Origin of the sequence: Pseudomonas multiresinivorans (assembly GCF_012971725.1) — a bacterium.
In the GTDB taxonomy this organism is placed as follows: Bacteria; Pseudomonadota; Gammaproteobacteria; order Pseudomonadales; family Pseudomonadaceae; genus Pseudomonas; species Pseudomonas multiresinivorans.
In genome coordinates, this window is the sequence record NZ_CP048833.1 from 904,143 (window position 1) to 1,016,076 (window position 111,934).

The window sequence follows — 111,934 nt, forward strand, 5'->3', positions numbered from 1 at the left end:
CGAGCTGTGCAGCATTCACCGCGAGCCAGTCGCGCAGGGTGGCTTCGGCGCTGTTCATCACCGGGGCGACGTCCCACAGCGTGTCATCGAGATCGAAGGTGACCAGACGGATACTCATTCTTCTGCTCCGGGTTTACGGCGTGCCCGTGGGTGCGCCTGGTCGTAGACCGTGGCGAGGTGTTGGAAATCCAGGTGGGTGTAGATCTGCGTGGTGGCGATGTCGGCGTGGCCGAGCAGCTCCTGTACCGCGCGCAGGTCCTGGGAGGATTCGAGCATATGGCTGGCGAAGGAGTGCCGCAGCATGTGCGGATGCAGGTGCTGGCCCAGCTCGCGCACGCCGGCCTCGCGCACGCGCAGCTGGATGGCGCGCGGCGTCAGGCGCTTGCCGCTGCGGCCGATGAAGACGGCGTTGTCCTGCGGCGACACGCTGGCCCGTAGTGGCAGCCAGGCTTCGATGGCTTGCCGCGCGGCGCGGCCGACCGGCAGTTCGCGGACCTTGTTGCCCTTGCCGTGGACGCGTACCAGGCCGTCTTTCAGGTCCAGCCATTCCAGGTCCAGGCCGACCAGCTCGGAGAGGCGCAGGCCGGAGGAATAGAACAGCTCCAGCAACGCCTGGTCGCGGCGGGCGATGAACTCGTCCTCGACGCCGCCGTCCAGCAGTTGTGCGGTACGGTCGGTATCCAGCGTGCGCGGCAGCTTGCGGGCGCCCTTGGGCGCGGCGAGGCCGTCGGCGGGATCGTGCCGGCAGCGGCCCTCGCGAATCAGGTACTGGTACAACCCGCGGGTGGCCGACAGCAGGCGGGCCAAGCTGCGGCTGGCCAGCCCCTGCTGGTGCAGGCGGGCAACGAACAGGCGCAGGTCGCGCACTTGCAGCGCAGACCATTCGTTGATCGAGGATTTCTCGCACAGCGCGGCGAGGCGCGCCAGGTCGCGGCGGTAGCCGTCGAGCGTGTGCACGGACACCTGGCGCTCGCTGCGCAGGTGTTCCAGATAGGCTTGCAGATCGGCTTCGAGCGACACGCGGAAAGCTCCCAGTGATACAGCCAGGCTGGCAGCTTACCGCGTTGCGAAGGTCAGCGTACCGAGCGCAGAGGCGTGGAGAAGCGCGGCAGGGTGCGCGCGAGGACTTCGGCGACGTAGCCGAGGAACAGGGTGCCCAGCGAGCTCTTGTAATGCTGTGGGTCGGGGCTGCCGATCGCCAGTACGCCGTGCAGCCCCTGGAAGGTCAGCGGCACTACGGCGGCGGAGCCGACCTGCTCGCGTTCGCTTTCGCAGAACAGGAAGGCCAGCTCATGGGGGCGCAGCACGCCGCAGACGGTCTTGCCTCCGGACAGCAGGCCACCGATGGCCTGGTGCGCTTCGGCGCTGCTCACAGAGCGGCCCACCGGCAGGTTGTTGTCGCTGAACAGGATCAGGCTGACGTAGGGCACGAGGAACTCGTGGCGCAGGCTGTCTTCCACCGTGCTAACGATTTCTTCCAGGCTGGTGGCGTCGAGCAGATCGAGCACCAGGCGGCGGGTCTTGTCGAACAGACGATCGTTGTCGCGGGCCACGTCCATCAGCTGCGACAGCCGATGGCGCATCTCGATGTTGCGCTCGCGCAGCAGGCGGACCTGGCGCTCCACCAGCGACACGGCATCGCCCGGCTGGTGCGGAATGCGCATCTCCGGGATCAGCTCGTCATGATCGACGAAGAATTCAGGGTGCCGGCGAAGATAGTCGGCGACCTGTTCGGCTTCGAGCGTAACGCTGGGGTCCTGCGGAGTATCGGTCATAAGCGTCCCGGTTATAGACGTACCTGGCCTTCGAACACCCGCACGGCGGGCCCGGTCATCATAACGGGCTGACCCGGCCCTGCCCACTCGATGGACAACCGTCCGCCGGGAAGGTCGATCTGTACCGGCGATTGCAGCCAGCCCTGGCGAATGCCTGCGACGGCGGCGGCGCAGGCGCCGGTGCCGCAGGCCAGGGTCTCGCCGGCGCCGCGTTCCCAGACGCGCAAGCGTGCCTGGTGCGGATTGACGATCTGCAGGAAGCCGATGTTGGCCTTCTGCGGGAAGCTTTCGTGGATTTCGAGTTTCGGGCCCAGGGTGCGTACCGGTGCGCTGTCGACGTCATCCACGCGCAGCACGCCGTGCGGGTTGCCCATGGAGATGGCGGCCAGCTCGTAGCGCTGCCCGTCCACTTCCAGGGGATAACTCAACGCCTCGCTCTCGGCCTTGAACGGCACCTGTTCGGGCACCAGGCGCGGCGGGCCCATGTCGACGGTGACCTGGCCATCGTTGGCGATGGTCAGCTCGATCATGCCGCCCTTGGTTTCCACGCGGATGGTCTTCTTCGCGGTCAGGCGCTTGTCCACCACGAAGCGGGCGAAGCAGCGCGCGCCGTTGCCGCACTGTTCGACCTCGGTACCGTCGCAGTTGAAGATGCGGTAGCGAAAGTCCGCGTCCGGGTTGCCCGGCGGCTCGACGATCAGCAGTTGATCGAATCCGACCCCGAAGTTGCGGTCGCCCCACTGTTTGACGTGGCGTGGCTGCACGTGGGCGTGCTGGCTGACCAGGTCCAGGACCATGAAGTCATTGCCCAGCCCGTGCATCTTGGTAAAGCGCAGAAGCATCGTCGTCTCGGCCTCAGTCCGGCAGCAGGCTTTCGCCGGCGAACAGCTCTTGTCTCTTGCGGCTGCGCACCCTGTGCGCGGCCGAGCTATCCACCAGCACCTCGGCGGCGCGGCCCCGGGTGTTGTCGTTGGAATTCATGACGAAACCATAGGCGCCGGCCGGATGAACGGCCAGCAGGTCACCTTCTTTCCGGGCGGGAGCGCGATGCCGGCGGGGAAGTCGCCGGTTTCGCCGGGCGGCGTGCCAAGGCGCTCGGCAATCGCCGACGCTGGCACGTCTGCCACGAGCAATAGCCCGCCGCGGACGTCGAAGGCGTCCATGGGAACGCCCTCAGAGACCGTAGCGGTCCTTGCTGTGTTCGTTCTTGGCCTTTTCGTCGTCCGGCAGGTACAGCGGGCCTTTCTGCCCGCAGCCAGCGATGGCGGCGGTCAGCAGGGCGATCGCGACGAAGGGAAGCAGCAGTCGCTTCATGGCGGAATCCTTGTAATAAAGCGTCAATGGGGCCGGAGTATACCGGCCCCCCGCCGGCTTGCCTATGCGAGCCGGCTCCCGCCCGGCGGGGCTTTCGGCTCGCGCCCGGCGGGCCACTGGCCCTATGATGGCGGGCAAAAAATGGAAAGCTCGATGGACTATCGCGATCCCCTGCCCAGTTCGGTGTCGGTGGCCTACCTGCAGGGCCTTGTGGAGCATCTGCAGCGCCACGGCGTAGAGCCGGCGAAGCTGCTGGCGACGGTGCATCTGGAGCCCTCGATCCTCGCTCAGCGCGACCAGCGTATCGCCGCCAGTGCCTACCTCGAACTGGTCGGCGCCGGTGTACGCCTGAGTGGCGACGCCAACCTCGGCCTGCACCTGGGGGAAGCGGTGCGCCCCGGCTACTACGGCGTACTCGGCTACCTGATCATGAGCTGCGCGACCCTTTCCGACGCCCTGCATCGCCAGGCGCGTTATGCCGCGCTGGTGGGCAACCTGGGCCGCGTCGAGCTGGCCGACGAGCCGCCGCGCGCCGGTTGCGAGCCGTTGGTCAAGCACTGCTGGGAGGCGCTGCTGCCGCAACAGCAGCGGCAGATGAGCGAGGAGACGCTGGCCGGCTGGGTCAGCTTCGGCCATTGGGTCAGTGGCGTGGACGAGGCGCCGTTCGAAGTCCGCTTCAGCCACAGCGCCCCGGCGGACGTCAGCGAACACGCACGCATCTTCCGATGCCCGGTACTGTTCGATCAGCCGGACAATGCTCTGGTCTTCCCCAAGCGCCTGCTGGCGCTGCCGCTCGGCCAGGCTGACGCCCAGGTACAGCGCACCCTGGATGCCTACGCCGAACGCCTGCTGGTGGAGATCAACAAGGGCGACAGCGTGCTTGACCGCGCGCGCCTGGAGCTGGCGCGCCAGTTGCCGGAGCAGGGCGCCGACCTGGAGCGCCTGTCGCTGACGCTCGCCCTGAGCCCTCGTACCCTGCAGCGCCGCCTGCGCGATACCGGCCTGTCGTTCAGCCAACTGGTGGACGAAACCCGCCAGCAGCTGGTGCTCCACTATTTGCGCGACCCGGCTTTGGATACCGCCGATATCGCCTATCTGCTGGGCTTCAGTGAGGCCGGTTCGCTCGCCCGCGCATTCCGGCGCTGGACGGGGCAGAGTCTGGGCGAATACCGGCGTAAACTGGTGCCTTTGACTGATCCCGAGGACGATGCATGAGCACTTTGAGCGAGGCCCGCTTCCATGACCTGGTGGACGCCGTACAGGTAACGGTGGAGGACGCCTTCGACGACAGCGATCTGGACCTGGACCTGGAGAACTCCAGCGGCGTGCTGACCGTGCGCTTCGAGAACGGCACCCAGCTGATCCTCAGCCGCCAGCCGGCGCTGCGCCAGCTGTGGGTGGCGGCGCGCTCCGGCGGTTTCCACTTCGACTACGACGAATCCGGCTCGCTGTGGATCTGCGACAGCACCCGCGAACCGCTGGGCGCGCTGCTCAATCGCGCCACGCTGGAACAGGCTGGCGAGGATGTCGAGTTCCCCGGCATCTGACGCGCAGGCGAGCGTCGCCTCGCCCTGCTGCCGGCGCTGCTGCCTGGACGACGCGGATGTCTGCGTCGGCTGCGGCCGCACCCTGGGCGAGATCCTGGAGTGGAACGAGGCGGACAGCGAGCGTCGCCGGGCGATCCTGGCAGACTGCGAAAAGCGCCGAAACAACCACTCGCCGAAGTGGTGACTGGTCGGTGTTGCTTATTTTCTGTGCTGTGTTAGTGTCCGGGAAAACCCCGCCTTGGGCGGGGTTTTTCTTTTTTCGGAATTCATTGCGCGTTCGTTTCCCGAACGTCTTTACTGCCAGAACACCCAGGGCCCCGAGCGCGCGAGCGTCCGGGGCTCTCCTGTAAGGAGACTGCCAACCATCATGACCACGACTCCCATCACCGTCACCCGACTCGACCTGCAACGTCTGGAGCGCATGCTCGACAGCCTGGATGAGTACGGCCCCGCTGCCGAGGCGTTGGAGGCCGAGCTGGCCCGTGCCACGGTCGTCGGCCACGACGAGATACCGCCGGGCGTGGTCACGATGAATTCCACCGTGCGCTGCCGCGAGGAAAGCAGTGGCAAGGAATACCACCTGACGCTGGTCTACCCGGCCGATCTCGGCGGAGAAGGCAAGGTATCGGTCCTCGCCCCGGTGGGCACCGCGCTGCTGGGCCTGACCACAGGCCAGAGCATCGACTGGCCGGCGCCCAGCGGCAAGACGCTGAAGCTGACCCTGCTGGAAGTCGAATACCAGCCCGAAGCGGCCGGCGACTTCGATCGCTGAGTTCCCCTTCCGGGACTTTCCCTCCCCGGGCGTCCGGTCCGGCCTTCAGGCCTCGGCCAGCGCCCGGTTCAGCGCCTGTTCCAGGCTCTGCTTGTAGCGCAGGAAATGCACCGTCTGTAGCTCGCCGCCCTCGCGCATGGCCGACAGGTCCAGGTCGGTGATGTAGCAGGGGTAGCGCTCCTGTCCCCGACGCCGGTCCAGGATGTGCCTGGCCACGGCCTGGAACAGCTCGTTGCCGAACTCCAGTTCCGAGAACTCGCGGTGGTTGCAGAACAGCGTGGTGCGCGCGCGCTGGCCTTCTCCGGGTTCGACGATCGCCTGCACGTTGTAGAACGGCAGCGCTTCCAGCGGCTGCGGCGTGTTGCGCCGCTCGATGCGTTGCGCGCGCTGGTGACCGTTGGTCACCACTTCGTAGAAGAGGATGTCCGCACCCACCGGTCCCTGGCTTTCCAGTAGCGAAATCACGGCGTTGCGGCGGTACTGCACCGACTGCAGGAAGCGCTGCAGCGGCAGCAGCAGGCCTTCCTCGGTGTCGTACTCCTGGCGACGCCGCCAGAGGGCGTTGCGCTCGTCGAGGATGGTGATTTCCGCGCTGCCTTCGTCCAGGCGATAGAACACCTGCACGGTATTGGCCCGACCCAGTGGCAGGATCATGGCAAGGTCGTCGCCTTCCAGCGCGTGCCGGTCCAGCTGCAGGAAGCCACTGTCGTCCTGGGTGTCGCCCAGGTGCTCGACCAGCGCCGGCAGCCCTTCGATCACCCGATGGCTGACGCTGCCGGGCACCAGGTGCAGCAGGTGGAAATGCTGGCGCACCTGCAGCAAATAGCGCCCGCCCTTGCCACTGGCGAGCTGCGCATGGGCATCGCGGAACAGGTCTTCCACGCGCTGGGCGATGGCCGCGGCGCGGTTGCGGCAGAAGCAGCGCACCAGCAGGCGCGGCGGCGGGGCGTCGGTGGGCAGCGTGTTGAGGAATTCGCGCAGGCAGTCGAGCAGCGCGTGGGGCCCGGAATAGCGGCTGACCAGCAGTTCGTTCCAGCTGTTGAGGGTGATCTGGTCGAGGGTCAGCACCAGGTTGTCGCGCACGCCGGAATAGCCGAGCGAGTCGGTGCGCTCGGTGGTCATGTGCACGTTCATCTGGCTGTGCTGGCGCAGCGGGTCGATGCCGACGTTCACCAACAGCAACACCTGCGACGGCACCGCGCTGCGCAGCAGGGCGCTTTCCGGCACCTCGTTCAGCGGTAGCGGGACGGCCTGCTGCAGGCTGCCCAGCAGGTTCTGCAGCTCGAACTCACTCAGGTCGCTGGTGCCCGGCTGCAGGGACAACCGCGTGGTCGCATCGACCACGCCGTTGCGATGGCTCCAGGCGAGCAGGTCCATGAGGTCACGGGCGCGGCGCAACGGGGCGAAGTCGGCCATCTCCTGCAACGATAGGTTGCCACCATACAGCGCCCAGAATGGGGGTTTGCCGGCGTCGCCGCCCGGCAGCTGGGCGAGGGTGAGGATGTCTTCGGCCATGTCCGGGGCGATACCCGGGTTGATGAATTCGACCTTGCCGGCCTTGCGCTCGAAGGCGGCGTACAGGCGCCGCCCGAGGATACCCATGTCCCGCGGGTTGATGCCGCTGGCGGCATGCTGCAGGCGGGCGAACTGGGAGAGGAAGCGGTAGCTGTGGGTCAGTTCGTTGACCAGCGCGCGGCGCTCCAGCAGCACCTGGCGTACTTTCCACTGGCTGCGGCTGTCCAGTTGGGCGAAGGCGCGGTTGTCCCACTTCCATTGGGCCGAGACGCGCTCCATCACCTTGCGCTGCCAGCTCTTGTGGCCCTGGCGTGGCGGCCGGCTGAGCTTCTTGCCGACCTTGAGGTAGAGGCAGCGGCGGATCAGTTCCAGGCGCTCGGTTTCCCCGCGCGCCTTGAGGTATTCCTCCAGTCGGCGGTAGAGCATCACGTAGGGGTCGAGGTCTTCCATGTCCAGGCGCCCGGCGTAGATCGCCTGCTTGTAACGCAGGCTCAGGCAGGAAACCTGCGGGTGTTCGCTGGCGTAGACCTCGGTGAGCAGCAGCTTGAGCACCGATTTGTAGGGAGACTCGATGCCCTTGAACAACTGCCACATGCCGGCGCCGATGAACTCGCCCGGCGGGATGCGCGCCAGGTGGCCGAGGTCGAGGACATCCTCGGCGCGGATGAAGCGCTTGCTCAGCAGCGTCTGGCAGTACTCGGTGTAGCGGTTTTCTTCATAGACCGGCACCAGCCACCACAGCGGCGTGCGGCCGCCGAGCCAGATGGCGGTGCGGTAGAACTCGTCCAGCAGCAGGTAGTGCTGGCTCGTGCCGCAGTCGTCGGAGGTCAGCCGCGCCTCGCGGGCGCCCTGGGTGTAGTGCTGCGGGTCGACGAGGAAGCAGTGCACCTCGGCGCCCTGGGTTGCGGCCCATTGTTCGAGCAGCTCGCATTTGCGGCGCAGCTCCGCCAGCTCCCGCTGGGAGAGGTCGGAGGCGTGGCAGACCCACAGGTCCAGGTCGCTCTGCTCGGCCTGGGCGACGGTGCCCAGGCTACCCATCAGGAACAGCCCGTGGATCGGCAGCGGCGGGTTGCCGCGACGGGTCTTGTAGCTGAAGGATCGGGTCAGGCGCTGGGCTTCGGCGAGGATGTCCTCGTCCGGGACGAAGTTCGACAGCCCTGCGGGGGTGCTGGCCGACACATAGCCGGGCAGCAGCGGGTGGTTCACGTCCAGCAGCAGCGGCAGCAACTTGAGAACAAGCTGCTGGCGCGTGGACAGCGCTTCACTGGCCCGCTGCAGACGAGCGGCGTTGACCTTCAGGAAGCGCTGACGCAGCTGCGTAAGCACCTTTCGGTCGATGCCGTCGTCGATGTCCGGGCGGATTTCGGGAGTGAGCGTCATGGCGTACTGCTGCCTGGCCAGCGGCGCCGCATCAGGGAATGCGGCGCTCGGAAATGTGCCAGTTTATCGCCCGCTCGCGGGGGAACTTGAGGTCAGCCGCGCAGGATGCCGAGCAGGACCTGAGCGTGCTCGGCGGCGTCGAGGCCCAGGCTGGTCAGATAGCCGCCGTCCTGCTGGTCGATCAGGCCCTTGGCGTGGAGCCGTTCGGCAGCGGCCACTGTTTCGGAGGAAGCGTCGTGGTGCACTTTCAACCCGGCCTGGCTGTTCTCCAGGTCGTAGAGCGCCAGCAGATCAAGTTCTTCAACCATTTCTTTGGTGAAAGCCATTCTTATAACTCCCGATGGTCAATGAGGCTCCAGTGTAGTCTCAAGTCCCGCCGGTTCGGCAAGCGGTGTTATGCCGCTGTCTCATTCGGCAACAGTGCCGTCCGGAAGTGTCGGCAATGCGCGCAGCGCCTGTTCGTACCATTCACCGTTGAAGGGGCGGTCATCGGCCAGCATCGCTTCGATCTCGTGGGCGAGCACCAGGGCCATCAGGTGCAGGGCATCTTCGCGCTCGTAGCCGACCAGGGTCAGCTTGTTGAACACGGCGCGGGCCGCCGGTGGGTTCTCGCTCTCGATCTGGTTCTCGATGGCCTGGATCAGGGTGTCTTCGGCGAAGGACTCTTCGCTGTCGTCGTGTTCGCTCATCACAGTGTTCTCCGATGGGCTTGTGAAGCGCCGGGAAGTTGGCCAACCTGCGGATCAACTTCTGGCTGTAAAGGATTGTCGGGCGACATGATCACCTATTACACCCTGGTCGGCGACCGCCTGGTGCGCCACAACGGCAGCGAGTGCCATGGCATGCCCAAGGACACGCTGTGGATCGACCTGTTCCGGCCCACGGCGGAAGAGGAAAAGCTGCTGGAGTCGATCATCGAGGTCGACGTGCCAACGCAGGAGGAAATGGCGGAGATCGAGGACTCCTCGCGCTTCTACGAGAGCAAGGGCGCGCTGTACATGACTACCACCGTGGTCGGCGGCATCCGCGAGCACAAGCCGAGCACCTCGGAGGTCACCTGCGTACTGACGCCGCACTGGCTGGTGACGGTGCGCTACACCGACCTGCTGGCCTTCCGCACCTTCGAGACGCGCACCCAGCGCGGCGGCTGCGAGGGGCGCAGCGACCAGTTGTTCGTGACACTGATGGACAGCGTGGTGGACCGCATCGCCGATGTGCTGGAGAACGTTCAGAAGCAGCTCGACAGCCTGGGCACCAGCATCTTCCGCGAGGGCCCGGCCAACGAGAAGGCCGATCTGCAGGAAGTGGTCAAGCAGCTCGGGCGCAAGAACTCGCTGCTGTCCAAGCTCAACGAGAGCCTGCTGAGCATCAGCCGGCCGCTGAGCTATTTCCGCCAGGGCAGCAACGGCTGGATCAGCGACGAGGTGAAGCTGGGCATGAAGTCGGTGGAGCGCGACGTGCGCTCGCTCAGCGAGTACCAGACCAAGATGGCCGGGGAGATCACCTTCCTGCTGGACGCCACCCTGGGCCTGATCAACATCGAGCAGAACAGCATCATCAAGGTGTTTTCCATCGCCGCGGTGCTGTTCCTGCCGCCGACCCTGGTGGGCACGGTGTACGGCATGAACTTCGCGCACATGCCCGAGCTTGCGTGGCTGGCCGGCTACCCGATGGCGCTGGTGGCCATGGTGATCTCGGCGATCATTCCCTACTACTGGTTCAAGTACAAAGGCTGGCTGTAGCCGATTGCTGGCTGGATTGAGACGGGTTCGCTCGATGAAATTGATGTCGGTCAAGAAGGGTCGCCCCGCTGGCGCAGAGAGTGGGAAGTCCCCTGACCACTCAATGTCTCACCGGAGGAGACCATGTCCGAGACCGTCACCAGCAGAACCGCCCCGGCACGCCGTGCCAACAAGACTGCCAGCCGGGCGCCAGCCGCCAAGCCGCCGATGACCGATGGCGCGGAGGAAATCCGCGCCCAGAGCGATGGCCCGGTCGCGCTGAAAGTGGCCATGGCGCCGCGCGGCAGCAACGAGGACTCCACGTCCGCCGAGCTGCCGGCCTTCTACCCTTACCGCAAGCGGCTGCAGCGCAGGGAGTACGAACATCTCAAGGAGCAGCTGCAGGTCGAGCTGCTGAAGGTGCAGAGCTGGGTGAAGGAGACCGGCCAGCGCGTCGTCGTGCTGTTCGAGGGCCGTGATGCCGCGGGCAAGGGCGGCACGATCAAACGCTTCATGGAGCACCTGAATCCGCGCGGCGCGCGGGTCATCGCCCTGGAGAAACCCAGCGACGCCGAGCGCGGCCAGTGGTACTTCCAGCGCTACATCCAGCACCTGCCCACGGCCGGGGAGATCGTCTTCTTCGACCGCTCCTGGTACAACCGCGCCGGCGTCGAGCGGGTGATGGGCTTCTGCTCGCCGCGCCAGTACCTGGAGTTCATGCAGCAGACGCCGGAGCTGGAGCGCATGCTGGTGCGCAACGGCATCCTGGTCTTCAAGTACTGGTTCTCGGTGAGCCGCGAGGAGCAACTGCGCCGCTTCGTCTCGCGCCGCGACGACCCGCTCAAGCACTGGAAGCTGTCACCCATCGACATCCAGTCGCTGGACAAGTGGGATGACTACACCCAGGCCAAGGAAGCGATGTTCTTCCACACCGACACCGCCGATGCACCCTGGGTGGTGATCAAGTCCGACGACAAGAAGCGCGCGCGCCTCAACTGCCTGCGGCACTTCCTGCACACGCTGGATTACCCCGGCAAGGACGAGAAGATCGCCCATGCCCCGGACCCGCTGCTGGTCGGTCGGGCCGCCGACCTGGACCGTGATGAAATGCAGGCGACCCCTGTCGTGGAGAGCGCCCCCGCGGCACCCGTGGCGGCGCCGGAGCCAGAGCCTGAGGCGATTCCGGCCTGAGGCGCTACTGCTGGCTGATCAGCATGAGCTGGCCGGAAACGGCGCGGGAGTTGCGGTCGACGATGATCGGCGCCCAGGGCCGGCCGGAAGCGCTGACGCCGCTGTTGCTCTTGCTGTTCATGTCCAGCAGCGCCTTGCTCAGGTATTCCCAGCGGGTGCGCAGTTTCTTGGTCGCCTCGTTGTCGGGCAACTGGTCGATGCGCTGGGTCAGCAGCGGCACCAGCACGCTCTCGTCCTGGCCGAGGTATTCCTGGGGCTGTTCTCGGGCCAGTTCCAGGCCGCTGATGTAAGCGCGACCCAGGTACTGGGTGGCCAGGTACTCGACGCGTACCGGCAGCTCCCACAGCGGAATCTGATTGGCGTCGGCGGTAGGCGGCACGAAGCGCTCGACCTGGTTGAGCAGCTCGCGCAGGGCGCGGCTCAGGTCCTGGTTGTAGCGCCAGGGCAGGTCTTCTTCCTTGGGACCGTAGGAAACGCCATTGCGAATCTGCGTTACGAATTCGGCATGGGCCTTCTTGAGGGCGTCGTCGGCCTTGGGGTAGCCCTTGACCGCCTTGTCCAGGGTGGCCAGGTCCTTCTCCAGCTGGGCGGCGTGGGTTTCCTGGAAGCCTTCGCCGCGCAGCAGCAACAGGCTGTTGATCGAGCGGCAGGTGTAGACCTGCAGGGTCTGCAATTGCAGTTCCTCGCTGGGCAGGTTGGCCTGGGCGGCGAGGGAGAGGAGTCCGAAACAGCACAGCAGGAAACCGCGATAGACATCGAGCTTTCGGAACATGGCGGAGGCGTCCTTCTTGTTATTGTGAGCTGCCTGATTCGCCCGGGCGCGTGTTCTCTGGCGCCAGAAATGCAGCTATTCCTAGGCTAGCTGCGAACCTTGCCGCTGCAACCGTCCGAAAGAGTGATTTGTGCAGCTGAACCGATGCCGGCGGAGGGTTCGGGAGGGGGAGGACTGCTCTGGGGAGAGCCGAACCTCCGCCGGGCTTTGCGGGGCAGACGGGCGTCAGAAGCGCCAGTAGGCCGAAAGGGTGGTCTGGTCGAGATCGATGTCGCCAACCTCCAGGTACTCCTGCTCCAGGCGCACGCCCAGACCGCCGATCACGTCCATTTCACCGCCGAAACCGTAGAGCGCGTCCACGTCGTCGGATTTGCCGGCGGCATCGTCGTCGGCGTGCCAGGCATGCACGCCGGCGATGCCATACAGGCGGATGCGCTGGCCGATGGGGAAGCCCAGGTGGACGTTGGCTTGCAGCGACTCGCCGTCGAAGTGCTTCTTGCCGTCGTTCATGTCACCGAAGTCGACCACCGCGCCTTCCAGGGACAGGTAGTTGTTGAAGCGGTAGCCGGCGTACAGCTTGTAGCTGTTGTCGTGGTCATCGAAGGACCGGTCGTCGATCTCGAGGCGGGTCACGCCGCCACCGACGTAGAGGCCGCTGTCGTCGGCCATCGCCAGGGCCGGAGCGGTCAGGGCGAGGGCGCAGAGGAGTTTCGAAAGGCGCATAGGATTCCCTTGCGGCCGGCGTGGAGCATCGGCCGCCTTGCTGTCTTGCGGAGGGTTTGGGTGCTGCACTGGCACGGGTTTTTCGGCGCCAGCGCAGCAGCGGGGGAATTAGAGCGGGGCAGTGGCGGGCGCGACCATCGAAGCTTGTCGAGAGTCGCCTGGCTTTTGTTCTAGAGGCTGCTGTTCTGGAGAGTGCCGGCGCGGATCAGGCGTGGGCGGCCTGGCGCAGGCGTTCGCGGTCCAGTATCTCGATGCCGCCGTAGCTCAGGCGCACGATGCCCTGGGCCTCCAGGTCCTTGAGAATCTGGTTGGTGGTCTGCCGCGACAGCGAGAGCATGGCCGCCAGCTGGTCCTGGGGCAGGTGCAGCTCGCGCTTGGCGGTGGCCGACTCGCCGTAGCCCTCGGCGATCATCAGCAGGCGCCGGGCCAGGCGCGGCGCGGCGGGCAGCAGCGACAGCTCCTCCAGCACGGCGAAGGTGATGCGCAGCTTGTGGCTCATCAGCAGGGCGAAGTCGCGCCAGTATTCCGGGTGCTGCGCCAGCAGCGCCTGCAGCGGCGCCAGGGGCACCTGCAACAGCACGGTGGCGCCTTCGGCGTAGGCGTCGTGGGTGCGCGGCTGGCCGTCGAACAGGCAGATCTCGCCGAACCAGTTGGACGCTTCCACCAGGGCCAGCAGCGCTTCCTTGCCGCTTTCGCCGACCACGCTGACGCGCATCGCGCCTTCCACCACGCAGTACAGGCCGCACGGCGCATCGCCGCGGGCGAACAGCCGTTGCCCGGCGGGAAGGCGGCGCACCACCGCGGCGTCGCACAGCGCCTGGCGCAGGCCTTCCGGGAGGGTCTGGAACCAGCGGCCTTCCGGCAGGCGGGAGAGGTAGGGCTTGGCGTCGGTCATGGGTAATGTCGGCTAGCTGACAGAGTGGCGAGGCGCACATCGCCATGATGCCAGTACCTTGCGGGAGAACAACAATGAAAACGCTCGTCGACCACCTTGCCCAATATGCCGCCTACCACCGTGACCGGCGGAACATCGTCAGCCATTTCATCGGCATCCCGATGATCGTGCTGGCCATCGCCACCCTGTTGTCGCGTCCCGGCTTCGAGCTGGCAGGCCTGCTGGTCTCGCCCGCCACGTTGCTGGCGCTGGCCTCGGTGGTGTTCTACCTGCGCCTGGACCTGCGCTTCGGCCTGCTGATGACTGCGCTGCTGGCGCTGTCGCTGTGGATCGGCGCCGCATTCGCAGCCGGTACCACGGCGTCCTGGCTCGCCTGGGGGATCGGCCTGTTCGTGGTGGGCTGGATCATCCAGTTCGTCGGTCACTGGTACGAAGGCCGCAAGCCGGCGTTCGTCGATGACCTCACCGGGCTGATCGTCGGCCCGCTGTTCGTCGCTGCCGAAGCGGCCTTCCTGCTCGGCCTGCGCGACGAAGTGCGCCACGCCGTGGAAGAGCGCGCTGGCCCCACCTGCATCCGCGAGAAGAAGGCGACCGCCTGATTCAGCTCACTCCGTACCGCTGAGCTGGCGCAGGATCCGGGCGCTGTCGGGGTCGGCGGGGAAGAAGGTTTCCAGCGCCAGCTCCGACAGCGTCACGTCCACCGGCGTGCCGAACACCGTGATGGTGCCGATCAGGCTGCACACGCCCAGTTCGGTCTGCAATTGCACCGGGATCAGCACCATGTCGCCGCTGGCCGCTTCGTCATAGGCGGGCGCCGGATAGGCCGCCACCTCGTCGCGCAACGCCGCCAATGCCGGGTCGCCGCTGGCCTCGTAGTCGCGCTGCAAGCGCTCCACCACATGCGCCTTCCACGGCCCGAGGTTGAGGATGCGCGGTGCCAGTCCCTTCGGGTGCAGGCTCATGCGCAGCACGTTGATCGGCGGTTGCAGCAGCGCCGGGTCGACGCCGAGCAGGAAGATATCCACCGTGCGGTTGGACGCCAGCAGATTCCAGTGGCGATCCACCACCATCGCCGGGTTCGGCTCGTGGGCCTTGAGCAACTGGTCGATGGCCTGTTTCGCCACGGTCAGCGCCGGATCGTCCAGGCCTTTCTCCGAATACACCGGGGCGTAGCCCGCCGCACTGAGCAGGCGGTTGCGCTCGCGCAGCGGAATGTCCAGTTGTTCCGCCAGGTGCAGGAGCATCTCGCGGCTGGGCAGGGCGCGGCCGGTTTCGACGAAGCTCAGGTGGCGCGTGGAAATCTCCGCGTCGCAGGCGAGGTCGAGCTGGCTGAGCCGGCGGCGCTGGCGCCATTGGCGGAGCAGGGCGCCGACCGGTTGGGCTGGACTATTCATGGCTGGACTGTTCATGGTTTCGAACGATAGACCTCCCGCCCCGTAACGGCCATTACCTGGCAGGTAATCGACGCACCTACGTCCCGGGCGGATTCTTCAGCCACACGCCGCCAACCGGTGGCGATCCCTGAAGGAGCTTCGCCATGACTCTGCTGCAACCGTCCCCGCTGCTTCGTCTCACCCTCAAGGCCGACGCCCTGGCCGGCGGCGCCATGGGCCTGCTGATGGCACTGGCCGCACAACCGCTAGGCCAGCTGCTGGGCCTGCCGTTCGTCCTGCTGCTGGTGGCCGGCATCGTCCTGTTGCCGCTGGCGCTGGTGCTCTACTGGATGTCCAATCAGCCGGCGCTGTCGCGCACCGGAGTCTGGGCCGTGATCGCGCTGAACGCGCTGTGGGTGGTGGAGAGCGCCGCCCTGCTGGTGACCGGCTATGTGCAGCCGACCGCCCTGGGCTATGCCTTCGTCATCGGCCAGGCGCTGGTGGTCCTGCTGTTCGCCGAACTGGAGTTCTTCGGCCTGCGTCGCTCGGCTGTCCTGGCGCTGTGACGTTCGCGAGCACGCTTTACGCCAGTTTGTAGGATGGGTGGAGCGCAGCGATACCCATGCGGTCGGTGCGCGGAATCGATGGGTATCGCTGCGCTCCACGCCATCCTACGTAGGTGGTCACCGGCGCCGCTGTAGATGTTGATCGCGAACCGCTTTACGCCAGCGCTTCGCGAACGAAGTCGAGGCGATCCTGGCCGAAGAACATCTCGTTGCCGACGAAGAAGGTCGGCGCTCCGAACATGCCGCGCTTGATGGCCGCCTCGGTGTTGGCCTTCAGCGCATCCTTCACTTCCTGCTCGGCGGTCAGCGCCAGCAACTCCTGCGGGTCGAAGCCCGCCTCGGCCAGCAACGGGCCGAGCACCGCCGGGTCGCCCAGGTTCAGCGCATCCACCCACATGCCCTTGAACACGCAGGCCAGCAGCGCCTCGAAACGCTCCGGCTGGCGTAGCTGGATGCCAGTGGCGGCACGCATCAGGGTGAGGGTATTGATCGGGAAGTGCGGGTTCATCTTCATCGGCACGCCATAGCGGCGGGCGAAGCGGGTCATGTCGATCAGGGTGTAGCGACCCTTGGCCGGCACGGCGATGGGCGAGGCGTTGCCGGTGGCCTGGAACACGCCGCCCAGCAGCACCGGACGGTAGACCAGCTCGGCGCCGGTTTCGGCGCAGATGCCCGGCAGTTGGGTATACGCCAGATAGGAAGTCGGGCTGCCGAAGTCGAAGTAGAACTCGACGGATTTGCTCATGAGTGGCTCTCTCTTTTTATGTGGGTTCGCAAAATCGGCATACGACCTTGCGAGCTAGAGCCAGGCTAGGCGGAATTCAGCAGGGGCGCGGAGTTTACGTTTGTAAATGAGCAGCCCCTGCTGGATTCCAACGACGCCTGGCCGACGCGCAGCTAGTCGTCTGCCGATTTTTACCAGCGCTCGATCCAGGGGCGCAGATCCAGTTCGAAGGTCCAGGCATCGCGCGGTTGCGAATGCAAATACCAGTAGCTGTCGGCGATGTGCTCGGGGTCGAGGATGCCGTCCTGGTCCTTTTGTGCGTACTTCTGCGGGAAGTTCTCGCGGATGAATTCGGTGTCGATGGCGCCGTCCACCACCACGTGGCCGACGTGCAGGCCCATCGGCCCCAGTTCGCGGGCCATGCTCTGCGCCAGGGCGCGGATGCCGTGCTTGGCCCCGGCGAAGGCGGCAAAGCCGGAGGCGCCGCGCAGGCCGGCCGTGGCGCCGGTGAACAGGATGGTGCCGCGCTGGCGTTTGACCATGCGCTTGGCCACTTCGCGGCCGGTGAGGAAGCCGGAGAAGCAGGCCATTTCCCAGATCTTGAAGTACTTGCGCGCGGTCTCCTCGAGGATGCTGCACGGTACGTTGGCGCCGATGTTGAAGACGAAGGCTTCGATGGGGCCGATGTCGCGCTCGATGGTCTCCACCAGCTCGATCACCGCTTCTTCCTTGCGGGCGTCGGAGGCGAAGCCGTGGGCCTCGCCGCCTTCGGCGCGGATGGCATCCACCAGCGGCTGCAGCTTGTCCGCCGAGCGCCGGGTGACGCAGGCGACGTAGCCCTCGCGGGCGAAACGGCGGGCGATGGCGCCGCCGGTAGCATCGCCGGCGCCGATGACCAGGACGACTTTCTTGTTCGACATTCTCGTTTCCTCAGGGGTGCGCGAAATTTGGTAAACGGTCGTTAGGTAAACGAACGTTATGTTAATATTCGACGCATCGTCAACCGCTTCGACGGAGGCGCTCCATGCGCTACTCAGCAACCCACAAGGAAGAAACCCGCCAGCGCCTGCTCGACAGCAGCGGCTCGCTCGCCAAGCAGGGCGGTTTCGCCACCACTGGCGTGGACGGGCTGATGAAGGCCGTAGGGCTGTCCGGCGGGGCGTTCTACAACCACTTCGGTTCGAAGGACGAACTGTTCGCCGCCATCGTCGAGCGCGAGCTGAGCCAGAGCGTCGAACGCCTCGCGGCGAAGGGCAAGGTGCTGGACCGTGCGCGCCTGGAGCGCGGACTGAAGCGCTACCTGAACGTCACCCATGTGCAGGATTCGGCTGCCGGTTGCGCGATTCCGGCCCTGGGCGCGGAGATTGCCCGCGCCGACGAGTCCGTACGACAAAGCGCCGAGGATGCGCTGGTGGAGTTGCAGCAGGCCTGGGCTGAGGTTCTGGGTTCGGCGGAAGACGCCTGGGCATTGCTGGCGCAGTGCGTCGGCGCGCTGATGCTGGCGCGGATGGTGGCGAGCGAGCAGGCGCAGAAGGTGATCGTCGAGTCGAGCCGGGATTTCCTGATCCGTCACCTGGACGAGAAGTGAGCTACATCCCTTCGGGGCGCAACCTCAGCGTTGTTCACCGGCTCTCGTAGGGCGAATAACCCGGCACGGGTTATCCGCCGGGATGGCGGATAACGCTCTAGGCGTTATGCGCCCTACGCGGCTGGGTTCGCGAGGCCGAATCCGTTCCCTTCGGATAACGGCATTCCCCACATCCCTGTGGGTCACAAGCTCGCTCCTACAGAAAAGCAATCCGGCGCGAGATTAAATACCGCGAATGGCGAGGTCCGCGCCCAGCAGCAACAGCCCGCCGAAGAAGCAGCGGCGGAACGCCATCGGGCTGATCCGCGAACGCAGCCAGGTGCCCAGGTACATGCCTGCCAGCGCCGGCAGCAGGGCCAGCAGGGACAAGCCGAGCACGTCTGCCTGCAATAGCGAGCCGTGCTGGCTGAGGGTGATCGCCAGGGCCAGCGTCGATACGGTGAAGGACAAACCCAGCGCCTGTACCAGATCGTCCTTCTCCAGGCCGAGGGCCTGCAGGAAAGGCACGGCGGGAATCACGAAGACGCCCGTCACGGCGGTGACGCCGCCGGTGATCACGCCGATCAGCGGTGACAGCCAGCGCTCATGTTTCGGCGCCACGCTGAAGCGTTTGTTCGACAGCCCCAGCAGCGCATAGAGGATCAGCGCCACGCCCAGCAACGGCGTGGCCGCCGGCCAGTTTTCCCCCGCCAGCAGCCAGCCCACCGCCAGCGTGCCGACGACTATGCCCACCAGCATCCCCCACAAGCGTTTGAGCAGCCCGAGGAAACGCGGGCCAGCGGCGAGTTGCCAGACGTTGGTAACGGTGGAGGGGACGACAAGGATCGCGGCCGCCTGCATCGGCGGCATCACCAACCCGAGCAGCCCAACGGCCACAGTGGGCAGGCCGAGGCCCACCACGCCCTTCACCAGGCCAGCGAGGAGGAAGGTGAGGACGATCAATTCGAGGTGCTGGGGGAGGGCGTCGAACATGGCCGGGCCTTATTGAAAGCAAGGCCGGCAGGATACGAGGGTTTGAAAGCCGGGGGAAAGCGCGGGTGGCTCTCTGTAGGAGCGAGCTTGCTCGCGAACCTGCCCCGCAGCGGGGTTGTTCGCGAGCAAGCTCGCTCCTACAGAAAAGCGGTTTGCTGGATCAGATATTCGCCACCGGCTGATAGGCCTTCGGCTTGAAGTACAGCGTCTCGCCACGCGCCAGGCCGGTCAGGCTGTCGTGGTCCTTCACCACCTCGGCCTCGATCAGCTCGTCCTGGCCGTCGACCTTGAGGGTCACGCGGGTGATCGCACCCAGTGGGCGGATGTCGCGGACCTCGGCGGCGCGGTGCTCGGCCACTTCGGAGCGCGACAGCGAGATCTCGTGCGGACGGAACAGCACGTGCTCGTCACCACCCAGGTGCAGGCGGTTGGAGTCGCCGAGGAAGTGGTAGACGAAGTCGCTGGCCGGGTTCTCATAGACTTCGCCCGGCGAGCCGATCTGCTCGATCACGCCCTTGTTCATCACCACGATGCGGTCGGCGACTTCCATCGCTTCTTCCTGGTCGTGGGTGACGAACACGGAGGTCAGGTTGATCTCCTCGTGCAGGCGCGCCAGCCAGCGGCGCAGTTCTTTACGCACCTTGGCGTCGAGGGCGCCGAAGGGCTCGTCGAGCAACAGGATCTTGGGTTCCACCGCCAGCGCGCGGGCCAGGGCGATACGCTGGCGCTGGCCGCCGGAGAGCTGCTCCGGGTAACGGTCGGACAGCCAGTCCAGCTGCACCATGTTGAGCAGTTCGTGAACCTTCTCGGCGATGCGCGCTTCGCTCGGGCGTTCCTTCTTCGGCTTCATGCGCAGGCCGAAGGCGACGTTGTCGAATACCGTCATATGGCGGAACAGCGCGTAGTGCTGGAACACGAAGCCGACGTTGCGGTCGCGCACGTCGTGCTGCGAGACGTCCTCGCCGTGAAACACGATGTTGCCGGCGTCCGGGGTTTCCAGGCCGGCGATGATGCGCAGCAGGGTGGTCTTGCCGCAGCCGGACGGGCCGAGCAGGGCGACCAGTTCGCCGCTGTGGATGTCCAGGTTGATGTCGTTCAGCGCCTTGAAGGCGTTGAAGTTCTTGCTGACGTTACGGATCTCGATGCTCATGGCTGGGCTCTCACTTATTCATCGTCAGCTTTGACTTTGGTGCGGGACAGGCGCGACTCGCTCCACTGCTTGAGCAGCAGGATGACGAGGGCCATCAACAGCAACAGGGTGGCAACGCTGAAAGCGGCGACGTGGTTGTACTCGTTGTAGAGGATTTCGACGTGCAGCGGCAGGGTGTTGGTGACGCCGCGGATGTGCCCGGACACCACCGACACGGCGCCGAACTCGCCCATGGCCCGCGCGGTGCAGAGCACCACGCCGTAGATCAGGCCCCATTTGATGTTCGGCAGGGTCACGTGCCAGAACATCTGCCAGCCGTTGGCACCGAGCAGGCGTGCGGCTTCTTCTTCCTGCGTGCCCTGTTCCTGCATCAGCGGGATCAGTTCGCGGGCGACGAAGGGGAAGGTGACGAAGAGGGTGGCCAGGACGATGCCGGGCACGGCGAAGACGATCTGGATGTCGTGGTCCGACAGCCACTCGCCGAAGTAGCCCTGGGCGCCGAACAGCAGCACGTAGATCAGGCCGGCGATCACCGGGGAGACCGAGAACGGCAGGTCGATCAGGGTGACCAGGATGCTCTTGCCGGGGAACTCGAACTTGGTCACGCACCAGGCAGCGGCCACGCCGAACACCAGGTTGAGCGGCACCGAGATGCCCACGGCGATCAGCGTCAGCTTCAGTGCGGCCAGCGCATCGGGCTCCAGGATGGCTTCGAAGAAGGTGCCGAAGCCCTGCTTCAGTGCCTCGCTCAGGACCACGAACAGCGGCAGCAGCAGGAACAGCGCGAAGGCCAGCCAGGCCAGCGCGATCAGGGCGCGGCGGCCCCAGACATTACCCCGGCGAGCAGCGTTGGCAGCGGCCGCGGCGGAAAGGCTTGCGGTACTCATGGCGCGCTCCTCAAGGCGTTTCGATGCGGCGCTGCAGCAGGTTGATCAGCAGCAGCAGGACGAAGGCGACGACCAGCATCAGCACGCCGATGGCGGTGGCCCCGGTGTAGTCGTACTGGTCCAGCTTGACCATGATCAGCAGCGGCAGGATCTCGGTCTTCATCGGCATGTTGCCGGCAATGAAGATCACCGAGCCGTACTCGCCGACGCCGCGGGCGAAGGCCAGGGCGAAGCCCGTCAGCCAGGCGGGCAGCAGCGCCGGCAGCAGCACATGGCGGAATACCTGCAGGGGCTTGGCACCCAGGCAGGCGGCGGCTTCTTCGATTTCACGCGGGATATCCGCCAGCACCGGCTGCACCGTGCGCACCACGAAGGGCAGGACCACGAAGGTCAGCGCCAGGGTGATACCCAGCGGGGTGTAGGCGATCTTCAGGCCGATCTCGGTGGCGAAGCGCCCGACCAGGCCGTTGGGCGCATACAGCGCGGTGAGCGCGATGCCGGCCACGGCGGTGGGGAGGGCGAAGGGCAGGTCGATCATCGCGTCGATGATCTTGCGGCCGGGGAAGCGGTAGCGCACCAGCACCCAGGCCAGCAGCGTGCCGATCACACCGTTGATCAGGGCGGCGATCAGCGCGGTGCCGAAGCTCAGCTTGAGCGCGGCGATGACTCGCGGCGCGGTGATGATGGTCCAGAACTGATCCCAGGAAAGCTGGGTCGTCTTGAGGAACATGGCCCCCAGCGGAATCAGCACCAACAGGCTGAGGTACACCAGGGTGTAGCCCAGAGTCAGCCCGAAGCCGGGTATGACCGGGGAGATGCGTCGCGACATTGTCTGTCCTTTCTCGTGAACGCGTTAAGCCCCCGCCATGGGGCGGGGGTTTTCGTTCCGGCGGGCTGTGCACCGCCCGCCGGATCGGACCGCCCGGCGCAGTGCCGGGCGGGTGGCGCATCACTGCGCCTGGTAGATCTTGTCGAAGATGCCGCCGTCGTTGAAGAACTTCGGCTGTGCGGATTTCCAGCCACCGAAGTCCTTGTCGATGGTCACCAGGTTCAGTTTCGGGAACTGGTTGGAGAACTCGGCAGCGACCTTGGCATCACGCGGGCGGTAGAAGTTCTGCGCGGCGATGCGCTGGCCTTCTTCGCTGTACAGGTACTTCAGGTATTCCTCGGCGACCTTGCGGGTGCCTTTCTTGTCGACGGTCTTGTCGACGACGGCCACCGGCGGTTCGGCCAGGATCGAGATGGACGGAACGACGATCTCGAAGTTCTCGCCACCCTGTTCCTTCTTGGCCAGGAAGGCTTCGTTTTCCCAGGCCAGCAGTACGTCGCCAATGTTGTTGTTGACGAAGGTGATGGTCGAACCGCGGGCGCCAGTGTCCAGAACCGGGACGTGCTTGTACAGGTTCTGCACGTATTCCTGGGCTTTCTCGTCGCTACCGTATTGCTTCTTGGCCCAGGCCCAGGCGGCCAGGAAGTTCCAGCGGGCGCCGCCGGAGGTCTTCGGGTTCGGGGTGATGACTTCCACGCCTTGCTTGGTCAGGTCGCCCCAGTCCTTGATGCCCTTGGGGTTGCCCTTGCGCACCAGGAACACGATGGTCGAGGTGTAGGGGGTGCTGTTGTCGGGCAGGCGGGCCTGCCAATCGGCCGGCAGCAGCTTGCCGAGCTTGTTCAGTTCGTCGATGTCGCCGGCCAGGGCCAGGGTCACCACGTCGGCCTTCAGTCCGTCGATCACGGCGCGGGCCTGCTTGCCCGAGCCACCGTGGGATTGCTGCACGGTCAGGTCGTCGCCGCCCTGGGCCTTCCAGTGCTTGATGAAGGCGGCGTTGTAGGCCTGGTACAGCTCGCGGGTCGGGTCGTAGGAAACGTTCAGCAGTTGGGTGGCGGCGGAAACCGGGCCGGCAATCAAGGCGCTGGCGAGGGCGGCCAGGGCGAAACGGCGGATGGACATGTGCAGCTCCTGAAAAAAATGCAGTTCTTTATGTTTGTTTGGCAGGGTCTTTCGGGGGGGCGTTGTCAGCCACGCATTCGTGGCTGACAGCTGCAGTACCGGTGGGGCAGGACGGTCATGGCGACACTCCGGCAGTCCAGTCGTGGTTGCGCAGGCTCAGGCAGGTTTGCCAGGGGTCTGCTGCAGGCGGAATTTTTCCTTGCGCTCGATCTGCACGACCTGGCCGTTGTGAACGGTGATCTCGACGGCGCCGAAACGCAGGCCACGCAGGGCGCTCTGCACTTCACGCAGGATGTTGGCTTCGTCCTGGCCGTCCAGGCTACGGAGGGTTGCGCTCATGGGTATCTGCTCCTAGTGGGTTTACCACCGGCCGTTTCACCTACGGCGCGTGCGGTGTGAGCGCATCTTAGGCAGGAGCTGGATATTCTTAAAAATACTGTTTAAGAATTTTTATATATCCGAAAGTTTTTAGCGAGGTTTCATGCGCCGCCGCGCGGTAACTGTGCCAGCAGAATGCTGGCCGGCTGCGGTGCGCCGTACCAGTAACCCTGACCGAAGTTGCAGGCGTGAGTGAGGAGGAAGGCGGCCTGGTCGGGACGTTCGATGCCCTCCGCGACCACCTGCAGGCCCATGCTCTGGCCCAGGGCGATCACCGCGCAGGCGATGGCGGCGTCCTCGGACTCGTCCGGCAGGCCGGCGACGAAGCCCTGGTCGATCTTCAGCTTGTGCACCGGCATGCGCTTGAGGCGCATCAGCGAGGAGTAGCCGGTACCGAAGTCGTCGATGGCCAGGTGCACCCCCAGCAGGCGCAGCTGGCACAGCAGTTCCAGCGCCTGGTCGAAGTTCTCCATGACCGCGCTTTCGGTGATCTCCAGCTCCAGGTGGTGGGGCGCCAGACCGCTCTGTTCCAGGGCCAGGGCCACGCGCTCCTCCAGACCGCCGCGGCCGAACAGCCGGCTGGAGACGTTCACCGCGATGAAGTCCAGGTGGATTCCGTCGTCCAGCCACTGGCGCATCTGCCGGCAGGCGCGCTCCAGCACCCAGGCGTCGATGGCGGTGATCAGGCCACTTTCCTCGGCGACCGGGATGAATTCGCCGGGGGCAATGAGGCCGTGCTGGGGGTGCTGCCAGCGCACCAGCGACTCGACGCCGACCATGCGGCCGCTGGCGAGGTCGTGTACCGGCTGGAAGTACAGGCGCAGTTCGTCGTGGTCCAGCGCGTGACGCAGCGCGGACTCGACCTGCACGTGGGAGCGCGCGCGGGCGGTCAGCTCGGGGGTATAGAAGGCATAGAGGTTGCGTCCGCTGGCCTTGGCCTGGAACAGCGCGGCGTCGGCGTGCTGCATCAGGTGGTCGACGTTGCGTGCATCCTCGGGGAACAGGCTGACGCCCAGGCTTACCGACATGTAGATGAGCTGGCCATTGACCTCGAAGGGCGCGCTCATCGCTTCCAGCAGGCGCTGGGCGAGGCTGCTGGCGTGATGCGGCTGCTGGCTTTCGAGGACCACGGCGAACTCGTCGCCGCCCAGACGCGCCAGGGAGCAGCGCTCGTCCAGGCAGACTTCCAGGCGCTCCGCCACGGCGCGGATCAGCAGGTCGCCGATGTTGTGGCCGAGGCTGTCGTTGATGTGCTTGAAGTGGTCCAGATCGATGCTCAGCAGCGCGCCGCCGCTGCCTTCACGTTCGGCACGGGCCAGCGCCTGCTCGATGCGCTCGCGCAGCAGCAGGCGGTTGGGCAGGCCGGTGAGCGGGTCATGGTGGGCGAGGAAGTCCAGTTCGTGCTGGGAGCGCTTGAGGCTGCTGAGGTCGGAGAACACCGCGACGTAATGGGTCAGCTCGCCTTCGTCATTGCGCACGGCGCGGATGTGCTGCCACTGCGGGTACACCTCGCCGCTCTTGCGGCGGTTCCAGATTTCGCCGCTCCAGACACCCTGTTCATGCAGGGCGGTCCACATGCGCTGGTAGAAGGCGGCATCCTGGCGGCCGGACTTGAGCAGCGAGGGCTGGCCGCCGAGCACGTCTTCGGCGCTGTAGCCGGTGATGCGCGAGAAGGAGGGGTTGATGTGCACGATCACGCCGCGAGCATCGGTCACCAGCAGGCCTTCCTGGGTTGCCTCGAACACGGCGGCGGCCTGGCGCAGGTGGTCTTCGTTGCTGCGCTGGTGGGTGATGTCGCGGTTGATGCCGGTCAGGCGCAGGGGGCGGCCGTCTTCGGCGCGGGTCAGGCGGCCGCTGCTGCGTACCCAGCGATAGCTGCCGTCGCCGTGGCGGATGCGGTAGACGCACTCCAGGCGCGTGCGCAGGCCCTGGATGCAGTCCTGGTGGAGGGCCAGGATGCGCGCGCGGTCGTCCGGGTGCAGGCGGTTCTCCCAGAGCAGCAGGTCATCGCTCAGGTGCTCCAGGGGCAGGCCGATCAGGTTGGCATAGCCGGGCGAGTAGTAGACGCGCTGGGTTTCCAGGTCCCAGTCCCAGATGCCGTCCTCGACCACCGCGAAGGCGCGGCTCAGGCGCTGCTCGCTGTCGGTCAGCGCGGCGAGGGCGGCGTGCTGCCGGCGAAAGTGCCGCCAGAGCAGAAAGAACAGCACCAGGAAGGTAATCGCGAGGAAGACGTACTTCTTCAGCTCCAGTGCCCGCGCCAGCGAGGCCGGGTCGCGCAGGACATTTTGTAACCATTGGTCACCCAGCCAGACCCAGAGGGTGGCGGCGACCAGGTACAGGAAGCTGATGCGCAGGGCGCTGAGGCGTGGATTCATGCGGTAGTGGGTTGGAATTATTGGCTGAGCAGTATAAATGATGGCCACTTGGCCTTGTTCGTATCTAAAAGACCGGATGGTAATCCGGACCTGCTTAGTGATAATGCGGGCTGGCTCTTCCCGGCAACGCATGCCCAGCAAGGCGTTGCCCACACCCCTTCCGAGGTACAGTATCGCCTATGTGGTACAACGGTTTCCTTGATCTGTCGCCGTGGCAACTGGTGGCGGTCACCCTGATCCTGACCCATATCACCATCGTCGGTGTCACGGTCTACCTGCATCGTTATTCCGCGCACCGGGCGCTCGACCTGCACCCGGCGCTGCAGCATTTCTTCCGCTTCTGGCTGTGGCTGACCACGGCCATGAACACCCGCGAATGGACCGCCATCCATCGCAAGCACCACGCCAAGTGCGAGACCGCCGAGGACCCGCACAGCCCGGTGTTCAAGGGTCTGGGCACCGTGCTGCGTACCGGCGCCGAGCTCTATCGCAAGGAGGCGGAGAACGCCGACACCCTGCGTATCTACGGCAAGAACTGCCCGGAAGACTGGATCGAACGCAACCTCTACTCGCGCTTCCCCATCGGCGGCGTGGTGCTGATGGCGATCATCGACCTCGCCCTGTTCGGAGTGCTTGGCATGACCGTCTGGGCCGTGCAGATGATGTGGATCCCCGTGTGGGCCGCCGGCGTGATCAACGGCCTGGGCCACGCCATCGGCTACCGCAACTTCGAGTGCCGCGATGCCGCCACCAATCTCGTGCCCTGGGGCATCCTGATCGGCGGTGAAGAGCTGCACAACAATCACCACACCTACCCGAACTCGGCGAAGCTGTCGGTGAAGAAGTGGGAGTTCGATCTGGGCTGGGCCTGGATCAAGGTGTTCAGCTTCCTGCGCCTGGCCAAGGTGGCCCGCGTGGCGCCCATCGCCCACCGCGTGGAAGGCAAGGGCAGCCTGGACATGGACACCGCCATGGCGATCCTCAACAACCGCTTCCAGATCATGGCCCAGTACCGCAAATTGGTGATCGGCCCGCTGGTGAAGCAGGAACTGGCCAAGGCCGACGAGTCGGTGCGCCACCTGTTCCGCCGCGCCAAGCGCCTGCTCTCTCGGGAGACCAGCCTGCTGGAAGAGCGCCATCACGCGCGCATCCAGGACCTGCTCGCGCAGAGCCAGTCCCTGCAGGTGATCTACGAGAAGCGCCTGGCCCTGCAACAGATCTGGGTGAAAACCAGCGCCAACGGCCACGACATGCTCGCCGCGATCAAGCAGTGGGTGCACGAGGCGGAAGCCAGCGGCATCCAGTCCCTGCGCGAATTCGCCGAGCAGCTGAAGACCTACTCCTTGCGCCCGGCCGTCTGAATGACGGAAGCGTCCTAGGACGTTGAGAGATGCGTCTCAAGAAAAGCCCGCCGTTCGGCGGGCTTTTCGTTTAATTTGCAGCAGCCTGGCGTAGTTTGCGGTCATAGCCCCGGTCAATGAGCGGGAGGACGCTGATACATGGATGAGAATAAATTGCCGGCCGATCAGGAAGAGGCCTTGCTGGCATTGCTGCACAGTCGCGCCGAGGTGACGCGCCTGAAGGAGCGCGAACAGCTTTTCAGCGCACTGCTGGCCAGTGTGAACTCGGTGCTCTGGGCCTTCGACTGGCAGGCCCAGCGCATGGTCTATGTCAGCCCGGCGTACGAGCGCATCTTCGGTCGCTCCGCGGCGCTGCTGCTGGCGGATTACAACGAGTGGCGCAACTGCATCTATCCCGATGATCTGGACTACGCCCAGAGCACCTTGCAGGAAGTACTCGAGCGCGGCGCCATCGAGCAGCGCGAGTACCGCATCCTGCGGGCCGACGGCGAGGTGCGCTGGCTCAGCGACAAATGCTTTGTCAGCCAGCACAGCGATGCCGGCCTGCCGCTGATGATCGTCGGCATTGCCGAGGACATCACCGACAAGAAGCACCTGGAAACCGAGCTGCACCGCCTGGCCACCACCGACGTGCTGACCCAGAGCAGCAACCGCCGCTACTTCTTCGACAGCGCCGAGCAGGCCTTCCGCGACTGCAAGGCGACCTCCACGCCGCTGGCCTTCCTGCTGCTGGACGTGGACGACTTCAAGAAGATCAACGACGTCTACGGCCACCAGGTCGGCGACGTGGTGCTGCAACGCATCGCCCAAAGCGGCGCTGGCGCATTGCGCCGCGGCGACCTGTTCGGCCGTATCGGTGGCGAGGAGTTCGCCGTGCTGCTGCCCGGCTGCGACGAGAACATGGCGCGGCAGATCGGCGAGCGCCTGCAGCGGGAAGTGCAGCGTCTGCGCTTCAATGAGGCCGAGCATTTCTTCAGCGTGACCATCAGCCAGGGGCTCACCCTGCTGCAGCCCGATGACCAGAATCTTTCCGCACTCTACAGCCGTTCCGACGCGGCGCTGTATCAGGCAAAACGCACCGGCAAGGACCGCATTGTTCAGGGATGAAACACATCCGCCATGTCCACGGCGGATACATTAATACTTTCCGACTAATACTTTTAACGCAGATACGAAGGTGTACGTTTATGCTGTCAAAACGCCTGTGTCGGGTTTATGGCGCCTTATAAATCAATAAGTTACAAAGACTGATTTGCCTTCTGTCGGATTCCCGGCGTGGGAGTGCTTCCTACGTTGACATGCCTTTGTCCCCCCCTCTATTACTATCCACATAGCAATATCGTGTGGTGTCCGGATGAGACACCTCAGGGAGTAGTCGCAAGAGCAGTAAGGTCAAGGAAGATTCTGCCCCCCTCTTCTTCCTGTCATTTTCCTATCGCTGCCTGAACACTTTCGTCAGCCTTCTTCGCTGCGGAAGCGCGATAGTTTTTTGCTGTTGTTTTTCCAGATTTTCGGAACAGGCCGAAGGGCGGTAGCTTTGCCCAGCGAAAACTAGCGGCCACTCCAGGGACGAACAGTTGATTGTCGTTGTTTGAATCGGGTCATTCGAACTCGGGCGGTAGCCTTGTCTTCGAATTTTGTGAAAGGCCCGGTACAGAGCTTCTCCTGGATTGGAGTCAGTGACGATGGCCGCTCGAAGAATGGATAACGACGGAACTTTGCGTTCCCTCGAAGCAGGCAGAAAGAACAGCCCGTTGCACTCGGAAAGTTTTTCTTTCACGGGGCTGCGAAAGTCTGGCGTCAAACTTTGCGGTGCTCATGAGCAATATGCTTTCGCCCGCTTAGTTAATTTAGCGATGAGTTATGCCATGTATCCAAGGTGTAACGATGCTGAACTTTCGTCGAAACTTTTCCTGCATCCTTCAGTGCCTGTTTCATTGCCGAAACACTCACCTCCATTTATCCCCGAAGTTACCTCGCCGGCATCCGCCATCAATTCCGAAGACTCTCCCGCCGCCTTCTCGAAGAGGGTGCGCGTGCCTGCGGCTGCGCCGCGAGTGACGGAATTCCGGCGCGAGCGCTGCCACCCTGCCGGCCGACAGTGCCGGTATCACGAAAGCCGCGCGCCTCGTCGCGCTGGGAGTCAAGGCTGATGGCCGAGCAATCGCTTCTTTCCAACTATGCCTGTGTGGTCGGCGGCGCCGGCCCGGCAGGCATGGGTTTCCTCTTCAACGCCTACAAGACCGGCGCGCTGGCGAGTCTCGCCCGTGATGGCCTGCTGGTCGTGGATGCTGCACTGGCGGTCGGCCGTGGCCGGCTGGGGGACTATCACATCACCGCGAACTCGGTGGGCGATGTGTTCCTCGACTGCCTGCGCGATCCGGCGTTGCTGCCGATCTTCGCGCCGCTGGCGCATTCGCCGGCGTTCCGCGCGCTGCAGAACGACCCCCATGGTGCGCCGATGCTCACACAGGTGGGCGAGCTGCTGGCCCATGCCTCGACCCTATTCATGCGCTACGTCACCGAGCACCTGGGCGTCGAAGTGGCACTGGGTACCCGCATCGAGAAGATCACCGCGCAGGACGACGGCAGCTTCCAGCTGGCGCTGCGCAGTGGCTCCCATGGCGTGCAGATCGGCGCCGGCACACTGGTGATGAACCTCGGCGGGCGGCAGAACCGCGAGTACCTGAACTGGAGCCTGGCGGAGCAGGACCTGCATCTGTCCCACGACGGCCCGACGGTTTACTCCTCCGACGCGCTGCTCAGCCTGAACCCCGCCGAGCTGGTGGAACTGTTCGGCGACCGGGTCACCCCGGGCACCCGCTTTACCGTGGTCGGCGGTTCCCACAGTGCCTTCTCGATCCTCGACAACCTCGCCTGCGCGCTGGACTGCCTGGGACTCGAGCAGATCACCCTGCTGCACCGCGCGCCGATCCGGCTGTTCTTCGAGAGCGTCGAGGAAGCCCGCGCCGCTGGCTACGTGGTCGACGAAGGCATGGATGTCTGCCCAGTCTCCGGCCGGGTCAACCGTTCCGGCGGCCTGCGCTACCGCGCCCACCAGGTCGGCACCGACGTGCTGGCCAACGGGATCGTCAGCGGTACGCGGGTGAAGGTCGAACTTCTCTGTCTGGAAGACCGTTCGCCCGCCGTGCGCGAGCGTCTGGCTCAGGTCTGCAGCGAGGACGGCGTGATCGTCCAGGCCATCGGCTACCAGCCCTGCCTGCCGGCGCTGCGCCGCGCCAACGGCGAGCCGCTGCAGGTGCGCGAGAGCAAGGGTGGGCTGGACTCGGACGCTGCCGGCTGCCTGCGTGACCTCAATGGCCGGCCGATCCCCGGCCTCTACAGCTTCGGCCTCGGCTCGGGCCTCGCGGCCAATCCGATGCTGGGCAGCGAGCGTTCCTTCGACAGTCGCATCTATGGCGTCTGGCAGTTCCACCACGACGCCAGCGGTCGGGTCATCGAGGCCCTGCAGGAGCACCTGGCCAACCGCGCGACGCCAGCCGCGCAACCCATGGAAAGCGGCATCGACGACGCGCCTTTCGCGTTGTCGGCGCTGGGCTGAGCGGCGCGTACGCCAGCGACGAGCTAACGGATTTTCCATCCAACAGAGGGATGCGACCGTGATCAATGTGACCAAGACCTACCTGGGCAACCTAGACAAGTTCAAGGCCTATGTGGAACAGATCTACGCCTCCGGCTGGATCACCAACCACGGCCCCTTCGTCACGGAGTTGGAAGAGCGCCTGCAGGACTACTTCGGCGTTCGCCATGTGATTCTCACCAATAACGGCACCATCGCCCTGCAGGTGGCCTACCGCGCCCTGGGCGTGACCGGCAGTGCCGTCACCACCCCCTTCAGCTTCGTTGCCACCAGCAGCACGCTGCAGTGGGAGAGCATCCGCCCGCGCTTCGCCGACATCGACGCGCGGACCTGGAACCTCGACCCTGCCCGCATCGAAGCCAGCCTTGCGCCGGATACCACCGCGATCGTCGCCACCCACGTGTTCGGTAATCCCTGTGCGGTGGAGGAGATTCAGGCGGTGGCCCAGCGCAACCGGTTGAAGGTGATCTACGACGGTGCCCATGCCTTCGGTTCGCGCTACCGCGACCGCTCGGTCCTGGCCTGGGGCGATGCGACCACCCTGAGCTTCCACGCCACCAAGCTGTTCCACACCATCGAGGGCGGCGCCATCGTCACCTCCGATGACGAGTTGGCGAAGCAGATCCGCCTGATGTGCAACTTCGGCATTGCCGGCGTCGACCAGATCGTCGGCCTGGGGATCAACGCCAAGCTCAACGAGTTCTCCGCGGCCATGGGCCTGTGCGTGCTCGACGAGATCGACGACATCCTCGCCCAGCGCGAGGAAATTGCCGCCCGCTACACTGCGTCGCTCAGCGGCTACTACGACCTGCAGGCCAGCGAGAGCTACGCGCGGCTGAACAACAGCTACTACCCCATCGGGCTGCGCGACGAAGCCCAGGTGCTGCGCGTGCGTACTGCGCTGAACGAGATCGGAGTCAACCCGCGGCGCTACTTCTACCCGTCGCTGGACACCCTCGATTACCTCGCCCCGCAGGTGCCGCAGGTGCAGTCCCGCGAACTGAGCCAGCGCATCCTCTGCCTGCCCCTGTACCCGGGCCTGCCGCAGGAAATCCAGCGCGCCGTGATCGAAGTGCTGCTGCTGGAAAGCGGCCGCGTCGCGGTCGCGGTGTAAGGGGACGATCATGCGCACCGCACGCTCGCTGTCGATGGTCCGCAACACCCTGCTCAACTATGCAGGGCAGGCGTACGCCATCGTCATCGGCATCCTGATCCAGCCGTTCTACCTCGGCCACCTGGGCGCCGAGGCCTACGGCCTGATCGGCTTCTTCGCGGTGTTGCAGACCTGGTTGCTGCTGCTCGATGTCGGCCTGTCGCCGGCGCTGGTACGTCAGGTGGCCCACGGCCGTGGTGTGAACGGCGAAGGCCAGGACCAGGCACGCCTGCTGCGTTCGTTCGAGCTGATCCTGCTGCCGCTGACGGCCGCCAGCACCCTGGCGGTGTTCGGCGGCAGCGGCTGGATCGCCGGGCAGTGGCTGAACGTGCAGCAGTTGTCGCCGGGACTGGTGGCGCAGTGCATCAGCCTGATGGGGCTGCTGGTCGCCCTGCGTCTGTACGCCACGCTTTACCGCAGTGCACTGCAGGGCCAGGAACTGCACGCGTATATCAATGGCGTGAACGTGTTCATCACCACCCTGCGTTACTTCGGCGGCCTGCTGTTGGTGGCGCACATCAGCCAGGACCCGCTGGTGTTCTTCCAGTTCCAGGTCGCGGTATCGCTGATCGAGGCGCTGCTGCTGGGTGGCAAGGCCTACCTATGGATGGACGTGCGCCTGCTGACCCGCTTCTGCTGGGACACGGTGCGCCCGGTGCTGCCCTTCGCCCTGGGCATGTCGCTCACCTCCTGCCTGTGGATCGTCCTCACCCAGCTGGACAAGGTCCTGCTGTCGAACCTGCTGCCCCTGCAGCAGTACGGTTATTTCTCCCTGGTGGCGCTGATTTCCGGCGGCATTCTCAGCCTGGTCAACCCGCTGGCGCAGTCGCTGCTGCCGCGAATGACCATGCTGGTCGCCGAAGGACGCCACGACGACATGCAGCAGCTCTATCTCAAGGCGAACCGCTTTGTCTGTGTGCTGCTGTTCCCGATGGTCGCGGTGATCGCCGCTCATGGTCATGACCTGGTTCTGGCCTGGAGCGGCGATGCCGTGGCCGCCAGTTGGTGCCGGCCGATCCTCGTCTGGTACGTGCTGGGCTCCGGCCTGCTGGCAGTTGCCAGCTTCCAGTTCTACCTGCAGTACGCCCATGGCCAGCTGCGCATGCACGTCTGGTACAGCGTCGTTTCCACCCTGGTGAGCGTGCCGCTGGTGATCGCCAGCGCCTACCTGTACGGCGTCGTTGGCGTGGCGCTGTGCTGGTTCGGCCTGCGCCTGGTGTCCTTCCTGATCTGGCCGCTGATCGTGCACCGCACCTTCGCTCCGGAGCTGCACGGCACCTGGCTGCGCGACACCCTGCAGATCGCCGCGCTCAGCGCCGCCGGCCTGCTGCTCAGCGAGCCCTTCTACACACTGCTGGCCCGCTCGGGCGAGCGCCTGTGGCTGCTGGCGGCGCTCGCCGCGTGCGGCCTGATCACCCTGTTCCTCGTCGGCGCGGGCTCTGCCCCGGCTCTGCTGCGCCTGTTCAAACCGTCCCACAAGCCGAGTGTCTAGACATGGATATCCGCTCCGAGCTGCAGATCCTCTCCAACTGGCCGGAAGACCCGAAGCCTCTCTTGAGCGTCGTTTGCCTGGCCTACAACCAGGTCAACTACATCGGCCGCACGCTGGACAGCTTCCTGGAGCAGGTCACCGACTTCCGCATCGAAGTGCTGATCAACGATGACGCCTCCACCGACGGCACCAGCGAAGTGATCGCCGACTACGCGGCGCGCTATCCGCACATCATCAAGCCGATCTTCCACAAGGAAAACCAGTACTCCAAGGGCTTGTCCCACGGCCTGCCGGTCTTCCGCAAGGCGCGCGGCCGCTACATCGCCTACTGCGAGGGCGACGACTTCTGGACCGACCCGCGCAAGCTGCAGATCCAGGTCGATTTCCTCGAGAAGAATCCCGACTACGTCATCACCTACCACGACGCCTACACCTTCAACGAGGACGGCGTGATCAAGCCGATGCAGCTCACCGGCAAGTTCCGCCGCGACGCCAGCCGCGTGGAGCTGCAGCAGGCGCGGGCGATCTCCACGCTGACCACGGTGTTCCGCAACGTGCTCACCGAAATGCCCGAGGAGCTGCTCACCACGCGCATGGTCGACCTCTGCTGGTGGTCGCTGCTGGGTGCCTACGGCAAGGGCCGCTTCATCGAGGAAATCCGTCCCGCCGCCTACCGCGTGCACAAGGGCGGGATCTTCTCCATGCAGGCCGACCGCGTGCAGCAGCACATGACCCTGCACACCTACTACTGCCTGTCGCGCTACTACCAGCGCCTGGGGAACCAGGAGCTCAACGAGTATTTCCTGATGCAGGTCTGCCGGATGTCCATGGCTGCCATTTCGCCCATGCGCAAGGTACAGGCGTTCCTGATGTTGATCGGCAACCACGGCGTCAACCTGCTCAAGCGGCTGAACCCGATTCAGGCGCGCTGAGCCGCGCTACCTCAATGGAGGATGGAAGTCCATGAGTGTCATGCCCCGCTCGTCCCTGGAAACGCTCCAGGACACCCGCATCGATGTCGCCGGCCTGCTGCGCCTGCTGTTCGATCACAAGAAGATGATCCTCGCCGTCACTGGCCTGTTCGCCGTACTCGGGCTCTTCTATGCAGTGGTCGCCACGCCCATCTATGTCTCCGGCGCGATGATCCAGATCGAGCAGAAGAAGAACGGCCTCAACGGCACGCCCGAGGTGATCAATCGCCCCGACTCGGTGTCGATCGCATCCACCGAGATCGAGCTGCTGAAATCCCGTGCGGTGCTCGGCAAGGCGGTCGAACTGCTGAAGCTGGACATCGTCGCCAAGCCCAAGCGCATGCCGCTGATCGGTGACTACCTGGCGCGGCGCTACCAGCCCGAGGCCGGCCAACCCCTTGCTGCGCCCTGGCTGGGCATGGGCGCCTACGGTTGGGGTGGCGAGCAGATCAAGGTGTTCTCCCTCGACGTGCCGGAGGAATACCTGGGTGAGCCGCTGACCCTGGTGGCCGACGGCGGCGACGCCTATCACCTGCTCAACGCCGATGGCCAGCTGCTGCTGCGCGGCGAGCTGAAGAAACCGGTGCTGGAGAAAGGCTTCAGCATTGAGGTGGACGAGCTGGTGGCGCGCCCCGGTACCGAGTTCATCGTGGCGAAGAACCGCCTGCTGACCACCACCCTGAACTACCAGAAGCTGCTCAAGGTGGCCGAGGCCGGCAAGGATTCGGGGATCATCTACATGACCCTGGAAGACCCCAACCCGCTGCAGGCCGACCGCATCCTCGACAAGATCAGCCAGCTCTACGTGCTGCAGAACGTCGAACGCAGCTCCGCCGAAGCCTCCCAGCGCCTGCAGTTCCTGCGCTCGCAACTGCCGGTGGTGCGCCTGGACCTGGAGAAGGCCGAGGCTGCCTATAACGCCTACCAGACCACCGCCAAGTCGGCCGACATCAGCGTCGAGACCCGCGGTGTGCTGGACCAGGTGGTGGGCATCGACAACCAGCTTTCCGAGCTCAAGCTCAAGCGCGCCGAGTACGACCGCCTGTACACCCCGACCCACCCGCTGTACCAGGCGCTGAACAAGCAGATGGGCAGCCTGGAGGACCGCAAGGCCCAGCTGCAGAAACGCATCCAGAGCCTGCCGGCTACCCAGCAGGAACTGCTGCGCCTGTCCCGTGACATGCAGGTCACCCGGCAGACCTACACCAACCTGCTGAACAAGGCCCAGGAGCAGGACATCATCCGCGCCGGCACCATCGGCAACGTGCGGGTGATCGACACCGCCCAGGCCAACGTCGAGCAGCCGGCCAAGCCGATGCGCAAGGTCATCGTGCTGCTCGCCACCCTGCTCGGCTTCTGCGTCGCCCTGGGCATCCTGTTCCTGCGCCAGGCCTTCTACCGTGGCGTGGAGAACCCCGAGGCGATCGAACAGCTCGGCCTCTCGGTGCTCGCCGCGATTCCCTACTCGCGGCAGCAGGAGCGCCTGGAGAAGGAACGCAAGGGCGACATCCTCGGCCACACGCCCAAGCTGCTCGCCGCCTCCACCCCCGGCGACCTGGCCAACGAGGCCATCCGCAGCCTGCGCACCAACCTGCATTTCGCCCTGCTCGAAGCGCGCAACAACGTCGTGATGCTCACCAGCCCCGCGCCGGGCGCCGGCAAGTCGTTCGTCTCCAGCAACCTGGCGGCCATCGTCGCGCAATCGGGCCTGCGCACCCTGCTGATCGATGCCGACATGCGCAAGGGCTACCTGCACCGGGTGTTCGGCCTGACCCCGCGCCACGGCCTGTCCGACGCGCTGAGCGCGCACCGCCCGCTGAGCGAAGTGATCCTGCCCACCGAGGTGCCGGAGCTGGACTTCATTTCCTGCGGCTTTGCCGCACCGAACCCGTCCGAGCTGCTGATGCACGACAACTTCGCCCAGCTGCTGCGCGATGCCTCGTCGATGTACGACCTGGTGATAGTCGACACCCCGCCGGTGCTGGCGGTGACCGACGCCGCGCTGGTCGGCCGGCTGTGCGGCATCTGCCTGCTGGTGACCCGCTTCGGCCAGAGCCCGGCCAGCGAGATAGACACCGCGCGTCGCCGCCTGGGGCAGAGCGGCATCCACCTGCAGGGCGCGATCCTCAATGGCGTGAAGCGCAAGGCCTCCACCGCAGCCTACGACTACGGTGCCTACGCCTATCGCTACGACGCCAAGGACTGAAGCCGCAGGCAGGGAAGGAGTACCGACATGGTCCATATCGTCAGCCTGATGCAGCCGTACCTGTTCCCCTACCTGGGATACTTCCAGCTGATCGCCGCGAGCAGTCTGTTCATTCTCGGCGACAGCCTGCAGTACACCCGGCGCGGCTGGATCAACCGCAATCGGGTGCTGGTCGGCGGCAAGATCTGGCAGTTCAGTTTTCCCCTGGAACAGGGCTCGCAGACCCAGGCGATCAACGAACGACGCCTGAGTGACGAGATGCGGCTGACCAACCAGCGGTTGCTGCACACGATCCGCCATGCCTACCACCGTGCGCCGTGCTACGAGCAGGTGATGCCGCTGCTGGAGGAAATCCTCGAACACCCCGAGCGCAACCTGTCGCACTTCGCCGAGCACTCGATCCGCCGCATCTGCCAGTACATGCAGATCGACACGCCGATGACGCGTGTCTCCGAGCTGGACCTGGCCGACGACATCGGCCGCGACCAGCGCCTGATCGAAGCGGTGAAGCAGACCGGTGGCGACGTCTACCTCAATCCCGAAGGCGGCCGTCACCTGTACTCGCCGGACGTGTTCAACGCCCACGGCCTGGAGTTGCAGTTCCTGCGCATGGAGCCGGTGAGCTACCCGCAGTTCAGCCCGGATTTCGTCCCCAGCCTGTCGATCATCGACGTGCTGATGTTCAACCCGCCAGACGAACTGCAGCGCCTGCTGGGCCGCTACACCGTGGAGCGACCTGCTCCGTCGTCCGACATCCTCGGGGAGTACGAGTCATGAATGCTGTGATTGGCGTGGACCTGGAAGCCGCGCAATACCGCTGGTACCTGATCCAGACCAAGCCGCACCAGGAGCTGCGTGCCGAAGAGAACCTCGGTCGCCAGGGCTTCTCCTGCTACCGACCGGTGGTGGGGCAGGGCGGCCGGGCGCAACCGCTGTTCCCCGGCTACCTGTTCATCCGCCTCGATCAGCAGCACGACAACTGGTTCCCGATCCGCTCGACTCGGGGAGTGGCGCGCCTCGTCAGCTTTGGCGCGCAGCCGCTGGCAGTGGCCGACGACCTGGTGGAAGGCATCCGCCAGCGCCTGGCCGCCATGCCGGAGCGCCGCTCCAGCGGCTTCCACGAAGGGCAGATGGTGCGCGTGAAGTGCGCGGGCGATTGCGAAGTGGACGCGATCTTCCTCTGCGACGACGGCACCGAGCGCGGGCTGATCCTGCTCAACCTGCTGCAACGCGAACAACGCATCCGGGTCCCGCTCAGCCAGCTTTCGGCAGCGAGCGGAAACGACGGTTGGCGCGCCTGATGGGCACACCTGCAAGGAGGAGTGGCGAAATGAATGGATCGACCGTGCTGGTGACGCTGACCTATGGCGATCGCCTGGAGTATCTGGAAGAGCTGCTGGCCCGCGCCTTCCGCGAGAAGGACATCACCCGCGCCATCGTCGTCAGCAATGCCTCGGTGGCTGAGCTGGACCAGTTGTTCATGCTCTGGCCCAACCGCGTGCAGGTGATCGAGCTGGACAGCAACACCGGCTCGGCCAATGGCTATGCCGTCGGCATCGAGGCCGCGCTGAAGAGCGGCTGCGATTTCATCTGGCTGATGGATGATGACAACGCGCCGACGCCGGGCTCGTTCCCGCTGCTCAAGCAGCGCCTGATCGATTGCGCGCTGCGCCATGGCACCGACAACACGGCCGTGCTGGGCTTCCGCCCGACCCACCAGGCCGACGTCGCTTCCGGCGTGCCGACCCGTTTCATCACGCCGCCGCGCTCCAGCTACTTCGGTTTCCACGTTCGCCAGCTGCCCTACAAGCTCTGGCGCCGCACGCCCTGGGGCAAGCCGAAGCCGCGCCCGGCGCAGCCGCTGCTGGAGCTGCCGTTCGCCTACTACGGCGGCCTGCTCGGGCATGCCGACCTGTTCCGCCGCATCGGCCTGCCGCGCCGCGACCTGGTGCTCTACGCCGACGACACCGAATACACCTTCCGTATCGGCAACCTGGGTGGCCACCTCTACCTGGTGCCCGAGGCGGGCCTGGACGACCTGGAGAACTCCTGGAACATCAAGGCGCGCACCTCGAACATCTACGAGACCTACCTGCTGGGCAGCTCCGACCTGCGCGCCTACTACGCCGCGCGCAACCAGGCGTGGTTCGACAAGAACCTGTGGGTGACCTCGCCGCTGATGTACCGTTTCAACCGCTGGGTGTTCATCCGCCTGCTGCACTTCTTCGCCCGTCGCCACCAGCGCGAAAGCCGCCTGGCCCTGCTGCTGCAGGCGATCCGCGATGGCGAAGCCGGCGCGCTCGGCATGAACCGGGCCTACCCGCTATGAGACTGCTGCTGCTCAACACCCTCTACGCCCCGCATATCGGCGGCGGGGCGGAGGTCATGCTGCAGCACATGGCCGAGGGCCTGCGCGCGCGCGGCCATGAGGTACAGGTACTCTGCACCGGGCCGGACGCCGGCCTGCAGCGCGAGACGCTGAACGGCGTGCCGGTGCTGCGCGCCGGCCTGCGCAACCTTTACTGGCCCTTCGACGACAAGAGCCACGGCGCCCTGAAACGCCTCGCCTGGCACGGGCTGGACCGCTACAACCGCGGCATGCGCCGTCTGCTGGCGAAGGTGCTCGAAGAGGTCGAGCCGGACGTGGTGATCTGCCACAACCTGTCGGGCTGGTCGATCTCCGCCTGGGATGCGATCCATGCCGCCGGCCTGCCCATCGTGCAGGTCCTGCACGACCAGTACCTGACCTGCCCGCGCGGTGTGCGCTTCAACAAGGGCCGCCATTGCGAGCAGCAATGCGCACCCTGCGCGTTGTTGCGACGCTCCCATGCTGCGGCTTCGAGCGATGTCGACGCGGTGGTCGGTGTCAGTCGCTACCAGCTCAATACGCTGCTCGACGCCGGTTACTTCTCCGGCAGCCAGACCCACGTGGTCTACAACGGCTCGCCGATGGCAGAGGTGCCGGTCGCACCGCCGGCTTCCGGGCGCCGCCCGTTGCGCTTCGGCTTCATCGGCGCACTGACGCCGAACAAGGGCGTGGAGTGGTTGATCGAGCAGTTCCAGGCGCGCGGCGACGATGCCTCGCTGCTGATCGCCGGACGCGGCGACGCGGCCTACGTGAACCAGCTGAAGTCCGCCGCCGACCCGCAGCGCGTGCACTTCGTCGGCTACCGCAAGGCGTCCGAGTTCTTTGCCGAGATCGATGTCGCCGTGGTCCCCAGCCTGTCGCCGGAGTCCTTCGGTCTGGTGGCGCTGGAGGCCTGTGCGCACCACCTGCCGGTGATCGCCTCGCGCATGGGCGGGCTGGTGGAAGTCGTCCAGGACGAGATCAACGGCCTGCTCTGCTCGCCCGAGCAACCCGACTCGCTCGGTGACGCCATCCTGCGCCTGGCCCGGGACCCGGCGCTCCGCCAGCGCCTCGCCTCGCGAGCCCATGAATATGTGGCGCCGATGCTCAGCCTGGAGCGGATGCTCGACGAGTACGAAACCATCCTGCGCCACACCCTGCTTACCCGCGGAGTCCAGCATGGAACTGCAATCCCCGTATCCACGCTTTGAGCTCGACCGTCGCGTGACCTTCGACCGCTCGTTGCTGGCGCTCGGGGTGCTGGTGGCGTTGCTGCTGGTGGAGACCTTCAACGGCGCGCTGCGCTTCTACACCGACCAGGCCGGGCTGTCGGCGATCGTCTATCTGCCCAAGGTGGCCTGCATCATCGCCGTGGCCTGGGAGCTGATCACCCGCCCGCAGCAGCGCGGGCTGTGGCTGTTGCTGATCCTCGCCGCGGCTTCGCTGCTGCTCGGGAGGCTGCATGGCGCCGAGTTCAAGAGCGGCTTCTTCGCCGTGTTCATCTACGCGCCGCTGCTGTTCGGCCTGCTCTGCGGCCCCTACCTGGAAATGCACCGCAAGGCGGTGGGCTGGATCATCGTCTTCTGCCTGGTCGCCTCCCTCATCGGTATCGCGCTGGACCTGCTGATCAATGTGCCGTGGAAGGGCTACACCTACTCCATGGGCGGCGTCGAGGTCAGCGCCAACCGCTCCTGGAGCGCCTACGGCCTGGATCGCATCGCCGGCTTCTCGCGGATGTCCTCCAGCCTGGCGATGATGCTGGCGGTGTTCAGCCTCTACCTGGGTTCGTTCCGCCTGCCCTTGCTGACGCGCGGCCTGCTCTACGCGGTGGCGCTGGTGGGCATCGTGCTCACCACCAACAAGTCCTCCGCCGGCGCCTTCTTCCTCGCCCTGATGGTGATGAGCATTGCCCGCCAGCGCCTGCTGTTCCTGTTCGCCGCGCTGCTGGTGGTGCTCGGCGCGCTGCTGCTGCCGCTGTACGGCCTGTATGCGCAGGTCGACCCCTACCTGGCCAGCGCCACTGGCGACAACCTGATGGGGTCGATGGTGGATCGCCTGGTCAACACCTGGCCGAACCTGATCAAGGTGATGGACTACAACGGCTGGATCTACACCGGTGCCGGGCTGGGCATGACCGGCAGCGCCTATGCCGCCTTCCCGATCTTCGGTGTCGAGCAGTTGGCGGTGGCCGACAACTCGCTGCTCTACCTCTGGTGCCTGTTCGGCGTGGCCGGCGTCGCCCTCTACCTGCTCGGGGTGCCGATGCTGATGCGCCTGCAGCGCCAGCCCGGCCAGGAAGCCCGGGCGCTGCTGGGGATCGCCTATTGCATCCTGCTGATCGGCTGGACCAGCGATGTACTCGAATCGCCCATACCCAGCCTGTTCCTCGGCCTGGCCATCGGTCGCGCCCTGCGCCTGCCGGGCGAGGCCGCGCCGCAACCGGCGCCGCGCACCCTGCGTCTGCAGGGCGGCATGCTCAGCCTGCTGGCCTGCGCGCTGCTGATTGGTGGCCTGCTGCAATCGCCGCGCACCCTGGCCAACCAGGCGCCGGTAGAAAACCCCGGTGCAGCGGAATTCATCGTCGGCGCCAGCACCCATCAGAACATCCGCGCCGGCAACCGCGACGGCATCAATCGTCTGGGGCGCGAGGCCGGTATCACCTCGTTCCGCGACGACGCCTACTGGTCCAGCGTCGAGCGCGAGCGCGGCAAGCTGGCCATCGATGCCGCGTGGCGCGCGCAGCTGCGCAGCACACGCAACCTGGGCATCAGCACGCTGCTGATCCTGGGCAACGAGAACCAGTTCTACGGCAATGCCAAGCCGCGCGACGACGCCTCCCGCGAGGGCTACCTGCGCTACGTGCGCTACGTGGTCCGCAGCTTCAAGGGGCAGGTCGCCTTCTACGAAGTGTGGAACGAGTGGGACTCGGAAAACGCCACTGACAAGGACTTCAGCGACGACTACCTGACCCTGGTGCGCGCCGCCGCCAAGGTGATCCGCGAGGAAGACCCGCAGGCCAAGGTGCTCGCCGGCGCCGTCACCCTCAAGGGCATCCGCCAGGGCTTCGCCGAACGCATCGCCGGTGGTGGCGTGCTCGATGTGGCCGACGGCATCTCGCTGCACCCGTCGGTGTATTGCGAGGGCGAGATGTCCACGCCCGAGGCCTGGCTCAACTGGTTCCAGGGCGTGAACCAGAAGCTGGAAAACGCCGCCGGCAAGCCGGTGCCGCTGTACTTCACCGAATTCAGCTGGCCAGCCCACGAAGGCGATTGTGGCATCAGCCGCGAGCGCCAGGCCGCGTACCTGGCCCGCGCCTATGTGCTGGTGCGCAGCCTGCCCAATGTGAAGGGCGCCTGGTGGTACGACCTGGTGGACGACGGCATCGACCGCACGGACATGGAACACAACTTCGGCCTGCTCACCGCCAGCGGCCAACCCAAGCCGGCCTACCACGCCATGGCCAGCGTTGCCGACATCATCGGCCGTTACCGCTTCGTCGGCCGCGTGCCGAACCAGGACCCGAACGTCTACCTGCTGCGCTTCGCCAAGGCCAGCGAGGAAATCCTGGTGGCCTGGACCCTGGGCCACGAACAGACCCTGAACATCACCAGCAAGCCCGGCAGCAGCGACACCCTCTGGCGCCTGGACGCCGTGGAGGGCATCGCCCGCCGCGAGGGCCGGCCGGTGCCCTGGCAATGCCCCGCAGGCGGCGGCGATTGCCAGGCCAGCATCCGCATCGACGAGTCGCCCACCCTGGTGCGCAGCGCGTCGGCCCCGCAACTTTCGCTGCGCTGACCCCTCGCGGAGAACCCTTCATGATCGTGATCAACGCGCGTTTCCTCACCCAGCAGTTGAGCGGTGTGCAGCGCTTCGCCGAGCAGATATCGCTGTCGTTGGCACGCCTGCGCAGCGACCTGCACTTCGTGGCGCCGCCGGGGGAAATCCTCCGCCCGGAGATCGCCCGCCAACTGAACGTCGAGCAGATCGGGCGCAACGGCGGCCACCTCTGGGAACAGGTCGACCTGCCGTTATGGCTTGCGCGCCACGGTCGGCCGCTGCTGGTCTCGCTGTGCAGCACGGCGCCGCTGGCGTATTCGCGGCAGGTGATGACGCACCACGACATCACCTACGTTCGTCACCCGCAAAGCTTCTCCTGGAAGTTCCGCGCGCTGTACCGCGTGATGATTCCCCTGCTGCTGCGCCGCTCGCTGGCGCAGGTCACGGTCAGCGAATTCTCCCGCCAGGAGATCGCCACGCATTACGGCGTGGATCCCAAGAGCATCCATGTGATCGCCAACGCGGTGTCCGCCGAGTTCTGTACCGGCCTGGAACCGGCGATGCCCGAGCGCCCTTATGTACTGGCGGTGTCCTCGCCGGCCACGCACAAGAACTTCCAGCGGCTGATCGAAGCCTTCCGCCTGCTGGGTGAGCTGGACGTGGAGTTGCGCATCGTCGGCGCCGCCAACCGCAGCTTCGTCGATGCGCAGTTGCAGCAGAGCGGGCAGGGCGATCGCGTGCGCTGGCTGGGCCGGCTGGACGACGACCAGCTGATCGAGCAGTACCGCCACGCGGCCGTCTTCGCCTTTCCGTCGCTGTATGAAGGTTTCGGCATTCCACCGCTGGAGGCGCAGGCCTGCGGCTGCCCGGTGGTGGCCGCCAGCAGCGCCTCGATTCCCGAAGTGCTGGGCAACTCGGTGCTGTATTTCGACCCCCTCGACCCGCCCGGCATCGCTGCCGCCCTGCGCCGCGTGCTGCTCGACCACCAGCTGCGCGCCGAACTGCGCCGGCTGGGGCAGGAGAATGTCCTGCGCTACTCCTGGGACATCTCCGCCCTGCGCCTGTCGAGCCTGATCGACACCTTTCTGATGGAGCGCTCGGGCTACCCGGCGCGCTTCGACGCCAAACAGATCGCCAAGCAAGGAGGCAGATCATGAAGGGCATCATCCTCGCCGGCGGCTCCGGCACTCGCCTGCATCCGATCACCCTGGGCGTGTCCAAGCAGCTGCTGCCGATCTACGACAAGCCGATGGTGTACTACCCGCTCTCGGTACTGATGCTCGCCGGCATCGACGACATCCTGCTGATCTGCACGCCCACCGACCTGCCGAACTTCCGCGCCCTGCTGGGTGACGGTGAGCAGTTCGGCGTGCATCTGCAGTACGCCGTGCAGCCTTCGCCGGATGGCCTGGCCCAGGCCTTCCTGATCGGCGCCGAGTTCATCGGCGATGACTCGGTGTGCCTGGTGCTGGGCGACAACATCTTCTACGGCCAGGGCTTCACCGAAACCCTGCGTGAAGCGGCGGCGCGCACCCAGGGCGCCACCGTGTTCGGCTACCAGGTGGCGGACCCGGCGCGCTTCGGCGTGGTCGAGTTCGACGACCAGGGGCGCGTGCTCTCCATCGAGGAGAAACCGCGCGTGCCGCGTTCGAACTACGCCGTCACCGGCCTGTACTTCTACGACAACCGCGTGGTGGAGATGGCCCGCCAGATCCGCCCTTCGGCCCGTGGCGAGCTGGAAATCACCGACATCAACAACCTCTACCTGGAGCGGGGTGAACTGCACGTGAGCCTGCTCGGTCGTGGGTTCGCCTGGCTGGACACCGGCACCCACGAATCGCTGATGGAAGCCGGCCATTTCGTGCAGACCATCGAGCAGCGCCAGGGGTTGAAGGTGGCCTGCCTGGAGGAAATCGCCTTCCAGCAGGGCTGGCTCAGCGAAACGCACCTGGCCCTGCAGGCCGAGCGGCTGAGCAAGACCGGCTATGGCCGCTACCTGCAGCAGTTGCTGCTGGACAAGCGACAGTGAATTCGCACCCGACGAACCCGAGGCGGGTTCGCCGGCCCTGCGCCCGTTAACGGACTGCGATAACGAAGCAGCGGCACAAGGAGCGATGCCGGACATCGCGAGGTCATCATGCCCAACAAGACAAAAGGAATTCTGCGTGCGCACCAGTCACTGATCGCGCTGGCGCATCGCCTGAGCGACATCCTGGTGATCGTGCTCACCGGGGTGATACTGCTCAGCGCCGGCAATGGCGTGCTGGACGCACAGATCTGGGTCTCGGTGCTGCTCTGCGTCATGCTGTTCCACTGGCTCGGCGAGCTGAACCAGCTCTACGGCTCCTGGCGCGGCGAGTCGCTGCTGCGCGAATCGCTGAGCGTCACCCTGTACTGGTCGCTGGCGTTCTTCGCCGTGCTGCTGCTGGACATCTCGCTGCGCCACGTGGTGCTGGAGGAACCGCGCCGACTGGGGTGGTTCGCCGCCGCGCTGCTGATCATGTGCGGCTACCGGCTGGCGATCCGCATGTTGCTGCGCGTCGCCCGGCGCCATGGCTTCAACAGCCGCAACGTGGCCATCTACGGCACCGGCGAGGTCGGTGCGCGGCTCGCCGAAACCATCCTCAATGCCCCGTGGATGGGGCTGCGCCTGATCGGCTTCTACGACGACCGCCCGCAGCAGATGGAGCTGGGCGAGCGGGTGCCGGTCAAGGGTGACCGCCTGGCGCTGATCGAAGCCGCGCGCTCGGGGCAGATCGACAAGGTCTACCTGACCCTGCCCCTGTCCCGCGAGCCGCTGCTCAACGAGCTGATCCGCGAGCTGTCCGATACCACGGTATCGGTCTACCTGATCCCCGACCTGTTCATGTTCGACCTGCTGCACGCGCGCAGCGAGAGCATCAACGGCCTGGCCACCATCAGCATCTTCGACACGCCCATGGACGGCCCCAACGCCGTGCTCAAGCGCATCGAGGACGTGGTACTGGCCTCGCTGATCCTGCTGCTGATCGCCGTGCCCATGCTCTTCATCGCGCTGGCCGTGAAGCTCAGCTCGCGCGGCCCGGTGCTGTTCCGCCAGACCCGCTACGGCATGGATGGCCGGCCGATCCGCGTCTGGAAATTCCGCAGCATGACGGTGATGGAAGACGGCGCCGCCGTCACCCAGGCCTCGCGCAACGATTGCCGCATCACCCCGCTGGGCGCCTTCCTGCGGCGCACCTCGCTGGATGAGCTGCCACAATTCTTCAACGTCTTGCTCGGCGACATGTCCGTGGTCGGCCCACGCCCCCACGCCGTGGCGCACAACGAGCAATACCGGCGTCAGGTCAGCCGCTACATGCTGCGTCACAAGGTCAAGCCGGGCATCACCGGCTGGGCCCAGGTGAACGGCTGGCGCGGCGAAACCGACACCCTGGAGAAGATGCAGAAACGCATCGAGTTCGATCTGGACTACATCGAGAACTGGTCCGTCTGGTGGGACCTGAAGATCGTCCTGCTGACCCTGTTCAAGGGTTTCGTACACCGCAACGCCTACTGAGTTTTCACACTCGTTTCAAGGAAGGATTGCCATGAAAAACCTGCTCGCTTTCAGCTTTGTAGTCGGCAGTCTGGCGCTACAAGGCTGCGTGTTCTCTCCCGGTCAGTACATGACGGATTCCGATGTCCAGCGCGAGGCGCAGAAGCAGGGGATGAACATTACCCTCGTGCCCATCACGCCGCAGGTGCTGCAGCGCCAGGAGGCCGCGTACGCCGGCCGACCCGGTGTGCCCGCGGAACTGCTGAACTATCGCCCGCCGCAACAGGACTACGTGATCGGCGGCGGCGACGTGCTGCTGGTGACCGTCTGGGACCACCCGGAACTGACCAGCCCCGGCTCGACCCAGCAGATGGAAGCCAACGGCCGCGTGGTCGGTGCCGACGGCAACATCTTCTTCCCCTACGCCGGCGTGGTGCGGGCCGAAGGACAGACCCCGGCGCAATTGCGTTCGAGCCTGGCTCGCCGGCTGGCGAACAAGGGCATCGTCGACCCGCAGGTGGATGTCACCGTGCTGCGCTATGCCAGCCAGCACGTGGTGTTCTCCGGCGCCTTCCAGAACGGCGGCCAGGTCGAGCTGAACAACACGCCCACGACCCTGGTGCAGGCGGTCAGCAAGGCGGGAGTGATTGCCGGCGAGGCGGACCTGTCCGGACTGACGCTCAAGCGTGACGGCCGCGAATACGTAATCGACGTCGACGCGCTGAACCGCTCCGGCTCGACGCTCAGCGGCATCTACCTGAAGAACGGCGACCAGGTTCACCTGCCCTACAACGACCGCAAGAAAGTCTATGTGGTCGGCGAAGTAGAGCGCCCGCAGGTCGTGACCTACCGCACCACCGGCCTGTCGCTGCTGGAAGTGCTGGGCAACGCCGGCGGTCTGGCCCCGGAAACCTCCGATGGCGATTCGGTGTACGTGATCCGCGGCAACCCGCAGCAGGCCGACGGCAAAGGGCAGGGCACCTTCCAGGCGCAGGTCTTCCACCTGGAAGCCAAGCGTCCGACCGCCTACGCCCTGGCCAAGGACTTCGCCATGCAGCCGCAGGACGTGGTGTTCATCGGCCCGGCCAACATCACCCGCTGGAACCGCTTCATCAGCCAGCTGCTGCCGTCGGCCTCGATCGTCGCCACCAGCGCGGCAGTGGGCAACTGACGCCCAGGCCTGATACCGGCAGGAAAGCCCGTCTTCCGCCCACAGCAGTCGCGAATATTCCTACGGCTGTGGGCGGTTCCTTGGAATCGACTCTTCATCACCGACTGGCCATCATCGCCGCCATCCGGTGCCGAGCAGCACCACTCCTACTGGCGGAAGCGATTCCGCCGCTCTCCTTTGGGGTCTTCCCCTAGCACAAGGCCCCGAACCCGCCCGCGTTGCAGCGCCGGCGGGTTTTTTTTGCCTGGCGTTCCACCGTGTATGGATTCCTACGCATGAGTTGCCTTTGGAGGTACCTCCAGCGATGAGCAGTCGAACGCCGTTGAGAGGCGTATCATATATTCCATAAAGAAATTACATATTAAGAATTAATTCTTTTTGGATTTATGACGGTTCTTTTATCGTTGCTCTGCGCTGCCGCGAGCTGTTTCGGACAGAGCGGAAGAGGGTGGCGGCTTACCGCCAGCCAGAGATAGTGGGATGGCGGTTTTCCGCTGATCCGGCCCTGGGGAGTGGCTCGACGAACGAGCTGGAGGCCGGAAAGACGGGGGTGTCGGACAGGGCAGGCCGGTTGGCCTGGGGATTGCCTTGTCAGTTGGCGAATGCCCAGCGCATCGCCACAACAACAAGACACGAGAATCGATCCATGCCCTTCCCATCTTCTGCCGTATCCCTGTCCGCCTGCCTGCGCTTCGCTCCCGCCTAGCGGGGCGTCGAAACAACCAACGAATCCTGCATGCCCGCCGTGCTTGCCGCGTCGTGGCCGCTGCCTGCCATTCGGTCGGACTCCCGGGGGAGCCAGTCGTTGTTGCGAATGGCGTGTTTCCAAGATCAATAAAATGGGGAAATTCCAATGAAAAGCCGCACTCTCACGCAATCGAGCCTCGCGCTCGCCATCGCTGCCGCGGGCCTGGCCCAGTCGGCCTTCGCCGGTGGTTTCGTCGAAGACAGCAAGGCCAGCCTGACCCTGCGCAACTTCTACATCAACACGGACAACCGCAACGGCACCGCCGAGCCGAGCAAGCAGGAAGAGTGGGGCCAGGGCTTCCTGCTCAACTACACCTCCGGCTTCACCGAAGGCACCGTGGGCTTTGGTGTTGACGCTCTTGGTCTGCTGGGCGTACGCCTGGACAGCGGTGGCGGCACGCACTATGAGTCGGCCTCGCAGCAGGGCGGTACCGTGTTCCCGTCCAAGAGCAACGGCGATGCGGTGAATGACTTCAGTAGCCTGGGCCTGACTGCTAAGGCCAAGGTTTCCAATACCGAGTTCCGCTACGGCACTTTGCAGCCCAAGCTGCCAGTCGTGACCTATAACGATGGCCGTCTGTTGCCCGTGACCTTTGAGGGTGGCCAGGTTACCTCCACCGACCTCAAGGACTTCACCTTGGTCGCCGGTCAACTGGAGCATTCCAAAGGCCGCAACTCCACCGACAACCGCAGTCTGAGCATCGCTGGCGCCAACGGTTCGAGCATCAGCTCCCGCGACAGCAACAAGTTCTACTACGCCGGTGGTGACTACAAACTGAACAAAGACCTGACCCTGCAGTACTACTACGGTCAGCTCACCGACTTCTACCAGCAGCATTTCCTCGGCCTGCAGCACAACTGGGCGATCGGTCCGGGCGTGCTGAAAACCGACCTGCGTGCCTTCGACAGCAGCTCCGACGGCAAGAACGGCAGCGCCTCCGGCCGTGCCGATGGCTTTGTCAGCAGTGGCTACTACGGTGGCAATACCCTCAAGGGGGAAGTGGATAACCGCGCCTTCAGCGGCCTGTTCACCTACTCCGTCAGTGGCCACAGCTTCGGTGCCGGCTACCAAGTGCTCAACGGCGACAGTGACTTCCCGTTCCTCAACCGTGGCGACGGCGAAGGCTCCACCGCCTACCTGATCACCGATGTGCAGATCGGCAAGTTCCAACGCGCTGGCGAACGTACCTGGCAGGTCCGTTATGGCTACGACTTCGCCAAGGCTGGTGTTCCGGGTCTGACCTTCCAGACCATCTACCTGCACGGCGATAGTATCGACACCAAGCAGGGTAACCAAAGCGAGTGGGAGCGTGACATCTCCCTGGCCTACGTTATTCCGGATGGCACCTTCAAGGGCCTGGGCTTCACCTGGAAGAATGCCGCCCTGCGCAGTGGCCTGCCGGCCGCCAGCCAGCCAGGCACTCCGACCCAGCGCGACCAGGACGAAAACCGCCTGATCGTCAGCTACACCATCCCGCTGCTGTAATTCTCGCGGGATAACGAAAAAGCCGCCGACCTCGCAAGAGGCGGCGGCTTTTTCATGGGTGCGCACGAGGGCTCTTCGTAGGAGCGAGCTTGCTCGCGAACAAGTCCCGTGGCGAAGTCGTTCGCGAGCAAGCTCGCTCCTGCAGAGGCATTCCTCTGCCAATGAAAAAGGCCGTCGTTCCGGTGGGAGCGACGGCGCTTTTCTTCAGCAAATCAGCTTCAGCGGATCAGCGCTTCTGCGGCGCCGGCTGCTGCTGGGTGATGCAGTGGATGTTGCCGCCGCCCAGGAGGATCTCGCGGCCCGGCACCATCACGATTTCGTGCTCGGGGAAGATGCGCTTGAGGGTGGCCTCGGCTTCGGCATCCGCCGGATCGTCGAAGCGTGGCGCAATGATGCCGCCGTTGACGATCAGGAAGTTGACGTAGGAGCCGGCCAGGCGGATCGACGGATCGCGCGGCTGGGTGCCGATCACCAGGTCGATGCCTTCGCACTCGGCTTCGGTCGCGTGGATCGGGCCGGGGATGACGATCTTGTGCACGGTGAGCTGGCGGCCCTTGGCGTCGCGGGCGCTTTCCAGCACGCGCATGGCGGCCTGGCAGCGCTCGTAGTTCGGGTCGTTCTGATCGTCGGTCCAGGCCAGCAGCACTTCGCCCGGGCGCACGTAGCAGCAGAAGTTGTCGACGTGGCCGTCGGTCTCGTCGTTGAACAGACCGTCCGGCAGCCAGATCACGGTGTCGATGGCCAGGTGCTCACGCAGCACGGCCTCGATCTCCTCGCGGCTCATGTGCGGGTTGCGGTTGTGGTTGAGCAGGCACTCTTCGGTGGTGATCACCGTGCCTTCGCCGTCCACATGGATCGAGCCGCCTTCCAGCACGAAGCCTTCGGTGCGGTAGCCGTCGTTGCGCTCGATGCCGAGGATCTTGCTCGCCACCTGGTCGTCGCGGTGCCACGGGAAGTACAGACCGCCTTCCAGGCCGCCCCAGGCATTGAAGGTCCAGTCCACGCCGCGTACTTCGCCGTCGTTATTGGTGACGAAGGTCGGGCCGGTGTCGCGCACCCAGGCGTCGTCGTTGCTGATTTCCACCACGCGGATGTTGGCCGCGCCGGCCAACTGGGCGCGGGCGTTCTCGTACTGGCCGGCGGAAACGCCGATGGTCACCGGCTCGAAGCGGGCGATGGCGCGGGCCACGGCGCTGAAGGCGGCCTGCGCCGGCTTGCCGCCCAGGCGCCAGTTGTCCGGACGCTCGGGCCAGACCATCCAGGTCTGGGTGTGGGGTTCCCATTCCGCCGGCATGCGGAAGCCATCGGCGCGGGGAGTGCTGGTCAACGTAGTCATGGGGCGATCCTGGGGGCTGCTCAGTTGGGGACGTACGGCGCTATGCGTGTCGCCCCATCCTGCGCTTTGGGTTGTGTCATTCGAGAGTGCATCACGAGCGGCCAGTATAGGTCGCCGCGCGCAGTGTCTGATTTTATATCCGATAAAAATCGATTTATGAAGCGAATTGTTCTCGAATATCGCCCGGTGATCCGGATTTATATCGGATATAAATCGATTTATTTCAGGGGTGACGGGCGCTTTGGCAGGCAGGGCGGCAGGTACAGCGAGAGGTAGGCATCGATCACCCGCATGCCTTCTTCGGCGAGGCGCTCGGTAATCAGCCCGTGCCGCTGCACGGAGAGGGCGTAAACGCGATCCCCCAGTTCGATGGCGAGGCTGAACACCTCGATATCCTGCGGCAGTGGTGGCAGCTCGAAATGCCGCTCGAACAGGGAGCGCATGGCCTGGCCGAGTTGCACGTCATGCTGGCTGTCGGCTTGGGTGACTTCGGCAAGGCCGTGGCTGGCGAGGATCAGTTGGCGCGCGGCGGCGTCTTCGGCGTACACGGCGAGGGTACGTTGTTCGACCAGTCGTGCGAGGTCGCGCCAGTCGCGCAAGGCGGCGTGATCGACGGGCTGTTCCAGGCAGGCACGGAAGGCGGCGTGGACGTCATTGGTCAGGCCCTGCAGCAACGCCGGGACGCTGGGGAAGAAGTGATAGACGGAAGAAGGGGGAATGTCCGCGCGCTCGGCCACCGCGTAGATCGACAGCCCCCCTGCGCCGCTTTCGGCCAGCAGGGCGCGGGCCGCATCGAGGATCACGGCGATTCTTGCCTGGCTGCTGGCGCGAGGTTTGCGGATGGGAGCGGGCATGGCTGTCTCCGGAGCTGGGCGGCTATTGGACGCCAGCTCCGGTGCGCTCGGCAAGTCAGCTGCCGCCGTCGCGCAGCTTGGCCCAGACTTCGGTGATCACCGGGGCGGTCTTCTCCGGCGCGGTTTCCAGGGCAAACAGGCGGCGCTTGGTTTCCTGGTCCGGGTACAGGCCCGGCTGGTCGCGCAGGGCGGCATCTAGGAACTGCGCGGAGTCCTTGTTGCCGTTGGGGTAGAGGGTGGCGGCGGTGATCTGCGCGGCGACCTTGGGCTGCATCAGGTAGTCGATGAACTTCAGGGCCTGGTCCGGGTGTTCGGCGGCGGTGGGGATCACCAGGTTGTCGATGAACAGCACCGAGCCTTCCTGCGGCACCACGAAGCGAACCGGCTGGCCGGCGTTGGCGGCGCCCAGGGCGTCGCCGACCCAGGCCATGGCGACGCACAGCTTGCCGGCGTTGAGGTCCTGGATGTAGCGCTCGCTGTCGATGTAGCGCAGGTTCGGGCGCAGCTGCGCGAGTACCTCGCCGGCACGGCGGATCTGCGACGGCGCGCTGCGGGCGAAGTTGCGGCCCTGGTAATTCATCAGCACCGAGAAGGCTTCGTCCGGCGCGTCCAGGATGCTCATGCCGCAAGCTTTCAGGCGCTGGCTCTGCTGTGGGTCGAACATCACGCTCCAGCTGTCGGGCAGCTTGCCGCCGTAGGCCTTCTCCGCTTCGGGTTCGTTGATTGCCAGGCCCACGGCGCCCCACAGATAAGGTATGGCGTGCTGGTTGTTGGGGTCGACGGCGGCCAGCTTGCTCAGCAACTGGGTGTCGAGGTGGCTGCGGTTGGGCAGCTTGCTGAAGTCCAGGGCCTGGATGCGCTTGTCGCGGATCAGCGCCGGCAGGTCGTTGTGCGAAGGCACGGCTACGTCGATCTTCTCACCGCTCTCCAGGGCCTTCTTGACCTCTTCGGCGGTGCTGTAGGTCTTGTAGTCGACGCGGATGCCGGTGTCCTTCTCGAAGTCCTTGAGCACTTCGGGAGCGATGTAGTCGTTCCAGTTGTAGACATGGATGACTTGCTCCGCCCAGGCGGAAAGCGGGCACAACAGCATCAGAATCAAGGCGTACAGGCGTGGCATTGGCGATCTCCCTGAATGAACCACGTAATCAGCGGATGCGGCATTCGCCGCTCGATAGCGCGACAGCAAAGACACGACAGACGCGATGGCGCCCGGGCGGGCGGATGGAGACATCGCGAGCAGGAAGGAACGACGGATGTGACTCGCCCTGGCGCCCCTCCTCGCCGTTGCGATGTCGCAGTTCCCCGGGTGTGCCAGAGGCACAAGGAAACGCCGGCACGAGGGCCGGCGTTTCGTTTACCACTTATACGGTGTGCAAGTACCAGTTGTACTCGAGATCGGAGATCGAATACTCGAACTCCTGCATCTCATGCTCCTTGCACGCGACGAAGATGTCGATGTACTCGGGGCTGATGTACTTGTTCATCACGTCGCTGTCGTCCAGCTCGCGCAGGGCATCGCGCAAGTTGTTCGGCAGGCTCTGTTCCAGCTGCTCGTAGGCGTTGCCTTCGATCGGCGCGCCCGGCTCGACCTTGTTGGTCAGGCCGTGGTGGACGCCCGCCAGTACAGCCGAGAGCAGCAGGTACGGGTTGGCGTCGGCACCGGCGACGCGGTGTTCCAGGCGCACCGCTTCCGGCGCTCCGGTCGGCACGCGCAGGGCGACGGTACGGTTGTCCAGGCCCCAGCTCGGCGCGTTCGGCACGAAGAAGGCCGAACCGAAACGGCGGTACGAGTTGACGTTCGGGCAGAGGAACGCCATCGACGCCGGCAGGGTCTCGAGCACACCGCCGATCGCGTGGCGCAACGCGGCGTTCTGCTCGGGATCCTCGCTGGTGAAGATGTTCCTGCCGTCCTTGTCGAGCAGCGAGACGTGGACGTGCAGACCGTTGCCAGCCTGACCCGGGTAGGGCTTGGCCATGAAGGTCGAGTCCATCTCGTGGTCGTAGGCGACGTTCTTGATCAGGCGCTTGAGCAGGACTGCGTAGTCGCAGGCCTTCAGGGCGTCGTCAACGTGGTGCATGTTGACTTCGAACTGGGCCGGGGCGCTTTCCTTGACGATCGCGTCGGCGGGGATGCCCTGGGCGCGGGCGCCGTCGATGATGTCCTGCAGGCAGTCGGCGTACTCATCGAGGTCATCGATGGAGTAGACCTGAACGGACTGCGGACGTTTGCCGGAGATCGGCGAGCGCGGCGGCTGCGGACGGCCGTTCACGTTCTCCTGGTCGATCAGATAGAACTCGAGCTCGAAGGCGGCGACGATGGTCAGGCCGATATCGGTGAATTTCTGCACCACCTGACGCAGTACTTCACGAGGGTCGGCGAAGAACGGCTGGCGCTCTTCCATTTCGTGCATGGTCATCAGCAGCTGCGCGGTCGGGCGCTTCTGCCAGGGTTCCATGGAGAGAGTGTTGGGGATCGGGAAACAGACGCGGTCCGCGTCGCCAATGTCCAGGCCGAGGCCGGTGCTTTCCACGGTGGAGCCGGTGATGTCGAGAGCGAAGAGAGAGGCGGGGAGGTTGATGCCCTTCTCATAGACTTTGGGCAGGTTGGTGCGTTCGATGCGCTTGCCGCGGACCACACCATTCATGTCTGCAATAAGGAGGTCGACGAACTGGACCTCGGGGTGTTCCTTCAGGAACTCACTCGCTTCTTCGAGCGACACGGCACTCTGGGGTACCGACATGATGTCACACCTTTATTGTTAAAAATTTCAATCATTCGAAAGCTGAGGTGTGAGTCAATCCGAATTGGCAAGGGTTGTCAATGTCGCACCAAAGTGGGGCGCATCGGTCGTGATGGGCCGTTTTTGGGGCGTTTCAAGCCGCTTTTGATGAGCGGAGAGCCTTTGCTGGCGGGCTGTTCAGTGGGGCGTGTTTGATTTTTTACATGGCTATTGTGTAAAAAAATGAACAAGGCTAAGCTCGGCCTCAAGCCCATAACACTTACAAACACGGGTGTCCCATGTCTCGCCTGCCGTTAATCGGCGTGTCCGCCTGCATCAAGCAGATCGGTTCCAAACCCTACCATGTTGCTGGCGACAAATACCTCAGAGCGCTGATCTCCGGGGCCTCGGGCATTCCTTTGATCATTCCCTCCCTGGGCGATGCCATCGACCAGGAAGACATGTTGGCCGCGTTCGACGGCCTGCTCTTCACAGGCTCGGCGTCGAACGTCGAGCCCCATCATTATAGTGGCTCCGCCAGCATTGCAGGCACCCCTCATGATCCCGAGCGCGACAGCACGACGCTGCCGCTGATCCGCCGCGCCGTCGCGGCCGGGATTCCGGTGCTGGGCATCTGCCGCGGCTTCCAGGAAATGAACGTCGCCTTCGGCGGTTCGCTGCACCAGAAGGTGCACGAGGCCCCGGGCTTCATGGATCACCGCGAACCCGCCGGTGAGCCGATCGAAATCCAGTATGGGCTGCGGCACGTCGTCGACGTGCAGCCGGGCGGCGTTTTCGCCGGTATCGGGCTACCCTCGCAGTTCCAGGTCAACTCTATTCACGGCCAGGGCGTTGATCGTCTGGCGCCCGGCCTTCGTGTAGAAGCTCTGGCGCCTGACGGGTTGGTTGAAGCCTTCTCCGTCGAAGGTGCGGCCTTTGCCGTCGGGGTGCAGTGGCACCCGGAATGGCAGGTCGAAACGAACCCCAACTATCTCGCTATCTTCCAGGCATTCGGCAAAGCCTGCAGCAAGAGGGCGGGGAACCGCTGAGTCCGGCGTTGGGGCCGGGCTCTCAAACCCTGAGGTCTTTATGACTAGCAAGTTAGACCAGCTCAGTGGCTGGTTGAAGGAACGCAAGATCACTGAAGTGGAATGCATGATCGCCGACCTGACCGGGATCGCCCGGGGCAAGATCGCGCCGACTGCGAAATTCCTCAACGAGAAGGGCATGCGCCTGCCGGAGAGCGTTCTCCTGCAGACCGTGACCGGTGACTACGTCGAGGATGACATCTATTACGACCTGCTGGACCCGGCCGACATCGATATGGTCTGCCGCCCGGACGAGAATGCCGTGTTCCTCGTCCCCTGGGCCATCGAGCCGACCGCGATGGTCATCCACGATACCTACGACAAGCTGGGCAACCCCATCGAGCTGTCGCCGCGCAACGTCCTCAAGCGCGTCCTCCAGCTTTACGCCGAAAAGGGCTGGAGGCCGATCGTGGCTCCGGAGATGGAGTTCTACCTGACCAAGCGCAGCGACGACCCCGACTACCCGCTGCAGGCTCCGGTGGGCCGTTCCGGCCGCCAGGAGACCGGTCGCCAGTCCTTCTCCATCGACGCGGCGAACGAATTCGACCCGCTGTTCGAAGACATGTACGACTGGTGCGAACTGCAGGGCCTGGATCTGGACACCCTGATCCATGAAGAAGGCACCGCGCAGATGGAGATCAACTTCCGTCACGGCGATGCCCTGGACCTGGCCGACCAGATCGTGGTGTTCAAGCGCACCATGCGCGAGGCCGCCCTCAAGCACAACGTGGCCGCGACCTTCATGGCCAAGCCGATGACCGGCGAGCCGGGCAGTGCCATGCACCTGCACCAGAGCATCGTTGACATCAAGACCGGCAAGAACATCTTCTCCAACGCCGACGGCAGCATGAGCGAGCTGTTCCTGCACCACATCGGTGGCCTGCAGAAGCTGATCCCCGAGGCGCTGCCGCTGTTCGCGCCGAACGTCAACTCGTTCCGCCGCTTCCTGCCCGACACCTCGGCGCCGGTGAACGTGGAATGGGGCGAAGAGAACCGCACCGTGGGCCTGCGCGTACCGGATTCCACCCCGGACAACCGCCGCGTGGAGAACCGCCTGGCCGGCGCTGATGCCAACCCCTACCTGGCCCTCGCCGCCAGCCTGCTGTGCGGCTACATCGGCATGGTCGAAGGCCTCAAACCCAGTGCACAGGTCAAGGGCCGCGGCTATGAACGGCGTAACCTGCGCCTGCCGCTGACCATCGAGGCCGCACTGGAGTGCATGGAAGGCAGCAAGACCCTGGAGAAATACCTGGGTGACAAGTTCATTCGGGGCTACGTCGCGGTGAAGCGCGCCGAGCACGAGAACTTCAAGCGAGTAATCAGTTCCTGGGAGCGCGAGTTCCTCCTGCTTTCTGTCTGATCGGCGTGGGGTCCGGCGCGAGGCCGGGCCCCGTGTTTCTTAGAGAAGAGGTTTTATCAAGATGACTAACCAGACCAGCGCCAACACCCAACACTGGCAGGCGCTCAGCCGCGATCACCACCTGGCTCCGTTCACCGATTACAAGCAGCTGAACGAGAAGGGTGCGCGCATCATCACCAAGGCCGAAGGCGTGTACCTGTGGGACAGCGAGGGCAACAAGATCCTCGACGGCATGGCTGGCCTGTGGTGCGTGAACGTCGGTTACGGTCGCAAGGAACTTGCTGAAGCCGCCTACAAGCAGATGCAGGAACTGCCCTACTACAACCTGTTCTTCCAGACCGCCCACCCGCCGGTACTGGAGCTGTCCAAGGCCATCGCCGACATCGCTCCCGAAGGCATGAACCACGTGTTCTTCACCGGCTCGGGTTCGGAGTCCAACGACACCGTGCTGCGCATGGTCCGCCACTACTGGTCGATCAAGGGTCAGCCGCAGAAGAAAGTGGTCATCGGCCGCTGGAACGGCTACCACGGCTCCACCGTCGCCGGCGTCAGCCTGGGCGGCATGAAGGCGCTGCACGAGCAGGGTGACCTGCCGATCCCGGGTATCGAGCACATCGCTCAGCCCTACTGGTTCGGTGAAGGCGGCGACATGGACCCGGAAGAGTTCGGCGTCTGGGCTGCCGAGCAGCTGGAGAAGAAGATTCTCGAAGTCGGCGAAGACAAGGTCGCCGCCTTCATCGCCGAGCCCCTGCAGGGCGCGGGCGGTGTGATCATTCCGCCGAAAACCTACTGGCCGAAGATCCGCGAAATCCTCGCCAAGTACGACATCCTGTTCATCGCCGACGAAGTCATCTGCGGCTTCGGCCGTACCGGCGAATGGTTCGGCAGCCAGTACTTCGGCAACGCCCCGGACCTGATGCCGATCGCCAAGGGCCTGACCAGCGGCTACATCCCCATGGGCGGTGTGATCGTTCGCGACGAGATCGTCCATACCCTGAATGAGGGTGGCGAGTTCTATCACGGCTTCACTTACTCTGGTCACCCGGTAGCTGCTGCGGTGGCGCTGGAGAACATCCGCATCCTGCGCGAAGAGAAGATCGTCGAGCGAGTGAAGAACGAAACGGCACCGTATTTGCAACAGCGCTGGCAAGAGCTGGCCGACCATCCCCTGGTAGGCGAAGCCCGCGGGGTAGGCCTGGTGGCAGCACTGGAGCTGGTGAAGAACAAGAAGACCCGCGAGCGCTTCGAAGGCAAGGGTGTCGGGATGCTGTGCCGCGAGCACTGCTTCCGCAACGGTCTGATCATGCGCGCGGTGGGAGACACTATGATTATCTCGCCGCCGCTGGTGATCGAGAAATCGCAGATCGATGACCTGATCACCCTGGCGCGCAAGTGCCTCGATCAAACCGCCGCAGCCGTTCTGTCTTGAGTCTTTCACCAGACCTTTGACAGACTGCGCCTGTGCGTTGGCCAGGCTCACCGGGTGGTGACGGAAGGAGATGTCCACGCCACCCGGAACATCAAAAAAACAAACGGAGCTACCCGCATGTTCAAGACCTTCGGCAAATCCCTGCTCGCTGTAACGCTGGCAGGCGCTGTGGCTGGTATGGCGCAGGCTGATGACAAGGTGCTGCACGTCTACAACTGGTCGGACTACATCGCGCCGGACACGGTCGACAAGTTCACCAAGGAAACCGGAATCAAGGTCGTCTACGACGTCTACGACAGCAACGAAGTGCTGGAAGCCAAGCTGCTGGCCGGCAAGTCGGGCTACGACATCGTGGTGCCGTCCAACTCCTTCCTCGCCAAGCAGATCAAGGCGGGCGTGTACGTGCCGCTGGACAAGTCCAAGCTGCCGAACTGGAAGAACCTGAACCCGGACATCATGAAGACCCTGGAGATCAGTGACCCGGGCAACCAGTACGCGATCCCCTACATGTGGGGCACCATCGGCCTGGGTTACAACCCGGACAAGGTCAAGGCCGCGCTGGGCGACAACGCCCCGGTGGACTCCTGGGACCTGGTGTTCAAGCCGGAAAACATCCAGAAGCTGAAGTCCTGCGGCGTGAGCTTCCTCGACTCGCCGACCGAAATGCTCCCGGCGGCCCTGCACTACCTGGGCTACAAGCCGGATAGCCAGGACCCGAAAGAGCTGAAGGAAGCCGAGGCGCTGTTCCTGAAGATCCGTCCGTACATCTCCTACTTCCACTCCTCCAAGTACATCTCCGATATCGCCAACGGCAACATCTGCGTGGCTGTGGGCTACTCGGGCGACGTGTACCAGGCCAAGTCCCGCGCTGAAGAAGCCAAGAACAAGGTCACCGTGAAGTACAACATTCCGAAGGAAGGTGCTGGCGCGTTCTTCGATACCGTTGCCATTCCGAAGGATGCCGAGAACCAGGAAGCCGCGCTGAAGTGGATCAACTTCCTGCTCGAGCCGGCCGTCATGTCCGAGATCACCAACGTCGTGCAGTTCCCGAACGGCAACGCCGCGGCCACCCCGATGGTGAACGAGGCGATCCGCAACGACCCGGGCGTGTATCCGACTCCGGAAACCATGAAGAAGCTGTACGCCTTCCCGGATCTGCCGGCGAAGACTCAGCGTCTGATGACCCGCAGCTGGACCACCATCAAGTCCGGCAAGTAATCGGGTAGTCGCTGCCGCCTGACGCAGCAGCGGATGGTCCGGGACTGCGGCGGGGGAGTGCCCTCCCTCGCCGCTACCGGCAGCAACAAACAGCTTCCATCGGTGGAATGGCTGCGCAAGCCCTGGCGCTCTCGTGCTGATGAAGGGTTCGGCGCTACCCACGGACCGGCCGTCGAAACCCCGGCAGCAACCGACTGAAGTAGTAAAAAACAACGAGAGGACTCACGTGTGCGCATTCCCTTCCGCAGAACCCTGATCGCTGCAGTCTCCCTCTTCGGCCTGACTTCGCTGGCTCAGGCGCAGCAGACCGTCCACATCTACAACTGGTCGGACTACATCGGTGAAACCACCCTCGCCGATTTCGAGAAGGAAACCGGTATCAAGCCGGTGTACGACGTCTTCGACTCCAACGAAACCCTGGAAGGCAAGCTCCTGGCCGGTCGCACCGGCTATGACGTGGTCGTGCCGTCCAACCACTTCCTCGGTCGCCAGATCAAGGCCGGTGCGTTCCAGAAGCTGGACAAGAGCCAGCTGCCGAACTGGTCGAACCTCGACCCGCACCTGATGAAACAGCTCGAGGCCAACGACCCGGGCAACGAGTACGGCGTGCCGTACCTGTGGGGCACCAACGGCATCGGCTACAACGTCGACAAGGTCAAGGCCGTGCTGGGTGTCGACAAGATCGATTCGTGGGCCATGCTGTTCGAGCCCGAGAACATGAAGAAGCTCAGCCAGTGCGGCGTCGCCTTCCTCGATTCGGGCGACGAGATGATGCCGGCTGTGCTCAAGTACATGGGGCTGGACCCCAACAGCACCAACCCGGACGACTACAAGAAGGTGGAAGAGAAGCTGATGGCGGTGCGTCCGTATGTCACCTACTTCCACTCCTCCAAGTACATCTCGGACCTGGCCAACGGCAACATCTGCGTCGCGGCCGGTTTCTCCGGTGACGTATTCCAGGCCGCCAACCGCGCCAAGGAAGCCGGCAAGGGCGTGAACATCGCCTACGCCATTCCCAAGGAAGGCGCCAACCTCTGGTTCGACATCCTCGCCATTCCGAAGGATGCCTCCAGCCCGAAGGCGGCCCACGCGTTCATCAACTACCTGCTCAAACCCGAAGTGATCGCCAAGGTCAGCGATTACGTCGGCTACGCCAACCCGAACCCCAAGGCTGGCGAATTCATGGATGAGTCCGTGCGCAACAATCCTGAGGTGTACCCATCCCAGGAGGTTCTCGACAAACTCTTCGTGCAGCATGAGCTGCCGCCGAAGATCCTGCGCCTCATGACCCGTTCCTGGACCAAGATCAAGTCGGGCAAGTAAGACGGTTCCTACGGAATTCGTCCGCGCGGGCACGGAGCGTCGGAGAGCCTCTCGAAAGGTTTTCCGGCGCACGTAAACTGCGCCAGCCCTGAGTAATACCAAGCATGCCCGGCCGCGGGGGCCGGGCCTCTATGATTTGGGAGTTGTGGTAATGGCAATAGCCTCCGGTGCCTACAAGAAAGCCTTGAGTGGCGACCAGAAACCCAAAGAGGTTCTGGTAAAAATCGACCGGGTCAGCAAGCAGTTCGATGAAACGCTGGCTGTGGACAGCGTGTCCCTGGACATCAAGAAGGGTGAGATATTCGCCCTGCTGGGTGGCTCGGGTTCGGGCAAGTCGACCCTGCTGCGTATGCTGGCTGGTTTCGAGCGTCCCACTGAAGGTCGCATCTTCCTCGATGGCCAGGACATTACCGACCTGCCGCCCTATGAGCGGCCGATCAACATGATGTTCCAGTCGTACGCCCTGTTCCCCCACATGAGCGTGGCGCAGAACATCGCTTTCGGCCTCAAGCAGGACGGTCTGCCCAAGGCAGAGATCGACAAGATCGTCGACGAGATGCTCAAGCTCGTGCAGATGACCCAGTACGCCAAGCGCAAGCCGCACCAGCTCTCCGGTGGCCAGCGTCAGCGCGTGGCCCTGGCCCGCTCCCTGGCCAAGCGTCCGAAGCTGCTGCTGCTCGACGAGCCCATGGGCGCGCTGGACAAGAAGCTGCGTTCGCAGATGCAGCTGGAACTGGTGGAGATCATCGAGCGCGTGGGCGTGACCTGCGTGATGGTGACCCACGACCAGGAAGAGGCCATGACCATGGCCCAGCGCATCGCCATCATGCACCTGGGCTGCATCGAGCAGATCGGCAGCCCGATGGACATCTACGAGACCCCGGCCAGCCGCCTGATCTGCGAGTTCATCGGCAACGTCAACATGTTCGACGGCGAGCTGGTAGAGGACCTGCAGGATCACGCCGTGATCGCCTGCCCGCACCTGGAAAACCCGATCTACATCGGCCACGGCATCAGCACCCGTGCCGAGAACAAGCGCATCACCTACGCGCTGCGTCCGGAAAAGGTCATGGTCAGCGCGCAGAAGCCGGAAAACCTCGAGCACGAAGGCTTCAACGTTGCCCAGGGCACCGTGCATGACATCGCCTACCTGGGCGGCCACTCGGTGTACTACATCAAGCTGGCTTCGGGCTTCATCGTCCAGGCCTTCATGGCCAACGCCGAGCGCCACGTGGCGCGCCCGACCTGGGACCAGCCGGTTTACATCAGCTGGTACGACGACAGCGGTGTGGTACTGCAATCATGAACATCAGCAAATCGCTCATGAAACGCCTGCCGAACGGCCGGCATGCCGTGATCGGTGTGCCGTTCTTCTGGCTGTTCCTGTTCTTCCTGCTGCCCTTCGCCATCGTGCTGAAGATCAGTCTGGCAGCAGCGGACGTGGCCATTCCGCCGTACACCGAAGTATTCCAGTACGCCGACCAGACCCTTCAGGTCGTGCTGAACCTGGGCAACTACCTGATGCTGACGGACGACCCGCTCTACATCGACGCCTACCTGGGCTCGCTGAAGATGGCGGCGATCAGCACTTTCCTCTGCCTTGTGATCGGTTATCCGATGGCCTATGCCATCGCCCGCGCCAGCAAGGAAATGCAGACCGTCCTGCTGCTGCTGATCATGATGCCGACCTGGACGGCGATCCTGATCCGCGTGTACGCCTGGATGGGCATCCTGTCCAACAACGGCCTGCTCAACAGCTTCCTGATGTGGCTGGGCATCATCAACGAGCCGCTGACGATCCTGAACACCAACTTCGCGGTGTACATCGGCATCGTCTACTCGTACCTGCCGTTCATGGTCATGCCGCTCTACGCCAACCTGGTGAAGCACGACATGAGCCTGCTCGAAGCCGCGTCCGACCTCGGCGCGCGCAGCTTCACCAGCTTCTGGAAGATCACCGTGCCGCTGTCCAAGAACGGCATCATCGCCGGCTGCATGCTGGTGTTCATCCCGGCGGTGGGCGAGTTCGTGATCCCGGAACTGCTGGGCGGCCCCGAGACGCTGATGATCGGCAAGGTGCTGTGGCAGGAGTTCTTCAACAACCGTGACTGGCCGGTGGCTTCCGCCCTCGCCGTGGTGATGCTGGCGATCCTGATCATTCCCATCATCCTCTTTAACAAGAACCAGGCTAAAGAGCTGGAGGGCAAGGTATGAACAAGCGTTGGTCGTTCTCCAACATCATGCTGGTGTTGGGCCTGCTGTTCATCTACGTGCCGATGCTCATCCTGGTCATCTACTCGTTCAACGGCTCCAAGCTGGTGACCGTGTGGGGTGGCTGGTCGGTGAAGTGGTACGTCGGCCTGCTGGACAACCAGCAGCTCGTTGGCTCGGTGTTCCGCTCGCTGGAGATCGCCTGCTACACCGCGATCTCCTCGGTAGCCCTGGGCACCCTGGCGGCCTTCGTGCTGACCCGCATCCCGCGCTTCCGTGGCCGTACGCTGTTCGGCGGCATGGTTACCGCGCCGCTGGTCATGCCCGAGGTGATCACCGGTCTGTCGCTGCTGCTGCTGTTCGTCGCCATGGCCCAGCTGATTGGCTGGCCGCAGGAACGCGGCATCGTGACCATCTGGATCGCCCACACCAGCTTCTGCTCGTCCTACGTAGCGGTCGTGGTGTCGGCGCGCCTGCGCGAGCTGGACCTGTCCATCGAGGAAGCGGCCATGGACCTGGGCGCCAAGCCCTGGAAAGTGTTCATGCTGATCACCATCCCGATGATCGCGCCGTCGCTGGCGGCGGGCGGCATGATGTCCTTCGCCCTGTCGCTGGATGACCTGGTACTGGCCAGCTTCGTGTCCGGCCCTGGCTCCACCACGCTGCCGATGGAAGTGTTCTCCGCCGTGCGCCTGGGCGTGAAGCCGGAGATCAACGCCGTAGCCAGCCTGATCCTGCTGACCGTATCGCTGTTCACCTTCTTCGCCTGGTACTTCACCCGCCAGGCCGAGGAACGTCGCAAGCGCGCGATCCAGGAGGCCATGGAGTCCAACGCGACCGATTGGCAGAAGGGTTCGACAGCCACCGCCTGACGCCGTCTTGTCGGCCGGTTGTATCCGGCGATTGTCGAACCACGGGCCACCTTCGGGTGGCCCGTGTTTTTTTGCACACACGTTATTCCGAAGTGCTTGGAAAATCGGGATTTATCGGAAAAATCCGTGGGTCGCCAAGGCTCGCTCCCGGCCGATTGCGAACTACGCTTGAACTGTTCGGATGCGTTGTCCGGTCACCCCCCCGAACCAGGACCGGGCCGCGCCGCCGACAAACTTCCAGTGAAGCCTTATGGCACTCCGTGCGGGAGACGGCGCCCAATACAACACCCCGATCGTTATCCCTTGGGGAAATAACGTGCCAGGGAGCTTCGGCATCTCCCGCAACACTCTCTACAACGCACCCATGAAAAACCCCGCAGGAGCGGGGTTTTTCATTTCCAGGAGGCTCTTGTCGAGAGAGCTCAGCGACGGACGGGGATCAGCCGCAGGACGCCCTTGGTGTTGGCCTTGACCTCGTTGTCGTCATAGTGCTGCGGCAGGTACTGGCCCTCGATGTAGGCCTCGGCCTGGTCGTCGTAGTGATTGTCGAAGGGTACGCCGCTCTGGCCAACCGGGTTGATGCCCAGGCTGTGCGCCGGGTCGGCGAAGTCGATCAGGCGACGCGTGGACGGGCCGTAGACCACCTGCCAGGGCGCCGGACCGACGCGATGGGACAGGTTGTTCGGCACCTCGTGTCCGCCTGGCGCGGCGAACGGGCCGACGTTGAAGATACGGTCCAGCGGCTTCTGCTGGCCCAGCGGATGGCCGTGGGTGAGGGTATGCGCCTTGCCCCACAGCCACTGCTTCGAGTCCTGGCCGAGGGTGGCGCGCAGGTGCGCCAGGCTGTCCTTCCAGGCGGCCTTGACGATATCGGCGCGGGTTTCCTTCTGCGGCGTCTTGCGGTTGTCCCACCAGGGCGAGTTCTCGTCAGCGGCCAGGCGCGGCAGGGCCACGTCCAGCACGCGGGTGGACAGGAGGTTATCGAAGAAGGCGTCGCCCATCTCATCGCGCATGGCGCCGTCGGCTACCTGGTAGATCAGCTGGTTGAACACCGTGGCGGTCACGGAATCCAGCGGGTGGTCACCCTGCCAGTTGGCCAGGTTGTCCACCAGCGCCTTCTCTTCGTCGGTCGCCGCCGCTTCACGCAGGATCGGCAGCAGCGGCTTGAGGAAGCGCGGGCCGTAGCCGGTGGCGGTATCCAGTTGCAGCGCCTGGCTGTTCTGCAGGTCCCATTTCACCGAATCGTCGGACAGGCGCTTGTTCAGTTGCTGACCGCGGTCGGGCAGGTTGTAGTAGCCGGGCACTGGGCGGCCATTGGCTGGCACCGGCTGGAAGTTGGCGGAGACGATGTAGCCGCGCGCCGGGTTCTCTTCCTGCGGGTTTTCGCTGAAGGGGTAGAAGCCGGTCTTGTCGGACTGGCCGCTGGCGCCGTCGAGCAGGAAGTTCGGGTTGACCCCGTCCGGGCGCACCGGTAGCTGTGCCGAGGCCCACCAGCCGATGTCGCCGCGGGCGTTGGCCCAGACCACGTTGAGGCCTGGCGACTGGATCTTCGAGGCCGCGTTGCGCGCCTTTGCCAGGGTGTCGGCGCGGTTCAACTCGTAGAAGGCGTCAAGGATCGGGTTCTGGGTTTCCAGGAAGGCCCACCACATGGACACCGGGGTCTTGCCCGAGGCAGTGCCCAGCGCGTCGTTGACCAGCGGGCCGTGGGGCGAGCTGCGCAGAGTGATCTTCACCGGCGCCTCGCCCTTCACGGCGATGCTCTGCTCCTCGCTCTTCAGGTCCACCCACTGGCCGTGGTACCAGACTTGGTTGGGGTTGTCCGGGTTGACCTTCTCGGCGACCAGATCGACGTCGTCGTTCTGGAACATGGTCAGGCTCCAGCCGAACTGCAGGTTGTGGCCCAGCGAGGCGAAGGGGTTGAGCGCCTGGTAGTGACCGTACAGCTCGAAGCCCGGCGCGCTGGCCTGCATTTCGTACCACACCGCCGGCACGGCGAAGCGGATGTGCGGGTCGCCTGCCAGCAGCGGCTTGCCGCTCTTGGTGCGGCTGCCGGAAACGGCCCAGGCGTTGCTGCCTTCGAACTGTGGCAGGCCGGCCTTCTCCAGGGCGGCGTGGCTGAGCTGGGCGATGGCGCCCATGTCCTGCCAGTCGGCGGCAGCCAACGGGGACGGCGTGAGCACGCCGTTGGGGTGCCAGTCGAGGTCGAAGACTTTCAGGTAATCCGCGCCCAGTTGGTCGCGCACGTAGGTCAGCACCGGTTCGGTGCGGAAGGCGGCGGCGAAGCTGTAGGCCATGTAGCCGGCGACGCTGACGGTGTCCTCGGGCGTGAAGGGGCGCTTGGGAATGCCGAGGATGTCGAACTCCACCGGGCGCGGGTGGCTTTCCTGGAACTGGTTGACGCCATCGAGGTAGGCGACCAGGGCCTTCCAGGCCGGGGAATTCTTGTCCTGCGTCTTCACATACTCCGCCGCGTGGTCGCGGATGCGCAGGCTACGGAACATACGATCGGTGTCCACCAGCTTGGGCCCGAGCACTTCGGCCAGCTCGCCGCGGGACAGGCGCCGGAGCATTTCCATCTGGAACAGCCGGTCCTGGGCATGCACGTAACCGATTGCCCGGTACATGTCCTCCTCGCTGCCGGCCTTGATGTGCGGCACGCCACGCTCGTCGTAGCGAACCGTGACTTCGCTGGCGAGGCCGGCCAGCGGCAGTTGTCCGTCGCGTACCGGCTGCTTGCCGTGCAGGTACCAGCCAGCGCCCGCCGCGGCAGCGGCGACAACGACAGCGAGGACAGTCAAAGTGCGTTTCATGGGGCAACTCCTTGTTGTTATGCGGCGATTTTGCAGTGGATGCCGCTCGTCACTCATTGACCAAAGGTCTCGCGACTGGAATTCTCTGGTCAATTTCAGGAGTGACCATGGCCGCATCCGAGCTGAACTTCCTCGCCACACCGGCGCTGACCCAATCCGCCACCCTCCGCCGCCAGTTGTACGAGGCGCTCTCGGTGCTGGGTTTTGACCCGACCGACATCTATCGCCAGGCCCTGCAGAAGGTGCGCCTGCCGGCGCCGGCGCAGAGCGGCCGCCTGGTGCACGATGACGCGCCATTGTTCTGGACGACCCTTGATGAGATTACCGGCGATGCCGATATCGGCCTGCACCTGGGCGAGGCAATGAAGCCACGCCTGCTGGATGTGGTCGGCTACCTGCAGATGGCCAGCAGCGACCTGCGCGAGGCTTTGCAGAGCTTCCTGCGCTTCCAGCACATCCTCTCCGGTGGTTTCGCAGCGCAGATGCACGAGGAGGGTGATCGGGTCCGGTTGATCCTCGACCTCAATTACCTGGGCATCAGCAATCTGCGTCAGCAGATGGAGTGCCTGATGTTGCTGTTTCTCAAGCAGCTGGCGCTGATCACCGACGACGAATTCCATGTCCAGGCCATCGAGTTCCGTCATCCACAGCCGCGCCGCTTGAGCGAGCACCGGCGCCTGTTCGGCATGACGCCGAGCTTCGGCAAGGCCAATGATGCGTTGATCTTCGACCGGGCATTGCTGACAAGGCCCTCGCGGACCGGCAATCCGGTGCTGCACCGTCTGCTCACCGAGCACGCGCGGGAACAGCTTGGCACGCTGGACGAGAACGATCTACTCAATCGCCTGCGCTACCTGATCGCTATTCGGCTGGGGGAAGAGGACTGCACCCTGCAAAGCTGCGCCCGTGAGCTGGGCGTGCGCCCCGGACTGCTGCAACGCAACCTGGCGAGCCGGGCGCAAACCTTCAGGGAAGTGCGGGAAGAGGTGCGCCGGCAGCGTGCGGCGCAGTTACTGGAGCAGGGTGTGGCGATCCGCGAAGTGGCGCGGGCCTGTGGCTTCGCCGAGCTGTCGCCGTTCTATCGCGCGTTCAAGCGTTGGTACTCGATGCCGCCCGAGCGCTATCGCCAGCGCCTGCAGGGCGGCACCGAAGGCTGAAGGTTACTCGGCCAGCGGGATTTCGCGGCTGACTTCCAGCAGCGCCATGGCGTCAAGCTGGTCTTCGACCTGCAGGAAGCGCAGCGCGCGCTGCGGCGAGACTTCCTTGGCGATGCGCTTGAGGTATTTCTCCTTGAGCTCCTGGCGGTCGTCCTGCAGCTCCAGCACCTGCTTCTGCAGCTTCGCGGCATCGTCATTGCTCACCGAGCCGGTGTTATAGCTGTTGGCATAGTCGATGATGATCGCCAGGGTCTGTTTGCTCAGCTTGTCCGCTTCGGTGCGGTAGCTGTTGTAGATCGGCCAGAACTTCTCGGTTTCCTGCGGGGTGAGCTTCATGTTGGCTTCGACGATGCGCTTGCGCTTGTAGTCGATGTCGGCGATGCGGTTGTTGATGGCCTGCTTGTGCTGCTCCATGACCTGGCTGCTGCTGGGGGTATCTTCGGCGTGGACGGCCAGGGGCAGCGCAAGCCCGGTGGAGAGTGCGGCGCAGAAGGCGAGAGCGGAATGAAGACGCATGCGAAAAGCTCCTTGGTAGCGATCGGCCCTTCATGGGCCGGCGAACCAAGTGTAGTCACGGATTGGCCATCGTCTTCGTTGATGCGGCTCAGTGCTTCGCGCCATCCCAGGGGCAATAGCAGCCCACCGCCAGCGTGTGGGTCGCATTCACCTGGCGACCCTGCACCAGGGCGTCGAGGATCGGTTCGATGAAGCTGTTGCCCGAGGTGCACACCGCGCCCTCGCTGTAGGGGCCGAAGTAGGCCAGCTTGCCCTGGGCGTCCCAGATCGCCACGGCAGGGCTGGCCGGCAACTGATCGGCGCCGGGCAGGGAGTCCAGCGTACGCATGGCGTTCAGCGTGTCGGGCAGGTGGCCGCGGGTGCCGCGTTTCTGCACGGCGAAGAACTCCACGCCCTGCGGGCCGAAGCGCTGGATCAGCTCGGCGAGGTGCTGCTGGTTGCCGACGTTGCAGGGGCAGGCCGGGTCCCAGAAGTGCACCAGGCGGACCTTGCCGGGGCCGGCCAGTTGCGCTGGCAGCATCAGGTTGTCGCCGGAAAACAATTGCGGCTGATGGCTGAACGGGCGGATGAAGCGGTTCTCGTACCACCAGTAGGTCGCGAGCAGCGCGCCCAGGCAGAGCGCGGCGATCAGCCAGGTGAACAGCGATTTTCGACGTGAGGACATGGCAGCGACCAGTGACAGAGTCGGTAAGATAGCCGACAAGCTTGCCACGGGGGCGGGCGCGGCAGAATATCCCGCTGCTCCGTGCGCTCCTTCCGTTACCCGCCTGCCAGAAGCGAAACGCCCATGCCTGAAGCCTTCCAGCCCGATCTGCTGCGCACCCTGCTGCGACCTCTGACCGCAGAGGCGAACGAAGTCGGCATCGCGCTGTACCAGCATTTCTACGGCCTGGACCTGCATGGGCGCCACCCGGGACTGCAGAGCCGCCTGGGCACCTTCGAGGCCGGGGGCTACCAGATCGCCGCGCAGTACTGGCGGCCGGTGCTGGCGCGCGGGACAGTAGTGCTGCTGCATGGCTATTACGACCACATGGGGCTGTACCGCCACGTGATCGACTGGGCGCTGGGCATGGGCTTCGCGGTGCTGGCCTGCGACCTGCCGGGCCACGGCCTGTCCGGTGGCGCCGCTGCCAGCATTGGCGACTTCGCCGAGTACCAGATAGTGCTGGGCGCACTGCTCAATCAGGCCCAGGCGCTGGACCTGCCGCAACCCTGGCACCTCTGTGGGCAGAGCACCGGCGGGGCGATCCTGCTGGACTACCTGCTCACCGGCGCGCCCCGTCCGGAACTCGGGCGGACCATCCTGCTGGCGCCACTGGTGCGGCCACGGGCCTGGGGCTGGTCGAAATTCAGCTATCAGCTGCTGCGACCGTTCGTGGACTCGATTCCGCGACGGTTCAGCGAGAACTCCAGCGACGCCGAATTCCTCGCCTTCCTGCGTGATCGCGATCCGCTGCAGCCGAAGATCCTGCCGACGGCCTGGGTGGGCGCACTGTCGCGCTGGATTCCGCGCATCGAGGCCGCCGGCCACGGGGCGCAGAGCCTGCTGGTGGTGCAGGGCGACGCCGACGAGACGGTGGACTGGCGCTACAACCTGAAGGTGCTGGAAGAAAAGTTCGAGAAGATCGAATGCCTGCTGCTGACCGGCGCGCGTCACCACCTGGCGAACGAGAGCGAGACGCTGCGCAGGCGTTACTTCGATTTTCTCAGTGAGCGGATGGCATAGCAGGGGTGATGCGGGGGATGGGAGCCGCTGTAGTCGAGGGTGTGTCCTTCACTCCATGCGCCATGATCCTCAGGCGCCACCCTCTGTACAGCGGGCGCCATTCTAGGGGGAGGGCTTCTCGGAGTGGTCCGCTAGGACGGTAAGGTTATTCCTATCATTGCCCGCTGGAGGAAACGCTTAATCCGGCTTTAAGGGCGGCCAGCGCGGCGCGGTAGTAATCACGCCCGGCTGGTGACTCGCTGAAATCGGCGAACTGACCCAGCTCGGCATCGCTCAGGCCGCGATAGACGTACAGCAGGGTGTTATCGAGATCGGCGCCAATCTGCCCCATCAGCTTCTGCCGCTGGCCTTCGAGCATGCCTTGGGTAGTGCCGCCGCCGAGCAGGCCGGGGAGCATCTGGCTGAGGCTGTCGGCGGCCACGCTGGCCAGCGCCAGGCTCACCTCGGCGCCGGCTTCGCGGGCCGGCAGTACCTGGCTCAGGCGATGGACGATCTGCTTGCGCGCATCGCTGGCCTGCTGGCGCGGCAGGCCGTTGGCGTATTTCTGCAACTGGTCGCTGCGGGTAGCCAGGGTTTCGGCGCCGGCCACCTTGCGGCCCAGTGGGGATTCGAAGAAGTTCATCGCCGCCGCGCTGTCCGGCAGGTTCTGGCGCAGGCCATTCAGGGCGCGCTGGTCGATGTCGGCGGGGGCGAAGCGCTGGTTGCTGTTGTCCACCAGCGTCTGGTACAGCGCCGGCGGCAGGTTGCCCTGGTAGCGCTTCTGCGCGGCGTGCAGGGCGTCATTGAAGTGCGCTCGCTGCTCCGGCCAGCCCGCAGCCTGGTACAGGCGCTGGTAGTCGTCGGCCAGGGCAGGCATGCCCAGTACAAGAAGGGTGAGGGCCAGCAGTACGCGCATTGCAACTCCTTTTGGGCGGCAGGGTTCGCTCGCCGGGGGCTATTGTCGGCAAGGCTTGCCCCGCTTGTCGAGACACTGGCGCCGGACGTTACAATACGCCATGCATTTCGACGCCCCTTCGCCATTCATGCAAAGCCCCCTTCTGCAAAGCATCGTTGACGACCTCGCCGACAAGGGCTGGTCGCAGCAGGACGCCTTCCTTCCCGATGCCCTGATCGCCCAGTTGGCGGCGGAATGTCGTGCCCGCGACGCAGCCGGCAAGCTGGCCGCCGCGGCCATCGGCCGGGGAGAGGGGCAAGCCGTGCGCGAAGGTATTCGGGGCGATCGCATCCAGTGGCTCGAGCCCGGCCAGTCCGAGGCCTGCGACCTGTACCTGGGTGCGCTGGACGCGCTGCGCCGGCAGATCAACCGCGCGCTTTTCCTTGGTCTGGAAGACTTCGAAGGGCACTTCGCGCTCTATCCGCCGGGGGCGTTCTACCAGAAGCACCTGGACCGCTTCCGCGACGATGATCGCCGCACCGTCTCGGTGGTTTTCTACCTCAATCGCGACTGGCCAGTGGCGCAGGGCGGCGAGCTGCGGATGTACCTCCCCGACGAACGGACACTGGACCTGCCGCCGCTGGCCGGCCGTCTGGTGGTGTTCCTCTCCGGCGACTTCCCCCACGAAGTGTTGCCGGCCAGCCACGAGCGGCTATCGCTGACCGGCTGGTTCCGCCGCCGCGGTGACGCGCTGCTCTGAGCCCCTGAGGCGTCAGTGCCCCCAGATCTTCAGGGTGCCGCTGATGTCCTGGATGTCGCGCACTTCGATGCTCCCCAGCTTTCCGCCGCCCACGTAGAGATCGCCGGCCACGCGCAGGCGGATGGTCTGCGACGGCAGCCCGCTGGCGTTCAACTGCTGGTTGATGGTGGTCAGGTCGGGCAGGGTCAGCGCCAGTTGCTGCTGGCCGCCGGCGCCTTGCACCACATCCACCTGCAGAGTCGGCTGCTCAATGCCGAAGATCGGCAGGCTCAGGCCCAGCTGTGCAGCCCCGTACGGCAGGCTGCCACCGCGACCGTCGGGGCAGTCGCCGGCATTCACGCAACCGTTGTCGATGAACACGTTGCGCAACGAGACGCTGCCGCCATCGTCTTTCCACGCCACGCTGTCCATGTGCGCCAGCACGTCGGCGCGGATGCTGATGCCGTCCTGGCCGGTGACGGCGCCCAGGTGTTCATTGTCCAGCGCCTGGAGCTCGGCGAAGGCCAAGGGCAGGTAGGACAGCGCGGCGAAAGTGGCGGTGCAGAGCAAGAGGCGAGGCATGACAAAGGCTCCATGGCGATTGGCCGATGCGCGAGTCTGGGCGGCGGCCCGCCGGGCAGCCAGTGCCGGGCGGCTGTTCCCGTCGAAGGTTGTGTTTCAGCGCTGTGCCGACGGCCGGCGAGCCGCTCAAGGACCCGACTTTCGGCGGGGCGGAAACCTGTTGCGACACACGGTCCGATGAAAGTTGCGTTACCCGGCGTGACCGCCAAACGGCGAGCGGCTAGTCTGTCCCCTTCCAAAAGGGAGTGATTCGCCCATGCAGAAGGTTCTCGTCAGCCGCTGCCTGCTTGGCCATCGCGTCCGCTACGACGGCGGCGCGCACGGGCCGTTCGACCTGCTATCGCGCTGGCTGGACCAGGGCCGGGTGGTGGCGCTGTGCCCGGAAGTCGCCGGTGGCCTGCCAACGCCCCGCGCCCCGGCGGAGATCCCGGGAGGCCAGGGCATGGCCGTACTGGAGCGGGCGCGCCCAGTGATGACGGTGGAAGGCGAGGACGTCAGCAACGCCTTCCTGCTCGGCGCCGAGGAAGCCATGGCGCTGGTGCGTCGCCACGATATCCGTCTGGCGGTACTCAAGGCGCGCAGCCCCTCCTGCGGCAACCGCGAGAACTACGACGGCAGCTTCAGCGGGCAGAAGGTCGCTGGTGAAGGCGTGACCGCCGCCGCGCTCAAGCGCATGGGCGTGCTGGTGTTCAGCGAGGAAGAACTGGACGCCGCGGCCGTCTGCCTGGCCGGGCTGGAAGCCGGAGGCTAGAGCGTCCGGCGACACTCGAAGACGCACTATTTTCCTTGAGCCCCGCGCCTGGGCGCCTATGCTTGTGCGTTCCATGCGGGAGGCGAAGGCGGCCTGAGCGGTCCTTCGCCTTTTCGTCATCCAAGTAGAAGGAGAAGAACATGAGAACCCTGCTGCCTTGCCTGGGCCTTGCCGCGCTGCTCGCCGGCACTTCCGCAGTCGCCGCCGATATCCCGCGCACCCCGGCTCCGGAAGGTGCCAAGGTGTACTTCATCGAGCCGGCCGACGGCGCCACGGTGGACAAGACCTTCACCGTCAAATTCGGCCTCAAGGGCATGGGCGTCGCGCCCGCTGGCGTGGACTCGCCGGCCACCGGCCACCACCACCTGCTGATCGACCTCAAGGAGCAGCCGGCGATGAATATGCCGCTGCCGATGACCGACCAGATCAAGCACTTCGGCAAGGGCCAGACCGAAACCCAGGTGACCCTGCCGCCGGGCAAGCACACCTTGCAGCTGCTGGTGGGCGACAAGAACCACGTGCCGTTCGACCCGCCGGTGGAGTCGCAGCAGATCACGGTCAATGTGAAGTGATGGCTGGGCTCGGGGGGCGGGGGCATTGCCCTCTCCCCAGCCCTCTCCCTGAAGGGAGAGGGAGCCGTTCGGTATGCGCGGGAATGACGGAGCTAGCCAGCTAACTCAATCTATCTCCTCGCTCCAGGCCAGTCCCCTCTCCCTTCAGGGAGAGGGTTAGGGAGAGGGGCTTTCAGCCGCGCCGATATTCCAAACCGCAGAAACTAAAAAGGAGGCCCGAGGGCCTCCTTTTTCTTTACCGCAATCAGCGCTTAGAACAGAACGCGGCTGCGGATGGTGCCGTTGACGTGCTGCAGCTTCTCCAGCGCCAGGTCCGAGTACTCGGCGTCGACGTCGATGACGACGTAGCCAACCTTGTCGTTGGTCTGCAGGTACTGGCCGGAGATGTTGATGCCGTTGTCGGCGAACACCTTGTTGATTTCGCTCATCACACCCGGGATGTTCTCGTGGATGTGCAGCAGGCGGTGCTTGCCCGGGTGCGACGGCAGGGCTACTTCCGGGAAGTTGACGGAAGAAACCGAGGTACCGTTGTCGCTGTACTTGACCAGCTTCTCGGCCACTTCCAGGCCGATGTTGGCCTGGGCTTCGGCGGTGGAGCCGCCGATGTGCGGGGTCAGGATCACGCGATCCAGGCCACGCAGCGGGCTTTCGAACTCGTCGTCGTTGGACTTGGGCTCGACCGGGAACACGTCGATGGCAGCGCCGATCAGGTGCTCGTCCTTGATCGCGGCGGCCAGGTGGTCCAGCTCGACCACGGTGCCACGGGCGGCGTTGATCAGGATGCCGCCTTTCTTGATGGCGCGGATTTCCTTTTCACCGATCATCCACTGGGTGGACGGCAGCTCCGGCACGTGCAGCGAGACGATGTCGGACATGCCGAGCAGCTCGTGCAGGTTGCCGACCTGCTGGGCGTTACCCAGCGGCAGCTTGGTCACGGTGTCGTAGAAGAACACCTGCATCCCTAAGGCTTCTGCCAGGACCGAGAGCTGGGTGCCGATCGAGCCGTAGCCGACGATGCCCAGCTTCTTGCCGCGGATCTCGAAGGAGTTGGCCGCGGATTTGATCCAGCCGCCGCGGTGGCAGGAAGCGTTCTTCTCCGGGATGCCGCGCAGCAGCAGGATGGCCTCGGCCAGCACCAGTTCGGCGACCGAGCGGGTGTTGGAGTAGGGCGCGTTGAACACGGCGATACCGCGCTCGCGGGCTGCGTTCAGGTCGACCTGGTTGGTACCGATGCAGAAGCAACCCACCGCGATCAGTTTCTTGGCCGCGTCGAAGACTTCTTCGGTCAGCTGGGTGCGGGAGCGGATACCGATGAAGTGTGCATCGGCAATCTTTTCCTTCAGCTCGTCACCGGACAGTGCGGTCTTGAGGTACTCGATGTTGGAGTAGCCGGCCGCCTTGAGGGTGTCGACGGCGTTCTGGTGCACGCCTTCAAGGAGAAGGAATTTGATCTTGCTCTTGTCGAGAGAAGTCTTGCTCATCTGCTTTGAACCTGTAGTCCCGGGATGTGGCGAGAAATTGAACAGCTCAGGCCGGACCGGCCGGTGCCAAGCTTGGCGCCAGGTGGCGATCTGCGTGGGGTGCGTATGCTAGCATGTTCTCCCTTTTCCTTGCCCGGTTGCGACCTGAGCTGTTCTCAGGACGACCATGAACCATTTGAGAGTTCCTCCAATGACCCGCGACGCCCTGATCGAATCGCTCAAGCCCCTGCTGGATGCCGGGAAGCTGCTGACAGACGCCGATTCCCTCGACACCTATGGCAAGGACTGGACCAAGCATTTCGCCCCGGCACCCCTGGCGATCGCCTTCCCCAAGAGCACCGAGCAGGTCCAGGCCATCGTCCGCTGGGCCAATGAGCACAAGGTCGCGCTGGTCCCCTCGGGCGGCCGTACCGGTCTCTCCGCCGCCGCCGTCGCCGCCAATGGCGAAGTGGTCGTGGCCTTCGACTACATGAACAAGATCGTCGATTTCAACGAATTCGACCGCACCGCGGTCTGCCAGCCGGGCGTGATCACCAAGCAGTTGCAGACCTTCGCCGAAGAGCACGGCCTCTATTACCCGGTGGACTTCGCATCGTCCGGTTCCAGCCAGATCGGCGGCAACATCGGCACCAATGCCGGCGGGATCAAGGTCATTCGCTACGGCATGACCCGCAACTGGGTGGCCGGCATGAAGGTCGTCACCGGCAAGGGCGACCTGCTGGAGCTGAACAAGGACCTGATCAAGAACGCCACCGGCTACGACCTGCGCCAGCTGTTCATCGGCGCCGAAGGTACCCTGGGCTTCGTGGTCGAGGCGACCATGCGCCTGGAGCGCCAGCCGAAGAACCTCACCGCGATGGTCCTCGGCACCCCGGACTTCGATTCGATCATGCCGGTGCTGCATGCCTTCCAGAGCAAGCTGGACCTGACCGCCTTCGAGTTCTTCTCCGACAAGGCCCTGGCCAAGATCATGGCCCGCGGCGACGTTCCGCCGGCCTTCGAGACCGATTGCCCGTTCTACGCGCTGCTGGAATTCGAAGCGACCACTGAGGAAGTGGCCAACGAGGCGCTGGCGACTTTCGAACATTGTGTAGAGCAGGGCTGGGTGCTGGACGGCGTGATGAGCCAGAGCGAGCAGCAGCTGCAGAACCTGTGGAAACTGCGCGAGTACATCTCCGAGACCATCTCCCACTGGACGCCGTACAAGAACGATATCTCGGTCACCGTGAGCAAGGTCCCGGCCTTCCTCAAGGACATCGATACCATCGTCGAAGCCAACTACCCCGACTTCGAAGTCGTGTGGTTCGGCCACATTGGCGATGGCAACCTGCACCTGAACATCCTGAAGCCCGAGAACCTGAGCAAGGACGAGTTCTTCGCCAAGTGCGCGACCGTCAACAAGTGGGTGTTCGAGACCGTGCAGAAGTACAATGGCTCCATTTCGGCCGAGCACGGCGTGGGCATGACCAAGCGCGATTACCTGGGTTACTCTCGCTCCGAGGCTGAAATCGGCTACATGAAGGCGGTCAAGGCGGTGTTCGACCCGAACGGGATCATGAATCCCGGCAAGATTTTCGCCGAATAAGTCGCTGCATATACAGGAGGGCCGGTTTACCGGCCCTTCGCACGTCAGCGTCACGGGAAGTGGCGCGTGCGCCGGCAGGATGCGGGCAACCGCGCGGGGTCACGAACCCCGCGCGGATCATCTCTTCCTTGCGTTCAGGAGTCGGTCATGAGTTACCAGCATCAGTATGTCGATGGCACCCCGATCCATTTCACCCTGGGCAAGGTGGTCTGCGTCGGCCGCAACTACGCGGAGCACGCCAAGGAGCTGAACAACCCGGTGCCGACCGAGCCGCTGCTGTTCATCAAGCCCGGTTCCTGCACGGTTTCCCAGGCTGGCGGCTTCGCCATTCCCGAGGATCGTGGCTCGGTGCATTACGAGGCGGAAATCGCCGTACTGATCGGCAAGCCGCTGTCGCGCAAGCCGAGTGCCGAGGAAGTGCTGGACGCCATTTCCGGCTACGCCCCGGCGCTGGACCTGACCCTGCGCGACGTGCAGGCCAAGCTGAAGGAAAAGGGCCTGCCGTGGGAACTGGCCAAGTCCTTCGACGGCGCCTTCGTGCTGGCGCCCTTCGTCAGCGCCGACCACTTCCCGGACCCGACCGATATCGGCATCCGCCTGACCATCGACGGTGAAGTCCGCCAGGATGGCAACAGCCGCGACATGCTCAACCCTATCGTGCCGCTGATCCAGCATATCTGCGGGCATTTCTCGCTGCAGCCGGGGGACGTGGTGTCCACCGGCACCCCGGTAGGCGTCGGTCCGCTGCAGAGCGGCAGCGACGTGGTGCTGGAACTTCCGGGCGCCAGTCGCTTCGAAAGCCGCGTGCTATAACCTCGTTGTCCCGCCGAAGGCCGCCGATTGTGCGGCCTTCGCTTGTTGCGGGGCACCTTGCCGTGCTGACCAACAAGAGTCGTCATGACCATGTCCATCCTTCGTCCTCGCTGGCTGCTGCTGGCCCTCCTGTTCATCCTGGTGGTGCTCGGCTACCTGACTTCGCGCTTCCACTGGGATGACCGCGCCCGTCTCTGGTTGCGCGAGCAGGACACCAGCGCCCAGTCGCGCTCCGAAAGTATCTGGCTGCCCGGCTATCGCGCAGTAATCCAGGCCAAGCCGCTCAAGGGTGGCATCGAGGGGCAGGAGACTTCCGACCTGGCCTACAACCCGGTCACCCGCACGCTTTTCACCGTCACCGGCAAGAAGCCCCTGCTGGCCGAGCTGTCGCTCACCGGTGACGTGCTCCGGGTAATTCCGCTGTTGGGCATGTCCAACCCAGAAGGCGTGGCGGTGCTCGAAGGTGGCAACGTCGCGGTGACCGACGAGCGCAAGAATTCCCTGACCATCTTCCACGTCGACCCGCAGACCCGCGAGTTGAGTACCGAGAAACTCTCCAGCTTCGACCTGGGCGAGCGCGGCAAGAAGAACAAGGGCATAGAAGGCATCGCCTGGGACCCGCGCCAGCATCGCCTGCTGCTTGGCCAGGAGCGTGATCCGCTGACCCTGTTCAGCCTCGCCAGCGATGGCAGCGCCGCGTTGCACGGTGCGCTGCAGGCGTTGCCCAGCGACCAGTTGATGATGCGCAACGTCTCGGCGCTGAGCATCGACCCGCGCACCGGGCACACCCTGGTGCTGTCTGCGGAATCGCACCTGCTACTGGAGCTGGACGAGAAGGGCGAGCCGGTCAGCTTCATCAGCCTGCTCGGTGGCCTGAACGGCTTGCACGACCGGATTCCGCGCGCCGAAGGCGTGGCCATCGATGAGCAGGGCACTATCTATATGGTCAGCGAGCCGGACCTGTTCTACGTGTTCAAGCGTGAGGCGCAGCCGACCAAGGATTGATTCAGCTCGGAGTAAATGGCGGTTCTGGGGTCTTAAGCTTGGATTAAGTCCTGATTCAGGCTGGTTTCAGCCATGGACACTAAGCTGAACCCATCGAAAACGCCCAAGGAGGCACTTCCATGAAACTCCGTCATCTCCCCCTGATCGCTGCCGTTGGCCTGTTCTCCACCGTTACCCTGGCCGCTGGCGGCTACACCGGCCCGGGCAGCGATGCCCAACCCGCCGCCGCTGCCGCCGGCCAGATCACCACGGTGAAGCAGGCCCAGGCCGCCGCCGATGACACCAAGGTCGTGCTCGAAGGCACCATCACCAAGCGCATCAGCAGCGAGCATTACGAGTTCAAGGACGCCACCGGCAGCATCCAGGTCGAGATCGACCACGACGATTGGCCGGCGGGCACTTCGGTCTCCGAGAACACCAAGGTGCGCCTGACTGGTGAAGTCGATCACCACAAGCAGAAGCCCACCGACATCGACGTGGATCGCGTGGAAATCCTCCAGTAATCCGCTCTCGATAAATAGCCGCGCCGGGAACCCCGTCCCCGGCGCGGCTTTTTTGCTTTCGGTTGATACCTGTTGGCTCTATGGAAGACGCGCCGCCGCCCTCTCCCTAACCCTCTCCCTGAAGGGAGAGGGGACTGAGCGTCGTCAAGCGAAACACCGAGCCTGCCGGCAACACCGAATGGCTCCCTCTCCCTTCAGGGAGAGGGCTGGGGAGAGGGGCTTTGCAGTCCACGCCAGGTGCGAGACGTTCCAGTCATCAGCCGATACTTTCGAAGCCCTGCAGCACGTTGATCGCATTGATGCCGATCTCTTCCACCGCATAACCCCCTTCCATGACGAACAGGGTCGGCAGGCCGAGCTTGCCGATGGCTTCGCCCATGCGCAGGTAGTCCGGGCTGTCCAGCTTGAACTGGGAGATCGGGTCTTCCTTGTAGGTGTCCACGCCCAGCGACACGATCAGCACGTCCGGCTTGTACGCCGAGATCTGCCGGATCGCTGCCTGCAGCGCCAGGCTCCACACCGACCAGTCGCTGCCCGAGGCCAGCGGGTAGTTGAAGTTGAAGCCCTCGCCCACGCCCTGGCCCTTCTCTTCGGCGTAGCCGAGGAAGTAGGGATACTCGAAGCGCGGGTCACCGTGGATCGAGGTGAAGAGCACGTCGGCGCGGTCGTAGAAGATGTCCTGGGTGCCGTTGCCGTGGTGGTAGTCGACGTCAAGGATGGCCACGCGGTTGGCGCCCTGGTCGAGGATCGACTGTGCGGCAATGGCCGCGTTGTTGAAGAAGCAGTAGCCGCCCATGAAGTCCGCCGAGGCGTGGTGGCCCGGCGGGCGGCACAGCGAGAAGACCGAGCGCGCGCCCTTGGCCAGTTCGGCCTGGCCGGTCATGGCCACGTTCACCGAGCTGAGCACCGCCTGCCAGGTGCCGGCGGTGATCGGCGCGCCGGCGTCCAGGCTGTAGTAGCCCAGGCGGCCGTCGATGCTGTCCGGCTCCTTCTGCCGCAGGCGGCGGGTCGGCCAGCAGATCGGCAGCATGTCGTGGGTCCGGCCGGTAGCCAGCCAGTCACGCCAGGCGTGTTGCAGGAACCGCACGAAGCCTTCGCTGTGCACCCTCAGGATGGGGTCCAGGCCGAAATCACGCGGGGCCTGGATATCGCCCAGTTTTACCGCCTTGGCCCGGTCCAGCACCATGTCGGCGCGGCTGGGCTTCTCGAAGCAGGGGGTGAACTGGCCGCCGATCAGCTCGTGCTGACCGTGGTGCAAGCGATGGTCGTCGGTGTAGATCGTCAACATCACGCGCTCCTGAGGGCGCCCGCAGGCGCCCGGTTAGGTTCCGGTTATCAGGCGTTTTCCTCGAAATTCACACTCGGTGCCTTGCGGCGGAAGCCGCCGGTATGCACCGCCAGGTAGGCGAAGCCGACGGCAAACCAGCTCAGGCCCACGATCAGGGTCATCTGCGACAGGCTGGTCCACAGCCACAGCGTCAGGCACAGGCCGATGAACGGGATGGCGCCGTACAGCAGGACGTTCTTCGCGCCGCGGCGGCGCTCCACGCCCAGGTAGGTGCGGATCACCGCCAGGTTGACCACGGAGAAGGCCACCAGCGCACCGAAGCTGATCATCGAGGCGAGGGTGGTCAGGTCCAGCACCACGGCCAGCAGGGAAATCGCCGACACCACCAGGATTGCCACCACCGGGGTCTGGAAGCGCGCGTGCAGTGTGCCGAACAGGCTGCGCGGCAGGATGCCGTCGCGGCCCATGGTGAAGATGATGCGCGACACCGAGGCCTGGGACGCGAGCGCCGAGCCGATGCAGCCGGCGATGTAGGCGGAGGTGAAGAAGTTGCCGAGGAACTGGCCGCCGGCCTTGAGCATCACTTCGTTGGCCGCCGAGTCGGCGTTCTGGAACACGCTGCCGGGGAACACCAACTGGCTGATGATCGCCAGCAGGGTGAACATCAGGCCGGCGATGACGGTGGTGATGATGATCGCGCGGGGGATGTCGCGGCGGGCGTCGCGGGTTTCCTCGGCCATGGTCGAGACCGCGTCGAAGCCCAGGAACGACAGGCACAACACCGCGGCGCCGGCCATCAGCGGGGCGAACCCTGGCTGGGTGCCGTCACCGACGAAGGGCAGGCTGAAGTCGATCGCCGCGCCGCCGGCCAGTGTCTTGATCGACATGATCACGAACACCACGATGAACACCAATTGCGCGCCGACGATGACGTTGCTCATGCCGGCCACCTGGCTGATGCCGACCACGTTGAGCACGGTCACCAGGGCGATGGAGGCGACCACGAACACCCAGGCCGGGATTTCCGGGAAGGCGATGTTCATGAACAGGCCGATGAGCAGGTAGTTGATCATCGGCAGGAACAGGTAGTCGAGCAGCAGCGACCAGCCGGACAGGAAACCGACCACCGGGCCGAAGCTCAGGCTGGTGTAGGAATACGCAGAACCCGAGATCGGATACTTGCGCACCATGAAGCTGTAGGAAGCGGCGGTGAACAGCATCGCCAGCAGGGTGATCAGGTAGGCACTGGCGGTACGGCCGCCGGTCATCTCGGTGACCACGCCGTAGGTGGTGAACATGGTCAGCGGAACCATGTAGACCAGGCCGAAGAAGACCAGGGCGGGCAGGCCCAGGACGCGTTTCAGGCGGGCGTCGGCGTTGGCCGGGGTGCCCTGTTGGGTGTGAGCTGTGCTGGCGCTGTGTTGGCTGGCCATGGGGGGAATCCTCGCGATTGTTGTTGTCTTGCGGGCGGGCGGCGTTCGGTGGCCGTCCTGAAGTCGTCGGAGTTACGGCTCAGCCGCAGCGTTGACGACGCGCGAGGTATGAGGGTGTTTGCTGCAGGGTGACGCAAAAGCTGGTCATGGGCGTTCTCGGGGCATTTGTTCTTGTGGATAACGCGCTCGCGTTCCCTCGGGAAATCCCTGCGCCATCGGCGATGGCACCGGGGCTGGCCGCCTTTCCAGCCGCTCCCTGCGCGAGCCGCCCGACTCTAGCAACCGAGGTCACCGGGCAGAACCCTGCAAAGGGTCAAAAAGGGATCGAAATGGCCAAAATGGCTGTCAGTATCACCCGGCGCGCACCGCCGCGCCGGGTGACCTGTGGGTCATTTCTTCAGCTTGGTCCAGACCTTGGAACGCAGTTGCAGCGCTTTCGGCGAGCAGAGCTTGAAGGGCTTCAGGCGATCCAGCTTGTCCGCCGGGGTGTTGATCGCCGGGTCGTCGAACAGCTCCTTGTCCATGAACTTGTCCGAGCCTTCGATCGCGTTGTTGTACTTGGCGAAGTTGGAGGCCAGGGCGATGTTCTCGGGCTGCATCATCCAGTTCAGGAAGGCGTGAGCCTCCTTGATGTTGGTGGCGTCCTTGGGAATGGTCAGGTTGTCGATGAACAGGCGCACGCCTTCCTTCGGATAGACGTAGACCAGGCTGGCGCGCTGGGCGTGGGCGCGGTGGAACGCGCCGTTCCATTGCTGGTGCATGGAGACTTCGCCGGCGGCCATGCGCTCGATGGTGCCGTCGCTGTTGTACATGGCCAGCATGGGTTTCTGCTTGAGCAGCAGGTCCTGGATCTTCGCCGCCTCTTTCGGGTCCTCGGTGCACTCGTCGATCCCCAGGTAGTAGGACGCGGGGGCGTAGAGTTCCTCGATGGAGTTGAGCGCCACGACCTTGCCTTTGAGCTCCGCCGGCGGCTCGAAGAACGGCTTCCAGCTCTCATCCAGCTTGCCGCCCGGCACCTTGGCGCTGTCGTAGCTGTAGCCGGTGGTGCCCCACAGGTAGGGCACGGAGTAGTCGTGGCCCGGGTCGTAGGTCAGGGTCTTGAACTTGTCCTTGAGGTTGGCCAGGTTCGGCAGCTGCGCCTTGTCGAGCTTCTGCAGCAGGCCTTCCTTGACGAAGATCTCGATGAAGCTGTCCGACGGCACGACCACGTCGTAGGCGCCGCCGCCGGCCTTGAGCTTGGCCAGCAGGGTTTCGTTGCTGTCGTAGGAGTCCAGGGTGGCGTGGATGCCGGTGTCCTTCTCGAACTTCTTCAGCAGTTCCGGTGGGAAGTAGTCGGACCAGTTGGCGAAGTGCAGGGTGCCGTCCGCATGGGCGCTGCCGGCCAGCAGCAGGCTGGCGGCGACGAGCGTGCGGGCGATGGGGGTACGGCGGAATTTCATCGGTGAAGCTCCTTGCAATGTTGTTTTGATTGGCGGCAGGAGGTCAGCGGCGACGCTGGCCGACGTAGTACGACAACGCAACGAACGCGATGGAAATCAACAGTATTATTGAAGATATGGCGTTGATCTTCGGGGAAATCCCCATGCGGATGGAACTGAAGATGTACACCGGCAGGGTGGTGGCCCCGGCGCCGGCGACGAAGTAGGTGATGACGAAGTCGTCCATCGAGATGATGAACGCCAGCATCGCACCGGACACGATCCCCGGCGTCAGCAGCGGGAAGGTCACTTTCCAGAAAGTCTTCCAGGGCGAGGCATAGAGGTCCGCCGCCGCTTCCGCCAGCCTGGGGTCCATGCCTTCGAGACGGGCGCGGATCGGCAGGTAGGCGAAGGGAATGCAGAACACGATGTGCGCCAGCAGGATGGTGAACAGCGACAGCTTCAGGCCGATGAAGGCGAAGAACATGAGTGTCGCCACGGCGGTGACGATCTCCGGCACCAGCAGCGGCAGGCCCAGCACACCACTCATCAACGTCTGCCCGCGGAACGAGCGACCGCGCATGCCCAGCGCAGCGAGCGTGGCCAGGGTGGTGGCGACGACGGTGGCCAGGGTTGCGACGATCAGCGAGTTCTTCGCTGCGCGGAGGATTTCAGGATCATCCGCCACCACCGAATACCACTTCAGGCTGAAGCTTTCCCACAGCGTGGCCGACTGGCCGCTGTTGAAGCTCAGCACCACCAGCACGAAGATCGGGATATAGAGGAAGGCGAAGAACAGCCAGGCAGCGGGCCGGACTCCGGTGAACCGCCAGAGCGGGTTGGCCGACTTCATGGATGACCTCCCGCCGCGCCCTGTTTGAACCGCATGCTGTAGATCAGCATCGCCAGCAGCACGAAGGCCAGCAGGGCGAAGGACAGCGCCGCGCCGAACGGCCAGTTGTGCGCCGTGCCGAACTGCAACTGGATCAGGTTGCCGATCATCAGCGACTTACCGCCCCCCAGCAGCTCGGGAATGATGTAGCTGCCCAGCGAGGGAATGAACACCAGGATGCAGCCGGCGACGATGCCGGGCATGGCCAGCGGGATGATGATCCGCTTCAGCGCCTTCCAGCGGTTGGCGCCCAGGTCGAAGGCCGCCTCCACCAGGCGCCAGTCCATTTTCTCAAGGCTGGTGTAGATGGGCAGGACCATGAACGGCAGGTAGGTGTAGAGCAGGCCGATGATCACCGCGTTGTCGGTGTAGAGGATGCCCAGGGAGGCGTTGGAGAAACCCAGCCCGTGCAGACCCTCGTCGATCAGCCCGCCGTTGCGCAGCAGCAGCATCCAGGCATAGACCCGCACCAGCAGGTTGGTCCAGAACGGCACCGTGACCAGGAACAGCAGCAGGTTGCGCCGGCGTTCGTCCTGCAGCGCCAGGTACAGCGCGGTGGGGAAGCCGATCAGCACGCAGCCCAGGGTGGTCAGGATCGACAGCCAGAACGAGCGCTGGAAGATGCCCAGGTAGTCGGCGTTGAACGCCAGGCTGTCGTCCAGGTCGCGCTCCCAGAGGAAGTTGATGTAGGCCTCGACGGTGTGCTGGCCCCATTTGACGCCGCCGTAGTCCCCCGGTACCTGCACCGACACGGCGAACATGATGCCCAGCGGCAGGACCAGGAACACGATCAGCATGATCATCGCCGGGCTGGTCAGGGCCAGGCGCTTGAACAGCGATTTGCGTTCCGCTTGTGCGCGCAGTGTACTCATTCGGCCAGCACCCGGATGGCGGTGGCGGGAATGCGGACCCGCACCCGCGCGCCGGGCGCGTGGGTGGAAAGAGCGCCGTCGCGATTCTGCTGACGCACGCGGAAGCCGCCCTGACCGGCGACGTTGAGGTGGTACACGGTGTCGGTGCCGACGTAGACGATGTTCTCGACCACGCCTTCGAGCTGACCGTCCTGTGCCAGCTCGGTGCGCTCCGGGCGGATCGCCAGGGTCACCTTGCCGGGCAGGGTGGTGGCGGCCGGGAGCATCTGACCATCGGCCAGGCGCACGCTGTCGCCGCTGGATTCGCCTTCGAGGAAATTGGTCTCGCCGATGAAGTCGGCCACCAGGCGGTTGACCGGCGCCTCGTAGATCTCGGTGGGCGTGCCGATCTGCATGACCTTGCCGCGACTCATCACTGCGATGCGGTCGGACATGGTCAGCGCTTCTTCCTGGTCGTGGGTGACGAAGATGAAGGTGATGCCGGTCTCGTGCTGCAGGCGCTTGAGCTCGATCTGCATTTCCTTGCGCAGCTTGAGGTCCAGCGCGGAGAGGGATTCGTCGAGCAGCAGCACCTTGGGTCGGCTGGCCAGCGCGCGGGCCAGGGCGATGCGCTGCTGCTGACCGCCGGAGAGCTGGTCGGCGCGGCGCTTGCCGACGTCGGGCAGGCGTACCAGGTCGAGCATCTTCTGCACGGTGGCATCGATGTCGCTGCGCTGCTTGCCCTGCATTTCCAGGCCGAAGGCGATGTTCTCCGCCACGGTCATGTGCGGGAACAGGGCGTAGCTCTGGAAGACGGTATTGACCGGGCGGCGGAAGGGCGGAAGGCCTTCCATCGCGTCGCCGTAGAGGCGAATGCTGCCGGAGGAGGGTTGTTCGAAGCCGGCGATCAGTCGCAGCAAGGTGGTCTTGCCGCAGCCCGAAGGGCCGAGGAGGGTGAAGAATTCGTTGGCGCGGATTTCCAGTGACACGTCGTCCAGGGCCTTGAGGCCTTGTCCGGGTGTACCGAACTCCATGCATATCCGCTCGATGGTGATCGCGCTGGTCATGCTTGTACCATGCAGTTAAGCAGTTGTTATTGTTGAGGTTTTACGGTTTCTAGGGCCGTTTCACCTAGCTGCGGATTGATAATGACCAAGCGCCGGGATGCGCAGAACGATAGATCAGGCCAATAAGGGATAAATCAGGCCAAGTTGAAAATGCGCCCTGCAATGCTGGATTTCGGGCGTCAGCGGGATGCCGATTTTGTAGGAGCGAGCTTGCTCGCGAACGGGACGGCTCGGGCGCTTGAGTTTGGCTCCGCCCCTTTCCTCAGCCTCGGTAAAGGCTCGGACTCGCCCCGCTCCAGCGCTGGAAGGCATGGCGGAAGCTGGCCGTCTCGCTGTAGCCCAGCTGTTCGGCGATCAGGTAGATGGGCAGGTCGGTGTCCTTGAGGAGTTGCCGCGCACGGTCGAAGCGCACTTCATCGAGCACCTGTTGATAACTGGTGTTCTGCTGCTGCAGATGGCGGCGCAGGGTGCGGGTGGAGCGGTGCAGGTGGCGCGCCACGGTGTCCAGGCTGGCGGTGTCCTGCAGGTGACTGGCCAGGTGCTCGCGCAACTGGTCGATCATGTCGCCGCGGCTGCTGAGCGTCGCGCTCATGCGCAGGCATTGCTGCACGCCGTTGTGGCAGCTGACCGGATCGGCCAGCGGCAGCGGGCGGTCCAGCAGGGCGGGGCTGAAGCACAGCGCGCTGGTCGGCGCGCCGAAATCCACCGGGCAGCCGAGGCGCTCGGTGTAGGTCTCCGCGTGCAGCGGCGGACGGTAGGCGAGCAGCAGCCGGCGCGGGCGCACCGATTCGCCGAGCAGGTCGCGGATCACCGTCAGCAGCGAGGTCAGGCACAGCTCGGTGTTGAATACCGTCAGCTCCGGCGCGTAGCGGTAGCCGTCGGCGGTCAGGTGGACTTCGTCGCCCTGCGGCGTCAGCGCCAGGCGGAAGTAGGTGCCCAGCAGCTCGGGGAACGACAGCGCCAGTTGCAGCGCATCGCGCAGTGTCCGGCTGGCGAGCATGCTGTAACCCAGGATTCCGTAAGCCGAGACATGCATGCGCAGGCCGAGGTAGAGGCCCAGCGCCGGGTCGTGGTGGCAGTTGAGGGCGTTGGCGAAGACCCGCAGCTCCTGAGCGTGGGTGATCAGCTTCTCCGGCGTCAGCAGGTCCGCTTCGCCAATGCCGCTGCCTTCGAGCAGTTTCTGCCGCGGTACGCCCGCGTGGTGCAGCACCTCGGTCGCCAGCACCACCGTGTGCAGGGTCGCCTGCTGGCGTTGTTCGGGGAGCAGATGCTGGGCCATCGATACGCCTCTTGCCGTGGCTTGCAAAAGAAACACAGGACAGTCTTGAGCTAACCTGACTCTAGCCTGCCCGCAGCGGATGATGGCCTTTAAGTTTGGCTTCAGGCGCTGCTGTCACTCTGCCCCGCCATCCCCATCCAGAGTCCTCCATGCGCCGTCTGCTCAAACCCCATCGCCTGTTCCTGCTGCTGGCGCTGCTCGCCCTGGCCGCGTTGCTCGCGCTGGGCCAGAGCTTCCGGGTCTACGAGCGCGCCTGGTTCAAGTTCAACGAGTGGCGCCATGCTGCGCAGTGGCAGGAACAGTCCCTCTGGCTGCCCGACTACCGCGTGGTACTGGAGGCGCAGCCGATCGAGGGGCTGGAGGACAACGTTTCGGCGCTGACCTACGACCCGGACCGGCAGACCCTGTTCACCGTCACCAACAAGCAGAACGAGCTCGTCGAGCTGTCACTCGAGGGCAAGGTGCTGCGCAAGATCGAGCTGCATGGATTCGGCGATACCGAGGCCATCGAGTACATCAGCCGCAACGTCTATGTGATTACCGACGAGACCCACCAGCGCCTGCTGCGGGTGGAGCTGCGCGATGACACGAAGGAGCTGCATGCCGAAGACGCCCAGCAGCTCGCCCTGGCCCTGGGGCGCGGCGGCAACAGCGGCTTCGAGGGGCTGGCCTACGATTCGCAGGGAAAGCGCTTGTTCGTCGCCAAGGAACGTAGCCCGGTGCATATCTACGAGGTGCGCGGCTTCCCCTATGAGCAGTCGGAGCAACCGACCGCGGTGCATGTGGTGGAAGACCTCAAGCACAACCGCAACCTCTTCGTCCGCGACCTTTCCAGCCTGCAGTACGACGAGCGCAGCGGCCACCTGCTGGCGCTGTCAGACGAGTCCCGGCTGGTGCTGGAGCTGAGCGCCGATGGCGAACCGATCAGTTCGCTGTCGCTGCTGCGCGGCATGAGCGGCTTGCGTCGCAGCGTGCCGCAGGCCGAAGGTATCGCCATGGACGACCAGGGCACGCTGTACCTGGTGAGCGAGCCCAATCTGTTCTACGTATTCAAGAAGCGCGAGGCGCACTGAGTGCGCCTCGCTTTCCCGCGATCAGAACTGCCACTGCACGCCGAGGGAATAGGACGCCTGGCTGCCCTCACTGTGGGCGAAGCGCGAATTGGCCTCGGCGAACACGCCCAACTGCTCGGTGACTGCCAGCAGGGCACCGACCTGGGCGCGGCCGAAGTCCTTGTCCACGCCGCCCAGGTCGGCGACGCGGGTGCGGCCATCGCCCAGGGCGGTCAGGGCGATATCGTCCAGGCGACCGTCGGCCAGCTCCTTCACCCAGCGCACGCTGGCGTACGGCTGCACGGCCATGCGGTTACCCAGCGGCAGCTCGCCGCGCAGGCCCCAGCCTAGGCTGGCTTCGACCGAGTCATAGTCCTGCTTCTCGTAACCCAGCGCGGTGCGCAGGTCGTCATCCTCGTTGAAGTCGTCGATCTTGTAGTGCACATAGTCCAGCCCGCCCTGCGGCCCGGTCTTGATGCCGGCGAAGTCGAAGTCGTAGCCGCCGTCGATCCGCGCGCCCCAGAACCAGGCGTTGGTGTCGCCGTCGATGCGCTGGTCGAGCAGCACCGGGCCGTTCTTCGCCTTCAGGTACACCGAGCGCTTGCTGTCGAAGTCCGCGTAGCCGGCGCTCAGCTCGCCGCCCACCCAGGCCGGGCCGCCGTCGTTGAACAGGCCATAGAGGCCGAGCTGCCAGGTTTCCGCTTCCAGTCGCGCGCTGTGGTCGAGGTTGTCGCGGCTGCGCTGGAAGCTCAGGCTGCCGCCAACGGTCAGTGCCTCGCTGGCGCGATAATCACCCAGCAGGTTCACCCCGGCGCGGTGTGAGCGCGGGTCGCCGGGCATGTCGAAGCCGCTCTCGGGGGTGGTTTCACCTTCCACGCCAACGGCGCCGTCGAAGCTGCCGACCGGGCGCGAGCTGCCCAGCAGGCTCAGCCAGCGGCGGTCATGCAGACGGGTCAGGGCCAGGTGCTGGCGCTGCAGCTGGTCTTCCATCTGCCGCGCCATGGCGCCGCCGGAGGCGGTGGAGGCGAGCAGGTCTGCGTTGGTCAACTCCAGCACCAGGCGCGTGAGCAGGCGCGAGAAATCACGCAGGCGCTGGTCGATGCGCTCCTGGCCGAAGGCGCCAGTGAGTACCTGCTCGTTGTCCAGCGCGGGGTTGTGCCAGGTGGCGCCGCCGGGGATGGCGGGGTTGTCGGACTGATCGTAGCCGTCCAGCTCGCCCAGTTCCCAGTTGGTGGCTTCGATGAACAGCACCGGTACGTTCAGGCCCTCGAAGCTTTCGCCGTCGCTGCAGCAACCGGTGCCCGCGGGGTATTCCTCGTTCAGGCCGGGGTTGGTGAACAGCGGGATCTTCAGTTCCTGGGCGATACGCAGCAATTGGTCGCGGTAGGCGCCCAGCGCAGGGTTGTCGACGCTGTTGAAGCCGGCGTGGGCGTACATCTTGTCGCCGGTGATCAGGCTGTCGAGGTTGATCATGCCCAGCAGGTTGCTGCGCTGTTCCTCACTGAGCGAGGCGACGTAGGCGCGCGAGCCGCGCAGGCCTTCTTCCTCGGCGCCGAAGCCGACCACCTCCAGGCCGTTCTCCAGTTCGATGCCGCCCAGGTTGCGGGCGATCTCCGTCAGTACGGCAGCGCCGGAGCCGTTGTCGTCCAGGCCTTGCAGGGTGGGGCGGCCGTAGTAGGTGTCGTAGTGGGCGCCCAGCACCACGTACTGGCCGCTGCTGCCCGCGGCACTGGCGATGACGTTCTGCGAGCTGCGGTTGCCGGCCCAGGTGAAGTCCTGGATCTGCGTCTGGTAGCCGAAGCCCAGGCGCGACTGCATGAGCGCGGTGGCGCCGGCGAAACTGGCGGTGCCACGGTAACGGCCGGGGTAATCGTTGATCAGGGTGTCGAGGGTGTCCTCGGCGTAATCCCCGTATTCGTAGGCGCTGGCGTCGATCGAAAACGCGGCGCATCCCAGGCTGACCGCAACGGCTAAGGGTTTGAACACGGCACTTTCCTCTGTGTCGATTGGAATCGCATCGGTCTTCGATGCGTGCGCCGGAGGAAAGCAGGATGCAGGCCGGTTCGCCGGAGATGGGCGGAATTTGACGCGTCAGTGACCGAGGGTGTCGCGCCACTGTAACAATGTTGATACACGGCCGGCGACTGTGCCGGCCGTGCAAGGCAGCTGTGTGAGGACGCTCACCGAAACGGTGCGCGATCAGGTGTCGTCACTGATCGGCGCATCCCCGGCGTAACGCTTGACCGCCGCTACGCCGGCATCGGCGGTGGCCTTGCTGGCGTACATCTGGCTCTGTCCGACGACCTGGCCGTTGGTGGCCTTGAGTACGAAGTGATGCTTGCCGTTGGCGGCGACCTTGACCTCGAAGGCGCCTTCGCGCTGGGAGTTCTTGCGCACCGACTCGATGCCGTCGATGGCCGAGGTCTTGGCCTTGTAAAGCTCGCTGGTCAGGACAATCTCGCCATTGCTGGCGTGCAGGTTGAAGTGGAACTGGCCATCACTGGCCTTCTTCAGATGGTATTTGGCGGCCATGCTGCATCTCCGTTGGGGCTTGAGGTCATCCCAGCGTAGACGGCAGCAGAGGCTCTGGAAGGCGCCACCCGGCGGATGGCGCCCGAGGGGGTCAAACCTTGAGGGTCTTCACGCCTTCGGTGGTGCCCAGCAGCAGCAGGTCGGCCGGGCGGGCGGCGAACAGGCCGTTGGTGACCACGCCGACGATGTTGTTGATCGCCTCTTCCAGCTGTACCGGGCTGTCGATGCGCAGGTTGTGCACGTCGAGGATGATGTTGCCGTTGTCGGTCAGCACGCCCTCGCGGTACACCGGGTCGCCGCCCAGCTTCACCAGTTGGCGGGCGACGTGGCTGCGGGCCATGGGGATGACTTCCACCGGCAGCGGGAACTCGCCGAGGATCGGCACCAGCTTGCTGCCGTCGGCGATGCAGATGAACTTCCGGGCCACTGCAGCGACGATCTTCTCGCGGGTCAGTGCGGCGCCGCCGCCCTTGATCAGTTCCAGGCGCTCGTTGGTCTCGTCGGCGCCGTCCACGTAGAACTCCAGCTCGCTGACCGTGTTCAGGTCGTAGACCGGGATGCCGTGGCCCTTCAGGCGCTGGGCGGTGGCTTCGGAGCTGGCCACGGCGCCGTCGAACTCGGCCTTGTGCCGGGCCAGCAGGTCGATGAAGAAGTTGGCGGTGGAGCCGGTGCCCACGCCGACGATGCTCTTGCTGTCGAGGTGCGGAAGGATGTGGTCGACGGCGGCCTGGGCGACTGCCTGCTTGAGCTGATCCTGGTTCATGGCGAAGGGTCTTCTACTTGGGCGGCGTGGGCCTGGAGGCCGGCGCCTGGGGTGAGTATCGAGAGGACGGATTATAGCGGGGGGAGCCGCGCCGGTGTTGCGCCGTCGGGCAACTGTTATGGTGATCTGCGCGCGGATTGTTCGGTGGCCCGTCCGGCGCCGGCTGGAGTAGACTCGCAACTCCTCGAAAAAGCCGCCGATGTAGCCCTTCCGATGCTCGAACAATACGTCAAGAAGATCCTCACCTCGCGTGTCTACGACGTTGCCGTGGAAACGCCCCTGCAGCCCGCCCGCCAGCTTTCCGAGCGCCTGGGCAACCAGATTCTGCTGAAACGCGAAGACCTGCAGCCGGTGTTCTCCTTCAAGATTCGCGGCGCCTACAACAAGCTGGCGCAGCTGAGCCCGGAAGAACTCGCCCGCGGCGTCGTCACCGCCTCCGCCGGCAATCACGCCCAGGGCGTGGCGCTGGCCGCCCGCGAGCTGGGCATCAAGGCGACCATCGTGATGCCGCGCACCACGCCGGAGCTGAAGGTCCAGGGTGTGCGCGCCCGTGGTGGCAAGGCCGTGCTGCACGGCGATGCCTTCCCCGATGCGCTGGCGCATTCGCTCAAGCTCGTGGAGGAGAAGGGCTACGTCTATATCCATCCCTACGACGATCCGGACGTGATCGCCGGCCAGGGCACCGTGGCGATGGAAATCCTCCGCCAGCATCCGGGCAGCCTCGACGCGATCTTCGTGCCGGTGGGCGGCGGCGGCCTGATCGCCGGCATCGCCGCCTACGTCAAATACCTGCGTCCGGAGATCAAGGTCATCGGCGTCGAGCCGGACGACTCCAATTGCCTGCAGGCCGCCATGGCCGCCGGCGAGCGCGTGGTGCTGGGCCAGGTCGGGCTGTTCGCCGACGGCGTCGCCGTGGCGCAGATCGGCAAGCACAACTTCGAGCTGTGCAAGGACTATGTCGATGAAGTGATCACCGTCAGCACCGACGAGATCTGCGCGGCGATCAAGGACATCTACGACGACACCCGCTCCATCACCGAGCCCGCCGGCGCGCTGGCGGTGGCCGGGATCAAGCGCTACGTCGAGCGCGAAGGCGTGAAGGGCCAGACCCTGGTCGCCATCGACTCGGGCGCCAACATCAACTTCGACCGCCTGCGCCACGTGGCCGAGCGCGCCGAACTGGGCGAGAAGCGCGAAGCGATCATCGCCGTGACCATCCCGGAGCGCCCGGGCAGCTTCAAGGCCTTCTGCGAGGCCATCGGCAAGCGCCAGATCACCGAGTTCAACTACCGCTACAACACCGACAGCGAAGCGCACATCTTCGTCGGCGTGCAGACGCACCCGGAGAACGACCCGCGCGCGGCGCTGGTGCAGCAACTGCAGGAGCAGGGCTTCCCGGTGCTGGACCTGACCGACAACGAACTGGCCAAGCTGCACATCCGCCATATGGTCGGCGGCCATTCGCCGCGGGTCTCGGGCGAGCAGGTGTTCCGCTTCGAGTTCCCCGAGCGTCCCGGCGCGCTGTTCAACTTCCTCAACCGCCTGGGTGGCCGCTGGAACATCACCCTGTTCCACTACCGCAACCACGGTGCCGCCGATGGTCGCGTGGTGGCGGGCCTGCAGGTGCCGGAAGACGAACGCCACCTCGTGTCGGCGGCGCTGGAAGAGATCGGCTACCCCTACTGGGACGAAACGGACAACCCGGCCTATCGCCTGTTCCTCGGCTGAGGTCAGGCAGAGGCGGCGCGACTGCTGCTAGGCTTGTCGGAAAGCCGCATCGATCACAGGGACTTGAAATGGAAAGCCTGCAGACCTTCCGCATCCTCCACGGCATCGCCGCGGTGCTGCCGTTCCTGGCCATCATCGGCCTCGCCTGGTATGGCTGGCGCAGCTGGCGGAGCGGCGACGCCGGGCTGATCGCCAAGGCGCTGCAGCGCATCGGCCTGATCGGCTGGGTGCTGGTCGCCGGCAGCGTCGCCAGCCTGCCGGTCACCGGTTATCGCATGGTGCAGACCGTCGGCTGGCCGCTGGGGCAGACCTGGCTGCTGGGCAGTGCCTGCCTGCTGATCATCGCCACGATCTTCTGGCTGCTGTTCACCACCCGCCTGTGGCGCATCCGCGACCTGGCGCTGGCGGCGCAGACCGGTGGCGAGCCGATCTCCGCGGGTGCCGCACGGCAGTGGAAGTTCGGCCTGGCCTTCTTCGCGCTGGCGCTGTTGTGCGTGATCGCCATTCTGGTGCTGATGATCAGCAAGCCGGTGTGATGCCCGCCGCGTGAATCTCTACCTGCTGCTCAAGACCCTGCACATCCTGTCCTCCACATTGCTGTTCGGCACCGGGCTGGGCTCGGCCTACTACAGCTGGCGCGCGTGGCGCAGCGGCAATCTGGAAGCGATCCGCATCACCTTCCGCCATCTGGTCACGGCGGATTGGCTGTTCATCGCCACCACGGCGGTCTTCCAGCCGCTGAGCGGCATCGCCATGGCGCATATGGCCGGCTGGCCGCTGGATTCGGGCTGGCTGCTTTGGAGCCTGGGGCTGTACGTGTTTGCCGGCGCCTGCTGGCTGCCGGTGGTCTGGCTGCAGATCCGCGTACGCGACATGGCCGAAGCGGCACACCGGGAAGGCACGGCGCTGCCGCCGCAAGCCTTCCTCTATATGCGCTGGTGGTTCGCCCTGGGTTGGCCGGCGTTCCTGGCCTTCCTGGCGATCTTCCACCTGATGGTCAACAAGGGCTTCTGACGGCTCAGCCGCGCAGGCTGATCACCGGCCAGCCGCGCTCGATGGCGGTGGCGCGCAGGGTGTCGTCCGGGTCGACGGCCACCGGGTTGGCGACCTGCTCGAGCAGCGGCAGGTCGTTGCGCGAGTCGCTGTAGAAGTACGCGTCGTGCAGTGTCAGGCCGGATTCCTCGAGCCAGCTGTTCAGGCGTGTCACCTTGCCGCCCTGGAAGCAGGGCACCCCGCAGGTCTGGCCGGTATAACGGCCGTCCTGCATCTCGCACTCGGTGGCGATCAGGGTTTCCACGCCCAGGCGCTCGGCGATGGGCGCGGTGATGAAACGATTGGTAGCGGTGATGATCACCAGCTTGTCGCCGGCAGCGCGGTGCTCGGCCAGCAGCGCTTCGCCCTTGGCCAGGACGATGGGCTCGATCACCTCTTCCATGAACTGGCGATGCCAGACGGCCAGCTGCGCCAGGTCGGTGCGGCCGAGAATGGCCTGGGTGAACGCCTGGTAGGCGAACACGTCGAGGGTGCCGGCGACGTAGTCGGCATAGAAGGCGTCGTTGCGCGCCTGGTACTCGCCAGCGTCCACCAGCCCGCGCTGGCAAAGCCATTCGCCCCAGCTGTGGTCGCTGTCGCCGGCCAGGAGGGTGTTGTCGAGATCGAAGAGAGCCAGTCGCACGTTGGATTACCGTCAGTTGCCAATACCGAAAAGTCGCCTAGAGTAACGGCTTTTGCCCACCCGGCACAGGACGCCGCAGCCCGCGTTGCCGCTGTCACAAGCTTTGTGGAACAATGCGGGCACACGCGATTTCGAGGATGTACCGCCGTGATCGATCCCGATGGTTTTCGCCCCAATGTCGGCATCATCCTATGCAACGATGTCGGACAGGTCCTGTGGGCACGGCGCATCAACCAGGAAGCCTGGCAATTTCCCCAGGGTGGCATCAACGCCCGCGAAACCCCTGAGGAAGCGCTGTACCGCGAACTGAACGAAGAAGTCGGCCTGGAAGAGCAGGACGTCAAGATCCTCGCCTGTACTCGGGGCTGGCTGCGTTACCGCCTGCCGCAACGCCTGGTGCGTACCAACAGCCAGCCGCTGTGCATCGGGCAGAAACAGAAGTGGTTCCTGCTGCGCCTGACCGGCGAGGAAAGCCGGGTGCGCATGGATGTCACCGGCAAGCCCGAATTCGACGGCTGGAAATGGGTGAGCTACTGGTACCCGCTGGGCCAGGTCGTGACCTTCAAGCGCGAGGTCTACCGCCGGGCTCTGAAGGAATTGGCACCGCGCCTGCTGGCGCGCGACTAGCACGAAGTTCAAGGAGTTAGACCCCGAGCCATGCTCAACACGCTGCGTAAGATCGTCCAGGAAGTGAACTCCGCCAAGGACCTCAAGGCGGCGCTGGGCATCATCGTGCTGCGGGTGAAGGAGGCGATGGGCACCCAGGTGTGCTCGGTCTACCTGCTGGACCCGGAGAGCAACCGCTTCGTGCTGATGGCCACCGAAGGCCTGAACAAGCGCTCCATCGGCAAGGTCAGCATGGCGCCCAACGAGGGCCTGGTCGGCCTGGTCGGCACACGCGAGGAGCCGTTGAACCTCGAGAACGCCTCCGAACACCCCCGTTACCGCTACTTCGCCGAGACCGGCGAGGAACGCTACGCCTCCTTCCTCGGCGCGCCGATCATCCACCACCGCCGGGTGATGGGCGTTCTGGTCGTGCAGCAGAAGGAAAAGCGCCAGTTCGACGAAGGCGAGGAAGCCTTCCTCGTCACCATGAGTGCACAGCTCGCCGGCGTTATCGCCCACGCCGAGGCCACCGGTTCGATCCGCGGCCTGGGCAAGATGGGCAAGGGCATCAGCGAAGCCAAGTTCGTCGGCGTTCCCGGCGCCCCCGGCGTGGCCGTGGGCAAGGCCGTGGTGGTGCTGCCGCCGGCCGACCTGGAAGTCGTCCCGGACAAACCCATCGACGACGTCGAGGCCGAAATCGAGCGCTTCAAGCAGGCGCTGGAATCGGTCCGCGAAGACATGCGCAACCTCTCCAGCAAGCTGGCCACCCAGCTGCGCAAGGAGGAGCGCGCGCTGTTCGATGTCTACCTGATGATGCTCGACGACGCCTCCATCGGCCTCGAAGTCAAACGCATCATCCGCACCGGTCAATGGGCCCAGGGCGCCCTGCGCCAGGTGGTCATGGAGCACGTGCAGCGCTTCGAGCTGATGGACGACGCCTACCTGCGCGAGCGCGCCTCCGACGTCAAGGACATCGGCCGGCGCATCCTCGCCTACCTGCAGGAAGAGCGTAAGCAGACGCTGACCTATCCGGACCAGACCATCATCGTCAGCGAAGAACTGTCGCCGGCGATGCTTGGCGAAGTGCCGGAGGGCAAGCTGGTAGGCCTGATCTCGGTGCTGGGTTCGGGCAACTCCCACGTGGCCATTCTCGCTCGCGCCATGGGTATTCCCACGGTCATGGGCGCGGTCGACCTGCCGTACTCCAAGGTCGACGGCATCGACCTGATCGTTGACGGCTACCACGGCGAGATCTACACCAACCCGTCGCCGCAACTGGTCAAGCAGTACGGCGAAGTGGTTGCCGAAGAGAAGGAATTGAGCAAGGGCCTGGCCGCACTGCGCGAGCTGCCCTGCGAAACGCTGGACGGCCATCGCATGCCGCTGTGGGTCAACACCGGCCTGCTGGCGGACGTGGCGCGCGCCCAGGAACGCGGTGCGGAAGGCGTCGGCCTTTACCGCACCGAAGTGCCGTTCATGATCAACGACCGCTTCCCCAGCGAGAAGGAGCAGCTCGCCATCTACCGCGAGCAGCTCTCCGCCTTCCATCCGCTGCCGGTGACCATGCGTACCCTGGACATCGGCGGCGACAAGGCGCTGTCCTACTTCCCGATCAAGGAAGACAACCCCTTCCTCGGTTGGCGCGGTATTCGCGTCACCCTCGACCACCCGGAAATCTTCCTGGTGCAGACCCGCGCCATGCTCAAGGCCAGTGAAGGCCTGGACAACCTGCGCATCCTGCTGCCGATGATCTCCGGCACCCATGAGCTGGAAGAGGCGCTGCACCTGATCCACCGCGCCTGGGGCGAAGTGCGCGACGAAGGCGTGGACATTCCCATGCCGCCGATCGGCATGATGATTGAGATTCCAGCGGCGGTTTACCAGATACGTGAGCTGGCGCGTCAGGTGGACTTCGTATCGGTCGGTTCCAACGACCTGACGCAGTACCTGCTGGCGGTCGACCGCAACAACCCACGGGTCGCCGATCTTTACGATTACCTGCACCCGGCCGTGCTGCAAGCACTGCGGATCGTGGTCAATGGCGCGCATGACGAAGGCAAGCCGGTGAGCATCTGCGGCGAAATGGCCGGCGATCCGGCGGCTGCCGTACTGCTGATGGCTATGGGCTTCGATTCCCTGTCGATGAACGCCACCAACCTGCCCAAGGTGAAATGGCTGCTGCGCCAGATGACCCTGTCCAAGGCCCGTGAGCTGCTCGGCCAACTGATGACCTTCGACAACCCGCAGGTCATCCACAGCTCGCTGCACCTGGCCCTGCGCAATCTCGGCCTGGGCCGCGTGATCAACCCGGCGGCGACCATCCAGGCCTGACGCCGGGCCTTCGGCCGCACGCCGTTCGGTGTGCGGCTAGACCTTCAGACTGACCTCTCCCAGACGTGCACCACTCGGGCCGAAGCTGTGTTCCAGCAGCTCGCGGCGTCCGTCGGCATGTACGATCAACGCGGTGCTGGCGCGGGTACCGTAGTTCGGGCTGGCGATGAACACGCTGGAGAGCAGGCGCTCGGTGGCCAGGCCGACGCCGGTATCCGGCAACTCGGCTTCACTGGGCTGGCGATTGTCCGCCAGTAGCGCGACCAGGGAGCCGGTATCAGGCTTCTCCAACGCTGCCTCCAGACCCTCACGCGCGGTAAGAAGCTTGGGCCAGGGCGTGTTCAGCGCTGCATTGGACAGCCCGTGCACCCCCGGCGCCACTGCCACTGGCGGGCCGACGCGGGGATTGAAGTAGCACAGTTGCGCACCGTCGCCGACCAGCAGGTTGAAGCCGCTGTAGTCCGAAGCGCGGCGGGCGACCTGCTGCAGGTACTCCCGCGGCGACTGCCGGCCCTGCAGGAAAGCCGCCACCAGCTCGCCACGGGAGCGCGGGCCCACCGGCTGGCCGGGGTCGCGCACGTTGGTCAGGGCGGCGAAACGCCCACCCGCGGCCACTCCCATCCAGGTGCCGCCGGCCTCCAGGTCGCGGCCGGCATACACGCCGGGATACTCCCCCCAAGCCGCCAGCGGCAGGGTCGGGCGGGCATAGAATTCATCGCGGTTGGCCGCGACGATCAGGGGCGTGGCGTGCTCGGGGCGCCAAGCGAAGACGATCAGGCACATGGGTCGAACTCCGTAGTGTGCCGGCAGTCTATCAACATCCGCCGATGTCCCGGAGTGGCTGGAGCGCCCGGGAGCCTTCGGCTACCATGCCCGCTTTGTTGCCCGAGGTTGCCCATGGAGTTCGTGCTCTACCTGGTGCTTGGCGCCTGCGCTGGCGTGCTCGCCGGCCTGTTCGGCGTCGGCGGCGGGTTGATCATCGTGCCGGCCCTTGTGTTCAGCTTCACTGCCCACGGCTTCTCGCCCGATGTGCTGACCCAGATGGCGGTCGGGACTTCGCTGGCGACCATCATCTTCACTTCGATCAATTCGATTCTCGAACACCACCGCCGTGGCGCCGTGCGCTGGCGGGTGTTCGCCTGGATGACCGTCGGTATCCTGGTCGGCAGCGCGCTGGGCGCGTTGACCGCGTCGAAGATTCAGGGGCCGGTGCTGCAGAAGATCATCGGTACCTTTGCCATTCTGGTGTCGATCCAGATGGCCCTCGGGCTCCAGCCCAAGGGCGAGCGCGACCTGCCGGGCCGCTTCGGCCTTGGCGTGGCGGGCGGCGTGGTGGGCTGGGCTTCGGCAATTTTCGGCATCGGCGGCGGTTCGCTGACTGTGCCGTTCCTGTCCTGGCGTGGCGTCTCCATGCAACAGGCGGTTGCGACTTCTTCGGCGTGCGGCCTGCCGATCGCCATCGCTGGCGCGATATCCTTCATCGCCGTCGGCTGGCACAACGAGAAACTGCCGGAGCTGAGCCTGGGCTTCGTCTACCTGCCGGCGCTGCTGGGCATCGCCGTCACCAGTATGTTCTTTGCCCGCATCGGGGCGCGGCTGGCGCATCGTCTGCCGGCCAAGGTCCTGAAGCGTTTGTTTGCCCTGCTGCTGTTCAGCGTGGGTTTGAGTTTTCTGATCTGAGTTCCTGCTAGGAGAAGCGGATGCTGCCTTATCCACAGATCGACCCGGTTGCCGTAGCGCTCGGGCCGCTGAAAATCCACTGGTACGGCCTGATGTACCTGATCGGCATCGGCGGCGCCTGGCTGCTGGCCTCGCGCAAGCTGAAGGAGTTCGACCCGACCTGGACCAAGGAGAAGCTCTCCGACCTGGTCTTCTGGGTGGCGTGCGGCGTGGTCCTGGGCGGTCGCCTGGGCTACGTGCTGTTCTACAACCTGGACGAGTACATCGCCAACCCGACGCTGATCTTCGAGGTGTGGAAGGGCGGCATGTCGTTCCACGGCGGGCTGATCGGCGTGATGCTGGCCACCTGGTGGTTCGGCAAGCGCAACAACAAGAGCTTCTTCCAGCTCATGGACTTCATCGCGCCGCTGGTACCGATCGGCCTGGGCGCCGGGCGCATCGGCAACTTCATCAACGGCGAGCTGTGGGGCAAGGTGACTGACGTGCCCTGGGCGATGATCTTCCCCACCGGCGGCCCGGAGCCGCGCCACCCGTCGCAGCTGTATCAGTTCGCCCTGGAAGGTGTGGCGCTGTTCGTGGTGCTCTGGCTGTTTACCCGCAAGCCGCGCCCGACTGCCTCGGTGTCCGGCCTGTTCGTGCTGTGCTACGGCATCTTCCGCTTCATCGTCGAGTTCGTCCGCGTGCCGGATGCCCAACTGGGCTACCTGGCTTGGGGCTGGCTGACCATGGGCCAAGTGCTGTGCGTGCCGATGGTCCTGGGCGGCATCGCGCTGATGGTCTGGGCCTACCGCCGCGCCCCGGCGCAGCCGGCCGCGAGCTGAGCATTGCCTGAATGAAAAAGCCCGCCAATCGGCGGGCTTTTTCATTGGCTCTTGGTAGGAGCGAGCTTGCTCGCGAACAGACCTCGCGGCGGGGATCGGGTTCGCGAGCAAGCTCGCTCCTACAAGTAGTGCTTCAGACAGGTTCGATGAGGAGCAGGACACCGTCCTGACCGATCACGCGCACCTGCGCGCCAACGGGCAGGTCCGGCCCACTGACCAGCCACACGCTGTCACCGACGCGGACCTTGCCGCGTCCGCCGACGATGGCGTCATGCAGGGCGAACTGCCGGCCCACCAGTTCGCTGCCGCGACGGTTCAGGCTGGACGGTTCGGCCGTGCGCTTGTTGATGCGCTGGTGGTTCCACCAGTACAGCGCGGTGAGGATCGCCAGCACGCCGAAGGCCAGGCACTGCCAGACCCAGTCGAGCCCCGGTACGAGGAAGGACAGCACGCCGGTGAGCGCGGCGGCGATGCCGATCCACAGCAGGTAGCCGCCTGCGCCGAAGATTTCCAGGATCAGCAGGACGATGCCCAGGCCCAGCCAGTCCCAGAAACCGAGGTTCTGGAGAAAGGCGGCCATCAGCTACGGCCCTTGGTGTCGCCGAAGGTGGCTTTGACGATCTCGCCGATGCCGGCGACCGAGCCGATCACCTGGCTGGCTTCCAGCGGCATCAGCACGATCTTGCTGTTGTTCGAGCTGGCCAGCTTGCCCAGCGCGTCGACGTACTTCTGCGCGACGAAGTAGTTGATCGCCTGCACGTTGCCGGTGGCGATGGCCTCGGAAACCACCTGGGTCGCCTTGGCTTCGGCCTCGGCCTGGCGCTCGCGGGCCTCTGCTTCGAGGAAGGCGGCCTGGCGCTGGCCTTCGGCCTTGAGTATCTGTGCCTGCTTCTCACCCTCGGCGGTGAGGATGTCTGCGGCGCGCTTGCCTTCGGCTTCGAGAATCTGCGCGCGCTTGAGGCGCTCGGCACGCATCTGGCCGCTCATGGCCTCGACCAGGTCGGCCGGCGGGCTGATGTCCTTGATCTCGATACGGGTGACTTTCAGCCCCCAGGGCGCGGTGGCTTCATCGACGGTGCGCAGCAGGCGTTCGTTGATCGAGTCGCGCTGGCTGAGCATATGGTCCAGCTCCATGGAGCCGAGTACGGTACGGATGTTGGTCATCACCAGATTGCGCACGGCGTTTTCCAGCCCGCTGACTTCGTAGGCGGCACGCGCGGCATCCACCACCTGATAGAAGCACACCGCGTCGATCTCGACGATGGCGTTGTCGGCGCTGATCGCCTCCTGCGGCGGGATGTCCAGCACGCGTTCCATCATGTTGATCTTCTGGCCGACGCGATCCACCACCGGAATGATGAGGCTCAGGCCCGGCTTGAGCGTGACGGTATAGCGCCCGAAGCGCTCGATGGTCCATTCGAAGCCCTGGGGAACGACCTTGAACCCCATGAGGACGATGACGATGGCGAGAATGACGAAGAGCAGGGCGACGCTGCCGATTTCCATGCAAAAGACTCCTTGTCTGGCGTGGATGAAGAGGGCCGAGTGTAACCGAACCGGCGCAGCGAGCTGGCATACAGGAAAGTGCAGCAGTCGCCTGGGGAGTTTTCCTCAGGCGACTGACGGGCGGCTTACTTCTGCTCGCTCTGCGGGGTCACCCGCATGACTTCCTCGATGGTCGTCAGGCCCGCCGCAACCTTCTGCGCGCCGGACAGGCGCAGGCTGCGCATGCCTTCCTTGAAGGCCTGGCGGCGCAGCGGGATGAGGTCGGTGTCGGCGGTGATCAGTTCCTTCAGCGACTCTGTCAGCAGCATGATCTCGTACACGCCGGCGCGTCCGCGGTAACCGGTGTCGCGGCATTCCAGGCAGCCGACGGCCTGCTGCGCACCGGTGGGCAGCGGGGCGTTCCAGGGGCGGGTGACTTCCTGCCAGTCTTCCTCGTGCAGCTCCATCGGCGCCTTGCAATGCGGGCAGAGCGTGCGCACCAGCCGCTGGGCCATGACGCCGAGCACGGTGGCGCGGATCAGGTAGTAGGGCACGCCCAGTTCCAGCAGGCGGGTGATGGCGGTGGGCGAGTCGTTGGTGTGCAGCGTGGAGAGCACCAGGTGGCCGGTGAGCGCCGCCTGGATCGCCATCTCGGCGGTCTCCAGGTCGCGGATCTCGCCGACCATGATGATGTCCGGGTCCTGCCGCAGCAGAGCGCGCACGCCGCTGGCGAAGGTCAGGTCGATGTTGTGCTGGACCTGCATCTGGTTGAACGAGGGCTCGATCATCTCGATCGGGTCCTCGATGGTGCAGAGGTTCACTTCATCCGTGGCAAGCTGCTTGAGCGTGGTGTAGAGCGTGGTGGTCTTGCCCGAACCGGTGGGGCCGGTGACCAGGATGATGCCGTTGGGCTGGCTGGTCATGCTCTCCCAGCGGCGCAGGTCGTCGGGGGAGAAACCGAGCTGATCGAAACTCTTGAGCAGCACCTCGGGGTCGAAGATCCGCATCACCATCTTCTCGCCGAAGGCCGTGGGCAGCGTCGACAGGCGCAGCTCCACCTCGGCGCCTTCCGGCGTCTTGGTCTTCACCCGGCCGTCCTGCGGCTTGCGCTTCTCGGCGACGTTCATGCGCCCCAGGGACTTCAGGCGGCTGACCACCGCCATGCTGACCTGCGGCGGGAACTGGTAGACGTTGTGCAGCACGCCGTCGATGCGGAAGCGCACCGTGCCCTGCTCGCGCCGCGGTTCGATATGGATATCGCTGGCGCGCTGCTGGAAGGCGTACTGGAACAGCCAGTCGACGATGGTAACGATGTGGGCGTCGTTGGCATCGGGTTCCTGGTCGCTGGCGCCCAGGTTGAGCAGCTGTTCGAAGTTGCCGACCCCGCTGATCTTCTGGTCCGCCGAGCTGGCGCCGGTCACCGACTTGGCGAGGCGGTAGAACTCGACGGTGAAGCGCTGGATGTCCGCGGGGTTGGCCACCACGCGCTTGATCGGGCGCTTGAGGACGTGGGTGAGGTTGCTCTCCCAGGCGTGCACGAAGGGCTGTGCGCTGGCGATGGTGACTTCATCCGGTGCCACCGCGACCGCGAGGATATGGTGGCGCTGGGCGAAGGCGTACGACATCAGCGGCGTGACCGCGGCGACATCGATCTTCAGCGGGTCGATGCGCAGGTAGGGCTGCCCGGCGTAGTCCGCCAGCCACCTCACCAGCGCATCCAGGTCCAGCTTGCGTCCCGGCCGCTGGCGATCCTCGACCTGCTGCGCGGCGAGGAATTCCAGCGGGTGCTGCTGGTTCTTCACCGCGCTGCGGCGGATCGCCAGGCACTGCTCGGCGTCATCCTGGGCGACCCGGCCCTGGGTGACCAGCTCGCGCAGGATGTCGCCCAGGTCGAGCGGACGATCCTGGGCGGAAGGGGCAAAGACGGACATGCAGACTCCCTACTTCAATGGCGGGTCGACAGGCCCGCGACGTCGCCGGGCCAGCTTATTTCAAAAGCGCCTTCCACGGCTTGAGGGTCAGCACAGTATGGGCCTGGGCCGCGAGGGCATCCAGGCGCCCCTCGGCGTCGGGAGTGGCGAGCAGCTCCTGCAGCTTGGCCAGCTCGCCGTAGAGGCGATCGGTTTCCGGCAGCTCCAGCACGCTGCGCGCCAGGCGCAGCCAGACCAGCATGCGCTGCAGGCGCGGCAGCTGGTCGGCGAGTACCTCGGGCAAATGCTGGGCGCGTTGCAGTGGCATGGCCTGAGCTTCTTCGGCCAGGGTGCGCTGCAGCCACTTGCCGACGGCGGAGCCGCCCAGGCGGTTGGCGCGGTCGTTGCGCTCAAGGGTCCAGGCCTTGCCCAGCAGCCAGCGCGAGGTGCTCAGGGAGAACTGACCCCAGCGCACATTCGCCAGTTCCTCGCGGAAGACTGCCGGCATCTGCTGGCGCAGCGCCTCGTCATCGCGACCCTGTTCGATGCGCGGTTGCCAGTCGGCGAGCAGCGCATCGAGAGCAGTACGCAGTTCGCGGGTGGTGGCGCGCGGCACGGCCTGGCCAAGACTGCCGAGCAGGGCGCGCAGGTCGACCAGTTGCTGCAGCCAGCTTTCCAGCAGGCTCCAGTGGCCATTGAAGCGGTACTGCTCGGCCAGGCGCTGGCTGCTGCCCAGCAGCGACCAGGACAGCGCGGCGAAGGCACCGTCCAGCGGGGTTTCATGCAGCAGCTTCTGGGTATCGGGTTGCACGCTGTAGCTGGCCGGGTCGAACAGGCGGTAGCCGCGCTCGGCCTTGCTGATGTCGCAGGGCATCAGCGCGAGGTCGGCGGCCAGTTCGATGGCGAGGTCCAGCAGCGCTTCGGGCTCGCCCTGGCGCAGTTCCAGTTCCAGCTCGCAGATTTCCTCTTCCTGCTTGCCGGCGACAACCTTGCCCAGGTCCAGCGCGGCCTCGATCACCACCTTGGCCTTGCCGCGGCCCCAGGCGATCTCGGCGCGCTGGCGGGTGAAGTCGGTGCTGAAGATCGGCTTCAGGGTCTTCTTGTCCAGGTCCGCCAGGGCGGCCGGCCAGCACTGGTCGTCGAGCTTCTTGATATCGAGCTTGTTCTTCTCCAGGTACCAGTCCCATTCATTGCGCTCGGACAGGCCGGCGATGCTCTGGCCGCGGGTCTTCAGGGTCTGGATGAACTGCTCGCCGTCCTTGCGCATGCGCAGTGCCACGCGGGCGCGGGCCAGGTCGCGGCCCGGAGTGTCGTAGTACTGGTTGAACAGTTCGCGGAGCTCCCAGCCGGATTTGTTGCGCTTCTTCAGTGCGGGATGCTCGCGCAGGGCTTCGAGGGTCTCGCGGCTGGCGCGCAGTTTGATTTCGGTTTCTTTCTGCATGGCGGGGGTCCGGGTCAGAGCGGCCGCGCCCGGATTCCCGACCTGCTGTAGGAAGGACGGAACGACGGGCGCGAAAAAGACTTCAAAGTCATGCAGTCTACAGGACTTCGGCGTTCCTGCCGGGCGCCGCGAGGTTTTACCGCAGCGTGGCATGGTCCATAGTGGGAACACATCTTCGGAGGACGCCATGCCGTTGCCGCCCCTGAAACAACGCTTTGTCGAGCTGATCGCGGTTCCGTCCGTCAGCTGTACCCAGCCTGCGCTGGACCAGTCCAATCGCCCGGTGGTCGAGTTGCTCGGCAACTGGCTGGTGGACCTGGGGTTCGCCTGCGAGATGCAGCCGGTGTCACCGGGCAAGTTCAACCTGATCGCGACCCTGGGCAGCGGCCCCGGCGGGCTGGTGCTGGCCGGGCACACCGATACCGTGCCCTACGACGAGGCCCTGTGGAAAAGCGACCCGCTGGGCCTGGATGAGCGCGACGGGCGCTGGTTCGGCCTGGGCGCCTGCGACATGAAGGGCTTCTTTGCCCTGGCCATCGAAGCGCTGTTGCCGTTGCTGGAGCAGCCGTTCAGGCAGCCGTTGATCATCCTCGCCACCTGCGACGAGGAAAGCTCCATGGCCGGTGCCCGTGCGCTGGCCGACGCGGGGCGGCCGTTGGGGCGCGCCGCGGTGATCGGTGAGCCGACCAACCTCAAGCCGATCCGCCTGCACAAGGGCGTGATGATGGAACGCATCGACATCCTCGGGCAGAGCGGCCATTCCTCAGACCCGAGCCTGGGACGCAGTGCGCTGGAGGCGATGCAGGCAGTGATGGGCGAGTTGCAGAGCTTGCGCAGCCAGTGGCAGCAGGAATTCAACAACCCGCAGTTCAGCGTGCCACAGCCGACCCTCAACCTGGGCTGCATCCATGGCGGCGACAATCCCAACCGCATCTGCGGCCAGTGCGCCCTGGAATTCGACCTGCGTCCGCTGCCGGGAATGGCTCCGGAAACCCTGCGCCAGAGCATTCGCGATCGGCTGCAGCCGGTTGCCGAGCGCCATGCCGTGAAGATCGATTACGCACCGCTTTTCCCTGCCGTGCCGCCCTTCGAGGAGCCGGCGCAGAGCGAGCTGGTGCGACTCGCCGAAAGTCTGACCGGGCACACGGCGGAAGCGGTAGCCTTTGGCACCGAAGCACCGTATCTTCAGCAGCTCGGCTGCCAGACCCTGGTGCTGGGCCCCGGCGACATCGCCTGTGCCCACCAGCCCGATGAACACCTTGAACTGGACCGCATCGAGCCGACCGTAGCGTTGCTACGCGGATTGATCCGTCATTACTGTCTATAGAGAGCCCTTCGTAGGCAGTTGCCTGTAGAGCGCCCGGAAAGCGGGCCCAACGTACCCAAGAGGAGAAACCTGTCGATGTTCCTGCGACGACGATAACCGCGCCGCCACTGGCCGCCTTTCGGCCGCATCCGACAGATTTCCGCCCACTCGAACGACAGGCTTTTCAAGCAATGCACGACTACGTCAACTGGCTGCGCCACGCCTCCCCCTACATCAACTCGCACCGGGACTGCACCTTCGTGGTGATGCTCCCCGGCGAGGGCGTCGAAGATCCCAATTTCGGCAATATCGTCCACGACCTGGTGCTGCTGCACAGCCTGGGTGTGCGCCTGGTGCTGGTGCACGGCTCGCGCCCGCAGATCGAAGCGCGCCTGGCCCAGCACGGGCTGGCGCCGCGCTTCCATCGCGGCCTGCGGGTGACCGATGCGCCGACCCTGGGCTGCGTGATCGACGCGGTGGGCAGCCTGCGCATCACCATCGAGGCACGCTTGTCGATGGATATGGCCGCCTCGCCCATGCAGGGCTCGCGCATGCGTGTGACCTCGGGCAACTTCGTCACCGCCCGGCCGATCGGCGTGGTCGATGGCATCGACTACCACCACACCGGCGAAGTCCGCCGGATTGACCGCAAGGGCATCAATCGCCAGCTCGACGAGCGCAGCATCGTACTGCTCTCGCCGCTGGGTTATTCACCCACCGGGGAAATCTTCAACCTCGCCTGCGAGGACGTGGCCATGCGCGCGGCCATCGACCTGGGCGCGGACAAACTGATTCTCTACGGGGCCGAACGCGGCCTGATGGACGAGGCCGGCAAGCTGGTGCGCGAGTTGCGCCCGCAGCAGGTGCCCGCGCATCTGGAGCGCCTCGGGTCGAGTTATCAGGGCGAGTTGCTCGACGCCGCCGCCCAGGCCTGCCGCGCGGGTGTGCGGCGCAGCCATATTGTCAGCTACACCGAGGACGGCTCGCTGCTGTCGGAACTGTTCACCCGCACCGGCAACGGCACCCTGGTGGCGCAGGAACAGTTCGAGCAGCTGCGCGAAGCGGGCATCGAGGACGTTGGCGGATTGCTGGAGCTGATTCGTCCGCTGGAAGAGCAGGGCATCCTGGTGCGTCGTTCCCGCGAGGTACTGGAACGCGAGATCGAGCAGTTCAGCATCGTCGAGCGCGAAGGGCTGATCATCGCCTGCGCTGCGCTCTATCCCATCGCCGATTCCGACGCGGGCGAGCTGGCATGCCTGGCGGTGAATCCGGAGTACCGCCACGGCGGACGCGGCGACGACCTGCTGGAGCGTATCGAACAGCGCGCGCGCAACCTGGGACTGAAAACCCTTTATGTGCTCACCACCCGGACAGCCCACTGGTTCCGTGAGCGTGGCTTCCAGCCCAGCAGCGTCGAGCGCCTGCCGGCGGCGCGGGCGTCGCTGTACAACTACCAGCGCAATTCCCAGGTGTTCGAGAAGACGCTCTGATCAGATCCGCTCTTTGCCGGATACCGAATGCCTGATCTGCACACTGAGCCGCGGCGCCGGGCCTGGCTCTGCGCCGGGCCTGGCCTGTTCCTCCTGCTGCCGCTGGCGCAGCCGATCGCCGCCGTCGCGCCAGCCGGCTTCCCAACTGGCCGCGAGAATTTCATGTAGCGGACAGCGCGGGGCGCGGCCGAGCAGCGCTTTCAGGTAGCCTTGCCGGTAGGCGACTTCCAGCTGATGGAGTGTCCAGGAGGGGGAGTGGGGGGACATGCGCGCTTTCCTGCGAGGTCTTGCGCGGATCGCGCCGGCCGGGGCCGGGCGATCCGCAGGGAGGGAGGATTCTCCCCCCGCCCCCGCAGGTTGCCGATCAGAACTCTATGAGCTGCATGTCAGCGATTTCTTGCACCGTCAGACGCTGAGCAGGCCCAGGATGCTCGCCTGATACGCGGCGACGAAGGTGTCGAAATCGCCTTCGGGCTGCTTCTCCAGCTCCGCCTGTTCGGCCAGGGATTCGCTGGCCATGCTCTCGAAGCGCGCCTGCTCCTCGGTCGGCAGCGGTTCGCCCCGCAGGGTGGCGGCATGCTGGCGGCTGTAGCGCAGGGCGAAGGCCTCGAAGCTCTCGCCGCGCTCGCGCATTTCCGCCAGGACCTTCGCCGAAGGCGTCAGGCTTGCGTCGGCAACCTTGGCGCGCTGCTCGGCCAGACTCTGTGCGTGCAGGCCCGTGCCATTGGCGCGGTCGAGCAGTTCGATGATCGGCGCGATGCCGGCGAGCAGGGCGTTCGCCCAGTCCTTCATCTCGATCTGCTGGCCACCGCGCTCCAGCTTCAGGCCGGGGCGACGACCTTCCTTGACCACCTTGAGGAAGTTGCTGGTGGCCGCGCCGCACTCGCAACCGCCCAGCGGCGGGCTGTCGGACAGCGCGCAGTAGAGCAGGAAGGCGTCGAGGAAGCGCGCCTCGGTGACGTCGATGCCCAGCGGCAGGAAGGGGTTGATGTCCAGGCAGCGTGCCTCGACGTACTGCACGCCACGGGCCATCAGCGCCTGGATCGGGCGTTCGCCGGTGTAGGTGACGCGTTTCGGGCGGATGCTCGAGTAGTACTCGTTCTCGATCTGCAGGATGTTGGTGTTGAGCTGCACCCACTCGCCATCGACCTTGGTGCCGACCTTCTCGTACGGCGCGTACGGCGTGCTCACCGCGCGGCGCAGGCTGTCGATGTAGCTGTCCAGATCGTTGTAGCAGGGCGTCAGGCCGGCCTGGGCGTTGTTCTGGTAGCCCAGGTCGCTCATGCGCAGGCTGGTGGCGTAGGGCAGGTAGAGCGTGTGTTCGTCGAAGGCTTCCAGGCCGTGCGGGCGGCCGCGCAGGAAGCCGGCGTCCAGCGCCGGCGAGGCACCGAACAGGTACATCAGCAGCCAGCTGTAGCGGCGGAAGTTGCGGATCATCGCGATGTAGCGGTGCGACTGGAAATCCCGCGCGCTCTTCTCGCTGCCTTCGTCCTGGCGCAGCAGCTCCCAGATGCCCTCGGGCAGGGAGAAGTTGTAGTGGATGCCTGCGATGCACTGCATGGTCTTGCCGTAACGCAGGGCCAGGCCCTTGCGGTAGACGTACTTCAGGCGGCCGATGTGCGAGCTGCCGTAGCGGGCGATCGGGATGGTCTCTTCATCCGGCAGCTCGCAGGGCATGGATGGGCTCCACAGGTATTCGCCGTCGAGTTTGCCGCTGGCGAAGCGGTGGATTTCTCCCAGTTCATCCAGGGTCTTCTCGACGCTGGTGGAGGTCGGCGTGATGAACTCCAGCAGCGACTCGGAGTAGTCCGTGGTGATCTGCGGGTTGGTCAACGCCGAGCCCAGGGCGCGCGGATGCGGGGTCAGGGCAAGCTTGCCGCGCTCGTCGACGCGCAGGCATTCGCGCTCGATACCGTGCAGGCACTGGGTGAGCAGGGACAGGTTGGCGGCATCGCCCAGCAGGGCCAGGCGGCGGGAAAGTTGGTCGCTCAAGTTGGAAGTCCTTCACACGGCAATCGCCCCACTATGGGGGTGGACTGGGCGGTCTACAAGGGGAGAACACAACCGGCGTGGTCGCCTGGCTTCATCGAGGCGCTGCGCCGGCGCCCGCAAATCCGGGGCTCCGGCGTACAGCATAGGTCAGTTGTCGCGGCGCGAATTACAGCTGGGCGAAGGTGCCTTGTCCCTTGGCGACCAGCTTGTCACCCTGGTGGATGTCGGCCTCGACCACCAGCGAGCGCCGCCCTGCATGCAGGACTTTCGCTACACAGCGCACTTCGCCCTCGGCGACCGCGCGGATGTAGTTGATCTTGCATTCCAGGGTGACGCTCTGCCGGTCGAAACCATGGGCGCTGGAGCAGGCCAGGCCCATGGTCATGTCCATCAGCGTGAAGAGCGCGCCGCCGTGCATGACGTTGCCGCGATTGCGCAGGTGCTCGGCCATCGGCAGCAGCACCTCGGCTTCGCCGTCGGCGACACGGATCGGCTGCACGCCAAGGGTGTCGCTGAAGCGGCTGATCATCAGCTCGCGGGCGGGCATCTCGCTCATGGACCTTCCTTACTTCTTCTTCAGTTGCTTGGCGTTGGCGAACAGCGAGGCCATGGCGTTGTTCGCCGGGGCCTTCTCCTGCTGGCGCGGAGCGCTGCGTTCGCCACGCGGCGCGCCGTTGCCGGGGCGGCCGCCGCCACGCGGGCCTTCGACCTTCTCGCCGGGGGTGTCGCCCATGCGCATGGACAGGCCGACGCGGTTGCGCGGGATGTCCACTTCCATGACCTTCACCTTGACGATGTCACCGGCCTTGACCACTTCGTACGGGTCCTTGACGAACTTCTCCGACAGCGCGGAGATGTGCACCAGGCCGTCCTGGTGGACGCCGATGTCGACGAAGGCGCCGAAGTTGGTGACGTTGGTCACCACGCCTTCGAGCACCATGCCGGGGGTGAGGTCCTTCAGGCTCTCGACGCCTTCCTGGAATTCGGCGGTCTTGAACTCCGGGCGCGGGTCGCGGCCGGGCTTGTCGAGTTCCTTGAGGATGTCGGTGACGGTGGGCAGGCCGAACTGCTCGTCGGTGAACTTCTTCGGGTCCAGGCGCTTGAGGAAGCCCGAGTCGCCGATCAGCGAACGCACGTCGCGGCCGGTGTCGGCGGCGATGCGCTGTACCAGCGGGTAGGTTTCCGGGTGGACCGCGGAGGCGTCCAGCGGGTTGTCGCCGTTCATCACGCGGAGGAAGCCGGCGGCCTGCTCGAAGGTCTTCTCGCCCAGACGGCTGACTTTCTTCAGCTCGTCGCGGGTCTTGAAGGCGCCGTTGGCGTCGCGGTGCGCGACGATGTTCTGCGCCAGGGTGCTGTTCAGGCCGGAGATGCGCGCCAGCAGGGCGGCGGAGGCGGTGTTGACGTCCACGCCGACGGCGTTCACGCAGTCTTCCACCACCGCGTCCAGGCTGCGCGCGAGCTGCAGCTGGGACACGTCATGCTGGTACTGGCCGACGCCGATGGACTTCGGTTCGATCTTCACCAGCTCGGCCAGCGGGTCCTGCAGGCGGCGGGCGATGGAGACGGCGCCGCGCAGCGACACGTCCAGCTCCGGGAATTCCTTGGCGGCCAGCTCGGACGCCGAGTACACCGAAGCACCGGCCTCGCTGACCATGATCTTGGTGCACTTGAGCGCCGGGTATTTCTTGATCAGCTCGGCGGCCAGCTTGTCGGTTTCGCGGCTGGCGGTGCCGTTGCCGATGGCGATCAGCTCCACCTGATGCTTGGCGCACAGCGCGGCGAGCACGGCGATGGTCTGGTCCCACTGGTTCTTCGGTACGTGCGGGTAGACGGTGGCGGTGTCCAGCAGCTTGCCGGTGGCATCGACCACGGCGACCTTCACGCCGGTGCGCAGGCCCGGGTCCAGGCCCAGGGTGGCGCGCGGGCCGGCCGGGGCCGCCAGCAGCAGGTCGTGCAGGTTGCGGGCGAAGACGT

104 protein-coding genes and 1 pseudogene (2 of these 105 only partly in view) are annotated in these 111,934 nt (G+C 65.1%); 53 read left to right on the plus strand and 52 right to left on the minus strand.

Going from position 1 to position 111,934, the window contains the following annotated elements; genetic code table 11:
• From G4G71_RS04165 to lptM, 6 genes and pseudogenes are all read right to left on the minus strand, one after another.
• On the minus strand, nucleotides 1–118 hold the beginning of the coding sequence (locus G4G71_RS04165; RefSeq protein ID WP_169935546.1) for an HAD family hydrolase. Its footprint begins 575 nt before the window's first position; 118 of the gene's 693 nt are visible here — the first part of the coding sequence; the start codon lies at nucleotides 116–118; its stop codon lies off the left edge, out of view.
• A complete protein-coding gene (gene xerC, locus G4G71_RS04170; RefSeq protein ID WP_169935548.1) occupies nucleotides 115–1,020 on the minus strand; it encodes a tyrosine recombinase XerC in 906 nt (301 codons plus the stop codon). The genes G4G71_RS04165 and xerC overlap by 4 nt, the downstream gene beginning before the upstream one ends.
• A 53-nt stretch (nucleotides 1,021–1,073) precedes the next feature.
• Nucleotides 1,074–1,775 (minus strand): DUF484 family protein, encoded by a 702-nt coding sequence (locus G4G71_RS04175; protein WP_169935550.1) that lies wholly within the window; start codon nucleotides 1,773–1,775, stop codon nucleotides 1,074–1,076.
• Between the two features lie 11 nt (nucleotides 1,776–1,786).
• Nucleotides 1,787–2,617 (minus strand): diaminopimelate epimerase, encoded by an 831-nt coding sequence (gene dapF / locus G4G71_RS04180; RefSeq protein ID WP_169935552.1) that lies wholly within the window; start codon nucleotides 2,615–2,617, stop codon nucleotides 1,787–1,789.
• A 13-nt stretch (nucleotides 2,618–2,630) separates the two neighbouring features.
• Nucleotides 2,631–2,857 (minus strand): annotated as a pseudogene (locus G4G71_RS04185) (diaminopimelate decarboxylase); the annotation flags it as partial.
• 91 nt (nucleotides 2,858–2,948) lie between these two features.
• The gene (gene lptM, locus G4G71_RS04195) at nucleotides 2,949–3,089 is read right to left on the minus strand and encodes an LPS translocon maturation chaperone LptM (RefSeq protein WP_017520757.1); all 141 of its coding nucleotides are present in this window, start codon (nucleotides 3,087–3,089) and stop codon (nucleotides 2,949–2,951) included.
• Nucleotides 3,090–3,242: 153 nt separating this feature from the next.
• On the opposite strand from lptM, the gene G4G71_RS04200 reads away from it, so the two are divergent.
• From G4G71_RS04200 to rnk, 4 genes are all read left to right on the plus strand, one after another.
• Nucleotides 3,243–4,304, plus strand: coding sequence for an AraC family transcriptional regulator (locus G4G71_RS04200; RefSeq protein ID WP_169935556.1), 1,062 nt, complete (start codon nucleotides 3,243–3,245; stop codon nucleotides 4,302–4,304).
• A complete protein-coding gene (gene cyaY, locus G4G71_RS04205) occupies nucleotides 4,301–4,636 on the plus strand; it encodes an iron donor protein CyaY (RefSeq protein WP_169935558.1) in 336 nt (111 codons plus the stop codon). Before G4G71_RS04200 ends, cyaY begins: the two co-directional genes overlap by 4 nt.
• Nucleotides 4,614–4,820, plus strand: coding sequence for a DUF1289 domain-containing protein (locus G4G71_RS04210; protein ID WP_169935560.1), 207 nt, complete (start codon nucleotides 4,614–4,616; stop codon nucleotides 4,818–4,820). Before cyaY ends, G4G71_RS04210 begins: the two co-directional genes overlap by 23 nt.
• 183 nt (nucleotides 4,821–5,003) lie before the next feature.
• Nucleotides 5,004–5,408: a nucleoside diphosphate kinase regulator gene (gene rnk, locus G4G71_RS04215; protein WP_169935562.1), complete on the plus strand. Its 405-nt coding sequence runs from the start codon at nucleotides 5,004–5,006 to the stop codon at nucleotides 5,406–5,408.
• Between the two features lie 45 nt (nucleotides 5,409–5,453).
• On the opposite strand, the gene G4G71_RS04220 is transcribed toward rnk, so the two are convergent.
• The 3 genes from G4G71_RS04220 to G4G71_RS04230 all read right to left on the minus strand — a co-directional run bounded on the left by G4G71_RS04220 (nucleotide 5,454) and on the right by G4G71_RS04230 (nucleotide 8,992).
• Complete coding sequence (locus G4G71_RS04220) at nucleotides 5,454–8,303, minus strand: class I adenylate cyclase (protein ID WP_169935564.1); 2,850 nt, start codon at nucleotides 8,301–8,303, stop codon at nucleotides 5,454–5,456.
• Nucleotides 8,304–8,395: 92 nt separating this feature from the next.
• Nucleotides 8,396–8,629 carry a TIGR02647 family protein gene (locus G4G71_RS04225; RefSeq protein WP_169935566.1) on the minus strand — a complete coding sequence of 78 codons (234 nt, stop codon included), beginning with the start codon at nucleotides 8,627–8,629 and terminating at the stop codon, nucleotides 8,396–8,398.
• A gap of 81 nt (nucleotides 8,630–8,710) precedes the next feature.
• Complete coding sequence (locus G4G71_RS04230) at nucleotides 8,711–8,992, minus strand: hypothetical protein (RefSeq protein ID WP_054910827.1); 282 nt, start codon at nucleotides 8,990–8,992, stop codon at nucleotides 8,711–8,713.
• Between the two features lie 87 nt (nucleotides 8,993–9,079).
• On the opposite strand from G4G71_RS04230, the gene G4G71_RS04235 reads away from it, so the two are divergent.
• Nucleotides 9,080–10,045, plus strand: a complete 966-nt coding sequence (locus G4G71_RS04235; protein ID WP_169935568.1) for a magnesium transporter CorA family protein — start codon at nucleotides 9,080–9,082, stop codon at nucleotides 10,043–10,045.
• A 207-nt stretch (nucleotides 10,046–10,252) separates the two neighbouring features.
• Entirely contained in the window at nucleotides 10,253–11,215 is a 963-nt protein-coding gene (gene ppk2, locus G4G71_RS04240; protein WP_169942513.1) for a polyphosphate kinase 2, read from the plus strand.
• A gap of 4 nt (nucleotides 11,216–11,219) precedes the next feature.
• On the opposite strand, the gene G4G71_RS04245 is transcribed toward ppk2, so the two are convergent.
• The 3 genes from G4G71_RS04245 to G4G71_RS04255 form a co-directional block, all read right to left on the minus strand.
• Nucleotides 11,220–11,987: a hypothetical protein gene (locus G4G71_RS04245; RefSeq protein ID WP_169935570.1), complete on the minus strand. Its 768-nt coding sequence runs from the start codon at nucleotides 11,985–11,987 to the stop codon at nucleotides 11,220–11,222.
• 225 nt (nucleotides 11,988–12,212) lie between these two features.
• Nucleotides 12,213–12,710: an outer membrane beta-barrel protein gene (locus tag G4G71_RS04250; protein WP_169935572.1), complete on the minus strand. Its 498-nt coding sequence runs from the start codon at nucleotides 12,708–12,710 to the stop codon at nucleotides 12,213–12,215.
• Nucleotides 12,711–12,915: 205 nt separating this feature from the next.
• Nucleotides 12,916–13,605 (minus strand): Crp/Fnr family transcriptional regulator, encoded by a 690-nt coding sequence (locus tag G4G71_RS04255; protein ID WP_169935574.1) that lies wholly within the window; start codon nucleotides 13,603–13,605, stop codon nucleotides 12,916–12,918.
• 74 nt (nucleotides 13,606–13,679) lie between these two features.
• On the opposite strand from G4G71_RS04255, the gene G4G71_RS04260 reads away from it, so the two are divergent.
• A complete protein-coding gene (locus G4G71_RS04260; RefSeq protein ID WP_169935576.1) occupies nucleotides 13,680–14,204 on the plus strand; it encodes an Mpo1 family 2-hydroxy fatty acid dioxygenase in 525 nt (174 codons plus the stop codon).
• 6 nt (nucleotides 14,205–14,210) lie between these two features.
• Here G4G71_RS04260 and G4G71_RS04265 read toward each other — a convergent pair whose 3' ends face one another.
• Nucleotides 14,211–14,999 (minus strand): MmyB family transcriptional regulator, encoded by a 789-nt coding sequence (locus tag G4G71_RS04265; protein ID WP_169935578.1) that lies wholly within the window; start codon nucleotides 14,997–14,999, stop codon nucleotides 14,211–14,213.
• Nucleotides 15,000–15,142: 143 nt separating this feature from the next.
• On the opposite strand from G4G71_RS04265, the gene G4G71_RS04270 reads away from it, so the two are divergent.
• Complete coding sequence (locus G4G71_RS04270; protein ID WP_054910819.1) at nucleotides 15,143–15,544, plus strand: hypothetical protein; 402 nt, start codon at nucleotides 15,143–15,145, stop codon at nucleotides 15,542–15,544.
• A gap of 154 nt (nucleotides 15,545–15,698) precedes the next feature.
• On the opposite strand, the gene G4G71_RS04275 is transcribed toward G4G71_RS04270, so the two are convergent.
• Together G4G71_RS04275 and G4G71_RS04280 are read right to left on the minus strand one after the other, a co-directional pair.
• Nucleotides 15,699–16,289, minus strand: coding sequence for a 2-hydroxychromene-2-carboxylate isomerase (locus G4G71_RS04275; RefSeq protein WP_169935580.1), 591 nt, complete (start codon nucleotides 16,287–16,289; stop codon nucleotides 15,699–15,701).
• A gap of 170 nt (nucleotides 16,290–16,459) precedes the next feature.
• Nucleotides 16,460–17,188, minus strand: a complete 729-nt coding sequence (locus G4G71_RS04280) for an SDR family oxidoreductase (protein WP_024762115.1) — start codon at nucleotides 17,186–17,188, stop codon at nucleotides 16,460–16,462.
• A gap of 104 nt (nucleotides 17,189–17,292) precedes the next feature.
• Here G4G71_RS04280 and G4G71_RS04285 point away from each other — a divergent pair, with 104 nt between their 5' ends.
• A complete protein-coding gene (locus tag G4G71_RS04285) occupies nucleotides 17,293–17,856 on the plus strand; it encodes a TetR/AcrR family transcriptional regulator (RefSeq protein ID WP_169935582.1) in 564 nt (187 codons plus the stop codon).
• Between the two features lie 222 nt (nucleotides 17,857–18,078).
• On the opposite strand, the gene G4G71_RS04290 is transcribed toward G4G71_RS04285, so the two are convergent.
• The 7 genes from G4G71_RS04290 to G4G71_RS04320 all read right to left on the minus strand — a co-directional run bounded on the left by G4G71_RS04290 (nucleotide 18,079) and on the right by G4G71_RS04320 (nucleotide 25,566).
• Nucleotides 18,079–18,828, minus strand: a complete 750-nt coding sequence (locus tag G4G71_RS04290) for a sulfite exporter TauE/SafE family protein (protein ID WP_169935585.1) — start codon at nucleotides 18,826–18,828, stop codon at nucleotides 18,079–18,081.
• Between the two features lie 160 nt (nucleotides 18,829–18,988).
• Nucleotides 18,989–19,978, minus strand: coding sequence for a sulfate/molybdate ABC transporter ATP-binding protein (locus tag G4G71_RS04295; protein WP_065348185.1), 990 nt, complete (start codon nucleotides 19,976–19,978; stop codon nucleotides 18,989–18,991).
• Nucleotides 19,979–19,992: 14 nt separating this feature from the next.
• Nucleotides 19,993–20,865, minus strand: coding sequence for a sulfate ABC transporter permease subunit CysW (gene cysW, locus G4G71_RS04300; protein WP_045215472.1), 873 nt, complete (start codon nucleotides 20,863–20,865; stop codon nucleotides 19,993–19,995).
• A 10-nt stretch (nucleotides 20,866–20,875) separates the two neighbouring features.
• Nucleotides 20,876–21,694 carry a sulfate ABC transporter permease subunit CysT gene (gene cysT / locus G4G71_RS04305; protein ID WP_169935587.1) on the minus strand — a complete coding sequence of 273 codons (819 nt, stop codon included), beginning with the start codon at nucleotides 21,692–21,694 and terminating at the stop codon, nucleotides 20,876–20,878.
• A gap of 120 nt (nucleotides 21,695–21,814) precedes the next feature.
• Nucleotides 21,815–22,813, minus strand: coding sequence for a sulfate ABC transporter substrate-binding protein (locus tag G4G71_RS04310; RefSeq protein ID WP_169935589.1), 999 nt, complete (start codon nucleotides 22,811–22,813; stop codon nucleotides 21,815–21,817).
• Between the two features lie 156 nt (nucleotides 22,814–22,969).
• On the minus strand, nucleotides 22,970–23,152 hold the full coding sequence (oscA, locus tag G4G71_RS04315; protein ID WP_088419983.1) for a sulfur starvation response protein OscA: 183 nt from the start codon (nucleotides 23,150–23,152) through the stop codon (nucleotides 22,970–22,972).
• A gap of 140 nt (nucleotides 23,153–23,292) precedes the next feature.
• Nucleotides 23,293–25,566: a putative bifunctional diguanylate cyclase/phosphodiesterase gene (locus G4G71_RS04320; protein ID WP_169935591.1), complete on the minus strand. Its 2,274-nt coding sequence runs from the start codon at nucleotides 25,564–25,566 to the stop codon at nucleotides 23,293–23,295.
• Nucleotides 25,567–25,745: 179 nt separating this feature from the next.
• On the opposite strand from G4G71_RS04320, the gene desA reads away from it, so the two are divergent.
• The 17 genes from desA to G4G71_RS04405 all read left to right on the plus strand — a co-directional run bounded on the left by desA (nucleotide 25,746) and on the right by G4G71_RS04405 (nucleotide 49,395).
• Nucleotides 25,746–26,927: a delta-9 fatty acid desaturase DesA gene (desA, locus tag G4G71_RS04325; RefSeq protein WP_169935592.1), complete on the plus strand. Its 1,182-nt coding sequence runs from the start codon at nucleotides 25,746–25,748 to the stop codon at nucleotides 26,925–26,927.
• A gap of 138 nt (nucleotides 26,928–27,065) precedes the next feature.
• Entirely contained in the window at nucleotides 27,066–28,034 is a 969-nt protein-coding gene (locus G4G71_RS04330) for a GGDEF domain-containing protein (protein WP_024762123.1), read from the plus strand.
• A 1,045-nt stretch (nucleotides 28,035–29,079) separates the two neighbouring features.
• A complete protein-coding gene (locus G4G71_RS04335) occupies nucleotides 29,080–30,489 on the plus strand; it encodes a hypothetical protein (protein WP_169935594.1) in 1,410 nt (469 codons plus the stop codon).
• 58 nt (nucleotides 30,490–30,547) lie between these two features.
• Nucleotides 30,548–31,642: a DegT/DnrJ/EryC1/StrS family aminotransferase gene (locus tag G4G71_RS04340; RefSeq protein WP_024762125.1), complete on the plus strand. Its 1,095-nt coding sequence runs from the start codon at nucleotides 30,548–30,550 to the stop codon at nucleotides 31,640–31,642.
• A gap of 10 nt (nucleotides 31,643–31,652) precedes the next feature.
• Entirely contained in the window at nucleotides 31,653–33,173 is a 1,521-nt protein-coding gene (locus G4G71_RS04345) for a lipopolysaccharide biosynthesis protein (RefSeq protein WP_169935596.1), read from the plus strand.
• Between the two features lie 2 nt (nucleotides 33,174–33,175).
• Nucleotides 33,176–34,105 carry a glycosyltransferase family 2 protein gene (locus tag G4G71_RS04350; protein ID WP_169935598.1) on the plus strand — a complete coding sequence of 310 codons (930 nt, stop codon included), beginning with the start codon at nucleotides 33,176–33,178 and terminating at the stop codon, nucleotides 34,103–34,105.
• A 31-nt stretch (nucleotides 34,106–34,136) separates the two neighbouring features.
• Nucleotides 34,137–36,350: a polysaccharide biosynthesis tyrosine autokinase gene (locus G4G71_RS04355; RefSeq protein WP_169935600.1), complete on the plus strand. Its 2,214-nt coding sequence runs from the start codon at nucleotides 34,137–34,139 to the stop codon at nucleotides 36,348–36,350.
• 27 nt (nucleotides 36,351–36,377) lie between these two features.
• Nucleotides 36,378–37,127: a WbqC family protein gene (locus G4G71_RS04360; RefSeq protein ID WP_169935602.1), complete on the plus strand. Its 750-nt coding sequence runs from the start codon at nucleotides 36,378–36,380 to the stop codon at nucleotides 37,125–37,127.
• Nucleotides 37,124–37,651, plus strand: a complete 528-nt coding sequence (gene rfaH, locus G4G71_RS04365) for a transcription/translation regulatory transformer protein RfaH (RefSeq protein ID WP_169935605.1) — start codon at nucleotides 37,124–37,126, stop codon at nucleotides 37,649–37,651. The genes G4G71_RS04360 and rfaH overlap by 4 nt, the downstream gene beginning before the upstream one ends.
• Before the next feature lie 29 nt (nucleotides 37,652–37,680).
• Nucleotides 37,681–38,679, plus strand: coding sequence for a glycosyltransferase (locus tag G4G71_RS04370; RefSeq protein WP_065085322.1), 999 nt, complete (start codon nucleotides 37,681–37,683; stop codon nucleotides 38,677–38,679).
• Nucleotides 38,676–39,908 (plus strand): glycosyltransferase family 4 protein, encoded by a 1,233-nt coding sequence (locus G4G71_RS04375; RefSeq protein WP_169935606.1) that lies wholly within the window; start codon nucleotides 38,676–38,678, stop codon nucleotides 39,906–39,908. Before G4G71_RS04370 ends, G4G71_RS04375 begins: the two co-directional genes overlap by 4 nt.
• On the plus strand, nucleotides 39,877–42,492 hold the full coding sequence (locus tag G4G71_RS04380; RefSeq protein WP_169935609.1) for a GH39 family glycosyl hydrolase: 2,616 nt from the start codon (nucleotides 39,877–39,879) through the stop codon (nucleotides 42,490–42,492). Before G4G71_RS04375 ends, G4G71_RS04380 begins: the two co-directional genes overlap by 32 nt.
• A gap of 20 nt (nucleotides 42,493–42,512) precedes the next feature.
• The gene (locus G4G71_RS04385; RefSeq protein WP_169935611.1) at nucleotides 42,513–43,631 is read left to right on the plus strand and encodes a glycosyltransferase family 4 protein; all 1,119 of its coding nucleotides are present in this window, start codon (nucleotides 42,513–42,515) and stop codon (nucleotides 43,629–43,631) included.
• Nucleotides 43,628–44,503 carry a glucose-1-phosphate thymidylyltransferase RfbA gene (gene rfbA / locus G4G71_RS04390; protein ID WP_169935613.1) on the plus strand — a complete coding sequence of 292 codons (876 nt, stop codon included), beginning with the start codon at nucleotides 43,628–43,630 and terminating at the stop codon, nucleotides 44,501–44,503. Before G4G71_RS04385 ends, rfbA begins: the two co-directional genes overlap by 4 nt.
• A 108-nt stretch (nucleotides 44,504–44,611) precedes the next feature.
• Nucleotides 44,612–46,012, plus strand: a complete 1,401-nt coding sequence (locus G4G71_RS04395) for an undecaprenyl-phosphate glucose phosphotransferase (protein WP_169935615.1) — start codon at nucleotides 44,612–44,614, stop codon at nucleotides 46,010–46,012.
• Nucleotides 46,013–46,043: 31 nt separating this feature from the next.
• Nucleotides 46,044–47,162, plus strand: coding sequence for a polysaccharide biosynthesis/export family protein (locus tag G4G71_RS04400; RefSeq protein WP_169935617.1), 1,119 nt, complete (start codon nucleotides 46,044–46,046; stop codon nucleotides 47,160–47,162).
• 853 nt (nucleotides 47,163–48,015) lie between these two features.
• On the plus strand, nucleotides 48,016–49,395 hold the full coding sequence (locus tag G4G71_RS04405) for an OprD family porin (protein WP_169935619.1): 1,380 nt from the start codon (nucleotides 48,016–48,018) through the stop codon (nucleotides 49,393–49,395).
• Nucleotides 49,396–49,621: 226 nt separating this feature from the next.
• On the opposite strand, the gene aguA is transcribed toward G4G71_RS04405, so the two are convergent.
• From aguA to G4G71_RS04425, 4 genes are all read right to left on the minus strand, one after another.
• A complete protein-coding gene (aguA, locus tag G4G71_RS04410) occupies nucleotides 49,622–50,731 on the minus strand; it encodes an agmatine deiminase (protein WP_169935621.1) in 1,110 nt (369 codons plus the stop codon).
• 218 nt (nucleotides 50,732–50,949) lie between these two features.
• Nucleotides 50,950–51,585 (minus strand): TetR/AcrR family transcriptional regulator, encoded by a 636-nt coding sequence (locus tag G4G71_RS04415; protein ID WP_169935623.1) that lies wholly within the window; start codon nucleotides 51,583–51,585, stop codon nucleotides 50,950–50,952.
• 55 nt (nucleotides 51,586–51,640) lie between these two features.
• Nucleotides 51,641–52,702: a polyamine ABC transporter substrate-binding protein gene (locus G4G71_RS04420; protein WP_169935625.1), complete on the minus strand. Its 1,062-nt coding sequence runs from the start codon at nucleotides 52,700–52,702 to the stop codon at nucleotides 51,641–51,643.
• Nucleotides 52,703–52,946: 244 nt separating this feature from the next.
• Nucleotides 52,947–54,326, minus strand: a complete 1,380-nt coding sequence (locus G4G71_RS04425; RefSeq protein WP_054908138.1) for a glutamine synthetase family protein — start codon at nucleotides 54,324–54,326, stop codon at nucleotides 52,947–52,949.
• 278 nt (nucleotides 54,327–54,604) lie between these two features.
• Here G4G71_RS04425 and G4G71_RS04430 point away from each other — a divergent pair, with 278 nt between their 5' ends.
• The 8 genes from G4G71_RS04430 to G4G71_RS04465 all read left to right on the plus strand — a co-directional run bounded on the left by G4G71_RS04430 (nucleotide 54,605) and on the right by G4G71_RS04465 (nucleotide 63,806).
• Nucleotides 54,605–55,354, plus strand: coding sequence for a gamma-glutamyl-gamma-aminobutyrate hydrolase family protein (locus G4G71_RS04430; protein WP_169935627.1), 750 nt, complete (start codon nucleotides 54,605–54,607; stop codon nucleotides 55,352–55,354).
• A 40-nt stretch (nucleotides 55,355–55,394) separates the two neighbouring features.
• Nucleotides 55,395–56,753 (plus strand): glutamine synthetase family protein, encoded by a 1,359-nt coding sequence (locus G4G71_RS04435; RefSeq protein WP_024762141.1) that lies wholly within the window; start codon nucleotides 55,395–55,397, stop codon nucleotides 56,751–56,753.
• A gap of 61 nt (nucleotides 56,754–56,814) precedes the next feature.
• The gene (locus tag G4G71_RS04440; protein WP_169935629.1) at nucleotides 56,815–58,182 is read left to right on the plus strand and encodes an aspartate aminotransferase family protein; all 1,368 of its coding nucleotides are present in this window, start codon (nucleotides 56,815–56,817) and stop codon (nucleotides 58,180–58,182) included.
• A gap of 117 nt (nucleotides 58,183–58,299) precedes the next feature.
• On the plus strand, nucleotides 58,300–59,400 hold the full coding sequence (locus G4G71_RS04445; RefSeq protein ID WP_169935632.1) for a polyamine ABC transporter substrate-binding protein: 1,101 nt from the start codon (nucleotides 58,300–58,302) through the stop codon (nucleotides 59,398–59,400).
• Between the two features lie 255 nt (nucleotides 59,401–59,655).
• On the plus strand, nucleotides 59,656–60,723 hold the full coding sequence (locus G4G71_RS04450; protein ID WP_277352236.1) for a polyamine ABC transporter substrate-binding protein: 1,068 nt from the start codon (nucleotides 59,656–59,658) through the stop codon (nucleotides 60,721–60,723).
• A 151-nt stretch (nucleotides 60,724–60,874) separates the two neighbouring features.
• Nucleotides 60,875–62,029 carry an ABC transporter ATP-binding protein gene (locus G4G71_RS04455; RefSeq protein ID WP_054908133.1) on the plus strand — a complete coding sequence of 385 codons (1,155 nt, stop codon included), beginning with the start codon at nucleotides 60,875–60,877 and terminating at the stop codon, nucleotides 62,027–62,029.
• Nucleotides 62,030–62,055: 26 nt separating this feature from the next.
• Complete coding sequence (locus tag G4G71_RS04460) at nucleotides 62,056–62,937, plus strand: ABC transporter permease subunit (protein ID WP_139092896.1); 882 nt, start codon at nucleotides 62,056–62,058, stop codon at nucleotides 62,935–62,937.
• Nucleotides 62,934–63,806, plus strand: coding sequence for an ABC transporter permease subunit (locus G4G71_RS04465; RefSeq protein ID WP_081515243.1), 873 nt, complete (start codon nucleotides 62,934–62,936; stop codon nucleotides 63,804–63,806). The genes G4G71_RS04460 and G4G71_RS04465 overlap by 4 nt, the downstream gene beginning before the upstream one ends.
• 422 nt (nucleotides 63,807–64,228) lie before the next feature.
• Here G4G71_RS04465 and G4G71_RS04470 read toward each other — a convergent pair whose 3' ends face one another.
• Nucleotides 64,229–66,616 carry a penicillin acylase family protein gene (locus G4G71_RS04470; RefSeq protein WP_169935636.1) on the minus strand — a complete coding sequence of 796 codons (2,388 nt, stop codon included), beginning with the start codon at nucleotides 66,614–66,616 and terminating at the stop codon, nucleotides 64,229–64,231.
• Nucleotides 66,617–66,723: 107 nt separating this feature from the next.
• On the opposite strand from G4G71_RS04470, the gene G4G71_RS04475 reads away from it, so the two are divergent.
• On the plus strand, nucleotides 66,724–67,773 hold the full coding sequence (locus tag G4G71_RS04475) for an AraC family transcriptional regulator (protein ID WP_169935638.1): 1,050 nt from the start codon (nucleotides 66,724–66,726) through the stop codon (nucleotides 67,771–67,773).
• A gap of 3 nt (nucleotides 67,774–67,776) precedes the next feature.
• Here the strand turns inward: G4G71_RS04475 and G4G71_RS04480 are convergent, their stop codons facing one another.
• Together G4G71_RS04480 and G4G71_RS04485 are read right to left on the minus strand one after the other, a co-directional pair.
• On the minus strand, nucleotides 67,777–68,289 hold the full coding sequence (locus G4G71_RS04480; protein ID WP_169935639.1) for a transcriptional regulator: 513 nt from the start codon (nucleotides 68,287–68,289) through the stop codon (nucleotides 67,777–67,779).
• 88 nt (nucleotides 68,290–68,377) lie between these two features.
• A complete protein-coding gene (locus G4G71_RS04485; protein WP_169935641.1) occupies nucleotides 68,378–68,953 on the minus strand; it encodes a DUF6436 domain-containing protein in 576 nt (191 codons plus the stop codon).
• 123 nt (nucleotides 68,954–69,076) lie between these two features.
• Here G4G71_RS04485 and bipL point away from each other — a divergent pair, with 123 nt between their 5' ends.
• Nucleotides 69,077–70,015, plus strand: a complete 939-nt coding sequence (gene bipL / locus G4G71_RS04490; RefSeq protein WP_169935643.1) for a phospholipase BipL — start codon at nucleotides 69,077–69,079, stop codon at nucleotides 70,013–70,015.
• Nucleotides 70,016–70,169: 154 nt separating this feature from the next.
• On the opposite strand, the gene G4G71_RS04495 is transcribed toward bipL, so the two are convergent.
• Nucleotides 70,170–70,910 (minus strand): hypothetical protein, encoded by a 741-nt coding sequence (locus tag G4G71_RS04495; RefSeq protein ID WP_169935645.1) that lies wholly within the window; start codon nucleotides 70,908–70,910, stop codon nucleotides 70,170–70,172.
• Between the two features lie 127 nt (nucleotides 70,911–71,037).
• Between G4G71_RS04495 and G4G71_RS04500 the strand changes: the two genes are divergently transcribed.
• Nucleotides 71,038–71,649: a 2OG-Fe(II) oxygenase gene (locus G4G71_RS04500; RefSeq protein ID WP_420825979.1), complete on the plus strand. Its 612-nt coding sequence runs from the start codon at nucleotides 71,038–71,040 to the stop codon at nucleotides 71,647–71,649.
• Nucleotides 71,650–71,661: 12 nt separating this feature from the next.
• Here the strand turns inward: G4G71_RS04500 and G4G71_RS04505 are convergent, their stop codons facing one another.
• The gene (locus G4G71_RS04505; RefSeq protein WP_169935649.1) at nucleotides 71,662–72,210 is read right to left on the minus strand and encodes a DUF6160 family protein; all 549 of its coding nucleotides are present in this window, start codon (nucleotides 72,208–72,210) and stop codon (nucleotides 71,662–71,664) included.
• Nucleotides 72,211–72,466: 256 nt separating this feature from the next.
• On the opposite strand from G4G71_RS04505, the gene G4G71_RS04510 reads away from it, so the two are divergent.
• A complete protein-coding gene (locus G4G71_RS04510; protein ID WP_169935651.1) occupies nucleotides 72,467–72,961 on the plus strand; it encodes a 2-thiouracil desulfurase family protein in 495 nt (164 codons plus the stop codon).
• 140 nt (nucleotides 72,962–73,101) lie between these two features.
• Nucleotides 73,102–73,533, plus strand: coding sequence for a DUF4399 domain-containing protein (locus tag G4G71_RS04515; protein WP_017520821.1), 432 nt, complete (start codon nucleotides 73,102–73,104; stop codon nucleotides 73,531–73,533).
• 251 nt (nucleotides 73,534–73,784) lie between these two features.
• Here G4G71_RS04515 and serA read toward each other — a convergent pair whose 3' ends face one another.
• Complete coding sequence (gene serA / locus G4G71_RS04520; RefSeq protein WP_045215566.1) at nucleotides 73,785–75,014, minus strand: phosphoglycerate dehydrogenase; 1,230 nt, start codon at nucleotides 75,012–75,014, stop codon at nucleotides 73,785–73,787.
• 190 nt (nucleotides 75,015–75,204) lie between these two features.
• Between serA and G4G71_RS04525 the strand changes: the two genes are divergently transcribed.
• The 4 genes from G4G71_RS04525 (at nucleotide 75,205) to G4G71_RS04540 (ending at nucleotide 78,920) form a co-directional block, all read left to right on the plus strand.
• Nucleotides 75,205–76,599: an FAD-binding oxidoreductase gene (locus G4G71_RS04525; RefSeq protein ID WP_169935653.1), complete on the plus strand. Its 1,395-nt coding sequence runs from the start codon at nucleotides 75,205–75,207 to the stop codon at nucleotides 76,597–76,599.
• Between the two features lie 147 nt (nucleotides 76,600–76,746).
• Nucleotides 76,747–77,412 (plus strand): fumarylacetoacetate hydrolase family protein, encoded by a 666-nt coding sequence (locus tag G4G71_RS04530; protein ID WP_169935655.1) that lies wholly within the window; start codon nucleotides 76,747–76,749, stop codon nucleotides 77,410–77,412.
• A gap of 84 nt (nucleotides 77,413–77,496) precedes the next feature.
• Complete coding sequence (locus G4G71_RS04535) at nucleotides 77,497–78,417, plus strand: SdiA-regulated domain-containing protein (RefSeq protein ID WP_169935657.1); 921 nt, start codon at nucleotides 77,497–77,499, stop codon at nucleotides 78,415–78,417.
• 119 nt (nucleotides 78,418–78,536) lie between these two features.
• Nucleotides 78,537–78,920: a NirD/YgiW/YdeI family stress tolerance protein gene (locus G4G71_RS04540; protein WP_169935659.1), complete on the plus strand. Its 384-nt coding sequence runs from the start codon at nucleotides 78,537–78,539 to the stop codon at nucleotides 78,918–78,920.
• A 256-nt stretch (nucleotides 78,921–79,176) separates the two neighbouring features.
• Here the strand turns inward: G4G71_RS04540 and G4G71_RS04545 are convergent, their stop codons facing one another.
• From G4G71_RS04545 to G4G71_RS04575, 7 genes are all read right to left on the minus strand, one after another.
• Nucleotides 79,177–80,208 (minus strand): histone deacetylase family protein, encoded by a 1,032-nt coding sequence (locus G4G71_RS04545; protein ID WP_169935661.1) that lies wholly within the window; start codon nucleotides 80,206–80,208, stop codon nucleotides 79,177–79,179.
• 47 nt (nucleotides 80,209–80,255) lie between these two features.
• Nucleotides 80,256–81,641 carry an APC family permease gene (locus G4G71_RS04550; protein WP_169935663.1) on the minus strand — a complete coding sequence of 462 codons (1,386 nt, stop codon included), beginning with the start codon at nucleotides 81,639–81,641 and terminating at the stop codon, nucleotides 80,256–80,258.
• A 389-nt stretch (nucleotides 81,642–82,030) separates the two neighbouring features.
• Entirely contained in the window at nucleotides 82,031–83,080 is a 1,050-nt protein-coding gene (locus G4G71_RS04555) for an ABC transporter substrate-binding protein (RefSeq protein WP_169935665.1), read from the minus strand.
• A 43-nt stretch (nucleotides 83,081–83,123) separates the two neighbouring features.
• Nucleotides 83,124–83,912, minus strand: coding sequence for an ABC transporter permease (locus G4G71_RS04560; RefSeq protein WP_045215587.1), 789 nt, complete (start codon nucleotides 83,910–83,912; stop codon nucleotides 83,124–83,126).
• The gene (locus G4G71_RS04565; RefSeq protein WP_169935667.1) at nucleotides 83,909–84,823 is read right to left on the minus strand and encodes an ABC transporter permease; all 915 of its coding nucleotides are present in this window, start codon (nucleotides 84,821–84,823) and stop codon (nucleotides 83,909–83,911) included. Before G4G71_RS04565 ends, G4G71_RS04560 begins: the two co-directional genes overlap by 4 nt.
• The gene (locus G4G71_RS04570; protein WP_054908116.1) at nucleotides 84,820–85,869 is read right to left on the minus strand and encodes an ABC transporter ATP-binding protein; all 1,050 of its coding nucleotides are present in this window, start codon (nucleotides 85,867–85,869) and stop codon (nucleotides 84,820–84,822) included. The genes G4G71_RS04565 and G4G71_RS04570 overlap by 4 nt, the downstream gene beginning before the upstream one ends.
• A 262-nt stretch (nucleotides 85,870–86,131) precedes the next feature.
• Nucleotides 86,132–87,148, minus strand: a complete 1,017-nt coding sequence (locus G4G71_RS04575) for an AraC family transcriptional regulator (protein WP_169935669.1) — start codon at nucleotides 87,146–87,148, stop codon at nucleotides 86,132–86,134.
• Nucleotides 87,149–87,297: 149 nt separating this feature from the next.
• Between G4G71_RS04575 and G4G71_RS04580 the strand changes: the two genes are divergently transcribed.
• Nucleotides 87,298–88,221 carry an SdiA-regulated domain-containing protein gene (locus tag G4G71_RS04580; protein WP_169935671.1) on the plus strand — a complete coding sequence of 308 codons (924 nt, stop codon included), beginning with the start codon at nucleotides 87,298–87,300 and terminating at the stop codon, nucleotides 88,219–88,221.
• Nucleotides 88,222–88,242: 21 nt separating this feature from the next.
• On the opposite strand, the gene G4G71_RS04585 is transcribed toward G4G71_RS04580, so the two are convergent.
• From G4G71_RS04585 to rpiA, 3 genes are all read right to left on the minus strand, one after another.
• Nucleotides 88,243–90,186 (minus strand): autotransporter outer membrane beta-barrel domain-containing protein, encoded by a 1,944-nt coding sequence (locus G4G71_RS04585; RefSeq protein ID WP_169935672.1) that lies wholly within the window; start codon nucleotides 90,184–90,186, stop codon nucleotides 88,243–88,245.
• 213 nt (nucleotides 90,187–90,399) lie between these two features.
• Nucleotides 90,400–90,732: a YegP family protein gene (locus G4G71_RS04590; protein WP_169935674.1), complete on the minus strand. Its 333-nt coding sequence runs from the start codon at nucleotides 90,730–90,732 to the stop codon at nucleotides 90,400–90,402.
• A gap of 91 nt (nucleotides 90,733–90,823) precedes the next feature.
• Complete coding sequence (gene rpiA / locus G4G71_RS04595) at nucleotides 90,824–91,495, minus strand: ribose-5-phosphate isomerase RpiA (RefSeq protein WP_169935676.1); 672 nt, start codon at nucleotides 91,493–91,495, stop codon at nucleotides 90,824–90,826.
• Between the two features lie 213 nt (nucleotides 91,496–91,708).
• Here rpiA and ilvA point away from each other — a divergent pair, with 213 nt between their 5' ends.
• From ilvA to G4G71_RS04610, 3 genes are all read left to right on the plus strand, one after another.
• Nucleotides 91,709–93,223 carry a threonine ammonia-lyase, biosynthetic gene (gene ilvA, locus G4G71_RS04600; RefSeq protein WP_169935678.1) on the plus strand — a complete coding sequence of 505 codons (1,515 nt, stop codon included), beginning with the start codon at nucleotides 91,709–91,711 and terminating at the stop codon, nucleotides 93,221–93,223.
• A gap of 68 nt (nucleotides 93,224–93,291) precedes the next feature.
• Nucleotides 93,292–93,759: a DUF2269 domain-containing protein gene (locus G4G71_RS04605; protein ID WP_169935680.1), complete on the plus strand. Its 468-nt coding sequence runs from the start codon at nucleotides 93,292–93,294 to the stop codon at nucleotides 93,757–93,759.
• A gap of 10 nt (nucleotides 93,760–93,769) precedes the next feature.
• Nucleotides 93,770–94,237 (plus strand): DUF2269 family protein, encoded by a 468-nt coding sequence (locus G4G71_RS04610; protein WP_169935682.1) that lies wholly within the window; start codon nucleotides 93,770–93,772, stop codon nucleotides 94,235–94,237.
• Nucleotides 94,238–94,241: 4 nt separating this feature from the next.
• Here G4G71_RS04610 and G4G71_RS04615 read toward each other — a convergent pair whose 3' ends face one another.
• Entirely contained in the window at nucleotides 94,242–94,898 is a 657-nt protein-coding gene (locus tag G4G71_RS04615) for a histidinol-phosphatase (protein WP_169935684.1), read from the minus strand.
• 147 nt (nucleotides 94,899–95,045) lie between these two features.
• Here G4G71_RS04615 and G4G71_RS04620 point away from each other — a divergent pair, with 147 nt between their 5' ends.
• A complete protein-coding gene (locus tag G4G71_RS04620) occupies nucleotides 95,046–95,525 on the plus strand; it encodes an RNA pyrophosphohydrolase (protein ID WP_017520843.1) in 480 nt (159 codons plus the stop codon).
• Nucleotides 95,526–95,555: 30 nt separating this feature from the next.
• Nucleotides 95,556–97,835, plus strand: coding sequence for a phosphoenolpyruvate--protein phosphotransferase (ptsP, locus tag G4G71_RS04625; RefSeq protein WP_169935686.1), 2,280 nt, complete (start codon nucleotides 95,556–95,558; stop codon nucleotides 97,833–97,835).
• 36 nt (nucleotides 97,836–97,871) lie between these two features.
• Here the strand turns inward: ptsP and G4G71_RS04630 are convergent, their stop codons facing one another.
• Nucleotides 97,872–98,618 carry an NRDE family protein gene (locus G4G71_RS04630; RefSeq protein ID WP_169935688.1) on the minus strand — a complete coding sequence of 249 codons (747 nt, stop codon included), beginning with the start codon at nucleotides 98,616–98,618 and terminating at the stop codon, nucleotides 97,872–97,874.
• Between the two features lie 114 nt (nucleotides 98,619–98,732).
• Between G4G71_RS04630 and G4G71_RS04635 the strand changes: the two genes are divergently transcribed.
• Entirely contained in the window at nucleotides 98,733–99,515 is a 783-nt protein-coding gene (locus tag G4G71_RS04635; protein ID WP_169935690.1) for a sulfite exporter TauE/SafE family protein, read from the plus strand.
• Nucleotides 99,516–99,535: 20 nt separating this feature from the next.
• A complete protein-coding gene (gene lgt, locus G4G71_RS04640) occupies nucleotides 99,536–100,336 on the plus strand; it encodes a prolipoprotein diacylglyceryl transferase (protein ID WP_169935692.1) in 801 nt (266 codons plus the stop codon).
• 133 nt (nucleotides 100,337–100,469) lie between these two features.
• Here lgt and G4G71_RS04645 read toward each other — a convergent pair whose 3' ends face one another.
• The 4 genes from G4G71_RS04645 to G4G71_RS04660 form a co-directional block, all read right to left on the minus strand.
• Entirely contained in the window at nucleotides 100,470–100,916 is a 447-nt protein-coding gene (locus tag G4G71_RS04645; protein WP_169935694.1) for an NfeD family protein, read from the minus strand.
• Nucleotides 100,916–101,842, minus strand: a complete 927-nt coding sequence (locus G4G71_RS04650) for an SPFH domain-containing protein (RefSeq protein WP_169935696.1) — start codon at nucleotides 101,840–101,842, stop codon at nucleotides 100,916–100,918. The genes G4G71_RS04645 and G4G71_RS04650 overlap by 1 nt, the downstream gene beginning before the upstream one ends.
• A gap of 125 nt (nucleotides 101,843–101,967) precedes the next feature.
• A complete protein-coding gene (gene tfpB / locus G4G71_RS04655) occupies nucleotides 101,968–103,752 on the minus strand; it encodes a type IV pilus assembly ATPase TfpB (protein WP_169935698.1) in 1,785 nt (594 codons plus the stop codon).
• A gap of 55 nt (nucleotides 103,753–103,807) precedes the next feature.
• Nucleotides 103,808–105,172 carry a CYTH domain-containing protein gene (locus tag G4G71_RS04660; protein WP_169935700.1) on the minus strand — a complete coding sequence of 455 codons (1,365 nt, stop codon included), beginning with the start codon at nucleotides 105,170–105,172 and terminating at the stop codon, nucleotides 103,808–103,810.
• Between the two features lie 187 nt (nucleotides 105,173–105,359).
• Between G4G71_RS04660 and argE the strand changes: the two genes are divergently transcribed.
• Nucleotides 105,360–106,499: an acetylornithine deacetylase gene (gene argE, locus G4G71_RS04665; RefSeq protein WP_169935702.1), complete on the plus strand. Its 1,140-nt coding sequence runs from the start codon at nucleotides 105,360–105,362 to the stop codon at nucleotides 106,497–106,499.
• Nucleotides 106,500–106,669: 170 nt separating this feature from the next.
• Complete coding sequence (argA, locus tag G4G71_RS04670; RefSeq protein WP_024762181.1) at nucleotides 106,670–107,968, plus strand: amino-acid N-acetyltransferase; 1,299 nt, start codon at nucleotides 106,670–106,672, stop codon at nucleotides 107,966–107,968.
• Here argA and G4G71_RS04675 read toward each other — a convergent pair whose 3' ends face one another.
• The 4 genes from G4G71_RS04675 to G4G71_RS04690 all read right to left on the minus strand — a co-directional run.
• Complete coding sequence (locus G4G71_RS04675) at nucleotides 107,969–108,235, minus strand: ribosome modulation factor (protein ID WP_169934895.1); 267 nt, start codon at nucleotides 108,233–108,235, stop codon at nucleotides 107,969–107,971.
• 138 nt (nucleotides 108,236–108,373) lie between these two features.
• Nucleotides 108,374–109,960: a glutamate--cysteine ligase gene (gshA, locus tag G4G71_RS04680; RefSeq protein WP_169935704.1), complete on the minus strand. Its 1,587-nt coding sequence runs from the start codon at nucleotides 109,958–109,960 to the stop codon at nucleotides 108,374–108,376.
• Between the two features lie 166 nt (nucleotides 109,961–110,126).
• Nucleotides 110,127–110,489 carry a PaaI family thioesterase gene (locus G4G71_RS04685; RefSeq protein ID WP_045216869.1) on the minus strand — a complete coding sequence of 121 codons (363 nt, stop codon included), beginning with the start codon at nucleotides 110,487–110,489 and terminating at the stop codon, nucleotides 110,127–110,129.
• A gap of 36 nt (nucleotides 110,490–110,525) precedes the next feature.
• On the minus strand, nucleotides 110,526–111,934 hold the 3' portion of the coding sequence (locus tag G4G71_RS04690; protein WP_169935706.1) for a Tex family protein. It continues 931 nt past the right edge of the window; 1,409 of the gene's 2,340 nt are visible here — the last part of the coding sequence; the start codon falls outside the window, past its right edge; the stop codon is at nucleotides 110,526–110,528.

Bases quoted from the DNA above. Each gene is read 5' to 3' on its own strand.
- G4G71_RS04455 (WP_054908133.1), top strand. From the start codon at position 60,875: ATGGCAATAGCCTCCGGTGCCTACAAGAAAGCCTTGAGTGGCGACCAG.
- G4G71_RS04570 (WP_054908116.1), bottom strand. From the start codon at position 85,869: ATGACCAGCGCGATCACCATCGAGCGGATATGCATGGAGTTCGGTACA.
- G4G71_RS04285 (WP_169935582.1), top strand. From the start codon at position 17,293: ATGCGCTACTCAGCAACCCACAAGGAAGAAACCCGCCAGCGCCTGCTC.
- G4G71_RS04550 (WP_169935663.1), bottom strand. From the start codon at position 81,641: ATGGCCAGCCAACACAGCGCCAGCACAGCTCACACCCAACAGGGCACC.
- G4G71_RS04605 (WP_169935680.1), top strand. From the start codon at position 93,292: ATGGAAAGCCTGCAGACCTTCCGCATCCTCCACGGCATCGCCGCGGTG.
- G4G71_RS04560 (WP_045215587.1), bottom strand. From the start codon at position 83,912: ATGAAGTCGGCCAACCCGCTCTGGCGGTTCACCGGAGTCCGGCCCGCT.
- oscA (WP_088419983.1), bottom strand. From the start codon at position 23,152: ATGAGCGCAACCCTCCGTAGCCTGGACGGCCAGGACGAAGCCAACATC.
- G4G71_RS04375 (WP_169935606.1), top strand. From the start codon at position 38,676: ATGAGACTGCTGCTGCTCAACACCCTCTACGCCCCGCATATCGGCGGC.
- G4G71_RS04265 (WP_169935578.1), bottom strand. From the start codon at position 14,999: ATGAATAGTCCAGCCCAACCGGTCGGCGCCCTGCTCCGCCAATGGCGC.
- G4G71_RS04380 (WP_169935609.1), top strand. From the start codon at position 39,877: ATGGAACTGCAATCCCCGTATCCACGCTTTGAGCTCGACCGTCGCGTG.
- cysW (WP_045215472.1), bottom strand. From the start codon at position 20,865: ATGAGTACCGCAAGCCTTTCCGCCGCGGCCGCTGCCAACGCTGCTCGC.
- G4G71_RS04250 (WP_169935572.1), bottom strand. From the start codon at position 12,710: ATGCGCCTTTCGAAACTCCTCTGCGCCCTCGCCCTGACCGCTCCGGCC.
- G4G71_RS04405 (WP_169935619.1), top strand. From the start codon at position 48,016: ATGAAAAGCCGCACTCTCACGCAATCGAGCCTCGCGCTCGCCATCGCT.
- G4G71_RS04485 (WP_169935641.1), bottom strand. From the start codon at position 68,953: ATGTCCTCACGTCGAAAATCGCTGTTCACCTGGCTGATCGCCGCGCTC.
- G4G71_RS04685 (WP_045216869.1), bottom strand. From the start codon at position 110,489: ATGATCAGCCGCTTCAGCGACACCCTTGGCGTGCAGCCGATCCGTGTC.
- aguA (WP_169935621.1), bottom strand. From the start codon at position 50,731: ATGACTACGTTGACCAGCACTCCCCGCGCCGATGGCTTCCGCATGCCG.
- G4G71_RS04420 (WP_169935625.1), bottom strand. From the start codon at position 52,702: ATGCCACGCCTGTACGCCTTGATTCTGATGCTGTTGTGCCCGCTTTCC.
- G4G71_RS04400 (WP_169935617.1), top strand. From the start codon at position 46,044: ATGAAAAACCTGCTCGCTTTCAGCTTTGTAGTCGGCAGTCTGGCGCTA.
- G4G71_RS04385 (WP_169935611.1), top strand. From the start codon at position 42,513: ATGATCGTGATCAACGCGCGTTTCCTCACCCAGCAGTTGAGCGGTGTG.
- G4G71_RS04415 (WP_169935623.1), bottom strand. From the start codon at position 51,585: ATGCCCGCTCCCATCCGCAAACCTCGCGCCAGCAGCCAGGCAAGAATC.
- lgt (WP_169935692.1), top strand. From the start codon at position 99,536: ATGCTGCCTTATCCACAGATCGACCCGGTTGCCGTAGCGCTCGGGCCG.
- G4G71_RS04635 (WP_169935690.1), top strand. From the start codon at position 98,733: ATGGAGTTCGTGCTCTACCTGGTGCTTGGCGCCTGCGCTGGCGTGCTC.
- G4G71_RS04210 (WP_169935560.1), top strand. From the start codon at position 4,614: ATGTCGAGTTCCCCGGCATCTGACGCGCAGGCGAGCGTCGCCTCGCCC.
- G4G71_RS04440 (WP_169935629.1), top strand. From the start codon at position 56,815: ATGACTAACCAGACCAGCGCCAACACCCAACACTGGCAGGCGCTCAGC.
- G4G71_RS04525 (WP_169935653.1), top strand. From the start codon at position 75,205: ATGACCCGCGACGCCCTGATCGAATCGCTCAAGCCCCTGCTGGATGCC.
- G4G71_RS04495 (WP_169935645.1), bottom strand. From the start codon at position 70,910: ATGCGCGTACTGCTGGCCCTCACCCTTCTTGTACTGGGCATGCCTGCC.
- G4G71_RS04280 (WP_024762115.1), bottom strand. From the start codon at position 17,188: ATGTCGAACAAGAAAGTCGTCCTGGTCATCGGCGCCGGCGATGCTACC.
- cyaY (WP_169935558.1), top strand. From the start codon at position 4,301: ATGAGCACTTTGAGCGAGGCCCGCTTCCATGACCTGGTGGACGCCGTA.
- G4G71_RS04335 (WP_169935594.1), top strand. From the start codon at position 29,080: ATGGCCGAGCAATCGCTTCTTTCCAACTATGCCTGTGTGGTCGGCGGC.
- lptM (WP_017520757.1), bottom strand. From the start codon at position 3,089: ATGAAGCGACTGCTGCTTCCCTTCGTCGCGATCGCCCTGCTGACCGCC.
- G4G71_RS04225 (WP_169935566.1), bottom strand. From the start codon at position 8,629: ATGGCTTTCACCAAAGAAATGGTTGAAGAACTTGATCTGCTGGCGCTC.
- G4G71_RS04310 (WP_169935589.1), bottom strand. From the start codon at position 22,813: ATGTCCATCCGCCGTTTCGCCCTGGCCGCCCTCGCCAGCGCCTTGATT.
- G4G71_RS04330 (WP_024762123.1), top strand. From the start codon at position 27,066: ATGGATGAGAATAAATTGCCGGCCGATCAGGAAGAGGCCTTGCTGGCA.
- rpiA (WP_169935676.1), bottom strand. From the start codon at position 91,495: ATGAACCAGGATCAGCTCAAGCAGGCAGTCGCCCAGGCCGCCGTCGAC.
- G4G71_RS04275 (WP_169935580.1), bottom strand. From the start codon at position 16,289: ATGAGCAAATCCGTCGAGTTCTACTTCGACTTCGGCAGCCCGACTTCC.
- ppk2 (WP_169942513.1), top strand. From the start codon at position 10,253: ATGACCGATGGCGCGGAGGAAATCCGCGCCCAGAGCGATGGCCCGGTC.
- G4G71_RS04220 (WP_169935564.1), bottom strand. From the start codon at position 8,303: ATGACGCTCACTCCCGAAATCCGCCCGGACATCGACGACGGCATCGAC.
- cysT (WP_169935587.1), bottom strand. From the start codon at position 21,694: ATGTCGCGACGCATCTCCCCGGTCATACCCGGCTTCGGGCTGACTCTG.
- G4G71_RS04290 (WP_169935585.1), bottom strand. From the start codon at position 18,828: ATGTTCGACGCCCTCCCCCAGCACCTCGAATTGATCGTCCTCACCTTC.
- G4G71_RS04675 (WP_169934895.1), bottom strand. From the start codon at position 108,235: ATGTCCCCCCACTCCCCCTCCTGGACACTCCATCAGCTGGAAGTCGCC.
- G4G71_RS04260 (WP_169935576.1), top strand. From the start codon at position 13,680: ATGAAAACGCTCGTCGACCACCTTGCCCAATATGCCGCCTACCACCGT.
- desA (WP_169935592.1), top strand. From the start codon at position 25,746: ATGTGGTACAACGGTTTCCTTGATCTGTCGCCGTGGCAACTGGTGGCG.
- G4G71_RS04370 (WP_065085322.1), top strand. From the start codon at position 37,681: ATGAATGGATCGACCGTGCTGGTGACGCTGACCTATGGCGATCGCCTG.
- G4G71_RS04445 (WP_169935632.1), top strand. From the start codon at position 58,300: ATGTTCAAGACCTTCGGCAAATCCCTGCTCGCTGTAACGCTGGCAGGC.
- G4G71_RS04510 (WP_169935651.1), top strand. From the start codon at position 72,467: ATGCAGAAGGTTCTCGTCAGCCGCTGCCTGCTTGGCCATCGCGTCCGC.
- G4G71_RS04235 (WP_169935568.1), top strand. From the start codon at position 9,080: ATGATCACCTATTACACCCTGGTCGGCGACCGCCTGGTGCGCCACAAC.
- bipL (WP_169935643.1), top strand. From the start codon at position 69,077: ATGCCTGAAGCCTTCCAGCCCGATCTGCTGCGCACCCTGCTGCGACCT.
- argA (WP_024762181.1), top strand. From the start codon at position 106,670: ATGCACGACTACGTCAACTGGCTGCGCCACGCCTCCCCCTACATCAAC.
- G4G71_RS04650 (WP_169935696.1), bottom strand. From the start codon at position 101,842: ATGGAAATCGGCAGCGTCGCCCTGCTCTTCGTCATTCTCGCCATCGTC.
- tfpB (WP_169935698.1), bottom strand. From the start codon at position 103,752: ATGTCCGTCTTTGCCCCTTCCGCCCAGGATCGTCCGCTCGACCTGGGC.
- rfaH (WP_169935605.1), top strand. From the start codon at position 37,124: ATGAATGCTGTGATTGGCGTGGACCTGGAAGCCGCGCAATACCGCTGG.
- G4G71_RS04630 (WP_169935688.1), bottom strand. From the start codon at position 98,618: ATGTGCCTGATCGTCTTCGCTTGGCGCCCCGAGCACGCCACGCCCCTG.
- argE (WP_169935702.1), top strand. From the start codon at position 105,360: ATGCCGTTGCCGCCCCTGAAACAACGCTTTGTCGAGCTGATCGCGGTT.
- G4G71_RS04230 (WP_054910827.1), bottom strand. From the start codon at position 8,992: ATGAGCGAACACGACGACAGCGAAGAGTCCTTCGCCGAAGACACCCTG.
- G4G71_RS04565 (WP_169935667.1), bottom strand. From the start codon at position 84,823: ATGAGTACACTGCGCGCACAAGCGGAACGCAAATCGCTGTTCAAGCGC.
- G4G71_RS04645 (WP_169935694.1), bottom strand. From the start codon at position 100,916: ATGGCCGCCTTTCTCCAGAACCTCGGTTTCTGGGACTGGCTGGGCCTG.
- G4G71_RS04395 (WP_169935615.1), top strand. From the start codon at position 44,612: ATGCCCAACAAGACAAAAGGAATTCTGCGTGCGCACCAGTCACTGATC.
- rfbA (WP_169935613.1), top strand. From the start codon at position 43,628: ATGAAGGGCATCATCCTCGCCGGCGGCTCCGGCACTCGCCTGCATCCG.
- G4G71_RS04175 (WP_169935550.1), bottom strand. From the start codon at position 1,775: ATGACCGATACTCCGCAGGACCCCAGCGTTACGCTCGAAGCCGAACAG.
- G4G71_RS04470 (WP_169935636.1), bottom strand. From the start codon at position 66,616: ATGAAACGCACTTTGACTGTCCTCGCTGTCGTTGTCGCCGCTGCCGCG.
- G4G71_RS04295 (WP_065348185.1), bottom strand. From the start codon at position 19,978: ATGAGCATCGAGATCCGTAACGTCAGCAAGAACTTCAACGCCTTCAAG.
- dapF (WP_169935552.1), bottom strand. From the start codon at position 2,617: ATGCTTCTGCGCTTTACCAAGATGCACGGGCTGGGCAATGACTTCATG.
- G4G71_RS04500 (WP_420825979.1), top strand. From the start codon at position 71,038: ATGCAAAGCCCCCTTCTGCAAAGCATCGTTGACGACCTCGCCGACAAG.
- G4G71_RS04660 (WP_169935700.1), bottom strand. From the start codon at position 105,172: ATGCAGAAAGAAACCGAAATCAAACTGCGCGCCAGCCGCGAGACCCTC.
- G4G71_RS04545 (WP_169935661.1), bottom strand. From the start codon at position 80,208: ATGTTGACGATCTACACCGACGACCATCGCTTGCACCACGGTCAGCAC.
- ilvA (WP_169935678.1), top strand. From the start codon at position 91,709: ATGCTCGAACAATACGTCAAGAAGATCCTCACCTCGCGTGTCTACGAC.
- G4G71_RS04345 (WP_169935596.1), top strand. From the start codon at position 31,653: ATGCGCACCGCACGCTCGCTGTCGATGGTCCGCAACACCCTGCTCAAC.
- G4G71_RS04465 (WP_081515243.1), top strand. From the start codon at position 62,934: ATGAACAAGCGTTGGTCGTTCTCCAACATCATGCTGGTGTTGGGCCTG.
- G4G71_RS04245 (WP_169935570.1), bottom strand. From the start codon at position 11,987: ATGTTCCGAAAGCTCGATGTCTATCGCGGTTTCCTGCTGTGCTGTTTC.
- G4G71_RS04590 (WP_169935674.1), bottom strand. From the start codon at position 90,732: ATGGCCGCCAAATACCATCTGAAGAAGGCCAGTGATGGCCAGTTCCAC.
- rnk (WP_169935562.1), top strand. From the start codon at position 5,004: ATGACCACGACTCCCATCACCGTCACCCGACTCGACCTGCAACGTCTG.
- G4G71_RS04575 (WP_169935669.1), bottom strand. From the start codon at position 87,148: ATGGCCCAGCATCTGCTCCCCGAACAACGCCAGCAGGCGACCCTGCAC.
- G4G71_RS04555 (WP_169935665.1), bottom strand. From the start codon at position 83,080: ATGAAATTCCGCCGTACCCCCATCGCCCGCACGCTCGTCGCCGCCAGC.
- G4G71_RS04540 (WP_169935659.1), top strand. From the start codon at position 78,537: ATGAAACTCCGTCATCTCCCCCTGATCGCTGCCGTTGGCCTGTTCTCC.
- G4G71_RS04580 (WP_169935671.1), top strand. From the start codon at position 87,298: ATGCGCCGTCTGCTCAAACCCCATCGCCTGTTCCTGCTGCTGGCGCTG.
- G4G71_RS04200 (WP_169935556.1), top strand. From the start codon at position 3,243: ATGGACTATCGCGATCCCCTGCCCAGTTCGGTGTCGGTGGCCTACCTG.
- G4G71_RS04480 (WP_169935639.1), bottom strand. From the start codon at position 68,289: ATGCGTCTTCATTCCGCTCTCGCCTTCTGCGCCGCACTCTCCACCGGG.
- G4G71_RS04535 (WP_169935657.1), top strand. From the start codon at position 77,497: ATGACCATGTCCATCCTTCGTCCTCGCTGGCTGCTGCTGGCCCTCCTG.
- G4G71_RS04320 (WP_169935591.1), bottom strand. From the start codon at position 25,566: ATGAATCCACGCCTCAGCGCCCTGCGCATCAGCTTCCTGTACCTGGTC.
- G4G71_RS04255 (WP_169935574.1), bottom strand. From the start codon at position 13,605: ATGACCGACGCCAAGCCCTACCTCTCCCGCCTGCCGGAAGGCCGCTGG.
- G4G71_RS04475 (WP_169935638.1), top strand. From the start codon at position 66,724: ATGGCCGCATCCGAGCTGAACTTCCTCGCCACACCGGCGCTGACCCAA.
- G4G71_RS04515 (WP_017520821.1), top strand. From the start codon at position 73,102: ATGAGAACCCTGCTGCCTTGCCTGGGCCTTGCCGCGCTGCTCGCCGGC.
- G4G71_RS04425 (WP_054908138.1), bottom strand. From the start codon at position 54,326: ATGTCGGTACCCCAGAGTGCCGTGTCGCTCGAAGAAGCGAGTGAGTTC.
- G4G71_RS04505 (WP_169935649.1), bottom strand. From the start codon at position 72,210: ATGCCTCGCCTCTTGCTCTGCACCGCCACTTTCGCCGCGCTGTCCTAC.
- G4G71_RS04530 (WP_169935655.1), top strand. From the start codon at position 76,747: ATGAGTTACCAGCATCAGTATGTCGATGGCACCCCGATCCATTTCACC.
- serA (WP_045215566.1), bottom strand. From the start codon at position 75,014: ATGAGCAAGACTTCTCTCGACAAGAGCAAGATCAAATTCCTTCTCCTT.
- G4G71_RS04350 (WP_169935598.1), top strand. From the start codon at position 33,176: ATGGATATCCGCTCCGAGCTGCAGATCCTCTCCAACTGGCCGGAAGAC.
- G4G71_RS04430 (WP_169935627.1), top strand. From the start codon at position 54,605: ATGTCTCGCCTGCCGTTAATCGGCGTGTCCGCCTGCATCAAGCAGATC.
- G4G71_RS04355 (WP_169935600.1), top strand. From the start codon at position 34,137: ATGAGTGTCATGCCCCGCTCGTCCCTGGAAACGCTCCAGGACACCCGC.
- G4G71_RS04435 (WP_024762141.1), top strand. From the start codon at position 55,395: ATGACTAGCAAGTTAGACCAGCTCAGTGGCTGGTTGAAGGAACGCAAG.
- G4G71_RS04270 (WP_054910819.1), top strand. From the start codon at position 15,143: ATGACTCTGCTGCAACCGTCCCCGCTGCTTCGTCTCACCCTCAAGGCC.
- G4G71_RS04360 (WP_169935602.1), top strand. From the start codon at position 36,378: ATGGTCCATATCGTCAGCCTGATGCAGCCGTACCTGTTCCCCTACCTG.
- ptsP (WP_169935686.1), top strand. From the start codon at position 95,556: ATGCTCAACACGCTGCGTAAGATCGTCCAGGAAGTGAACTCCGCCAAG.